This window comes from Saccharothrix sp. AJ9571, assembly GCF_021725495.1.
Taxonomy (GTDB): domain Bacteria; phylum Actinomycetota; class Actinomycetes; order Mycobacteriales; family Pseudonocardiaceae; genus Amycolatopsis; species Amycolatopsis magusensis.
The window spans coordinates 8,569,847-8,682,035 of record NZ_CP091382.1; the positions used below are offsets into that span (position 1 = coordinate 8,569,847).

Annotated in this window: 109 protein-coding genes and 1 pseudogene (1 of these 110 only partly in view); 60 read left to right on the plus strand and 50 right to left on the minus strand. The window is 69.1% G+C overall.

Annotated elements, in window-relative coordinates:
* Positions 1 to 155 precede the first annotated feature (155 nt).
* Positions 156 to 1,382 carry a hypothetical protein gene (locus L3Q67_RS38750; RefSeq protein ID WP_499186372.1) on the plus strand — a complete coding sequence of 409 codons (1,227 nt, stop codon included), beginning with the start codon at positions 156 to 158 and terminating at the stop codon, positions 1,380 to 1,382.
* A 15-nt stretch (positions 1,383 to 1,397) separates the two neighbouring features.
* Here L3Q67_RS38750 and L3Q67_RS38755 read toward each other — a convergent pair whose 3' ends face one another.
* Positions 1,398 to 1,949 (minus strand): IclR family transcriptional regulator, encoded by a 552-nt coding sequence (locus L3Q67_RS38755; protein WP_499186373.1) that lies wholly within the window; start codon positions 1,947 to 1,949, stop codon positions 1,398 to 1,400.
* Positions 1,950 to 2,365: 416 nt separating this feature from the next.
* Between L3Q67_RS38755 and L3Q67_RS38760 the strand changes: the two genes are divergently transcribed.
* Positions 2,366 to 2,884: a hypothetical protein gene (locus tag L3Q67_RS38760; RefSeq protein WP_499186374.1), complete on the plus strand. Its 519-nt coding sequence runs from the start codon at positions 2,366 to 2,368 to the stop codon at positions 2,882 to 2,884.
* A 513-nt stretch (positions 2,885 to 3,397) separates the two neighbouring features.
* The gene (locus tag L3Q67_RS38765) at positions 3,398 to 3,730 is read left to right on the plus strand and encodes a molybdopterin cofactor-binding domain-containing protein (RefSeq protein WP_499186375.1); all 333 of its coding nucleotides are present in this window, start codon (positions 3,398 to 3,400) and stop codon (positions 3,728 to 3,730) included.
* A 6-nt stretch (positions 3,731 to 3,736) separates the two neighbouring features.
* On the opposite strand, the gene L3Q67_RS38770 is transcribed toward L3Q67_RS38765, so the two are convergent.
* Positions 3,737 to 4,663 (minus strand): SMP-30/gluconolactonase/LRE family protein, encoded by a 927-nt coding sequence (locus L3Q67_RS38770; RefSeq protein WP_499186376.1) that lies wholly within the window; start codon positions 4,661 to 4,663, stop codon positions 3,737 to 3,739.
* A 177-nt stretch (positions 4,664 to 4,840) separates the two neighbouring features.
* On the opposite strand from L3Q67_RS38770, the gene L3Q67_RS38775 reads away from it, so the two are divergent.
* Positions 4,841 to 5,119 carry a hypothetical protein gene (locus L3Q67_RS38775; protein ID WP_499186377.1) on the plus strand — a complete coding sequence of 93 codons (279 nt, stop codon included), beginning with the start codon at positions 4,841 to 4,843 and terminating at the stop codon, positions 5,117 to 5,119.
* Positions 5,120 to 5,485: 366 nt separating this feature from the next.
* Here the strand turns inward: L3Q67_RS38775 and L3Q67_RS38780 are convergent, their stop codons facing one another.
* The 3 genes from L3Q67_RS38780 to L3Q67_RS38790 all read right to left on the minus strand — a co-directional run bounded on the left by L3Q67_RS38780 (position 5,486) and on the right by L3Q67_RS38790 (position 10,110).
* Entirely contained in the window at positions 5,486 to 5,995 is a 510-nt protein-coding gene (locus L3Q67_RS38780; protein WP_499186378.1) for a hypothetical protein, read from the minus strand.
* 6 nt (positions 5,996 to 6,001) lie between these two features.
* Positions 6,002 to 8,968 carry a hypothetical protein gene (locus L3Q67_RS38785; protein WP_499186379.1) on the minus strand — a complete coding sequence of 989 codons (2,967 nt, stop codon included), beginning with the start codon at positions 8,966 to 8,968 and terminating at the stop codon, positions 6,002 to 6,004.
* A gap of 267 nt (positions 8,969 to 9,235) precedes the next feature.
* Positions 9,236 to 10,110, minus strand: a protein-coding gene (locus L3Q67_RS38790) for an IS5 family transposase (RefSeq protein WP_499186380.1) whose coding sequence is annotated in 2 segments (ribosomal slippage) — positions 9,236 to 9,718 and positions 9,721 to 10,110 — 873 coding nt in all. Because the reading frame shifts where the segments join, the coding sequence is not laid out codon by codon here.
* A gap of 688 nt (positions 10,111 to 10,798) precedes the next feature.
* On the opposite strand from L3Q67_RS38790, the gene L3Q67_RS38795 reads away from it, so the two are divergent.
* Positions 10,799 to 11,194: a hypothetical protein gene (locus tag L3Q67_RS38795; RefSeq protein ID WP_499186381.1), complete on the plus strand. Its 396-nt coding sequence runs from the start codon at positions 10,799 to 10,801 to the stop codon at positions 11,192 to 11,194.
* 12 nt (positions 11,195 to 11,206) lie between these two features.
* Positions 11,207 to 12,289: a hypothetical protein gene (locus L3Q67_RS38800; RefSeq protein ID WP_499186382.1), complete on the plus strand. Its 1,083-nt coding sequence runs from the start codon at positions 11,207 to 11,209 to the stop codon at positions 12,287 to 12,289.
* 810 nt (positions 12,290 to 13,099) lie between these two features.
* Here the strand turns inward: L3Q67_RS38800 and L3Q67_RS38805 are convergent.
* Both L3Q67_RS38805 and L3Q67_RS38810 read right to left on the minus strand, forming a co-directional pair.
* Positions 13,100 to 13,294 (minus strand): hypothetical protein, encoded by a 195-nt coding sequence (locus tag L3Q67_RS38805; RefSeq protein ID WP_499186383.1) that lies wholly within the window; start codon positions 13,292 to 13,294, stop codon positions 13,100 to 13,102.
* A 227-nt stretch (positions 13,295 to 13,521) separates the two neighbouring features.
* Complete coding sequence (locus L3Q67_RS38810) at positions 13,522 to 13,995, minus strand: M20/M25/M40 family metallo-hydrolase (protein WP_499191747.1); 474 nt, start codon at positions 13,993 to 13,995, stop codon at positions 13,522 to 13,524.
* A gap of 8 nt (positions 13,996 to 14,003) precedes the next feature.
* On the opposite strand from L3Q67_RS38810, the gene L3Q67_RS38815 reads away from it, so the two are divergent.
* A complete protein-coding gene (locus tag L3Q67_RS38815; protein WP_499186384.1) occupies positions 14,004 to 14,378 on the plus strand; it encodes a hypothetical protein in 375 nt (124 codons plus the stop codon).
* Between the two features lie 64 nt (positions 14,379 to 14,442).
* Here the strand turns inward: L3Q67_RS38815 and L3Q67_RS38820 are convergent, their stop codons facing one another.
* The 3 genes from L3Q67_RS38820 to L3Q67_RS38830 all read right to left on the minus strand — a co-directional run bounded on the left by L3Q67_RS38820 (position 14,443) and on the right by L3Q67_RS38830 (position 16,876).
* Positions 14,443 to 15,459 carry a hypothetical protein gene (locus L3Q67_RS38820; RefSeq protein ID WP_499186385.1) on the minus strand — a complete coding sequence of 339 codons (1,017 nt, stop codon included), beginning with the start codon at positions 15,457 to 15,459 and terminating at the stop codon, positions 14,443 to 14,445.
* A gap of 432 nt (positions 15,460 to 15,891) precedes the next feature.
* Entirely contained in the window at positions 15,892 to 16,239 is a 348-nt protein-coding gene (locus tag L3Q67_RS38825; RefSeq protein WP_499186386.1) for a hypothetical protein, read from the minus strand.
* Positions 16,232 to 16,876 (minus strand): winged helix-turn-helix transcriptional regulator, encoded by a 645-nt coding sequence (locus L3Q67_RS38830; RefSeq protein ID WP_499186387.1) that lies wholly within the window; start codon positions 16,874 to 16,876, stop codon positions 16,232 to 16,234. Before L3Q67_RS38830 ends, L3Q67_RS38825 begins: the two co-directional genes overlap by 8 nt.
* Positions 16,877 to 16,958: 82 nt before the next feature.
* Here L3Q67_RS38830 and L3Q67_RS38835 point away from each other — a divergent pair, with 82 nt between their 5' ends.
* From L3Q67_RS38835 to L3Q67_RS38860, 6 genes are all read left to right on the plus strand, one after another.
* The gene (locus L3Q67_RS38835) at positions 16,959 to 17,339 is read left to right on the plus strand and encodes a nuclear transport factor 2 family protein (RefSeq protein ID WP_499186388.1); all 381 of its coding nucleotides are present in this window, start codon (positions 16,959 to 16,961) and stop codon (positions 17,337 to 17,339) included.
* Positions 17,340 to 17,398: 59 nt separating this feature from the next.
* Positions 17,399 to 18,106, plus strand: a complete 708-nt coding sequence (locus L3Q67_RS38840; RefSeq protein WP_499186389.1) for a macrolactam cyclase family protein — start codon at positions 17,399 to 17,401, stop codon at positions 18,104 to 18,106.
* On the plus strand, positions 18,097 to 18,354 hold the full coding sequence (locus tag L3Q67_RS38845) for a lasso peptide biosynthesis PqqD family chaperone (protein ID WP_499186390.1): 258 nt from the start codon (positions 18,097 to 18,099) through the stop codon (positions 18,352 to 18,354). The genes L3Q67_RS38840 and L3Q67_RS38845 overlap by 10 nt, the downstream gene beginning before the upstream one ends.
* Entirely contained in the window at positions 18,351 to 18,767 is a 417-nt protein-coding gene (locus L3Q67_RS38850; protein ID WP_499186391.1) for a transglutaminase-like domain-containing protein, read from the plus strand. Before L3Q67_RS38845 ends, L3Q67_RS38850 begins: the two co-directional genes overlap by 4 nt.
* A 245-nt stretch (positions 18,768 to 19,012) precedes the next feature.
* On the plus strand, positions 19,013 to 20,599 hold the full coding sequence (locus L3Q67_RS38855) for a hypothetical protein (RefSeq protein ID WP_499186392.1): 1,587 nt from the start codon (positions 19,013 to 19,015) through the stop codon (positions 20,597 to 20,599).
* A gap of 493 nt (positions 20,600 to 21,092) precedes the next feature.
* On the plus strand, positions 21,093 to 22,994 hold the full coding sequence (locus L3Q67_RS38860) for a pectate lyase-like domain-containing protein (protein ID WP_499186393.1): 1,902 nt from the start codon (positions 21,093 to 21,095) through the stop codon (positions 22,992 to 22,994).
* Between the two features lie 778 nt (positions 22,995 to 23,772).
* Here L3Q67_RS38860 and L3Q67_RS38865 read toward each other — a convergent pair.
* The 3 genes from L3Q67_RS38865 to L3Q67_RS38875 all read right to left on the minus strand — a co-directional run bounded on the left by L3Q67_RS38865 (position 23,773) and on the right by L3Q67_RS38875 (position 25,793).
* Positions 23,773 to 24,621 (minus strand): PI-PLC domain-containing protein, encoded by an 849-nt coding sequence (locus L3Q67_RS38865; protein ID WP_499186394.1) that lies wholly within the window; start codon positions 24,619 to 24,621, stop codon positions 23,773 to 23,775.
* Positions 24,622 to 24,820: 199 nt separating this feature from the next.
* Positions 24,821 to 25,165 (minus strand): DUF3040 domain-containing protein, encoded by a 345-nt coding sequence (locus L3Q67_RS38870; protein WP_499186395.1) that lies wholly within the window; start codon positions 25,163 to 25,165, stop codon positions 24,821 to 24,823.
* Positions 25,166 to 25,487: 322 nt separating this feature from the next.
* Positions 25,488 to 25,793 carry a DUF3040 domain-containing protein gene (locus L3Q67_RS38875; RefSeq protein WP_499186396.1) on the minus strand — a complete coding sequence of 102 codons (306 nt, stop codon included), beginning with the start codon at positions 25,791 to 25,793 and terminating at the stop codon, positions 25,488 to 25,490.
* Between the two features lie 459 nt (positions 25,794 to 26,252).
* Between L3Q67_RS38875 and L3Q67_RS38880 the strand changes: the two genes are divergently transcribed.
* The 3 genes from L3Q67_RS38880 to L3Q67_RS38890 all read left to right on the plus strand — a co-directional run bounded on the left by L3Q67_RS38880 (position 26,253) and on the right by L3Q67_RS38890 (position 29,106).
* Positions 26,253 to 27,425, plus strand: a complete 1,173-nt coding sequence (locus L3Q67_RS38880) for a PucR family transcriptional regulator (protein ID WP_499186397.1) — start codon at positions 26,253 to 26,255, stop codon at positions 27,423 to 27,425.
* Between the two features lie 193 nt (positions 27,426 to 27,618).
* Entirely contained in the window at positions 27,619 to 28,050 is a 432-nt protein-coding gene (locus L3Q67_RS38885; protein ID WP_499186398.1) for an NfeD family protein, read from the plus strand.
* 3 nt (positions 28,051 to 28,053) lie between these two features.
* Positions 28,054 to 29,106 (plus strand): SPFH domain-containing protein, encoded by a 1,053-nt coding sequence (locus L3Q67_RS38890; RefSeq protein ID WP_499186399.1) that lies wholly within the window; start codon positions 28,054 to 28,056, stop codon positions 29,104 to 29,106.
* An 85-nt stretch (positions 29,107 to 29,191) separates the two neighbouring features.
* Here the strand turns inward: L3Q67_RS38890 and L3Q67_RS38895 are convergent.
* Both L3Q67_RS38895 and L3Q67_RS38900 read right to left on the minus strand, forming a co-directional pair.
* Positions 29,192 to 29,614: pseudogene (locus L3Q67_RS38895) on the minus strand (Na+/H+ antiporter NhaA); the annotation flags it as partial.
* 112 nt (positions 29,615 to 29,726) lie between these two features.
* Entirely contained in the window at positions 29,727 to 31,778 is a 2,052-nt protein-coding gene (locus tag L3Q67_RS38900) for an acyltransferase family protein (RefSeq protein ID WP_499186400.1), read from the minus strand.
* 243 nt (positions 31,779 to 32,021) lie between these two features.
* Here L3Q67_RS38900 and L3Q67_RS38905 point away from each other — a divergent pair, with 243 nt between their 5' ends.
* Positions 32,022 to 32,255, plus strand: a complete 234-nt coding sequence (locus L3Q67_RS38905; protein ID WP_499186401.1) for a hypothetical protein — start codon at positions 32,022 to 32,024, stop codon at positions 32,253 to 32,255.
* Between the two features lie 49 nt (positions 32,256 to 32,304).
* On the opposite strand, the gene L3Q67_RS38910 is transcribed toward L3Q67_RS38905, so the two are convergent.
* The 3 genes from L3Q67_RS38910 to L3Q67_RS38920 are packed head-to-tail and all read right to left on the minus strand — an operon-like array spanning position 32,305 to position 34,608.
* Complete coding sequence (locus L3Q67_RS38910) at positions 32,305 to 33,036, minus strand: ABC transporter permease (protein ID WP_499186402.1); 732 nt, start codon at positions 33,034 to 33,036, stop codon at positions 32,305 to 32,307.
* Position 33,037: 1 nt separating this feature from the next.
* Positions 33,038 to 33,748: a fluoroquinolone export ABC transporter permease subunit gene (locus L3Q67_RS38915; protein WP_499186403.1), complete on the minus strand. Its 711-nt coding sequence runs from the start codon at positions 33,746 to 33,748 to the stop codon at positions 33,038 to 33,040.
* A complete protein-coding gene (locus L3Q67_RS38920; protein ID WP_499186404.1) occupies positions 33,745 to 34,608 on the minus strand; it encodes an ABC transporter ATP-binding protein in 864 nt (287 codons plus the stop codon). The genes L3Q67_RS38915 and L3Q67_RS38920 overlap by 4 nt, the downstream gene beginning before the upstream one ends.
* Positions 34,609 to 34,688: 80 nt before the next feature.
* Here L3Q67_RS38920 and L3Q67_RS38925 point away from each other — a divergent pair, with 80 nt between their 5' ends.
* Positions 34,689 to 35,141 carry a GbsR/MarR family transcriptional regulator gene (locus L3Q67_RS38925; RefSeq protein WP_499186405.1) on the plus strand — a complete coding sequence of 151 codons (453 nt, stop codon included), beginning with the start codon at positions 34,689 to 34,691 and terminating at the stop codon, positions 35,139 to 35,141.
* Between the two features lie 142 nt (positions 35,142 to 35,283).
* Complete coding sequence (locus tag L3Q67_RS38930) at positions 35,284 to 36,822, plus strand: alanine/glycine:cation symporter family protein (RefSeq protein WP_499186406.1); 1,539 nt, start codon at positions 35,284 to 35,286, stop codon at positions 36,820 to 36,822.
* A 424-nt stretch (positions 36,823 to 37,246) separates the two neighbouring features.
* On the opposite strand, the gene L3Q67_RS38935 is transcribed toward L3Q67_RS38930, so the two are convergent.
* Positions 37,247 to 38,107: a Rossmann-fold NAD(P)-binding domain-containing protein gene (locus L3Q67_RS38935; protein WP_499186407.1), complete on the minus strand. Its 861-nt coding sequence runs from the start codon at positions 38,105 to 38,107 to the stop codon at positions 37,247 to 37,249.
* Between the two features lie 50 nt (positions 38,108 to 38,157).
* On the opposite strand from L3Q67_RS38935, the gene L3Q67_RS38940 reads away from it, so the two are divergent.
* Positions 38,158 to 38,610: a GbsR/MarR family transcriptional regulator gene (locus tag L3Q67_RS38940; RefSeq protein ID WP_499186408.1), complete on the plus strand. Its 453-nt coding sequence runs from the start codon at positions 38,158 to 38,160 to the stop codon at positions 38,608 to 38,610.
* A gap of 225 nt (positions 38,611 to 38,835) precedes the next feature.
* On the opposite strand, the gene L3Q67_RS38945 is transcribed toward L3Q67_RS38940, so the two are convergent.
* Positions 38,836 to 39,219 (minus strand): hypothetical protein, encoded by a 384-nt coding sequence (locus L3Q67_RS38945; protein ID WP_499186409.1) that lies wholly within the window; start codon positions 39,217 to 39,219, stop codon positions 38,836 to 38,838.
* 192 nt (positions 39,220 to 39,411) lie between these two features.
* Here L3Q67_RS38945 and L3Q67_RS38950 point away from each other — a divergent pair, with 192 nt between their 5' ends.
* Together L3Q67_RS38950 and L3Q67_RS38955 are read left to right on the plus strand one after the other, a co-directional pair.
* The gene (locus tag L3Q67_RS38950; RefSeq protein ID WP_499186410.1) at positions 39,412 to 39,966 is read left to right on the plus strand and encodes a GNAT family protein; all 555 of its coding nucleotides are present in this window, start codon (positions 39,412 to 39,414) and stop codon (positions 39,964 to 39,966) included.
* Entirely contained in the window at positions 39,963 to 40,472 is a 510-nt protein-coding gene (locus tag L3Q67_RS38955; RefSeq protein WP_499186411.1) for a CGNR zinc finger domain-containing protein, read from the plus strand. Before L3Q67_RS38950 ends, L3Q67_RS38955 begins: the two co-directional genes overlap by 4 nt.
* Before the next feature lie 304 nt (positions 40,473 to 40,776).
* Here the strand turns inward: L3Q67_RS38955 and L3Q67_RS38960 are convergent, their stop codons facing one another.
* The 4 genes from L3Q67_RS38960 to L3Q67_RS38975 form a co-directional block, all read right to left on the minus strand.
* Positions 40,777 to 42,171, minus strand: coding sequence for a pyridoxal phosphate-dependent decarboxylase family protein (locus L3Q67_RS38960; RefSeq protein WP_499186412.1), 1,395 nt, complete (start codon positions 42,169 to 42,171; stop codon positions 40,777 to 40,779).
* A gap of 93 nt (positions 42,172 to 42,264) precedes the next feature.
* Positions 42,265 to 43,578, minus strand: a complete 1,314-nt coding sequence (locus L3Q67_RS38965; protein ID WP_499186413.1) for a BNR-4 repeat-containing protein — start codon at positions 43,576 to 43,578, stop codon at positions 42,265 to 42,267.
* Between the two features lie 40 nt (positions 43,579 to 43,618).
* Positions 43,619 to 44,566, minus strand: a complete 948-nt coding sequence (locus tag L3Q67_RS38970) for an arabinan endo-1,5-alpha-L-arabinosidase (protein WP_499191748.1) — start codon at positions 44,564 to 44,566, stop codon at positions 43,619 to 43,621.
* Positions 44,567 to 44,864: 298 nt separating this feature from the next.
* Positions 44,865 to 45,911, minus strand: coding sequence for a LacI family DNA-binding transcriptional regulator (locus L3Q67_RS38975; RefSeq protein WP_499186414.1), 1,047 nt, complete (start codon positions 45,909 to 45,911; stop codon positions 44,865 to 44,867).
* A gap of 376 nt (positions 45,912 to 46,287) precedes the next feature.
* On the opposite strand from L3Q67_RS38975, the gene L3Q67_RS38980 reads away from it, so the two are divergent.
* The 16 genes from L3Q67_RS38980 (at position 46,288) to L3Q67_RS39055 (ending at position 64,969) form a co-directional block, all read left to right on the plus strand.
* On the plus strand, positions 46,288 to 47,592 hold the full coding sequence (locus L3Q67_RS38980; RefSeq protein WP_499186415.1) for an ABC transporter substrate-binding protein: 1,305 nt from the start codon (positions 46,288 to 46,290) through the stop codon (positions 47,590 to 47,592).
* A gap of 9 nt (positions 47,593 to 47,601) precedes the next feature.
* Positions 47,602 to 48,486, plus strand: a complete 885-nt coding sequence (locus L3Q67_RS38985; RefSeq protein ID WP_499186416.1) for a carbohydrate ABC transporter permease — start codon at positions 47,602 to 47,604, stop codon at positions 48,484 to 48,486.
* Positions 48,483 to 49,322: a carbohydrate ABC transporter permease gene (locus L3Q67_RS38990; RefSeq protein ID WP_499186417.1), complete on the plus strand. Its 840-nt coding sequence runs from the start codon at positions 48,483 to 48,485 to the stop codon at positions 49,320 to 49,322. Before L3Q67_RS38985 ends, L3Q67_RS38990 begins: the two co-directional genes overlap by 4 nt.
* 21 nt (positions 49,323 to 49,343) lie before the next feature.
* Positions 49,344 to 50,864 (plus strand): alpha-N-arabinofuranosidase, encoded by a 1,521-nt coding sequence (gene arfA / locus L3Q67_RS38995; protein WP_499186418.1) that lies wholly within the window; start codon positions 49,344 to 49,346, stop codon positions 50,862 to 50,864.
* Positions 50,865 to 51,235: 371 nt separating this feature from the next.
* Positions 51,236 to 53,623: a glycoside hydrolase family 25 domain-containing protein gene (locus L3Q67_RS39000; protein ID WP_499186419.1), complete on the plus strand. Its 2,388-nt coding sequence runs from the start codon at positions 51,236 to 51,238 to the stop codon at positions 53,621 to 53,623.
* Entirely contained in the window at positions 53,620 to 53,952 is a 333-nt protein-coding gene (locus L3Q67_RS39005; RefSeq protein ID WP_499186420.1) for a hypothetical protein, read from the plus strand. Before L3Q67_RS39000 ends, L3Q67_RS39005 begins: the two co-directional genes overlap by 4 nt.
* The gene (locus L3Q67_RS39010; RefSeq protein ID WP_499186421.1) at positions 53,949 to 54,596 is read left to right on the plus strand and encodes a hypothetical protein; all 648 of its coding nucleotides are present in this window, start codon (positions 53,949 to 53,951) and stop codon (positions 54,594 to 54,596) included. The genes L3Q67_RS39005 and L3Q67_RS39010 overlap by 4 nt, the downstream gene beginning before the upstream one ends.
* Before the next feature lie 700 nt (positions 54,597 to 55,296).
* Entirely contained in the window at positions 55,297 to 55,707 is a 411-nt protein-coding gene (locus tag L3Q67_RS39015) for a PPOX class F420-dependent oxidoreductase (RefSeq protein WP_499186422.1), read from the plus strand.
* A 38-nt stretch (positions 55,708 to 55,745) separates the two neighbouring features.
* Positions 55,746 to 56,285 carry a dihydrofolate reductase family protein gene (locus L3Q67_RS39020; RefSeq protein WP_499186423.1) on the plus strand — a complete coding sequence of 180 codons (540 nt, stop codon included), beginning with the start codon at positions 55,746 to 55,748 and terminating at the stop codon, positions 56,283 to 56,285.
* Positions 56,286 to 56,409: 124 nt separating this feature from the next.
* Positions 56,410 to 57,456: a sigma-70 family RNA polymerase sigma factor gene (locus tag L3Q67_RS39025; protein ID WP_499186424.1), complete on the plus strand. Its 1,047-nt coding sequence runs from the start codon at positions 56,410 to 56,412 to the stop codon at positions 57,454 to 57,456.
* Positions 57,457 to 57,877: 421 nt separating this feature from the next.
* The gene (locus tag L3Q67_RS39030; RefSeq protein ID WP_499186425.1) at positions 57,878 to 59,425 is read left to right on the plus strand and encodes a radical SAM protein; all 1,548 of its coding nucleotides are present in this window, start codon (positions 57,878 to 57,880) and stop codon (positions 59,423 to 59,425) included.
* On the plus strand, positions 59,422 to 60,801 hold the full coding sequence (locus L3Q67_RS39035) for a TrpB-like pyridoxal-phosphate dependent enzyme (RefSeq protein WP_499186426.1): 1,380 nt from the start codon (positions 59,422 to 59,424) through the stop codon (positions 60,799 to 60,801). Before L3Q67_RS39030 ends, L3Q67_RS39035 begins: the two co-directional genes overlap by 4 nt.
* Positions 60,802 to 60,805: 4 nt before the next feature.
* A complete protein-coding gene (locus L3Q67_RS39040) occupies positions 60,806 to 61,969 on the plus strand; it encodes an acyl-CoA dehydrogenase family protein (protein ID WP_499186427.1) in 1,164 nt (387 codons plus the stop codon).
* Positions 61,969 to 63,525, plus strand: a complete 1,557-nt coding sequence (locus L3Q67_RS39045; protein WP_499186428.1) for an amino acid adenylation domain-containing protein — start codon at positions 61,969 to 61,971, stop codon at positions 63,523 to 63,525. Before L3Q67_RS39040 ends, L3Q67_RS39045 begins: the two co-directional genes overlap by 1 nt.
* A complete protein-coding gene (locus tag L3Q67_RS39050; protein ID WP_499186429.1) occupies positions 63,522 to 64,355 on the plus strand; it encodes an alpha/beta hydrolase in 834 nt (277 codons plus the stop codon). The genes L3Q67_RS39045 and L3Q67_RS39050 overlap by 4 nt, the downstream gene beginning before the upstream one ends.
* Complete coding sequence (locus tag L3Q67_RS39055) at positions 64,352 to 64,969, plus strand: LysE family translocator (RefSeq protein ID WP_499186430.1); 618 nt, start codon at positions 64,352 to 64,354, stop codon at positions 64,967 to 64,969. The genes L3Q67_RS39050 and L3Q67_RS39055 overlap by 4 nt, the downstream gene beginning before the upstream one ends.
* Before the next feature lie 123 nt (positions 64,970 to 65,092).
* Here the strand turns inward: L3Q67_RS39055 and L3Q67_RS39060 are convergent, their stop codons facing one another.
* Positions 65,093 to 65,578, minus strand: coding sequence for a hypothetical protein (locus L3Q67_RS39060; protein WP_499186431.1), 486 nt, complete (start codon positions 65,576 to 65,578; stop codon positions 65,093 to 65,095).
* Between the two features lie 205 nt (positions 65,579 to 65,783).
* On the opposite strand from L3Q67_RS39060, the gene L3Q67_RS39065 reads away from it, so the two are divergent.
* The 5 genes from L3Q67_RS39065 to L3Q67_RS39085 all read left to right on the plus strand — a co-directional run bounded on the left by L3Q67_RS39065 (position 65,784) and on the right by L3Q67_RS39085 (position 69,668).
* Positions 65,784 to 67,088 (plus strand): amidase domain-containing protein, encoded by a 1,305-nt coding sequence (locus L3Q67_RS39065; RefSeq protein ID WP_499186432.1) that lies wholly within the window; start codon positions 65,784 to 65,786, stop codon positions 67,086 to 67,088.
* A gap of 10 nt (positions 67,089 to 67,098) precedes the next feature.
* Complete coding sequence (locus L3Q67_RS39070) at positions 67,099 to 67,422, plus strand: WXG100 family type VII secretion target (RefSeq protein ID WP_499186433.1); 324 nt, start codon at positions 67,099 to 67,101, stop codon at positions 67,420 to 67,422.
* A gap of 5 nt (positions 67,423 to 67,427) precedes the next feature.
* Positions 67,428 to 67,751 carry a hypothetical protein gene (locus L3Q67_RS39075; protein ID WP_499186434.1) on the plus strand — a complete coding sequence of 108 codons (324 nt, stop codon included), beginning with the start codon at positions 67,428 to 67,430 and terminating at the stop codon, positions 67,749 to 67,751.
* Between the two features lie 8 nt (positions 67,752 to 67,759).
* Complete coding sequence (locus L3Q67_RS39080) at positions 67,760 to 68,893, plus strand: lysozyme family protein (RefSeq protein ID WP_499186435.1); 1,134 nt, start codon at positions 67,760 to 67,762, stop codon at positions 68,891 to 68,893.
* Between the two features lie 379 nt (positions 68,894 to 69,272).
* Entirely contained in the window at positions 69,273 to 69,668 is a 396-nt protein-coding gene (locus L3Q67_RS39085; RefSeq protein ID WP_499186436.1) for a hypothetical protein, read from the plus strand.
* Positions 69,669 to 69,998: 330 nt separating this feature from the next.
* Here the strand turns inward: L3Q67_RS39085 and L3Q67_RS39090 are convergent, their stop codons facing one another.
* The 4 genes from L3Q67_RS39090 to L3Q67_RS39105 form a co-directional block, all read right to left on the minus strand.
* Positions 69,999 to 70,694 (minus strand): class I SAM-dependent methyltransferase, encoded by a 696-nt coding sequence (locus L3Q67_RS39090; RefSeq protein WP_499186437.1) that lies wholly within the window; start codon positions 70,692 to 70,694, stop codon positions 69,999 to 70,001.
* 479 nt (positions 70,695 to 71,173) lie between these two features.
* Complete coding sequence (locus tag L3Q67_RS39095) at positions 71,174 to 72,190, minus strand: sigma-70 family RNA polymerase sigma factor family protein (protein WP_499186438.1); 1,017 nt, start codon at positions 72,188 to 72,190, stop codon at positions 71,174 to 71,176.
* A 92-nt stretch (positions 72,191 to 72,282) separates the two neighbouring features.
* Positions 72,283 to 72,873, minus strand: coding sequence for a DinB family protein (locus L3Q67_RS39100; RefSeq protein WP_499186439.1), 591 nt, complete (start codon positions 72,871 to 72,873; stop codon positions 72,283 to 72,285).
* Entirely contained in the window at positions 72,870 to 73,010 is a 141-nt protein-coding gene (locus L3Q67_RS39105) for a hypothetical protein (RefSeq protein WP_499186440.1), read from the minus strand. The genes L3Q67_RS39100 and L3Q67_RS39105 overlap by 4 nt, the downstream gene beginning before the upstream one ends.
* A 301-nt stretch (positions 73,011 to 73,311) precedes the next feature.
* On the opposite strand from L3Q67_RS39105, the gene L3Q67_RS39110 reads away from it, so the two are divergent.
* The 4 genes from L3Q67_RS39110 (at position 73,312) to L3Q67_RS39125 (ending at position 77,093) form a co-directional block, all read left to right on the plus strand.
* Positions 73,312 to 74,538: an MFS transporter gene (locus L3Q67_RS39110; protein WP_499186441.1), complete on the plus strand. Its 1,227-nt coding sequence runs from the start codon at positions 73,312 to 73,314 to the stop codon at positions 74,536 to 74,538.
* Between the two features lie 51 nt (positions 74,539 to 74,589).
* Positions 74,590 to 75,399 (plus strand): SDR family NAD(P)-dependent oxidoreductase, encoded by an 810-nt coding sequence (locus tag L3Q67_RS39115; RefSeq protein ID WP_499186442.1) that lies wholly within the window; start codon positions 74,590 to 74,592, stop codon positions 75,397 to 75,399.
* Between the two features lie 43 nt (positions 75,400 to 75,442).
* Complete coding sequence (locus L3Q67_RS39120) at positions 75,443 to 75,790, plus strand: VOC family protein (protein WP_499186443.1); 348 nt, start codon at positions 75,443 to 75,445, stop codon at positions 75,788 to 75,790.
* 142 nt (positions 75,791 to 75,932) lie between these two features.
* Positions 75,933 to 77,093 carry an epoxide hydrolase family protein gene (locus L3Q67_RS39125; RefSeq protein WP_499191749.1) on the plus strand — a complete coding sequence of 387 codons (1,161 nt, stop codon included), beginning with the start codon at positions 75,933 to 75,935 and terminating at the stop codon, positions 77,091 to 77,093.
* Between the two features lie 132 nt (positions 77,094 to 77,225).
* Here L3Q67_RS39125 and L3Q67_RS39130 read toward each other — a convergent pair whose 3' ends face one another.
* Together L3Q67_RS39130 and L3Q67_RS39135 are read right to left on the minus strand one after the other, a co-directional pair.
* Positions 77,226 to 77,669: a hypothetical protein gene (locus tag L3Q67_RS39130; protein ID WP_499186444.1), complete on the minus strand. Its 444-nt coding sequence runs from the start codon at positions 77,667 to 77,669 to the stop codon at positions 77,226 to 77,228.
* Positions 77,670 to 77,785: 116 nt separating this feature from the next.
* Entirely contained in the window at positions 77,786 to 78,022 is a 237-nt protein-coding gene (locus tag L3Q67_RS39135) for a hypothetical protein (protein WP_499186445.1), read from the minus strand.
* Between L3Q67_RS39135 and L3Q67_RS39140 the strand changes: the two genes are divergently transcribed.
* Entirely contained in the window at positions 78,021 to 78,932 is a 912-nt protein-coding gene (locus L3Q67_RS39140; RefSeq protein WP_499186446.1) for a S8/S53 family peptidase, read from the plus strand. The genes L3Q67_RS39135 and L3Q67_RS39140 overlap by 2 nt on opposite strands.
* A gap of 125 nt (positions 78,933 to 79,057) precedes the next feature.
* Here L3Q67_RS39140 and L3Q67_RS39145 read toward each other — a convergent pair whose 3' ends face one another.
* The 5 genes from L3Q67_RS39145 to L3Q67_RS39165 form a co-directional block, all read right to left on the minus strand.
* A complete protein-coding gene (locus L3Q67_RS39145; RefSeq protein WP_499186447.1) occupies positions 79,058 to 79,906 on the minus strand; it encodes a DUF4394 domain-containing protein in 849 nt (282 codons plus the stop codon).
* A 262-nt stretch (positions 79,907 to 80,168) separates the two neighbouring features.
* Positions 80,169 to 80,852 carry a fasciclin domain-containing protein gene (locus tag L3Q67_RS39150; protein WP_499186448.1) on the minus strand — a complete coding sequence of 228 codons (684 nt, stop codon included), beginning with the start codon at positions 80,850 to 80,852 and terminating at the stop codon, positions 80,169 to 80,171.
* Positions 80,853 to 80,950: 98 nt separating this feature from the next.
* A complete protein-coding gene (locus L3Q67_RS39155) occupies positions 80,951 to 82,531 on the minus strand; it encodes a molybdopterin-binding protein (RefSeq protein WP_499186449.1) in 1,581 nt (526 codons plus the stop codon).
* A gap of 256 nt (positions 82,532 to 82,787) precedes the next feature.
* Positions 82,788 to 84,074, minus strand: a complete 1,287-nt coding sequence (locus L3Q67_RS39160; RefSeq protein WP_499186450.1) for a discoidin domain-containing protein — start codon at positions 84,072 to 84,074, stop codon at positions 82,788 to 82,790.
* A 50-nt stretch (positions 84,075 to 84,124) separates the two neighbouring features.
* On the minus strand, positions 84,125 to 85,966 hold the full coding sequence (locus tag L3Q67_RS39165) for a chondroitinase-B domain-containing protein (protein WP_499186451.1): 1,842 nt from the start codon (positions 85,964 to 85,966) through the stop codon (positions 84,125 to 84,127).
* 200 nt (positions 85,967 to 86,166) lie between these two features.
* Between L3Q67_RS39165 and L3Q67_RS39170 the strand changes: the two genes are divergently transcribed.
* On the plus strand, positions 86,167 to 86,826 hold the full coding sequence (locus L3Q67_RS39170; RefSeq protein WP_499186452.1) for a helix-turn-helix transcriptional regulator: 660 nt from the start codon (positions 86,167 to 86,169) through the stop codon (positions 86,824 to 86,826).
* 31 nt (positions 86,827 to 86,857) lie between these two features.
* Complete coding sequence (locus tag L3Q67_RS39175) at positions 86,858 to 87,364, plus strand: DUF3291 domain-containing protein (RefSeq protein ID WP_499186453.1); 507 nt, start codon at positions 86,858 to 86,860, stop codon at positions 87,362 to 87,364.
* A gap of 65 nt (positions 87,365 to 87,429) precedes the next feature.
* On the opposite strand, the gene L3Q67_RS39180 is transcribed toward L3Q67_RS39175, so the two are convergent.
* Positions 87,430 to 88,077 carry a cysteine hydrolase family protein gene (locus L3Q67_RS39180; RefSeq protein WP_499186454.1) on the minus strand — a complete coding sequence of 216 codons (648 nt, stop codon included), beginning with the start codon at positions 88,075 to 88,077 and terminating at the stop codon, positions 87,430 to 87,432.
* 125 nt (positions 88,078 to 88,202) lie between these two features.
* Here L3Q67_RS39180 and L3Q67_RS39185 point away from each other — a divergent pair, with 125 nt between their 5' ends.
* On the plus strand, positions 88,203 to 89,162 hold the full coding sequence (locus tag L3Q67_RS39185) for a GlxA family transcriptional regulator (protein WP_499186455.1): 960 nt from the start codon (positions 88,203 to 88,205) through the stop codon (positions 89,160 to 89,162).
* A gap of 48 nt (positions 89,163 to 89,210) precedes the next feature.
* On the opposite strand, the gene L3Q67_RS39190 is transcribed toward L3Q67_RS39185, so the two are convergent.
* Positions 89,211 to 89,465 (minus strand): hypothetical protein, encoded by a 255-nt coding sequence (locus L3Q67_RS39190; RefSeq protein WP_499186456.1) that lies wholly within the window; start codon positions 89,463 to 89,465, stop codon positions 89,211 to 89,213.
* 80 nt (positions 89,466 to 89,545) lie between these two features.
* Here L3Q67_RS39190 and L3Q67_RS39195 point away from each other — a divergent pair, with 80 nt between their 5' ends.
* Positions 89,546 to 90,430 (plus strand): DUF3500 domain-containing protein, encoded by an 885-nt coding sequence (locus tag L3Q67_RS39195; RefSeq protein WP_499186457.1) that lies wholly within the window; start codon positions 89,546 to 89,548, stop codon positions 90,428 to 90,430.
* Here L3Q67_RS39195 and L3Q67_RS39200 read toward each other — a convergent pair.
* From L3Q67_RS39200 to L3Q67_RS39210, 3 genes are all read right to left on the minus strand, one after another.
* Positions 90,363 to 90,899, minus strand: a complete 537-nt coding sequence (locus L3Q67_RS39200) for a response regulator transcription factor (RefSeq protein WP_499186458.1) — start codon at positions 90,897 to 90,899, stop codon at positions 90,363 to 90,365. The genes L3Q67_RS39195 and L3Q67_RS39200 overlap by 68 nt on opposite strands.
* Positions 90,900 to 91,374: 475 nt before the next feature.
* On the minus strand, positions 91,375 to 92,493 hold the full coding sequence (locus L3Q67_RS39205; protein ID WP_499186459.1) for a SagB/ThcOx family dehydrogenase: 1,119 nt from the start codon (positions 92,491 to 92,493) through the stop codon (positions 91,375 to 91,377).
* 1,154 nt (positions 92,494 to 93,647) lie between these two features.
* Positions 93,648 to 94,655, minus strand: a complete 1,008-nt coding sequence (locus L3Q67_RS39210; RefSeq protein ID WP_499186460.1) for a class I SAM-dependent methyltransferase — start codon at positions 94,653 to 94,655, stop codon at positions 93,648 to 93,650.
* A gap of 297 nt (positions 94,656 to 94,952) precedes the next feature.
* Between L3Q67_RS39210 and L3Q67_RS39215 the strand changes: the two genes are divergently transcribed.
* Positions 94,953 to 97,106, plus strand: a complete 2,154-nt coding sequence (locus tag L3Q67_RS39215; RefSeq protein WP_499186461.1) for a hypothetical protein — start codon at positions 94,953 to 94,955, stop codon at positions 97,104 to 97,106.
* 159 nt (positions 97,107 to 97,265) lie between these two features.
* On the opposite strand, the gene L3Q67_RS39220 is transcribed toward L3Q67_RS39215, so the two are convergent.
* The 4 genes from L3Q67_RS39220 to L3Q67_RS39235 all read right to left on the minus strand — a co-directional run bounded on the left by L3Q67_RS39220 (position 97,266) and on the right by L3Q67_RS39235 (position 101,126).
* Positions 97,266 to 97,949: a hypothetical protein gene (locus tag L3Q67_RS39220; protein ID WP_499186462.1), complete on the minus strand. Its 684-nt coding sequence runs from the start codon at positions 97,947 to 97,949 to the stop codon at positions 97,266 to 97,268.
* 134 nt (positions 97,950 to 98,083) lie between these two features.
* Entirely contained in the window at positions 98,084 to 98,908 is an 825-nt protein-coding gene (locus tag L3Q67_RS39225; protein WP_499186463.1) for a hypothetical protein, read from the minus strand.
* 191 nt (positions 98,909 to 99,099) lie between these two features.
* Entirely contained in the window at positions 99,100 to 99,354 is a 255-nt protein-coding gene (locus tag L3Q67_RS39230; protein WP_499186464.1) for a hypothetical protein, read from the minus strand.
* 119 nt (positions 99,355 to 99,473) lie between these two features.
* Positions 99,474 to 101,126 carry a glycoside hydrolase family 28 protein gene (locus L3Q67_RS39235; RefSeq protein ID WP_499186465.1) on the minus strand — a complete coding sequence of 551 codons (1,653 nt, stop codon included), beginning with the start codon at positions 101,124 to 101,126 and terminating at the stop codon, positions 99,474 to 99,476.
* A 177-nt stretch (positions 101,127 to 101,303) separates the two neighbouring features.
* Between L3Q67_RS39235 and L3Q67_RS39240 the strand changes: the two genes are divergently transcribed.
* Positions 101,304 to 103,994, plus strand: a complete 2,691-nt coding sequence (locus tag L3Q67_RS39240; RefSeq protein ID WP_499186466.1) for a family 78 glycoside hydrolase catalytic domain — start codon at positions 101,304 to 101,306, stop codon at positions 103,992 to 103,994.
* Positions 103,995 to 104,105: 111 nt separating this feature from the next.
* On the opposite strand, the gene L3Q67_RS39245 is transcribed toward L3Q67_RS39240, so the two are convergent.
* The gene (locus L3Q67_RS39245; RefSeq protein ID WP_499186467.1) at positions 104,106 to 104,426 is read right to left on the minus strand and encodes a hypothetical protein; all 321 of its coding nucleotides are present in this window, start codon (positions 104,424 to 104,426) and stop codon (positions 104,106 to 104,108) included.
* Positions 104,427 to 104,868: 442 nt separating this feature from the next.
* Complete coding sequence (locus tag L3Q67_RS39250) at positions 104,869 to 105,279, minus strand: hypothetical protein (protein WP_499186468.1); 411 nt, start codon at positions 105,277 to 105,279, stop codon at positions 104,869 to 104,871.
* Positions 105,280 to 105,398: 119 nt separating this feature from the next.
* On the opposite strand from L3Q67_RS39250, the gene L3Q67_RS39255 reads away from it, so the two are divergent.
* Together L3Q67_RS39255 and L3Q67_RS39260 are read left to right on the plus strand one after the other, a co-directional pair.
* Positions 105,399 to 105,596 carry a hypothetical protein gene (locus tag L3Q67_RS39255; RefSeq protein ID WP_499186469.1) on the plus strand — a complete coding sequence of 66 codons (198 nt, stop codon included), beginning with the start codon at positions 105,399 to 105,401 and terminating at the stop codon, positions 105,594 to 105,596.
* A 22-nt stretch (positions 105,597 to 105,618) separates the two neighbouring features.
* Complete coding sequence (locus L3Q67_RS39260) at positions 105,619 to 106,302, plus strand: alpha/beta fold hydrolase (RefSeq protein ID WP_499186470.1); 684 nt, start codon at positions 105,619 to 105,621, stop codon at positions 106,300 to 106,302.
* A 12-nt stretch (positions 106,303 to 106,314) separates the two neighbouring features.
* Here L3Q67_RS39260 and L3Q67_RS39265 read toward each other — a convergent pair whose 3' ends face one another.
* From L3Q67_RS39265 to L3Q67_RS39275, 3 genes are all read right to left on the minus strand, one after another.
* Positions 106,315 to 107,775 (minus strand): protein adenylyltransferase SelO, encoded by a 1,461-nt coding sequence (locus L3Q67_RS39265; protein ID WP_499186471.1) that lies wholly within the window; start codon positions 107,773 to 107,775, stop codon positions 106,315 to 106,317.
* A gap of 239 nt (positions 107,776 to 108,014) precedes the next feature.
* Positions 108,015 to 108,944, minus strand: coding sequence for a phosphotransferase family protein (locus tag L3Q67_RS39270; protein ID WP_499186472.1), 930 nt, complete (start codon positions 108,942 to 108,944; stop codon positions 108,015 to 108,017).
* 158 nt (positions 108,945 to 109,102) lie between these two features.
* Positions 109,103 to 110,272 (minus strand): LLM class flavin-dependent oxidoreductase, encoded by a 1,170-nt coding sequence (locus L3Q67_RS39275; RefSeq protein ID WP_499186473.1) that lies wholly within the window; start codon positions 110,270 to 110,272, stop codon positions 109,103 to 109,105.
* 268 nt (positions 110,273 to 110,540) lie between these two features.
* Between L3Q67_RS39275 and L3Q67_RS39280 the strand changes: the two genes are divergently transcribed.
* From L3Q67_RS39280 to L3Q67_RS39295, 4 genes are all read left to right on the plus strand, one after another.
* Entirely contained in the window at positions 110,541 to 110,894 is a 354-nt protein-coding gene (locus L3Q67_RS39280; RefSeq protein ID WP_499186474.1) for a hypothetical protein, read from the plus strand.
* Positions 110,895 to 110,981: 87 nt separating this feature from the next.
* Positions 110,982 to 111,356 carry a hypothetical protein gene (locus L3Q67_RS39285; RefSeq protein ID WP_499186475.1) on the plus strand — a complete coding sequence of 125 codons (375 nt, stop codon included), beginning with the start codon at positions 110,982 to 110,984 and terminating at the stop codon, positions 111,354 to 111,356.
* Positions 111,357 to 111,360: 4 nt separating this feature from the next.
* Positions 111,361 to 111,705 (plus strand): hypothetical protein, encoded by a 345-nt coding sequence (locus L3Q67_RS39290; RefSeq protein WP_499186476.1) that lies wholly within the window; start codon positions 111,361 to 111,363, stop codon positions 111,703 to 111,705.
* A 184-nt stretch (positions 111,706 to 111,889) separates the two neighbouring features.
* Positions 111,890 to 112,189, plus strand: the 5' portion of a protein-coding gene (locus tag L3Q67_RS39295) for a CPBP family intramembrane glutamic endopeptidase (protein ID WP_499186477.1). 522 nt of this gene lie beyond the right edge of the window; only the first 300 of its 822 coding nucleotides appear in the window; it begins with the start codon at positions 111,890 to 111,892; the stop codon falls past the right edge of the window.

Consider the following 112,189-nt stretch of genomic DNA (forward strand, 5'->3'; position numbering starts at 1 on the left):
GTGGCAGGTCCTCTGAAAACGATCGCGCCCGAGCCATCGAGACCACCCTCGTCGCCGACGAATAGCCCCCAGCGCTCGGGCGGGGCTCTGATAGCCCGGTTTCCTGCCAGACTGGTACCTCATGGTGAGGAACCGGCTACGGGGAGGTCGTGCGAGTGGACGAGGACGCGAGGCGGCCGGCGTGGCTGCTCGACCAGCTGATCGACGCCGCCCGGTCACCGAGCTCAGCGTTCTTGCAGGAGACACGCGAAAGGTTGTTGGTGGAGACGGCGAAGTTCGTGGCCGCGGTGTCCCCTGAGCGCAGCGAACAGTTCGCCAGGTCGAACGGGCGCGATTCGCTGCTGGCGACGATGGCCGCCCGGCTCGCGGTCCCCGATCCCGCCCGTTCCGAGCGGCTGCTCGGCGGCGTCGGCCCGCTCTGGGACCGGTGGACGCTGGTGGCGATGGCCGAACTGGCGGTCGCGGTGGCACCCTCGGATCCCCGCCGGGCCAAGAAGCTGCTCAACGAAGCGGCATCTCGTGCCCACCAGGCCTCGGGGGAGAAATCGAAAGCACTGGCGGACATGGCGACAGTGGTGGCGCCCAGCGATCCCCGCCGCGCGAAGCGCCTGATCGAGTCCGCTGCCAGCGTGGGCCAGGAGAACCGTCAGGTGGGTGTCCACGACGCGGCGATGGCCGCGACCGCGTTCGATCTCCGGCTGGCCGAACGGATCGCCACCTCGGCGGGCCCCCGGCGCAACGGCCGCCTCCTGGCCGAGGTGGCCAGAGCCGCCGCGGCGACCGACCCCGACCGCGCCGTGAAAATCGCCCGTTCGTTCAAGCAACCGGCCGAACTCGCACCCCTGCTGGCCGACATCGCGGCGAAGATAGCCACTCGCAAGGGACCCCAGGCCGACAGTCTGATCTCCGAAGCCGATGAGCTGGCACAGCGGATCATGGACCAGCGCGACCACACCGTGGCGATGACATCCGTGATCAAGGCCCTCGCCACGCGCGATCCCGACCGGGCGGTGGAACGCGCCAAGGCGATCGCGAAGGACACCGGAAGCCCGTGGCCGACAGGTGTCGTGGCCGGCGCCATCGGCGCCGCACACCCCGAGCGCGCCGAACGCATCGCGAAGACCATCGAGAACGACCTCGAACGGACCGCAGCCCTGGCGGCGGCCGCGGAGGCCATGGCGGCAGTGGATCCCGAACGCGCGGAACGGCTCTGCGAATCCCTTCCGAACACCTACTTCGCGCTCCAAGAAACCTTGGCGCACACGGCGATCGCCATGGCCCACGCCGACATCGACCGCGCGGAAGAGCTCGCTCTGTCGGTCACCCACCCCCACCACCGGGCCGAGGCCCTGCTCGAAGTGCTGAAGGTGGTGACCGCCTGAGCTTGTCGTTCAACCTCAGGCTGGGGAGGGGCTGACTCGTGCCAGATTCGTGCTGATCATGTCTGCGGCGCGTTGGACGGCCGTGGCGATGGAGGTCAGCCGCCCGCTGTCGAACACTGCTGCGCCCACAGCGCCGATGGGCTTCCCGGAAGGCGCGCGGATGTGCGCGGCCACGCAGGACGCCCAGGGCGCGGACTCGTAGTCGAAGGCCACGCCCCGATCGGCGATGTCGCTGGTCAGTCGTTTCCATTCCTTCGTGGAGTAGTACTTGGGTGCTGCCGTTCCGGGGGTACTGGTCGCGGTCAGGATGTCCGCAGCGCAGCCGGGCGGGAGTTGCAGTCCGGCGCGCCATGGGCGGACCTGATCCACTTCGCCGCGGAGTCCGCCCACGAGCAGGGAGCGTCCTGCTTCGGGCATGGACACACCCACGCTGGCGTTGTCGAATGCTGTCGCGAGTTCCCGGAGGGGGCGGTGGGCGGCCGCGCGTAGCGAGGTATGGGCCTGCCAGGCCGTGCCGATGCGGAACATGCGTGACCCGATCCGGTAGCGCCCGGCATCGCGTTGCACCGCGCCGAGGCCGGTGAGCTGGTCCAGCAGCCGGTGCGTGGTGGCTTTGGCAACCCGGTGGCGGCGGCTAGTTGGGTCGGACCGGCCTCGCCGATCCGGGCGAGTTCGGCCAGCAGGAGAAAGGCGCCGTCCAGTACGCCGCGTCCGGCCCCGTTACCGGTGTGGCCGGTCCGGCGTCCGTCGCTCGGTTGAAGATCCATCGGTCCCCCTCTGCTCAGCGTGATGCGCCCCGACCTGGTGTGAGGCGTGAATCGCCGGCCGGATACCACGCTGGGTGCGTTGGTCCGCTCAACGGGACAGCCTCTTCCCGGCTATCGCCGCCGCTGTCATGTTCGGTACTTCGCGTGGCCACGCGCTCTTCACGAATCAGCTGCCCCAGTTACCGGAGGGACATCATGAGGAGATTGACACGGTGGATGGCGGCGCTCGGAGCTGCAGCCATGCTGGTCACTGGCGCCGCGGCCGGACAGGCCGCTGCGGAGGTGTTCGCGGGCGCCTCGGACGGCTTCGAGGGCGACCCGTGGTCGAGGTGGGAGCGCTTCACCAGCGGGAACGCCGTCGCCGACGGCGACTACGGCGGCGGCGTGGCCCGCAACGGCGCCAACAACGGCTGGTTGTGGGCCGCGCACGGCTGGGCGGCGGAGCGGTACGGGGTCGCCATCGACAGCTGGCCGCGGAACAGCTGCAAGGCCAGCATCTGGGCGCACCCGGTCGACGGTGGCGCGCAGGTCGAGCTCCAGGTCTGGGACCTCAATGGCTGGCGCCTGGTGGGCACGACCGCGCCCTGGCTGGGCGGTGGCAGTTACCAGCGCATCGTTACGTCGGGAATCAACCTCAACGGTGTGAGCAAGGTGTACGTTCAGGCCATTTTCGGGAACAGCACAGGGGCTGGGAAATTCATCAGGCTCGACGACATGGCCTTCGAATGCTCGTGATCTAGCACGAAAGCAGACAACCAAAGCGGGGTTTCGAGGAAGAAGGAGAGGGGATATCGCATGAGATCGACATGATGGGGTTCGCTGCTCACGGCGGTGCTGGCCGCGGCCATGCTGCTCACCAGCGCCGCCGCCGGACAGGCTTCCGCCACGGTTACCGAGTCCATGGCGGATGGCTTCGAGGGCAAGCCGTGAACGAAGTGGGGAGCGCTTCGCCAATGGCGAGGCCGCCGCTGACGTCAACTTGTCCAGCGTTCTTGGGTAAGTGATCTGATGTTCTGAGAGGGGTGGCGGGGACCAGGCCCCGCCACCGAACTAGACGTTCGAGTTTCCGCGACGAAACACCCGAAACTCCCGTCCGGGAGAACTTCTCCGGGCGCGAGTTTCGGGTGTTTCTCCGCTACGTGAAACCTCCAACTGGCTCCCCCGTGATCGCCCGCGCCCTCCGAAGCTGTTCCCGCGCACCTGGTCCAGGCCATACAGACTGGTTCGTGCGTTTTCGACTGCGGCCGGGTGCTCAACGCCAAAACGGCGGAGAACCAGGCGCGCGGCGGGATCATCTTCGCGATGGGTGGCGCGCTGATGGAGCGGCAGGTGGCGGATCCGGTGTCGGGCAGGCTGATCACGCCCGCGCTGACCGACTACCACGTGCCGATCCACGCCGACATCGGGGACATCCGCGCGTTGTTCATCGACGAGGCGGAAACCAACGCGCACCCGCTCGGCGCGAAGGGGCTCGGCGAGATCTGCGCGATCGGGATCGCCCCGGCGATCGCGAACGCGGTTTTCCACGCCACCGGAAAACGCGTCCGCGTTCTGCCGATCACGCCGGAGAAGCTGTTGTAGCGCGGGTCAGCTCTTCGGGATGGAAACCGCGTTGTAGGGCGTTTCCGGAGTGGGCGGGGTGGTGAACCTGGCGTTGGGCAGGTACAGGCGCTTGCCGTGGGAAGCGACCGTCGTGGGCACGTCGAAGCGCGGGTCGGTGATCCGCTCCCGCAGCTGCGCGTGGCTGCCGTCCTCGGCGATGGTGAACACGGCGACGGCGTTGGACCGGTTCTGCACCACGTACAGCGTGCGGCCCCGGACCAGCAGACCGTCGCCGTTGACCAGCGATTCGCCGCCGAGGTCGACCAGTTCGGTTTCGCCGGTCTTCTTGTCCACCAGGTGCAACTGGGCGGTGACGGTCTGCACGATGAGCAGGGACCGCCCGTCGGGGGCTTCGGCGATGCCGTTCGCGTTGAAGGCGCCGGGCGTCACGACGAAGTCACCGGTGAGCGGAAGGGTGGTGTGGGCGTCGGGCAGCTTGCCGTGCCTGCCGAAGGGGACGCGGTAGAGCACGGCCTGGCGGGAGTCGGTGAAGTACGCCGCTTCGTCGGTGAGCACGACGTCGTTGACGAAGGTGTCGGCGTCGGCGAACTTGTAGCTCTTGATCAGGTTTCCGGTTTTCGCGTCCACCACCCGCGCGTCCCCGGCGGCGCCACCGGCGACGAACAGCCGGTTGTGCTTGTCCGCCTTCAGCCCGACCGACTGGGTGCCGGGGCCCTGGCTGAACACCTCGCCCTTCCCGGTGCGGAGGTCGACGCGGAACAGGTCGCCGTCGGCGAGTGAGCCGAAGTAGGCGATGGGAGCGTGGCCGATGGCGATGCCCTCGGGCTGGAATCCGTTGGGCAGCGGCAATTCGGTGGGGAGCGAGAGTGACGGCGCGGCGGCGGCCGGTGCGGCCGTCACGAGTGAAACGCCGAGGATCACGGCGGCGAGCGCGCCGAAGGTGCGGGACATGCTTCTCCTTATGGGCTCGGGCCTGCGTGCAAGGAGAGTCTTCCGTCTCCGCCGGTGCGGCGAAATGGATCAAGCGGATGAACCGGGCGCGGTATTCGGCGGAAGGCCCCGGGTGCGGCCAGGGCCTTCCGCCGGTCTTTCCGTCGGCGTCAGTCGGCGTCCGGCAGGGGGATGTCGGTGACGCGAACGTCCACCGCCTCGACATCGAGGCCGAGGAACTGCTCGACGGCTCCGATTCGCGTCGACGCGCAGCATCATGTCCCGCAGCCGCGGATAACCGGCGATGTCGAGCGTCCCGGCGACGCGTACCACGGCGCACCCGGCCCGCTCTCCGTAGGTGATGGACAGACCTTCGTGATCGCCGGTCATCGCAATCCGACTTTCCTGCTTTCAGCACTGAACGCCTGGAAACGCCCGCTGGGGCAGCCGCTGGCTGCCGCCACCCCGCGCCGGTGAACTGGACCCGCAGGTGCTGCTGAGCGACCTGTGCCGGGCCATCGACGGCCCGCACGACCCGCCGCCATTCACATCCGCTTCTCCGACATTCCCGGACCGCGGCAATGGTGTGGGTGGTGCTCGGCGCGAGCCGGGCACGGCCGCAGCGGCAACCACCCGGCCTGCCGGTGCTGGTGGAACTTGAGTGCACAACTCACCGCCCTGGCCTGCGTGGCGGGCCACAGCCGGTGCCTGGACGAACTACGGGCCCGGACCCTGCGCTTCATCGGCAACCGGACCGCGGTGCGCCGACTGGTCAGGTGGCTCGACGATGGCCAGGCCCTCTCTACGAGGCGACACCACCTTCCGATAGTCGTGACAGCACAGCTACCCCACCGTCGCGCCTGGCTTCAGTGAACCGACGAACGCGCCGAAGTCGCCCACCACCTCCGGGAACTGCTCTTCGGTGGCGGTCAGGACCGCCAGCAGCACCACGCGGTTACGGGGGTCGTCGATGCCGGGCAGGGCGAGGTAGAACTGCGCTTGGACGACTTCCCGGACCATGTCGTCGACCGTGGCGGTGATACCGATGACCTGGGTCAGGCCCGGCGCTTCCAGACCGCCGACGTCCGCGCGGTCGAGCAACCGGGTCGCCGAGGTCCGCTCGGCGAGACCGCGCAGCGAGGCATCCGCCAGCTCGGACAGCGACGTCTGGTCCGGCCGGTACTCCTCCTCCAGGGTGATGTTCGCGGTGAACCCGGAACCGGTGGTCGCCAGGTTCAGCGCCACGAACGCCGTCCCCGGTGAGCCGATGCCCTCCGGCGACACCGGCTGCCACCCGTCTGGCACCTGGAAGGCGAGGGGGACGGGCACGTCCTCACGGTGGTGGATCGGCATGGCTGCTCATCCCTTCCGGCCGCGGTCGGTCTTCGTCGCCTTGTTCCCCTTGTTCTTGGCGTTCTTCTTCACCGGTGCGGAGCGCTTCTCCGGTCCGCGCTCGGTGGGGGTGGCGGCGTCGGCGGACCGGCGGCCCTGACCGGCGAGCCAATCGGCGCCCATCAGCAGGGCCGTCTCGGCCCGGTCCCGGTGGAAGGTGAGGTCGAAGCCGGCACCGGCACCGATACCGGCGGCTCCACCGAGGTAGGTGCTGAGGTGCATGCGGCCATCCGGCCCTTTTTCCAGGCCGAGCTTGCCCAGCAGGCCGAGCCCGGTCAGCAACTCGGCGTTGGCACTGATGCCGAAACCACGGTATTCGCCACCGACGCGGACGCTGCCCTTCGCCCCCGCGAGAGCCTCACCATGGAGCAGGAACGTGTTCTTGTTCGAGCGAGCCGTCACCTTGCCTTCGACCCCGGCCGACCCCTCGCCCTTCGCCCGGAATCGGAACGGGTTGGTGGCCCCGGAGTCGTACTCGATGGAGCCCTTCTGCGCAATGCCGCCCTTGGCGCTGGCCTCGGCGCCCCAGCCATTGGTGTTCCGCCGGAGGTCCTGGCCGAGGAGCTGGGTGAACAGCCCGTGGTTGAAGCCGGCCGTCGCGCTGGCGTCCGCGACGACCTTCCGGGTGAGTTTGCCCTTCTCGCCGAAGAGCGGACGCTCGCTCTTGGCGGCCTCCGCCTTGCCCGCGTACCTGGCGATGGCGCTGTCGGGATCGTCGTCCCACTTGAACTGCTCGACCTCCCAGCGCACCGCCCGGGGGGACGTGGTGATCGGCCGGTCCACGACTTCCCCATAGGACGCCGGCTGCACGGTCTCGGCCCGCGTCCACGTCGGTGGCCCGACCGGCTGATCGCCCCACTGGGCGGGGATCGGGCGGAAATCGGAGTCACCACCGTGGTAGGGGATGGCCCCGGGCGGTACCGTCTCTTCGTCATCCCCTCGGTCAGCGGCCGCTGGTCCGCGACGGGAGTCATTGTCGCCGTCTCGGTCAGCGCGGTTGCCCGTTGTGTCTGACTCGTGTTCGGTGTCTTCTCGCGCTGCGCGGTCTTCAGCCGCTCCAGTGGGCCCGCGGCGGGTGTCGCCGTCGTTTGCCGGCTCCCGTTGGCCATCCTCGTCACGGCTTGTGTCTGCGCGCGAAGTGCGATCTCCGGCGCCGCCGACCGGTGCACGGGTAGCGTCGTTGTCACGTGTGGTGCGGTCTGCAGCCCGCTGACTTTCGTTGTCGCCGCTTGTGGTGCGCTCTCCTGCGGCTGGTCCGCTGCGGGCGCCGTCGCCACCCGGTGCGGCGCGGTCTGCGGCTGGCACGCGCACGGGGCCATCGCTGCCGTTCTGGTTGCTGGCCTGGGGCGCGCGGGGTCCGGCTTCGCCGCCAGGGGCAGAGCTATGATCACCGGGACGCCCGGCTGAGCGCTCCGATCCTGACGGGGGAGCTTCGGCACGCGCTTCCGCAGGTTCATCGTCGTCCCCACCGGAATCACGGGCGTTCCTTAAGGTGCTGCCTAATCCGCGCACTCCGGCCAGGTTTCCGACGAGTTCACCGGCACCCGAGACCGGCGCGCGCTGGAAGTTCTCCACGGCACGCCTGCCCGCCTCGGCTACCCTTTCGACCGCACCGCGCGGGTCGTTCACGACGTCGTTCACCGTGCGCTTGGCGCCATCGACGAAGTCCTTGGCGTCCTGCTCGATCTCGCGCTGCGCCTGGAGGTCGCCCTCGCTGGACCGGGCGAGCTTGTCCATGTACTCGCCCGCCGCATGCGCGTTGTCGTGCACGGACTTGTAGACACCGGCGGAAAAACGTCGTACGCCAGTGGCGGCGTCGGTGTCCTTGTCCGGATCGGCGCGCTCCTGGTTGATCTGGTCTTCCGCCCAGTCACGGCCCTTGCGCAACTCCTCTTCGAACGCCTCTTCCGCTTCCCGCATGCGGTCGCCGGTGCGTTCCAGCCAGCTTTTGTTCTCCTCTTTCCGGCGGGCTTCCTCGGCCTTGCGCCGGCCGTTCTGCTCGGCTTGACGGCCCAATTCGGCCTGCCGGCGGTTCTCGGCGGAGGTGCGTTCCCATTGCGCCTGGCGGGCCGTGCGCCCGGTCTGCTCGTTGCGACCCGATTGCCCGCGGTCGACGGCCTTCCTGTTTTCGGCCTGCTCACGCAGCTTCTCGGCCCGTTGCCGGTTCGCCTCTTCAGCTTTGCGTCGGCCTTCTTCCTGGGCTTTGCGGCCGAGGTCGGCTTGTCGCTGGTTCTCGGGAGAGGCTTCTTCCCACTTCTGTTGCCGAGCTTTGCGTTCACGTTGTTCGTTGCGGCCGGATTGGCCGCTGTTTTCGCGTTCACGTTCGCTCGGTGTGCGGCGGCTCTCTTCTTGCTTCTTCCTGCCGAGGTCGGCTTGTCGCTGGTTCTCGGGAGACGACTGCTCCCACTTCTGTTGCCGACCTTTGCGCTCGCGCTGCTCATTGCGACCGCCCTGACCGCTGTTCTCGCGCTTGCGCTCCTCGACTGCGCGACGGTCCTCTTCGGCTTTGCGGCGGCCTTCCTCTTGGGCTCCGCGCCCTTTTTCCGCTTGCTCTCGGCTTTCCTCCGACTTGTTCTCCGCCTGGGCCTGCCGGGACTTCCGCTCACGCTGCTCGTTGCGACTGCCCTGGCTGCTGTTCTCCTGCTTGCGCTCGCGGTCTGCCGTGGCCCGCCGCTGGGCGTCCTCCTTGGCTTTGCGCCCTTTCTCGGCCTGCTTCCGGCTTTCCTCGGATTTGTTCTCCGCTTGCGCCTGCCGCGACTTCCGCTCACGCTGTTCATTGCGACCGGACATGCCACTGTCCGTTGCCTTGGGGGGCGGCGGAGCGGGCGCCGCCTCAGCCTGCTGTGCCGCCGCCACTACGAACAACACCGACAACGCGCCGCCGGACAGTGCGTACAGCAGCGTTCTGCTCAATGCCTTCGCCGAGGTCTCCATAGGCTCGCATCCCCTTCCGAACCGCCGAGAGCTCGAAACTAGCTCGCACGACGGGGAGACGAGGAGTAGCGACAGCTTCCTGCCACCACCACACTGCTGCCGCTGATCGGGTGCAGGTGGTCATGCGCCGGGCGTGCGAGGGCATCAGGTCGCGGCGTTGCAACTGTCGGCCCGAGCTTCCACACCAGCGTGGGCGGACGTGCTGCCGCGGCGACGCTGAACGCGGTAGCCGACCGGATGGCCGCTTAGGACGTCTCCTGGGGATCTTCATCGGAGGTGTAGGACGATGCAGGCGAGGATGATCTCGGCGCGGTGGTAGGCGGCTCGTGTGGCGTAGCGGGGTGCCAGGCCCCGGAATTGTTTGAGCCGGTTGAAGCATCGCTCGACCACGTTGCGCAGCGTGTAGAGGTCTGGGTCGAAGGCCGGTGGCCTGCCACCGGCCGAGCCCCGGGCCTTGCGTCGGGCGATCTGGTCAGCGCGTTCGGGAATGGTGGCCTTGATCCTGCGCTTGCGGAGCGCCTGGCGGGTGCTGGGGTGAGTGTAGGCCTTATCGGCGAGCACCCGCCCCACCCGCACTCTCTGCCCATCCACCTCCAGGTCCCGGACTTCGTCCAGCAGCGGCAGTAGTTGCGGGTTGTCCCCGGCCTGACCGGGGGTGAGGATCACCGCCAAAGGCAAGCCCGCGCCGTCAACGGCCAGATGGAGCTTGGTCGTCAGCCCTCCCCGCGAGCGCCCGAGGCATTCCCCGTCGATCGCGAGGTCTTCGATCCAGTCCGCGCAGCCCCCTTTTTCCGGGCCCCGGCCGCGTGCTGATGCGCCCGCACACTCGTGGAATCGATACTGATCACGAACTCGACGTTGTCCTCCAAGGTTCCCAGCGAGTCGTCCTTGACGATCACGTGTTCCAGGATCCGGTCCCACGTCCCGTCCGCGGTCCACTTATGCAACCGCTCATGCGCGGTCTTCCACGGCCCATAGCGTTCGGGCAGATCATGCCACGGCGCACCGGTCCGCTCATGCCACACAATCGCGTTGATCACCTGCCGGTGACTACGCCACCGCCCACCCCGCCGCCCAGCCTGCGCAGGCAGCAACGGCGCGATCACCGCCCACGCCCTGTCCGTCAGCTCACCACGACCCACCACACCCCATCCTCTACACACGATCATGAAGAAGATCCGCAGGACACGCCCTAGGATGACTCCTGGTGCCGGCGGCGATAGCACTGGAGTTCGCCGTGCTGATCTTGATCATGGGGCGAGTCCGCAGATGACGCGCGTACTGTGGGTGGCCGCCGGCGCCACCATCGTCTACCGGCCACAACGATCCGAGGTCGCCTCCGGATCCGAGTTGCCGACCACCGTTTTCGGCCTACCTGGCGCACCAGGTGGTGGTCGAAGACGTGCTGGCCGAGCCGAGTTGGGACACCTCGCCGACAACCATGCTCGGCCTCGGAACAGGTGGCTCCAACCGTTGTTCAGCCCCGGCAATCCCGAGCCGACGCCCAGCCGGGCACCGCTGCGACACCTCGGCCCCGGGCTGCAGGTAGCGCCACCGCCGAACTCGTCACGATCCCGCACCGGGAGCCGTCTTCGGGCAGTACGCGGCGACGGCAGGGACGGGGTGCGTGCCACCGCGTCACAGAGTCCGTGGCGCGCTCGAAACAACCGGGACCGTGATCTGGCGTGGTCGACGTCCCACCGCAGGCCGCAAACGTGGTGTGGCGCAGGCGCTGGTCGGGGGTGGAAGTTCGACGAAATCCCTGCGCAGCGGCTTGGCCCCCGCTATCGTCATGGTCGATCGGGGTCGCGGTCCGGTTTAGGAGGAGCCTTGGCGGACATGGTGGTGGACATGGAGGAGTTGCGCAGGTTCGCCGGGGAGATACTGGGCGACGGCAGCCGCGCCGGCTCGGCGGAGCCCGCCGTGCCGGTGATCGACTACCTCGAGGGCGCCTACGCCGAACTCGACCGCGTCGCCGGAGAGGCCGTGGATGGCACCCTCAAGGGTGGTCACGGCAAGACCGGCGGCTACCAGGCGAGCCTGCACGCGTTCGCCACGGAGTTTAACGAACTGCTGACCCGCTACCTCCAGAACGAACGGGTTTACATCGACTTCCTCGCCGGGCTGCGCGACCGGATGACCGCGACGGCCAGTTCGTTCGAATCGCGCGAGGCGCAGAACGTGAAACAGCTGAAGTCGATCGCCTCGATGTTCGATCTCGACTAAGCAGGGGACCTCATGGCGCAGCGGTGGTACGAGGACGACTCGTCGGGGCCGGTCGAGCAGCTCGACCCGATCTTCCGGGACGGGTACGCGCCGGCACTGCACGGAATGCTCAAGGCGCTCAGCGTGGTCACCGACGGGCCGCCCGTGTGGGACCCGGTGTTCGTGAAGGCCGAGGACATGATCTTCGATCCGACGGAAATGCCGTCGACGGAGAACAATCCCTGGCTCAACCCCATCGATCCACGGGCGGGAGCGGTGCACGTCACCCTCCACCCCATTCTCCGTGGCTCGGCGCACGAGGACGGCAGCCGCGATCTCAGCGTGGACGAGTTCTTCAGCCACGCGGAGATCCTGACCGGGCAGGACATCGGCCGGGTGGCCGGCAAGCCGGGGCAGAACGCCGAAGCCCTCCGCTTCGAGGGACAAGGCGAAGGTGAAGGCGGCACGGGCGGCGGCTGGATCAAAGACGCGGTCACGGTGATCCGGCGCGCGGGCTTCTCCGACGCCGAATCACTGCAGTACAACAAGCTCGACCAGTTGCAGGCCGGCAGCGCCTGGTGGGGCGACCACTGGACCGGCCCGCCCGGTTCGGTGCCCGCGGACGCGCACGCGAGGTGCTCGATCATCGACAACTGGCAGCTCGAACGCCGGCGTCCCGCCCTCGGGGTGCTCTCGGACTACCTCGTCCGCTACGGCGCGATCCTCCACGGAGCCCGCTTCAACCTGAACAGCCTCATGGGTGCGTGCGTCAAGCAGCTCGAACAGGTCGACGCCACCTCCTCGGTCAATAAGGGACTCGTCACCGGCTGGAAGTTCTTCTCCGGTATCGCGGGCGTGGCGACGGCGGGCCCGATGGCCGGGGTCGCTGCGGTGGACATGATGTTCAACGTGCTGGAGAACCAGAACGGCAACAAGGCCCTCGAACCCGGCGGGTTCTACGGCACGCTGTACAGCTTCCTGCAGAAAGCCGACGAGCTGATGGAGTCCACGAGCCAACGCGTCGGCGAGCTGATCCGCGAAATGCACGCCAACTTCCCCATCTCCGACGGCCCGCTCGGGCCGCCCAACTGGACGGAACCGGCACCCCAGATTTAGCTCGGCCACGGCACTGCGAACCGAGCTGGCCGCGTTGCTGGCCGACGCCGGGATCACCGACGTGGACCTGGACGAGGCCGTCGCGGACGAGCACGTGCGCTCGTGGGCCCGCCCATCGAGTGCCCGACCACGATGGTCCGGCCGTCGCCACCCGCCTTTCGTTGGGCCGCGGACACGCTGTTGAGGTAGTCGGCCAGGCAGGGTGTCCCGGTCCCGGGTCGATCGGTTCTGCCGCCGACGCGACGTCCCGCCGCCGGAACGTTCGAAATGGACGTTCAGCGAAACGAATCTCTCTCCCGAGACACCAATTTTGACTTAGGTCTGCGGGTTGGCCACGCGGACTTCCCGGACTGTGAGATCAGCGGTGAGCCGGGCCATACTTCCGCCGCGATCGCGCCGAGGTGAGCGGCCCGCTGATCGATGTGGCCAGGCTCCAGCCTGTGGCCATGGCGATGTCCCGGTTGATCTGCAGGCTGGACTCTGCGCGGAACTCCGGTTGCTTCACCAACCATGCAGAGTTCGATACCGAACGACTGAAGCCGAGGTGACCAGCGTGAGGTTACCGAAGCGATGGACGCGCTGGTCCCGTCTCTGTGCTTCCATGACCGCCAAGGTCTACACCCTGCTTCCCGCGGGCCACGAACTTTGTCGTGCTATCCAGGCGCGTGCGGCGAGAAGATCGCGGCGGCTATGGTCCGAGGCAAGCGGCCACCACCTCGCTCAGACCGCGCAGGCACCGGCCGAGGCGTTGCCGACAGGCCGTGCGAGTAAGCCACTGAACCAGCGGGGCGAGGTCCCGGCCCGCAATTGTCAGTGTCGGCCGGCCAGTAGTGTCGTGGCTGCGTGCTGATATGCAGTTTGGACTGCGGGGATGGTGTCGATGCGGCAGCGTTCGTCGGTGGCGTGTAGTCCGCGGTAGTCGACTCCGAAGCCTGCGGTGGCCGGTATGCCCAGGCCGGCGAGGTAGTTGCCGATGTTGGATGGGCCTGCGATCTTGGGCTGCACGTCGAAACCTGTCGCTGTCGCCGCGTCGAGTAGTGCCCTCCTGAGCGCCGATGTGGGGTCGAGGGCGTAGGCGGGCCAGTGGATGCTCGGCTCGATGTTTGTGGTCCGGGTGTCGGGCCAGGCATGGTCGACGCGGTGAGTTACGTGCTGCAGCAGAGCTGCTGCCGCGGTGCTGTCGAAGTCTGTGGTGGTGCGAATGTCGACGTTGAGGACGCACAGGTCCGGGGTTACAGAGAATCCTTGCCCGCCTTCGGCAGCTGGGACCGTGAGCTTTCCCGGAAGGGAAAATCGGGACGGGATTCGCCGGGGATGGCGGTGTCGTGCAGTGCCCGGATCAAGTCGGCGGCCTTGACGAGCGCGTTCGGGGTGCTTACCCGGCCGCCTGAATGCGAGGAGATGCCGTGGACGTGCAGGGTGGCGCGGTAGACGCCACGGCCGCCGATGACGACGTGCTCGATGCCCGGGTAGCCGATCAGCACGCCGGCGACCTCGCCGGGAGCGTCCGGGCCTTCGAAGTAGGTTCGGGCGCCGCCGAAGCCGCCGGTGTGCTCATCGACGTCGAACAGCAGCGCGAGGCGTCCATGCAGCCGTTCCGGGTGGGCGGCGAGTCGGGCGGCGATGTGGCAGAAGATCGCCGCGCCGACCTTGGAGTCCGCGGCGCCGCGTCCCCAGAGCCAGCCGTCGGAGACCGTCGCGGACAGGGGCGGGTGTGTCCACGCGGCTCATCGCCGAACACGGCAGTATCGAGGCAGGCGTCGAGCACCCAGCGCGGGCCAGGGTGCGCGCCCTTGATCTCGCAGGTGAGGCCCATGATGGAGCCTGTCCGGTCTCGCAGTGTCACCGCGGGCAGGTGGTGCGTGCGCAGCCAGGCCGTCACCGCCTGCAGGACCGGTTCGTAGGGGTCGATGCCGCCGCGGCTGGCGACGCGGACCAAGGTGCGGGTGAAGTCGATAACCGACTCGTGGTCTTCCTTCGCGGCGGTCAGCACGTCGTCAAGGTCGGGCGCATCGAGGCCCACCATGATCTCGCCGCCCTGCCGATCGTGCGAAGCTGGGCCCCAGCCCCGCATCCGGCAGCGCACTAGTCCTTAACGGAGGTGATGGTCATGACCGGCCGCAACCAGCTTCGTGTCGACGGCGGCATGTGTCCTAAGTGGTCCCGAGGCACGCGGCGCGCCAGACCGAGTAACCCCCCGGGCGCTCCGCGAGAATGCTGCCGTCGTCGAAGACCCGGTTCGCGGGCCCGTTCGCCGGGATCGCGTCGACGAAGGTGGTGCGCTGCCAGACGGCGTCGGCGAACTCCGTGTCCCGGCCGAGAACCTGGCCGCCGGCGTTGATGTCGTCACCGAAGGCAGCGCCCTTGAGGAACTCCGGATTCGCCGGATCGCTCCAGAGCAAACCCTGGTGGGTCGCGACCTCGTCGAGCGCGCGGGTGTATCCGACGGCGATGCCACCGCGAAGCGACGAGGCACTGGTCAGCCGGTAACCGGGCGGCGTGGCCAGCGGGATGAGCCCCCCGGCTCGCCAGAGGTGCGGCCCCTGCGCCAGGTGGAGCAGCACAGTGCCGTCGTTGTCGATGTCGATCGCCCGGAGGAGGTAGTTGTCCTCGGGCAGTTCGAGCACCACGGGCGGGGCGCCGTCGCCCGGCCACACCACGGCTTCGGTGCGGTTGTCCGCGGTGGCGGTCCCGAGCACGTCACCGCGCTCGTTGATCGACTCGGCGTTCACCTGCTTGAACCCGTCTGGCACCGGAAGCCGCTCGTAGACGCCGAGTCCCTGGTGTCCGCCGTGGTAGCGGAACGACGCGCCGATCTCCGAGGAGTCGAGGGATTGGGCGTTGACCGCCACCGTGCCCGTGCCGTTCTCGTCCACCGGACCGGGCCGCCGGTACCCGGGCGGTGGCGGTTGCGTGCGGCCGAACGGCTCACCGGCGGTCCACAGCACCATTTCCATGAAGAACTGGCCATTCTCCACCCGGCGCACGGTCCCGGCGTAGTGGCCCGTGCCGGTCCCCGCCACCACGTTCGCGGTTCCCCACGTGTCGGCGGGCGGAATGGGTGTTTCGGTCCAGGTGCAGGCGGCTTGGGCGGCTTGGGCGGCTTGGGCGGGCGCGGTGAGCAGCCCGGCAAGTACCAGGCAGGCAGTGGCTGCGCGAAGACTTCGCATGTGACATCCCCCAGTTCAGTGTCACTGCCTGCATCGGTGTGCCAGTGACCCGCGTTACAGCGACGTTCGCTGGGCTCGCGACGTCAGCGCGGTGGCCGGTTGGCTTGGAACGACGTCCGGGCGATGCGGATCTGGTGACCGACTGGCGCGCCACCGAGGCCGTGCGCACCGCGCTGGCGCCCTCCCGGAGCTGACCCTGCCCTGGCAGGCGGAGCAGGTTCCCGAGCCGCGGCTGCTCGTGCTCAACGAGCCGCTCGCCGCGGAGCTGAGCTTGCCCGCAGACTGGCCTACGGAGTCAACCTACGATCCCGCGCTGGTGCGCCCTCCGCCGAGCTCAACAGCACGGTGCACTACACACTCTCCGCCCTCACGACGCCCCGACCGCCACTGGCGGCGACGATCGCTTGGGTGACCGGCGGTTCCCGCCGCTGATCAACTCGGTCGCCGCAGGGAGCCGACATACTGGTGCGCCTCGCGTGCGACGTCTCGCCAGAAGGCGAGCGTCGCCGTGCGGTCTCCCAGGGCGGGGAGCTCGATCCACTCCCGCATTGTCCGGTTGCCCATGACCACCTGCGTGGCCCGTCCGGTGGCGATGAGCTCCCTGACCCGGTCGCTGGGGACCTTCACGATGAGCTCACCGCGGTGTCCGAGGAAGGCGAAGATCTTGCCGCCGACGCGGAGCCCCGGGCTGCGGAACATCGTCCCCATGGCGACGTCTCGATCGTCCGTGAAGTCCTTCGCGACCCGGTCGAGCAGGTCGCCGTTGGGTACGTCAGCCATCGATCTTCCCGGGTAGCACGCGTTCGAGGGCCGCGACGGAGCCGTCAACGGCAAGTCCCATGGTCATGGCCGTCCGCAGGGGCACCGCGCCGGTGAAGAGTGCGACGAACACCTGCGGCGGCGCGGTGATCCTGGCGTCGGGCCGGCGTTCGGTCGAGCAGGGGCGTACGTCGATCCGGCCACGGTCGGCGATGATGTCGCAGCCATCGCCCAGGTCGCCGAGGCGCACGACGCTCGCTGGCTCGTCGGGTGTGGTGTCCGTGCACAGATGGCGCAGCGGCAGCGAGAACCAGTGCACCCGGAACGCGTCGTCGTCCGGCGGGGCGACCATCAGCGGGGCGCCCCAGCGGGTCAGCTCGCGGACGACGCCCCCGAGGTCCCTGCCGCGGTCGGTGAGCGTGATGAGCGTGGCGGCGACCGGCGGCGGTTCGTCGTGGCGGGCGATCAGCCCGGTGCTCTCCAGGTCGCGGAGGCGGTCGGCCAGCAGGTTGCTGGCGATGCCGGGCAGCCCGCGGCGCAGATCGGAGAAGCGGCAAGGGCCCTGGGTGAGCAGCTCGCGGACGATCAGCAGGGTCCAGCGGTCGCCCACCAGGTCGAGGGCGCGTGCCATCGAGCAGTACTGGTTGTAGGAACGCACGTCGGCAGACTAGCAGGATGGTTGCCAATCTCTACCAAGTGGTTTAGTTTTTCAACCACGTTCCGAGGCGAGGGAGAGCACCATGACTGTGGTCAACGACAGGGCACCCGTCGTGCTCAGGGAGTACTACCGGATCCTCACGGGCGGGATCGAGAGCTACGGGGACGGCCGGAACCTGGCACCACTGCTCGCCGAGGACCTCCACTTCGAGGGTCCGATCGCCGGGCAAAGGACGGGGGCCGCTCCGTTCCTGCAGGGAGTGCGGGGGTTCATCGCGAACATCCAGAAGATCGACCTGATCCAGGAGGTCCACGACCCCGACGGCGCCGCCGTGTGCTACGACGCCCACCTGCCCGAAGGCACCTCTCGGCTCACCGAGTTCTTCACCTTCGCCGAGGGGAAGATCCAGCGACTGTGCATCCTGTACGACCCCGCCGACTACCTCGCCAAGGGCGGCGCCTGACCCGCCCGCCGCTGGCCCTACACCACGCTCGGGCACTGAGGGCACGACGCCGCTGGTCCATGCGCGCCACCGCGGCGGTGCTCAGCTACAGCCAGTCCTATGCCGACTGGCTGACCGGCTGCGCAACCGGGACACCGGACACCACGCGAAAGCTCGGCGCGCCGGCGTGGGAGGCCTCACCAACGCTGCCACCGTGGATCACCACCGACGCCGCCACCACCATCCACCAGTCCCTGCACGCGGCCGCCGGTTCCCGTCCCGAACCGCTGTCTCCGCTGCCCGTGCAACACGAAATGATCCGGATCAACTGCGTCAACGGGCGCATGCTGCGACGGCACTCCCACCTCGCCTCCGCGCACGGGGTCACCTTCCACGCCCCGTTCACCGACGACCGGGTCCTGGAAGCAGCACTGAGCATCCGCCTGGAAGACCGCATGGACCCCCACCGGTTCAAGCCCGCCCTGGTGACCGCGATGACCGGACTGGTGCCTGGCGACATTCTCGCCCGCACGACCAAGAACGAGGCCAGCGCGGCGATGTACGCCGGAATGCGCAACCGCCGCGAGGAACTGGTGGACCTGATGGCCGACTCGCGACTGGCCCGCATGGGACTGATCGATCCAGCCGCGGTCCGCGGGGTCCTGCGTGGCGCCCACGCCACCGCCCTGACCCTGATGCCGCTCGACGCGACCCTGGCCTGCGAACTATGGCTGCGAAACACCGGCGAACCCGCGTCGGCGAATCGAGGAGGAACCCCATGGACTTGACCCTGTCCGCGCACGTGACCATGACACCGACCGACCGCGGCATGGTGCTCCTAGACGAAAGAACCGGCCGCTACTGGACGATGAACAACACCGGCGCCACGGTCCTGCGCGCACTGCTGACCGGCTCCGACACCGCGAGCATCGTGGCCGATCTCCGCACCACCTACCCCGCGGCGACCGACCACGTCGCCGCGGACGTGACAGCGCTGCTGCGCGCACTCGACGACGCGGGGCTGGTCACGCGATGAGCGGCGTCGACATGACGCTGGAACCTCGCGTTCGGGTCCCCCTCATCCAGCGGCCCGCCGCCCTGGCCGCGGCCCTCGCCGGCCGACTGCTGGCCACCGCCTCACCCTCCCGCCTGCGGAAGCTGCTTCAACTCGCCGCCCGAGGAGCTACCCCGGCCACCGCCGAGCAAGCCCTCCGTGCCCGCCGGGCCGTGGTCGCGGTCAGCATCGCCTGCGCGGGCCCTCGTTGCCTGCAACGCTCGATCGCCACCGCACTGCTCTGCCGGCTGCGGGGCACCTGGCCACAGTGGCGCACCGGCGTCGTCACCGAACCCTTCGCCGCACACGCCTGGGTCGCGTTGGACAGGCAGCCGATCGGTGAGGACCCGGACATGGTGAAGCACTTCCACGTCGTCATGTCAGTCGACAGCTAAGCGGAGCCACCGAATCCGCTGGAACTCCGCGCCCTGCCTACTCACCTCGCCGTCCCGGTCGGCATTCCTGCTGACACAGAAGGGACGGTTCTCCACAAGCGCGTTCGTTGCAACAGCTACATCGGCCGTCCCTCGAAGTGGAGAAAATTCCCCGTCCACACCGAGGGCCTTGTAGGATCCGACGCACCACGCAGGCGAGCCGAGCACGATCTCCCGCCGGTGGTCACGAGGGGAAGGGCTCGGTCATGGCCGACGACAGAAGGAACTCGTACACGCAAGACGGCGTCGACGCGATGAAGTGGGGACTTGTTCGAGCGGCGATAGACCGGGACATCTGGGACAACGTGCGCGGCAAGGGGGCGATGCGTTGCCACTCCGGCAATCCCGATGAAGGCTATCGCATTTCCTTGAATCATGACGCGACACATCACGACCAGCAGTATGAACCCGGATACGAGCCACCTGAGTGGATGAAGCATCACCGGTTACCCGCGATACCGTCACGACCGGACGAGGCAGCCGACGGAACCGCGTACGTGGAGGACCACGAGGGCAATCGGACCACGGTGACCTTCGACGTCTGGGCGGATCCGCCGAACTCCACCGGATTCGAGATCGAGGGGCTCTACCGGAAATGGGTGAACCGCGTCGACGACGCGTTCGCCGGCTGGGACGAGGTCGACCTGATTCCACACGAAAAGAACTTCTGGCAGTCCGCGCACCACCTCCGGGAGGCGATCAAGCCACTGGAGAACCTTTCCCTTCCAGGCGAGTCCTACCACACGGCGTGCCGAACCCTTGGCCTGGTCAGCCGCGACCCGGGAGCACAAGGCACCACTCCTCCCGAAAGGATGTGGGCCCCGCACATCAATGGGCCCATCGACCGATTCGTCATCCCGCTGCAAGGAACCTTCCTGAACCTCTGGACCCTGGGCGCGATGCTGGCCGCACAGCTCGACGGCATGGGCAACATGTGGCAAAGCGCTCGGGTCAGCGTCATGGAAATAGGTTTCTACGCCACGAAGGTGATGTCCTACCAGAAGCGGGTCGACATCCCCCTCTACATCAAAAGCGCCGGCTGGATCGTCGGCGCCATGGGACTGATCCCCGCACTGGCGCCGGCAGGAATCGGCCTGGCGGCCGCTGGTCTCGTCCTCGCAGGCGCGGATGCCCTTCTGGGAGCGATCGAAAGCAAGAACAGGGATGTGATCGATCTCGAGGCGGCGATCCCGGGGGGCTCCGCGACGGAAATCCTCGCGTCGATCAAGTCGACGCTCAACGACAACCCGGACAACGGCCTCGAACCGCAGATCGAGCGTGATGATGCTGACAGCACCGACCTCCTTCGAGTAGCGCTGGAGCACCTCGGCGACAAAACCGTCTACAACCCGGACACCGGGACCTACCGCACGTGCTTCACCCTGGACGTGGAGAACGTCCTGGAGGACTCGGCCCCCGACCACAAGCCGGACGCGGACATCGCCGTCGAATTCGAGCGACTTCGCGGTGCCGGAAAGATCTTCGCCGACGAAACCGCCGGAGAAATACGAACGATCGCTCGTGGTGTCAGGGAGGCCTCCGCGACGGAGTGCATCTGGAAGCGCCCGGAACTCAGCGGCGGGGTGGCGATCGGACTGGGAACGACCGGGCCTTGGGTGGATTGGAACGCGGTCCGGAATGAGCTGGCGAGCATCCTCGATACCACCTCGGAACAGGTGACGAACCTGGGCGAGTACCTGATCTCCACCGCGAACTTCCTCGAACGGCAGGATGCTTCAGCCAAGGAAGCCCTGGAAAAGGCCGCCCAGGAGTTCGACGGTGCGTTCGGGTGACTCCACGATCAGCGAAGTGTCTGGATCGGCGGTAACTCGGATCGTGGACGTCTTGCTCATCGCGGGGCACTCGGCAGCCTGCACCCTGGCTTGGCTGGCCGCCGACGTCGCCACGTAACGCATTCGCGGCCAGCGCGCGATCTACCTCGCGATCCGGCGCCTGAGGTCCGAAGCCACAGCGGCAAGGCGCGTACGGCCCCACTGTGGACCGGGAGGCGGCGTTCGCGGGCTGGTTCGACGCTGCGGAGGCGGACTCCGGCCTCTTCGCTTCGGAACCAGCTGACCGTCTTCTCGAAGGCTTCGACGATCTTGTCGTCACCGGCTGTGCTGGTAGATCGCCGGATCGACGGATCGTCTCTCAGCGAGCACGTGTGTTGTACTACGGCGGCACCACCCAGAGTGTGGTGCACATCTCCCCGCTCACGACGGAGTGACGCGCACGCCGGGTCAGCCGTCATCCACGGTCCTCCCCAGGCCGGTAAGGAGAATTCTGTTGCGCTCCTTTTCCCTTCCCCACCGAACACCCCCACGCGCCCGCCGGCGCAAGCCCGCCGCCCTGCTCGGCACGATGGCGTCGGTGCTGGTCGCCGGGTCGCTGATCACCGGCGCACCGGCCACGGCAGACACCTCGGCCGCGACCACCGCGACGCAGTCGGTGGTGCAGGCACCGATCCCGCCCAACGCGCCGGAACTCGGCGCGAACGTGTACGTGTTCAACCCGGGCATGGCCCAGGCCGACATCCAGGCCACCGTGGACGCCATCGCCAACCAGCAGACCGGCGCCGAGTTCGGCCCCGGCCGCTACGCCCTGTTGTTCGAGCCGGGCAGCTACGGCACCCCGCAGCAGCCCCTGGAGATCCGGGTCGGCTACTACACGGAGGTGGCCGGCCTCGGCGCCCAGCCCGGTGACGTGCAGATCAACGGCCGGGTCAGCGTCTACAACCAGTGCCAGGTCAACGGCACGGGCAACTGCATCGCGCTGACCAATTTCTGGCGGTCGATGGCCAACCTGACCATCAACGTGGCCGGCGGGGAGGGCTGCCGGGCGGCGACGAACTTCTGGGCGGTGTCCCAGGCCGCGCCGATGCGCCGGGTCGACGTCAACGGCAAGTTCTCCTTGATGGACTACTGCGGGGACGGCCCGTGGTACGCCAGCGGCGGCTTCATCGCCGACTCCCGCTTCCGCGGCGAGGTGGTCAGCGGCTCCCAGCAGCAGTTCCTGGTGCGCAACAGCGAGCTGAGCAGCTGGAGCAACGGCGTGTGGAACCAGGTGTTCGCCGGTACGCCGGGTGCCCCGGCCACCAGCTTCGGGGTGCCGGGCGCCCAGCCCTACACGACCCTGAACACCACGCCGGTGTCGATGGAGGAGCCGTACCTGACCCGCTCGGGCGGCAGCTACACCGTGCGCGTCCCCGCGGTGCGCCGCGACTCGGTGGGCCCGACCAGGGGTGACACCGGCGAGCGGGCCATCGGCCTCGGCGACTTCCTCGTCGCCACGCCCGCCACCGGCATCGCGCAGGTGAACCAGGCGCTGGCCGAGGGCCGTCACCTCCTGCTGTCCCCTGGCACCTACCGCTACTCCGAGCCCATCCGGGTCACCCGGCCGGACACCCTGGTGCTGGGTCTCGGCATGCCGACCATCACGCCCCAGGCGGGCAACGCCGCGGTGACCGTCGACGACGTGGCCGGGGTGAAGCTGCACGGCTTCACCGTCGACGCCGGGCCGGTCAACTCACCGGTGCTGGTGCAGGTCGGCCGCCCGGGCGGCACCTGCGAATGCGGCGGCACCAGCAACCCGGTGGTGCTCCAGGACGTGTTCGTGCGCATCGGCGGCACCCTGGAGGGCAAGGCCACCACCAGCCTGGAGGTCAACGCCTCGAACGTGCTGCTGGACCACACCTGGCTCTGGCGCGGCGACCACGGCACCGGCATCGGCTGGGACCGCAACACCGCCGACCACGGGGCCGTCGTCAACGGCCACGACGTCAGCGCCAACGGACTGTTCGTGGAGCACTACCAGAAAACCGAAACGATCTGGCGCGGCGAGCGCGGGCGCGTGGTCATGTACCAGAACGAGCGCCCCTACGACCCGCCGAGCCAGGCCGCGTGGCAGGAAGACGGAGCCAACCCCGGCTACCCGGCCCTGGAGGTCGCGCCGGGCGTGACCACGTTCCGAGGCTGGGGCCTGGGCAGCTACAGCTTCTTCAACCAGGGGGTCGACATCCAGTCCCGGATGTCGTTCCGCGTGCCCCGCACCCCCGGTGTGCAGCTGACCAGCCTGCTCACGGTGTTCCTCGACGGCAGCGGCTCGATCAACTCGGTCGTCAACGACACCGGCTCCCGTGCCGACAGCTCCAACGCAGGAACAGCGCAGAACGTCATCAGCTACCCGTGACCCACTCCGGCTGGGCCGCCCGCCATTTCCGGCGAGCGGCCCAGCCGGTGATCCAGCAGTCTCCTGCTACACGGCGTCGACCTCGGCGGTCGATACCGCCGCGGTGCCGTCGGGGAGAAGATCCACCCTGCCAACCGGTCGAACGTGTGAGCGAGTATGCGCTAGTCTGTGCCGGCAGGAGGGTCGGAACGGGGAAGGTTCCGACCCTCCTCTCCGCTGCCCGCGCGTGCCTGCAGGCCGCGTCGTGGCCCCGCACTGAACCGCGATCACACGTCGCCGCTGTTCACGCGGGCGTTTTCCGTGAGCGAGCGGAGTTTGGTTCCCAGTTCTTGCAAGAATCAGCTGTCAATAGCCAAGAACGCAACTCCGCGTGCCGGAACTCGACGCCGCTGCCAGACAGCCGTACCAATCCGCCTTCGTCGGGCCCAGTCCAGGAGGTCGGCGGGTCGCCAAGGCAGGCGGTCCCCCTTACGCGCAGGACAATGGCCGCCAGGCAGCGACCGCACCGCGGGTGTGGGACCTCGCCACCGGCGAGAAGATCACCACTTTCGCTGATCACAGGAATTGGGTATTTGCGGTGGCGTGCAGCGTGCTTGACGGCTGTCGATCGCCGAGCCCAGAATCCCGCTGTTCGCTGCGAGCAGGCTTTGCCAGGCGATTCGCGGGCCGGGCACGAGGTTCCCACAGGCGTTCACGGCGGCGCCGTCCAGCGGTAGCCGGCCCTGGCGGCCCCGGCCGTTCTCTCCGGTCCGGGACCGGCGACCTCGTCGCTCGTCCGTCAGTCGCGGAGCAGGTCCCGCAGGACTTGGGGGTAGTTCGTGATGATGCCGTCGACACCCCAGTCGCGCGCGGTGCGCATGCCCTGGCCGTCGTTCACGGTCCACACGTGGATCTCCATGCCGTGACCGTGCACCAGGTCGACGGTCGCCTCGTCGATCACCTTGAACGCCGGGTTGACCTGGTCGGCCCAGGCCGCGGCCTGCTCGATGTCGGTCGCGGTGGGCTTTGTCCCGAAGAGCAGCCCGACCGGCACCTCCGGCGCCAGTTCCTGGTAGCCGCGCAGCCACGGGTGGTTGAAGGACTGGACGACGATCCGCTCACCGCGCAGCGCGGCGCGGAAAACCGGGACCGTGCGGAGTTCCCGGTCCAGGTCCTTCTCGATGCCCGGGTAGAGCTCGGGCGCCTTCGGCTCCAACAGCATCTTCGCCCGCGCACCGACGGCCGCGCCCCACTCGCGCAGAGTGGGCACCCGCTCGCCCGCGAACTCCGGGGCGAACCACGACCCGGCGTCGAGCCGTTTGATCTCGGCCAGCGTGAAGTCCCCGACGTTCCACGGGGCGCGTTCCGGGAACACCGCTTCGACGTCGGTGGTCCGGGCCAGCGTGGTGTCGTGCACGATCACCAGCTCGCCGTCCTTGGTGCGCTGGATGTCGTTCTCGACGACGTCCGCCCGGTGCCGGACTGCCTGCCGGACCGCGGCCAGCGTGTTCTCGGGCACGACCCCCGACGAACCGCGGTGCGCGATCACCGCGGGCGCCCCCTCCGCGGCGGTGGCGACCGGAACCGCGAGCACAGCGGTGAGCGAGGCGAGCAGCGACACGGCGAGGACGCGGGAAAGCCGGGACATGAAACCTCCAGGACGGCCGGACTGTGCGGTCAGTCAATCACCACCCCGGCTTCGACCGCGAGACAAGCAGCGGTGAACAGCCGGTGACGGGCAGCCAGCGGATTCTTTATTTCCGCAGTCCAGCGACATGTCGAGAGCGTGTCTGGCACGCAATCGCGCCGACCACCGGACGCTGACCGGTCCAGATCCGGCGCGGGCTTCACCGGCCGTCGCTGTCTCCCCGGCGGTGCGCACCCGTGCCGCCACGATGGTGGTGACGGCGAAGCAAGCAGGCCGCGACAGCGCACCCGGCTGCGACCAGCAGCAGGCTCACGTCCCCCGCGAGTGCGCCCAGCAGGGCTACGACCCCGAGCACGAGCGCCAGTGCCGTCCACACGGTTGCGACAGAACCGGTCGTCGTCCGCAGAGTGTGCGCGAACCCGGGATCCTCCTCGGCCAACCGCTGCTCGATCAAGTCGAGTTGCCGTCGTTCCCAGTCGTTGAGCGCCCCGCCCTCGTCTCCCCGCCCAGCGGCGGACTTGATCGCCTCCCCCGGTGGGAGCAAACGCCCCTCCGGCACATTCGCGGGTAGCCGCGCTGAGCGCCACCAATGGTGAAGCCACATCACCGGCCATCCTTCCCTGGGTCGGGCACGCGGGAGCACGTGCGCCTGAGCTGGGTTTCCGCCCTGGCGATTCTGCCGTGGATCGAAGTCGCCACCAAGCTGGCGCCCCGGGCTTTCCGCACCCCGATGGTTCGCTGAACTTCCTCGCCATCAGCGGCACGGCCATCGGTTTGGGCCTACTGCCAGCCCTGGCCACTCCCTTCATCAGCGAACTCATGCGCGGTGCTGGTGACGGGTTTCTCCTTGGTCGGGCCACTGCGAGCTAGTCGTCGGGCCGGCCGCGGTTGACGCGGGCGTAGGCGAGGATGAACCACGGGATCACCACAGCGGCTGTGACGACGCACAGACCGACCGGCCCGAGTTCGAACAGCAGAACCCCGAGCAGGATCACCGCGAGGAGCCCGAGCACGAGAAGCGCGGTCAAGCCGAGTCCGGTCCGCACGATGGGTGAGTGCAGGAGGTGCCGCGCGGTTCCCGTGTCCAGGTCTGCCGCCAGTTTCTTCTCTCTGGAAGAGAATTCGCCTTCGATCTGAGCGAGGATCTCCTGCTCCCGCCTCGACAATTCCATGACACCTCTCCCATCTGGCCGGTCACAGGTCCAATCCCTGGCGGCGCCGGCGTGCTCTGGCGGATGGCTCGGACACCGACGAGCCGACGGCCTGGTCCGCGTTTCTTCGGTGGCCAGGGGCGCCCATCGTCGGCGGTCTGCCAGAGACCGGTCCGATCGCGGCCCGGGCGTGAACCACCAGCCTCTCCGGCCCGGAGAGCGCGCCGGATGGTCGCGTGGGCCTGCCCGACGCGTCATGTCCGTCCTCCCTAACCGTAGGTGCCGCTTCCCAGCGTGGGCAGGGTTGCAGCAGGCAGCGGTGAGTGGGCCGTATTGCCGGGACCCGGAAAAACGGCCCTGCAGAGTCGAGGACCTCGCCCTGCACGTCGTGAGGGTCGGCGACCAGGCACCGGCCCGGTTACCCTGGGTGGCACGGGGTTGCCGCAACCCGGCAAGGCGCCTGCGGAGGAGAGTGATCCCATGGCGACCGAGTACGAACTCCAGGCCGGGGACGTCGCTGCTCTCGCCGACCGGGCGGCGGCAGACTCAGGCGTCGAGTCGCACGAGTTCCTCGACGGTTACATCGAGATGCTGGTCGCGGTGAGTGCCACGGGACGCCGGTTGGACCGTGACGAGCTCGACACGCGGCGTGTGCTCGGCGCGGCTGCGGCCGAGCAGAACATCCCTCTGCGTGCTCTGGTCGACCTCTACCTCAGCGCGAACTGGCTGGTCTGGCGGGAACTTCCCAGCGTCGCGGGGGCCAGCGGGACCACGGTGCGGGCCATCGGCGAGAGCGTGCTGCGCGCCGCCGACGACGCCATCGTCGCCCTCGCCGAAGGCTACGAAGGCGCCCAGCGGCTGGTGATGCGCCAGGAAGAGGCCCGGCGTCGGGAGTTCATCGACGACCTGCTCAACGGTCGCAGTGACCTCGGGAGGCTGGCCGAAACGGCGGAACGCTTCGGTCTGCAGTTGGCGGGTCACCTCGCCGTCGCCGTCGCTCGATCGGTCCACCGCTTTGTCGACGGCGACCCCACGACCCGCCGCGTCGAGTCCACCATGCTGGCGCGCTTCGGTACCCGCGACGTCCTGGTCACCACCAAGGACGACCTGCTGATCTGCATCGCCGCCGGCACCGCCGCCGACGTGCTCGCGGAGTTCGCCCGGCAGGTGGAAGTCGTGCTGGGAACCGACGAACGCTGGCGAATCGGGGTGGGCCGCACCCACGCGGGGCCCGGGGGTGCCATGCGCTCCTATGAGGAGGCCCGCGGAACGCTGGAGCTGGCCGAGTCGCTGGGCCTCGCCGCACGGGTGCTGTTCGCGGCCGACCTGCTCGTCTTCCAGGTACTTCTCCGTGACCGGGTCGCCATCACCGACTTGGTCACCACCGTGCTGGGCCCGCTGGAGCACGCACGAGGCGGCGCGCAGCCGCTGCTGGACACCCTGGCGGGATACTTCGCTTCAGGCGGGGTCAGCGCGGCTGCTGCCCGCCGGCTGCACCTCAGCGTCCGCGCCGTCACCTACCGCATCGATCGGATCAAACGCCTCACCGGACACGACGTCTCCGAGCCCACACAGCGGTTCACGCTGGAGGCGGCTGTGCTCGGGGCACGGCTGCTCGACTGGCCGAGTCAGCCGTTACCGCCGGCCGGCTGAGAGAGCGGTCCACCTGCCGGGCAGACCGCGCCCCCGCTCCCCCGGGCGCCACCTTGCCGGGATCCGGCAGGTGAGACCGGTCAAGCATGGCTGGCCAGGTGCCTTATGCGCGCACGTCACGCAGAGCACGCTGAAGACCAGCGAACACTTCGCCCTCGTTCGTCCACCCATCGACCGGCAGGAGGGCCGCCCCGTGAGCCTGTGGCTGATCTGGTTGATCTTCGCGGTGGTGCTGGGCGTGGCCGAGATCTTCACCCTCACCGCCGCGCTCGGCATGCTCGGTGCCGCCGCGTTGGTCACGGTGGGATTCGCCGCCGTCGGACTTCCGCTGCCCTTCCAACTCCTGGTGTTCACCATCGCCGCTACGATCGGCGTCCTTCTCGTCCGCCCCGTCGCGCTCCGGCACATGCTCCAGCCCCAGTTGCAGCGCTTCGGCGTGGACGCACTGATCGGCAAGAAGGCTCTCGTCGTCTCCGACGTGACCGGCGCCACCGGCCTGGTCCGCATCGGCGGCGAGGAATGGACGGCCCGAACCTACGACCAGACCTCGGTGATCCCGGCCGGAGCGACCGTGGACGTCATGGAGATCGAGGGCACCACCGCACTCGTCTACCCCCAGGAGTAACCGATGGAATTCTCCGCCTTCCTCATCGCCGGAATGCTCATCGCCGTGTTCGCCGCCTTCACCGTGCTGCGGGCGGTGCGCATCGTCCCCCAGGCACGTGCCCGCAACGTGGAACGTCTCGGCCGCTACCACCGCACTCTGCAACCCGGCCTCAACTTCGTCATCCCCTACGTCGACCGGGTCTACCCCGTGATCGACCTGCGGGAACAGGTCGTCTCGTTCCAACCGCAACCGGTGATCACCGAGGACAACCTGGTCGTCGAGATCGACACCGTGCTCTACTTCCAGGTCACCGATCCCCGCGCCGCGGCCTACGAGATCGCCAACTTCCTGCAGGCCGTCGAGCAGCTCACCGTCACCACCTTGCGCAACGTCGTGGGCTCCATGGATCTCGAACGCACCCTCACCTCCCGCGACACCATCAACAACCAACTGCGCGGCGTGCTCGACGACGCCACCGGCAAGTGGGGTCTGCGGGTCAACCGCGTGGAGATCAAGGCCATCGACCCGCCGCAGTCCATCAAGGACGCGATGGAGAAGCAGATGCGGGCCGAGCGCGACAAGCGCGCCGCCATCCTCGGTGCCGAGGGACAGCGCCAGTCGCAGATCCTCACCGCCGAGGGCGACAAGCAGGGCGCCGTGCTGCGCGCGGAAGGCAACCGGACCGCGGAAATCTTGAAGGCCGAAGGGCAGTCCCGGGCCATCGACGAGGTGTTCCAGGCCGTGCACCGCAACGACCCCGACCCCAAACTGCTCGCCTACCAGTACCTCCAGATGCTGCCTCAGCTCGCTCAGGGGCCCGGCAACACGTTCTGGGTGATCCCCAGTGAGGTCACCTCCGCGCTCCAGGGCGTGTCCCGGGCGTTCACCGAGGCCCTCCCCCAGTCCCCGGCCACCCGCGACACCGCCACTTCCGACGAACTGGCCGTGCGTGCGGCGGACGATGCGGCGCAAGCCGCCGAAGCCGCCGCGAACGCGGTCGCCGACGCAGCCGAGGCCGACCGCTCCGGCACCGCGCGTATCAACGCCAATGGCACTGAGGCGCTACAAGCCTGACAGCCACCAGGACGTGTGGCCCGACAGGAAGATCACCGATGGGCTGCCGGGCTGCCTGCTTGACGAGACCCGCTCAGGCCTGTGCTCAAGGGGTTCCCTGCTCGTCTCGGCGTTCGTAGACGTCGGGGATGCCGTCGGCGTCTTCGTCGAGGTTCTCCAGCTCGTGGATCCGCCGGTACACCCGGTTGCGGGCGCGCAGGATGATCGTGGCGAGCAGGGCGGCGAGCAGCGAGCCGGCGAGCACGGCCACGCCGAGCACGTCGATCCAGCCCAGTCCCTCGTCCAGGTCGGCTTGGGTGAAGCGTGCCAGCAGCCAGGTGGCGCCGAAGATCCCGATCGGCTTGCCCGCCACCAGCCCGGCCACGATACCGAGGGCCACGGGGTCGGTCAGCGCGCTACGCAGGCCGTCCCAGCCGCCGAGCGGGACACCTGCGGCGAACAGCGCGAACACGGGCACGGCGAACGCCGAGGACAACGGCCGGATCCGGTGTTCGAAGTGCTCGGCCAGGCCGGGTCAGGGATGCCGACCAGACTTCCCGGCGCTCCACGCGCGAAGATGCCGAAAGATCGGCCTGGGGCAAATCGAGGGGCACGAAGGCGTGACGGCCTGCCGCCGAGCTTCACCGATCCGAGTCCGATGACACTTCCTCCCGCCAGCCGAGGGTGGTTTCGACGGCTTCTTCGACCATGCTGGACATGGTGCTCATGTAGGTGGCGGTGATGTGGTTGTCGTCGAGGTAGAGCAGCACGTTGCCGATCACCGGCGGGCACAGTTCCGCGTCGCAGAAGTAGTCGCTGAAGTCCAAGAAGGACACTCGCGGTGGCAGGTCAGGGATCGTCACGTAGGGCGGTTCCGGTGCCAGCAGGTCGGCCCGGGGTGTGCTGCACTCCGCCGCCGCCGGGCCGTTGGCCTCGACACACGCCGAGGGTGAGGAGTCGTAGCGCGGATTGTCCCGCACCGCGAGCACCGGGATGCCCGCCGCGTCGATCTTGCGCCATTGCGCCACGAATCCCGGTGGGACGTGCTCGGTGACTCCCACGCGGACATCCCGGGTACCGATCGTGAACACCGCGTCGGGAGCGAGTGCGACGATCTCGTCGGCGGCCGCGGCGTTCCAGTCGATGCAGGGCTGGTCTCCGGGAACGGCTTCGGAATCGGTGGAGAAAGGGCAACCACCGCGCAGCATCGAGATGATCTGCCAGTTCTTCCGCTCGGCGACCGGGCGCAGCGCGGCGAGGAATTGCTGGGCGTGGGAATCGCCGACGACCACGATCCGGCGGACCGGGTTGTCCGGCAGTCCGTTCACGCAGACCACGAGTTCCTCGCTGCGTTGCGCGGTGGTGCACCTGTTCTCATCGACGTGCGCGTATTCGTCGGACAACGCCACGAACGACGGCACCAGCGGTGCGTTCTGCGCACCCCAGTATTCGAAACCCGGCTCCCGCGCCTTGGCGCCAGGGTGGTCGATGTCGCCGACCGCGAGCGCGTTGGCGTCGGCCTTCCACTGCGAGGTGACCTGCCACGCTGTTGCCGCCACCAGCACCGGGACCATCGCGAGCGCGGCGAACCGGTAAGCCCCCCAGCGGCGCGTGACCCCGATCCGGGATTCACGCAGCGGAGTTTCGATGAAGTGGTAGGTCAGCACGGCCAGCACCACCGAGAGCGCGATGATCCCCACGCCTCCGGCCAGTCCGACCTCGGTGCGTTCCCCCGCGACGAGGTAGAGCACCAGGACGGGCCAGTGCCAGAGGTAGAGCGAGTAGCTCAGATCGCCGAGGTAGCGCATCGGCCGGGTGCTGAGGAACCGGTCGGCCCCGATCCGGCTGCCGGTGGCGCCGGCCACGAGCACCGCGGCCGCCGACAGCAGCGGCCACAGCGCGGCGTATCCCGGGAACACCGCGCCGACGCTGAGGACGAGACCGCAGGAGAGCAGACCGGCGATGCCGAGCCAGCCCAGCAGCAGGCGGGCGGACCCGGGCAGGGTGATCCGGTCGATGACCATCGCCAGCAGGCCACCGAGAGCGAACTCCCACATCCTGGTCAGCGAGTGGAAATACGCCAGTGGCTGGTCGAGCGCGGTGAGCACCACCGAGTACGCGAGCGAGGCCGCGAACACCACGAGCAAGGCCGCGGCCACGTTCCGCCGGAACCGTCCGGCCAGCAGCGCCACCACCGCGACCAGCAGCGGCCACACCAGGTAGAACTGGCCCTGGATGGACAGCGACCAGAAGTGCTGCACCACGCTCGCGGTGTCGTGCTGGGCGAAGTAGTCCGCCGAATCCGCGGCCAGCCGCCAGTTCTGCACGTACAGCGCCGACGCGAAGATCTCCCGGATGGTCTGGAACCAGCGGTTCTCCGGCAGCAGGAGCACCGACGCGGCGACCACCACCAGCAGCACGGTCAAGGCGGCGGGGAACAGCCGCTTGATCAGCCGTGCCCAGAACTCCCGGAAACCGATGCCACCGCGCTCGCTCGCCCGCACCAGTTGACCGGTCAGCAGGAAGCCCGAGATCAGGAAGAACACGTCCACGCCACCGGAGACGCGGCCGAACCAGACGTGGTAGACGACCACCAGCACCACGGCGACCGCGCGCAGTCCCTGCAGCTCCGGCCGGTAACGCCTGGGAGGGTTCCCCGCAGGCGTCACACCACGCGTCAGGATCAGCGCCACGTCGTTCTCCGCCCTCGACAACGTCCTCGACCCGCGTTCGCGAGGACGAGGTTGCCGACCAGACTTCCCGGCGCTCCGCGGGTAAAGATGCCTCACGGACCCGATCGAGGGCAAATCGCCAGGTCAGCTCGCCGCGCCGCCCCTGGTAACGGGAGCGCACCGGCCAGGCCGTCAGGGTTGACCGCAGGTGAGCCGGGAAGTCTGGTCGGCAGCGTTGTTGCTGCGCCGACGAAAGGCCTCCCCATGAGCACCGATCACCTGGACGCGATCACCACGGTCATCCGGGACCAGCTCCGCGGCGAAGAACTGGTCCGGCTGCCGGGAGCGGTCTGCCTGCCGCCCGGCTCGGTCATCGATCTCCCCGACGGGGTGATCGCGCGGGTCACCACCATGCGCCTGGTGGTCCAGGACGCCGCTTCGGCGGAGCTGGTGATCCAGGCCGTGCCGTACGGCGACACCCTCTCCGGCCGGACATGACCCCGTCGTCATCGGCAGTGGTGTTCGCGGCCGCGGTGTTCCGCGGGCGTCACCCGGTGGAGCGGGTGAACCGGCGGTAGAGCGGCCAGATGACCAGTGCGTGGTAGACCACCCCGCCGGCCAGGTACGGCCACCAGGTGGTGCCGTCGACCGCCGCGAGGAATGCCTCGGTGGGCCAGAACGTGGGCACCACCCCGAACGCCAGCCGCCACGGCGAATCCACGAAGGCCGGAAGCAGCGGCAGTCCGGCGATGACGATGCCGAGCGCGCGGATGGCCGCGAGCCCTTCGACCTTGTTCGTGGCCACCGCGAGGATGACCAGCGTGACGACGAGCCCGGACAGCCCGGTCAGCAGGCCGATCGGCACGAGCGCCGGGATCAGCCGGGCGGGGAACAGGCCGCTCGCGCTGATCGTGCCGAGCACGATCAGCAGGGTGACGCCGACGGTGGTGGCGGAGCGGTAGCCGAGGTAGCTGCCCATCGATACCGGGGTGACCCGGATGGCGGTGAGCGTGCCCGCGTCGCGTTCGTCGAGCACCAGCAGCGCCATCACCCCGCCGACGACGATCGCGCTGGTCAGCAGCAGGAAGCCGACCAGGATGAGCGGGTGGTACGGGGTGAGGTCGAAGTCGAATTCGCCGGCGGCCAGTGTGGTGGCCGCCGGGGTGCCGAAGCGGACCATGGCGATCCAGACCAGCGGGGCGACGAACAGGCCCACCAGCAGCGTGTCGCGGCGGACGCCGCGCAGGTCGTTGCGCCCGAGTGCGGCGAAGGTGCTCATGTCAGGCGTCTCCTGTCTTCGCGATCAGGTACTTGTCGAACCACCGCCGGGCCGGCAGCCACAATCCCGCCGCGGCAAGCACCGGATAGCCCAGGCCGTAGAAGATCTGCCAGGGCTGCAGGGTGAGCTGGTCGAACGCGGCGCCGAAGAACAGCAGCGGCCCGTAGGTGGGCACCAGGTAGAGCCAGCCGGTGTCCCAGAGACCGGCGTAACCGAGGATCGGCAGATTGAACAGCGCGATCGGGAACACCGCGGGCATGACCCAGTCGCTGACCGAGGCGAACGGCAGCGCGCTGAGGAAACCGACCAGCAGCATGAGCACCGTGCCCAGCACGGTGCCGGTCACCAGCAACGGCAGGTGGTAGTCCACGCCGCTGGTCGCGGTGGCGATGCCGACCGCGAGCAGCACCGACAGCCCGGTCAGGCCGATCACCTTCGCGGCCAGGTATTCGCCGAACCGCAGAGGCGTGGCGACGACGGCGTCGAGCGTGCGCTCCCCCTTTTCGAAGAACACGGCTCCGGCGATGAAGAAGAACCCGACGATGGTGAGGTCGCCGAGGATCACGTACGGTTCGACCGCGGCACGCAGGCCGGGCGGCATCGGCAGCAGCAGCGCCAGCCACATCACCCCGGAGAACACCGCGGCGTGCGCGAACTTGTAGCGGCGCTGCAGTCGCAGCTCCAAGCGCAGCACGGCACCGAGCCGGCTCATCGCAGGCTCCGTCCGGTGGTCTCGACGAACACGTCGTCCAGGGTGGCTTCCTTGCTGTGCAGGGTTTCCACCCGCTGATCCCGCAGCAGGCGCAGGAAGTCGGCGTTGTCGGCGAGGCCGTCGAGCGGGAACTCGGTGCCGGTGACGGCGTCGCCGGCGTCGCGGTATTCGACCCGGACCTGGCGGCGGCTGCGGGCCACTTTCAGCTCTCGCGGCGAGTCCAGGGTCGCGATCCGGCCGTCGACGACGAAGGCGACCCGGTCGCACAGCTGATCCGCGGTGGCCATGTCGTGGGTGGTCAGGAACACCGTCTTCCCGCGAGCTTTCTCCGCCAGCACGAGGTCGCGGACGATCCGGGCGTTGACCGGGTCGAGTCCGGAGGTCGGCTCGTCGAGGAAGAGCAGGTCCGGGTCGTGCAGCAGCGCGCGGACGAACACCAGGCGCATCTGCATGCCCTTGGAGAACTTGCCGACGCGGGTGTGCGCGTCCCCGGCCAGCCCCACCGAGTCCAGCAGGTCCATCGGATCCCGGACAGGTCCGCTGTGGAGGGAGGCGAAGAACTCGAGGTTCTCCAGCGCGGTCAGCTTCTGGTAGTGGTTGGGCAGTTCGAAGGACACCCCGACCCGGTGGTAGAAGTCCTGCCCCCACTCGGCGGGTTCCCGGCCCCACACCGCGGCCCGGCCGCCGTGGCCGGTCAGCAGGCCGATCAGGATCCTCTGCGTGGTCGACTTGCCCGCGCCGCTGGGTCCGAGGAAGCCGAAGATCTCCCCCTGGCCCACAGCGAAGTCCATGCCCCGCACGGCGGGCTCGGCGCTGCCGGGGTAACTGAAGGTCAGCGCACTGACCTCGATCACTGTCATACTGAGCAAGGTATCGAGTTTTCGCAACTTTGCGAATATTGGAGAGAGTTAAGATGTCGTCAAAATACGGGAGGAGCGGGATGGCGGACACCACCGACGCGGCCGAGCGACTGGCGTTGACCCTGACCAGAGGCGGTATGCAGCGGATGACCGCGCGCGTGCTCAGCGCCCTGCTCTTCGCCGATCAGGAGACCATGACCGCGGGAGAGATCGCCGAGCGCCTGGTGATCAGCCCCGGCACGGTGTCCACCGCGATCAAGAACCTGACCATGGTCGGGCTGGTCGAGAAGGTGCCCGCACCCGGCAGCCGCCGCGAGCACTTCCGCTTCCGCGAAGGGGCGTGGGCCACCTTGATGTCGAGCCAGAACCAGGTCGTCCAGGCCATGCAGCGGGCCGCCGACGAAGGCATCGCCGTCACCGGCGAAACCAGCCCCGCCGGACGGCGGCTGGTCGAGATGCGCGACTTCTACGGTTACCTGATGGCCGAACTGCCCGCACTGATCGACCGGTGGAAAGCCGGGCTGAACCGCTGACGAGCTCCCCGGGCAGGGGGAAGTTACACCCGACGGGACCTGGCGATCCGCACCCCCGCGATCAGCGGGAGAAGATGACAAACATCTGAAAAGTCGGCGAATCCCTTGCATCTTCGCGCCCGATTCGGTCCACTTGCGCACCATGTCTGATTCACCCCACGTACTGGCGGCCGAAGGCGGCACGCTGTCCGGGATCGAGAACGCGATCAACACCGTGTTCGACCCGATTTCCGAAGGCCTGTCCGCGTTCGTCTTCGCCGAAGTCACCGTCTTCGGCGTCACCTTCCCCTGGATCGTCGCCTGGCTGGTCATCGCCGCCGCGGCGTTCACCGTCTACTTCGGATTCGTGCAGTTCCGCGCCTTCCGGCTGGCCACGCGCATCGCCCGTGGCCAGTACACCAAGCCCGACGAACCCGGCGAGATCAGCCACTTCCAGGCCCTGAGCTCGGCGCTGTCGGGCACGGTCGGGCTGGGCAACATCGCCGGTGTCGGGGTCGCGGTCACCGTCGGCGGCGCCGGGGCCACGTTCTGGATGATCCTGTGCGGCCTGCTCGGCATGTGCACCAAGTTCGTCGAGTGCACCCTCGGCGTGAAGTACCGCGAGGTCCACGCCGACGGCACCGTCTCCGGCGGGCCCATGCACTACTTGCGCAAGGGCATCGCCGAGCGCTTCCCCAACGCCACCGGCAAGACCCTCGGCCGGGTCCTGGCCGGTGGTGCCGCGGTGATGATCCTGTTCTTCGGCATCGCCGGCGGCAACATGTTCCAGGCCAACCAGAGCTTCGCCCAGCTGCGCGACGTCACCGGTGGCGACGACGGCCTGCTCGGCGGCGATGGCGCCGCGCTGATCTTCGGCTTGCTGCTCGCCGCGTTCGTCGGCGCGGTCGTGATCGGCGGCATCAAGTCCATCGGCGCGGTCACCAGCAGGCTCGTACCCACGATGGGGATCGTCTACGTCACCGCGTGCCTGATCGTCATCGGCGTGAACCTCGACGCGGTGCCCGGTGCGATCGGCGAGATCTTCGCCGGTGCGTTCGCCCCCGAAGGCGTCGCGGGTGGCGCGATCGGCGCCCTGATCGTGGGTTTCCAGCGCGCGGCGTTCTCCAACGAAGCCGGGCTCGGTTCCGCGCCCATCGCCCACTCCGCGGTGCGCACCAAGCACCCGGTCACCGAAGGCTACGTCGCCCTGCTCGAGCCCTTCGTGGACACCGTGGTGATCTGCACGATGACCGCATTGACCGTGATCATCGCCAAGACCCAGTTCTGGACCGACGCCAAGGCCACCGTGTTCGCCGGCGGCGAGACCCCCGACGGTGTCACGGTCACCTCGGAATCCTTCGCCACCGTGCTGCCGTGGTTCCCCTACGTGCTCACCGTCGCCGTGGTCCTCTTCGCCGTGTCGACCATCATCACCTGGGGCTACTACGGCCAGAAGGCCTGGACCTACCTGTTCGGCAAGAGCCTGCTCAGCGAACGCCTCTACCACGTCGTGTTCTGCCTCTTCGTCGTCGCCGGTTCGGTGCTCACCCTCGGCAGCGTGCTCGACTTCGCCGACGCCGTGCTGTTCCTGCTGGCACTGTTCAACATCGCCGGGCTCTACCTGCTCGCGCCGATCGTCAAACGCGAAATGCGCGACTACCGCGAACGCCGCCACAGCGGAGAAATCGTCCGGGCCAAGTAACCCGCGGCTGCTCCCATCGTCCACCGTGGACGGTGGGAGCGGTTTCGCGTGCTCACCACCTGGCGCGACCGGCCACGTCCCAGCGAGTCAGCCGCCGCGACGACCGTGCCGACGATGCCGGACGGTGGCACGGTGGCGAACTCCCCCGCGAGCTCGCGAACCACCTTGCTGACGACGCCCCGATTACACGCTGCTGGGATCACCCCCGTGACCGCTACACAGGGACCGACGACGGACGAGGCACCGACCATCTGCTTGACACAGAACGCCTTACGCTGATGAGCGGACGTTGTGGAATGGCGCGGAACTATTCGGCTGTGGCCCGGCCTTCGACCTGCGCCGGCTCCGGTGATGAGCACGACCTTGCCACCGAGTCGGCCGGCCATCTCACTTTCTCCGTCAGCGGCTCGGCGACATGGTCCGGTCACCACGTCCAGGCCGGGTTGCCGGTGGCGGATTGGGACACCGCCCACAGCCGTTCGCGGGCGGCCTCGTCGTAGGCGAAGGCGGGCGCGCGGACTGGACGGAGGGCTTCGTCCACGTAGAGGCCGGGCGGGCTGCCTTTCCCGGTGGCCAGGCGGGCGTAGGTTTCACCAAGGCGTTCGGCGGGCACCGCCAAGCGGTTCTTGGGTGTGTACAGGGCGCGCAGCAGCGCAGGCATGGCTTTCACCCGATCCGGGTCGAGGCGTACCGCGGGCACGCGCACACAGGTCGCCTCCAGCCGCCCTCCACCTTTGCCCGCCAGGGAGAACGTGGTCATGATCTGGGCGAGTTTGGCGTGGTAGTAAGCGCGGGTCGGGCTGTACCAGCTCGGGTCGTCGAGTTGGTCGAAGCGGACCCGGATGCGTGGCATCGAGAGCAGTCCCTTGCTGGCGACGTTGATCACGCGAGGCTTGCCGGCGGCGGCGAGCAACGGGCTCAGGCGCGCGGTGAGCAGGAAGGGTCCAAGATGGTTGGTGGCCCAGAACAGTTCATGCCCCTGCTCGGTGAACTGGGGCTCGCGCAGCGTTTGATCGAAGACGGCGGAGTTGTTGATGAGCACGTCGAGCCGGTCGGCACTCTGCGCGAGCCGCTCGGCCGCGGCGCCGATGGAGTCGGGCATCGACAGGTCGATCTGGATGAGGACGGCCGGGCACGTCGCGTGCGCGTTGATGTCCGCCAGCGCAGCGCGGCCTCGGCCGGGGTCCCGGCACAGTGCCAGTACCTGGTGGCCGGCGGCGGCGAGGACGCGGGCGGCGCGCAGGCCGATCCCGGAATTGGCGCCGGTGATGGCGATGGTGAGCACGCAAGAAGCCTACTTTGTTCGGAACGTTCCGAACAGAGTAGGCTTTGGCTGTGGCCAGTGTCGAAGAGTTCGTCGAGCATGCCGGGCTGTACTTCGAGCGCTTGGGGCTCAGCCGCACAGCGGGCCGGGTCATCGGTCTGCTACTGGTCGATCCGGAGGATTCCGCCGACGCCCCGGGGTTGTGCGAGCGGTTGGGTGTGGCCAAAAGCAGCATGAGCGTCGCATTGGGGCTACTCGAACGAGGCGGGCTCGTCGAGCGCTTCCGCCCACCCCGCGGGCGCCGCGATCACTACCGGCTGACCGAGGACGTCTTCGGCCGCGCGTTCCGGGCGAAGATGGCCGAATTCACCACATTCGCGGAACTCGCCGAGCAAGGGCTGGCCGTTGCCGGGGGCAACCCCAAGAGCCGCGTCAGGCTGGAGTCGATGCGCGACATGTACGCCTTCATGGGCCGCGAATTCCCCAAACTCCTCGACCGCTGGGACCGGGAACGCCACCGATGACCATCGGCGACCCAGCCGGCCGGTTCCCGGGTTTCGAACGATAAGGACGACGAGCTTCGCCTGCCTGCCCACCGGCGCCGAAAGGCGTTCCGCGTCCTCACCGATGACGTACGGAGTTGATGTCTTCTCCGTGCGAGCAGGGTGGTCCCGGATCTTGCGCTGCCTGGCGGTCTGTTCGACCTGCGGGCATCGGACGGATGTCGTCGGTCAGCTTGGCGGTGCGGGTCACCGCTGCCGGGTCATCCGGCGGCTGACGGTGATCAGCCCGGCCAGGGAGGCCAGCAGCAGCGCACCGCCGAGGAGGCGCACCTCGGCAGGTGTGTCCGGCGACAGGAGACGGCCGGACGTCGTACCCCCGTCCGGGGCGAAGACCAGGAACAGCCCGCCGATGACGACACCGAGGCACAGGGCGATGAGGGCGTAGACCAGCCGCTTGCGGGGCCACGGGGGTTCGCCTCGGCTTTGTGCCCTGGCCGCGGGGATCGCGAGGAAACTGATCACGCTGAACAACAGGGCGATCAGGCCGTGGAGCGGCGAGCCCGTCCACAGCAGCAGGACGCCGAGGGCCACGAAGAGGAGTCCGCCCAGCACCAAGCTCCAGGTTTTCAAGTATGCCTCCAGTCTTTTCGCTCGAAGGACTTACCCAGGCAGCGCGAGCAGGCAAACCTCGGCGCGGACCGGCCACGGAGTTCCCGCGGTCACGGTGGCTTGGGGATCGGCGACATCGCGCTCGTCGCCGCTGAACCGTCGCACGCGGACTGATGGGTGATATTTATTTCACCCATCAGTTAGGCTGATCGTATGTCTGCTACTTCGGTTGCCCGTATCACCTTCCGCCGTCTGCGGACGACCGACTTTCCGCTGCTCGCTTCCTGGTTGGAGCAGCCCTATGTGCACCACTGGTGGCACCACGAGACGACGCCGGACGCGCTCGAGCGCGACTTCGGCGCGTCCGCCCGCGGTGCGGAGCCGGGCGAGGACCTGCTGGTCAGCGCGGATGGCACGCCGTTCGGGTTGGTGCAGCGGTCCTTCTGGCACGACTACCCCGAGTACGTCGAGGAGCTCGCGCCGTCGATGCCGGTGCCCGAGGGCGCGGTCACCATCGACTACCTGATCGGGCCGCCGGAGCTGACCGGCTTGGGACTGGGCAGCCGGATGATCGCCCAGATCGCCGCCGACACCTGGCGCGACCTGCCTGCGGCGAAGTTGATCCTGGTACCCGTGCACGCCCGGAATGTGGCGTCGTGGCGTGCGCTGGAGAAGGCGGGTTTCCGGCGCGTCGGCGTGGCGGACCTGGAGCCGGACAATCCCGCCGAGACGCGGGAGCACGTGGTCTACCGGTTGGACCGCCCGTGAGCGTCGAGCTGCCGCTGCTCGGCGAGTCCGCCTCCGTGGAGTTCGCGAACACGCTCTACGGCGAGTTCGACTTCCTCGCCGATCCGGAGACCGCGCGGAGCTGGGTCGCCGAGGTGGCGCCCGGTCATATCGTGCCGGAGGGCGGGTTGATCGAGCTTCGGAACGCGGTGCGCCGGGTTTTCCTGGCGGTGTCGGCCGGTTCCGCACTCGACCTCGCGGATGTCCGGCTGATCAACCAGTGCGCGGCGGCGGCACCGTCGGTGTGGCAGCTCACCTCGGGTGCGACGGCGGCGCAGACGCGGATCGGTGACCGCGTCCTGCTCGCCACACTGGCCGAGGACTGCGTGCAGGTGGTGGCGTCGGCGGACGTCCGGCCGGTGCGGCTCTGCGAGAGCGACGACTGTCCCCTGCTGTTCGTGCGAACGCACCACCGGCGGCGGTGGTGCCACAACTCGTGCGGCCACCGCGCCCGCCAGGCGGCGTACTACCGTCGCACTCAAGCCTGACGCAGGCGCTCTTCCCGACCATGGAACCACGGTCGTCGCTCGTGACGGCGCCCGAAGCCGGCGACGTTCAACCGCTGCACCGACCGCGGCGAAGCGGTGGATGCGGGCCAGCCGCTTCGGCGTGACGCCGATGAGCCAGCGAGCAGCAACACCGCCAGGTGCGGCTCCAGCGGCCGCTGCGCCCACTGATCTCGGTCGAAGCGCTCACGCAGTTCCACCTGGAGCGCGCCGGGCCGCAGGAGCCATCGTGCTCGGCGACCGCAGCGCGGTTTGACGCAGTCCTTCACCCGGCGGTGACCGGGCTTCAGCTGTGGCTGAGCGCGGCGCGCACGGCCGCGATGGCGCGCTCGACATCGCGTTCGGTGGTGCGCCAGTTGAGCACCGAGACCCGCATCGCCCGCACGCCGTTCCACGTGGTGCCACCGAACCAGGTCGTGCCCTCGCCCTGGATCCGGGCGATGACGGTGTCGGTACGGTCGTCGTGCGCGCCGTCCGCGGCCCGGAACCGCACGAGCCCCTGGTTGAGCCGCGGGCCGGACAGGATCTGCGCGCCCGGCAAGGCGCCGATCTCGGTCACCAGGCGTTCGGCGTGCGCGCAGCACCGTTCGACCAGGTCCTGCAAGCCTTGCCTGCCCAGTGAACGGATCGCCGCGTAACAGGCGAAACCCCGTGCGCGCCGGGACCATTCGGGATTCCAGTCCAGCTGGTCGCGAGCGTCGTCGGCGTGGATGAGGTACCCGGCACGAAACGACATCGCGGCCCGGTGCGCGGCGGGATGGGCGATGATGGCGAAGCCGCTGTCGAAGGGCAGGTTCAGCCACTTGTGCCCGTCCGTGGTCCAGGAGTCGGCGAGTCCGACCCCGGCCAGCAGCTCGCGGTGGCGGGGGCTGACCGCAGCCCACAGGCCGAAAGCGCCATCCACGTGAACCCACGCCCCGTGCTCCCGCGCGAGCAGGCACGCCGGTTCGAACGGGTCGAACTCACCGGTGTCGAGGTTCCCCGCCTGCAGGCAGACGATCGTCGGCACGTCTCGCGCGCGCAGTTCCCGCTCCAGCCCGGCCAGGTCGATGCGCCCGCGCGCATCCGCACCGACCGCGCGAATCGACTCCGTGCCCAGCCCCAGAACCCGTACCGCCCTGTCGATCGAGCCGTGCTGGTGCCCGGCGGTGAGCACCCGGATCGGTGGCGCGCCGGACAGCCCCTGGCGTTCGACGTCCCAGCCGCGCTCGCGCAGCAACTTGCCCCGGGCCGCGGCCAGCGCGGTGACGTGCGCCAGCTGAGTGCCCGTCACGAACGCCACCGACGCCTCGGCGGGAAGCCCCAGCAACTCCAGCAGCCAGGCCCCGCACACCTCTTCGACCACCGCCGCGGCCGGGCTGCAGGCGTAGAGCGCGGCGTTCTGATCCCAGGCGGAGGTCAACCAGTCCGCCGCCAGCGCGGCCGGAACGGTGCCGCCGATCGCCCAGCCGAAGAACCGCCCGCCCGCGGAACCCAGCAAGCCACCCGCCACATCACGCACCAGCTCCTCGACCACCCGCACCGGCTCGGCACCGTCCTCGGGAACCGGCCCATCCAACGCCGCACGCAACTCCTCACGACTCGACCGGTGCCCGACAGGGCCGCGATCGAGAGCGGTCAAGTAGGCACCGGCCAGCTCGGCGGTGTGGTGCAGCAGGGAACGAACATCGGCGTCGGCCATGGCCCCACCCTGACACCGGAGTCCACTGAGGACTAGCGGAAATCGGCCCCCGAGTTCCACCGCGGCCGGCTGATGACGGCGGATCCTCGACGCTCAGAGTGTGAATGCCTGCCCGTCCGCACCGAGAGCCATGATGCGGGTCTGATAGCCGACGTAGCTCGGGTACTCACCGGCCATCCACAGCACGCTCATAGCGCCGTCCCCTGGCAGGCCGACCGGTTTGAAAGGACGTGCGTTCAGCTCGGTGGAGCTCCGCGTTACCGGTTCGCTCGTCCAGGTGTAGCCGCCGTCGGCGGTGCGCCACCGTTCGACTTCGTGACGGCCGCCGGGGACTTGCCGGGAAAGCAGCACCGTCGAGGGATCGGTGTGGTCGAGCGAGATCCCGCCGGAATAGTGGGGTTCTTTGCCGTCCGCGCTGATCGAATCTCCCGCAGCGGTGATCCGGTGGTCGTGCCAGCGACCTCCGTCCCATCGCGCGTAGCGGTACTGGTGGTCGGTGTCGGCGGGGAAGTTGGCGTAGACCAGGACCGGGCGTTCACCGCGGTCGGTCGCGATCTCCCAGATCCAGGACTTGGGGCGGCCTGTCGCGTCATAGACCTTGTCCGCTTGCGATGGCCTCACCGGGGTACCGAGCGGGCCGATGCGTGCACCGTTCGCCCGGTGGAGGTGCCCGGCCCGGTAGTACATGTAGTAGACGCTCGTGTGCACGTTGCGGGGATGCCCGTCGGTGAAGGCGAAGTGGATCGTGTCCCGGCCGTTGGTGCACATCTTCACATACGGCCGCTGGCCGGGGACCTGGATCAGCGACCGGGCTTCGGTCCACTGGCCACCGTCGCCGACGGTGGTGCTGAAGGCGGGGTTGAAGTCCGCGCCACGCCAGAACAGGTACTTCCTGCCCTTCTCGGCGGCCAATTGGGCGATGCTGGTGTAGGTCCAGCCGTATTGGCCCTCGGTGTTCGTGGTGATGGTCGTGGCCGGTTCCCAGCCGCCGGTGATGTCCTCGGGGAGCCTGGATCGGCGGTAGTACAGCGGGATGTTCCTCGCGTGCGCGGTCCAGTACACCTCGAGGCGGCCGTCCGGCAGCACGTGGATCGCCGGATTGTTGTGGTCGTCGATCTCGAAGTTCTCAGCCAGCACGGCATGGGTCAGGCGCGTGGTCGCGTGGTCGTACTGCGCGACGGTGATTTCGCCGGAATCGGTGATGAAACCGATGTAGGTGCGCTTCCGCCGGCCCTGGTGGTGCACCGCTCTCGGGCCGCCGAACCAGCACCAGGCGCCGCTGGGCGCGACGAGCAGCGGTGTGGCTACGGCCTGGCTGGAGACGCCGAGCATCGCCGCCGCTCCTGCGGCGCCGGCGAGGCCGAGTGCGGTCCGGCGCGGAAACGCACCGCTGCCCGTCGTGACCATGACTTACTCCCGGATGTCAGGCGGTATCAACGAGTTCTCCCTAGTGCAGGTAGGGCCAGCCCGCGGAGTCGATCGCGAGCAGGTTGACGCCGAGCAGCGACGCGCCGTTGTCGGCGTAGTAGTGGTAGAAGAGGACGTCGCTGTCGCTGTCGGCCAACACGTCCTGGTGGCCCGTGCCGTGCACGCTGCCCTGTCCGGCCAGGATCTCGGTGCCGCCACCGGAGGTCAGGGCGGTGCCGTTGCGGTCGGCGTAGGGCCCGGTGACGCTGGTGGACCGGCCGACCATGACCCGGTAGGTGCTGGCGGCGCCCTGGCAGCACTGGTCGAACGACACGAACAGGTAGTAGTAGCTGCCGCGCTTGACGATGTTCGGCGCCTCGATCGCGCCGCCGTTGCGGCCGGCGATGCTGCGGACCGTCGAGTCGGCGCGCAGTCCGGTGGCCGGGTCGAGTGCGATCATCTTGAGGCCGGACCAGAACGAGCCGAAGCTCAGCCACCAGCGGCCCTGGTCGTCCACCACCAGGTCCGGGTCGATCGCGTTGAAGTTGTCCGACGTCCGGGATTCGATCACCAGACCGCGGTGGGTCCAGGTGCCGGAGTTCCCGCTGGGGCTGGTGGCCAGGAAGATCGCCGAGCGGTTCGAGCCGAACGTGGAGGCCGAGTAGTACAGGTGGTACTGGCCGTCGCGGTAGGACAGGTCCGGCGCCCACAGGTTGCGGCTGTTGTCCGTGTACGGGTTCGCCCAGGACGTCCCGTTGGGGAAGGCCGAACCCGCGTTGCGGAACGCGGTGCGGTCGGTCGAGGTCTTCAGCGTGATGCCGTTGCCGGTGTGGGCGACCAGGTAGCTGCCGTCGGGCCGTTTGACCACGCTCGGGTCGTGCACGCCGACGTCGCCGGTCACCCTGCCGGGCAAGGGGTAGGCGAACGCGGCCGGAGCCGCTGCGACGGTGAGCGCGAGGGAGACCAGCAGGACCGCCACGGGTCTCAGCCACGGGATGGCCGCGGTGGCCGGGATCGCCCGTCGGTGTCGGGACCGAGGTGGTGCCGGGACTGTGGGGTGCGTGCGCGGACCCATGCGTCGCCTCCTTGCGAGCAGGAACCTTGGTATCGCCCCGGGTCATCTCCACCGGAGGCGTCGCCAGCACGATAGGCACATGTCGCGGCGGCGAACAAGAGTTCGCTGTTATCGCTAACAGCACTGGGCAGCCGTATGTGGATCCACTGTGGAGAGTTGATTCACCGAGTGAACTGCGATGCCACAAGATCAATCGGAACCGGGCGCCCACTCAGGAGGTTTTCGCACTGTTCTCGGCAACAGTCCGGCCGACCGTACTTTCCCGCGCGATCAGCCGGTGGCCGGCGCGCACCTCGATGCCGTGCGGCGGCTCCGCGCCGGCGATGCGCCGCACCAGTCGCTCCACCGCGGTCGTGGCGATGGCGGCCTTGTCCGGGGAGATCGTGCTGATGGTCGGGTTGGAGTAGCGGCCTTCCTCGATGTCGTCGTAGCCGATGAGCGCGATGTCCTCCGGCACCCGGAGCCCGTGGTCGAGCACGGCGCGCAGGGCGCCGAGCGCGACGAGGTCGCTGTAGCAGAACACGGCGTCCGGCGGGTCCTCGCGGGCGAGCAGCTCGCGCATGGCGCCGGAACCGTCGGCGCGGTTGAACCGGGGCGTCGGGATGATCAGCGACTCGTCGACGGGCAGGCCGGCATCGGCGTGCGCGCGGCGGTAGCCACGGGTGCGCAACTGCGCGGCCTCGCCGGTCGGGTACGGCTGGTCGCCGATGGCCGCGACCCGGCGCCGGCCGAGGCCGATCAGGTGCGCCGTGGCCGCCCGGGACGCCTCGACGTCGTCGATGCCCACATGGTCGAAGACCCCGTTGGAGACCCGCTCTCCCAGGATCACCAGCGGCAGGTCCGGGTCGATCTCGACCAGGTCCTCCTGCGCCAGGCCGAGCGGGCTCAGGATCATCCCGTCGAACAGGAAGGCACGCGCGCCGCGGCTGATCAGCTCGCGTTCGTGCGCCGCGTCACCGTCGGTCTGGTCGATCAGGACGTTGTAGCCGTGTTCCCGGGCCGGCGGGATGATGGCCTGCAACAGCTCGGAGAAGTACGGCGTGTCGAGGTAGGGCACGACCACCGCGATCTGCCCGGAGCGCCCACGCGCGAGGTTGCGGGCCAGCACGTTCGGCCGGTAGTTGAGCTCGAGGAGAGCCCGCTCCACCTTCTGCCGCGTGTGCTCGGTGACCCGCGCGTAGCCGTTCACCACGTTCGACACCGTCCGGGCGGACACACCCGCGATCCGGGCAACATCACGCAGAGTAGCGTCCCGCATGACCACTCCTCCATCCGGACCTTGCCTCCGGTTCGGCCCGGCGGCCCTGCGGGAAGTGTGCACGTCAGGTCCTCGCCACGACAACCGGACCAGGCCGGTGGACCACCTGATGCCGCGACAGCCGGTCTTGCAGCGCAGCAAAGCGGGATGCATACTGTTTGCAGCGCAGCAAAATCCGGTTCCACGGCGGCAGCAACGGCCGGATCGGCCAGACCCTGCCCACCGCGGCACACAGTCCTCACCGACGCTCAGCGACAGCGGGACGGATAGCCGCCCCACCTTGCTCTCCGCGAATCGATCACTTTCCGTGATGTCGGCTGCCCGCCTCCGGGTGGCAGGCCCGGCCGAAAGGCGCCCCATGCCAGCGATCAGGTGCTTGAGAAAGGCGGCGTCGGTTCTCGCCGCCGCCGGTCTGCTCGCGGTCGCGGCCTGCGCCGGCGAGGACGGCGGGTCCGACGGCGGGCCGGTGACCGTATCGGTGTGGGCGTGGTACCCGGAGTTCCAGGGCGTGGTCGACGCGTTCAACGCCTCCCACGACGACATCCAGGTGAAGTGGACCAACGTGGGCACCGGCCCGGACCAGTACGCCAAGCTGAAGACGGCGTTCACCGCCGGCACCGGAGCGCCGGACGTGGCGATGGTGGAGTTCCAGCAGATCCCGACCTTCCTCGTCCTCGACGCCCTCGTCGACATGGGCGAATACGGCGCGGGCGAGGACAAGGACCGCTACGCGGAATGGGCCTGGGGCCAGGCCACCGACGGCGACAAGGTCTACGCCATCCCGGTCGACGGCGGCCCGATGGCGCTGATGTACCGCAAGGACCTCTTCGACCAGCACAAGATCCCGGTGCCGGCGACCTGGGACGAGTACGCCACGGCCGCGGAGCGGATGAAGGCCGTCGACCCGGACGCGTTCATCGCGAGCTTCGGCAGCGATGGCGGGTGGCTCAACGGGCTCATGTGGCAGGCCGGCTGCCGGCCCTATGGCTACTCGCTCACCGAGGCCAGGGACCGGGTCACGATCGACCTGACCAACCCGGCCTGCGAGAAGGTCATCGAGTTCTACGGCGACCTGGTCGAGCGCGACCTCATGGCCACGGATCCCTTCTTCACCGCCGACGCCACCGCGGCGCTGGACTCGGGCAAGTACTGGACGTGGGCGGCCGCCGGCTGGACCCCGGGCTACGTCGCCGGATCGCTGAAGAACACGGCGGGCAAGTGGGCGGTCGCACCGATGCCGCAGTGGACGAAGGGCGCCGACGAGCAGGGCGACTGGGGCGGCTCGACGTTCACGGTGACCAAGCAGGCCGAGAACCCGGAGGCGGCGACCGTCGTCGCACGTGAACTGTTCGGCACCTCGGACCAAGCCTGGGACATCGGTCTGCACAAGGCATTCCTCTACCCGCTGGTCAAGGACGTCGCCGCCGACCCCGCGTTCACCGGCAAGGCCTACGAGTTCTTCGCCGGTCAGAAGGTGAACGAGATCTTCGTGCCGGTGTCGGAGAAGCTGGGCGACTTCGACTACACGCCGTTCCAGGACTTCGTCTTCGGCGAGCTCAACGACCGCTGCGCGGAGGCGGTCGCGGGCAAGCGGGAATGGGACACCGTGCTGTCGGCGACCCAGGAGAACGTCGTCGGCTACGCGAAGCAGCAGGGCTTCACGGTCATCGAGCCGTCGTAGGAGGTTTCCGTGACCCGACGCCGCCTGACCGGCCACCCGGTAGCCGGGATCCTGTTCGTCCTGCCGTTCTTCCTCGTGGTGGTGGTGTTCCTGGTCGTACCGCTCGGGTACGCGTTCTGGCTCAGCCTGTCCAGCAAGAGCCTCGCCCTCGGCACCCGGTTCACCGGCTTCGACAACTACGTACGCGCGTTCACCGACCCGATGCTGCTGGACGGCTTCGTGCGGGTGGTCGTGTTCGGCGCCGTCCAGATCCCGGTGATGCTGGGCATCGCACTCGTCGGTGCGCTCGCCCTCGACGCGATCACCACCCGGTTCGCGGTCGCGTTCCGCCTGATCGCGTTCATGCCCTACGCCGTTCCGGCCGTGCTCGGCGCCCTCATGTGGGGGTTCCTGTACAGCAGGACGTTCGGGCCGTTCGCGGACCTGCCGACCGTGTTCGGCGGCGCGCCGGTCGACTTCTTCTCCGCCGGCCTGTTGCTCGCGTCGCTGGGCAACATCGTCACCTGGGCGTGGACCGGCTACAACATGATCGTGCTGTACTCGGCGCTGCAGGGAGTGCCGAGGGAGATGTATGAGGCCGCGCTGATCGACGGGGCTTCCCAGATACAGCTCGCGTGGCGGATCAAGGTGCCCGCCATCAAACAGGCGATCGCGCTCGCCACGGTATTCACCGTCATCGGGACCATGCAGTTCTTCGTCGAGCCGTACGTCATGTCGCGCTTCGCGCCGCAGATCTCCGCCGGCTACACCCCCAACCTCTACGCCTACAACCAGGCGTTCGCGTACTCGGACTTCCACTACTCGGCCACGATCTCCTTCACCCTCGGGTTCGTGGTGTTCGTCGCGGCGTACGCGTTCGTGTTGGTGAGCCGGCGAAGGAGGGGCGACTCGTGACGCCGCGAGCGCGGCTGCCGCACCTCCTCATGGCGGTCGGCATGCTGTACTTCCTGATCCCGTTGCTGTGGATCGTGATCGCCGCGACCAAGAGCCAGGCCGACCTGCTGTCCAGCCCGGCCCTGTGGTTCGCCGACTTCAGCCTGGTCGACAACCTTGCCGCGCTGTTCCGCGAGGACGGTGGCGTCTACGGCCGGTGGTTGCAGAACACCGCGCTGTACTCCGGGGTGAGCGCCGCCGGGGCCACCCTGCTCGCCGCCCTCGCGGGTTACGGTCTGGCCCGTTTCTCCTTCTGGGGCAAGCGGTTCTTCGAGACGGCGCTCCTCGGCATGATCATGGTGCCTGCGACGGCGCTGGTGCTGCCGACGTACCTGATCCTGTCCAACGTGGGCATGGTCAACACGGCGTGGGCGGTCATCCTGCCCTCGCTGCTCAGCCCGTTCGGCACCTACCTCGTCCGGGTGTACGTGGCCGCGAACGTACCGGTGGAGCTGCTCGACGCCGCCCGGCTCGACCGGGCGGGTGAGCTGCGGATCTTCTGGCAGGTGGTGGTGCCGATGATCCGGCCGGCACTGGCCACCGTCTTCCTGTTCACCCTGGTGTCGACGTGGAACAACTACTTCCTGCCGCTGGTGATGCTGAGCGACGCCGAGCTGTTCCCGGTGACGGTCGGGCTGACCACCTGGTTCAACACCGCGCAGCAGGAGGCGGGGACCCGGGTGCTGTTCAACCTCGTCGTCACCGGCTCGCTGCTGGCCATCGTCCCGCTCGTCGTCGCCTTCGTTCTGCTGCAACGCTTCTGGCGGAGCGGGGCGAGCACGGGCGCACTCCGGTAACCCTACGACCGCAGGAGACCCGTGTTCACCGCTTCCGTAGCGATCAGCCCGGACCACGTCATCGCGCCGGTGCGGCGCCGCCTGTTCGGCTCCTTCGTAGAGCACATGGGACGGTGCGTCCACACCGGGATCCACGAGCCCGGGCACCCGACCGCGGACGAGGACGGCTTCCGCGGCGACGTGCTGGCCCTGACCCGCGAGCTCGGTGTCGAGCTGGTCCGCTACCCCGGCGGGAACTTCGTGTCCGGGTATCGGTGGGAGGACGGCATCGGGCCGGTCGCCGACCGGCCGGTGCGCCGGGACCTGGCGTGGCGCAGCATCGAGACCAACGCGGTGGGCGTCGACGAGTTCGTCCGCTGGGCCCGCAAGGCGGACGTAGAGGTCATGTACGCGGTGAACCTGGGCACCCGCGGTGTCGCCGAGGCGCTCGACGTGCACGAGTACGTGAACCACGAGAGCGGCACCCACCTCGCGGACCTGCGCCGGCGCAACGGAGCCGAGCACCCGCACGACGTGCGGCTCTGGTGCCTGGGCAACGAGCTCGACGGGCCGTGGCAAACCGGGCACAAGACCGCGCACGAGTACGGCCGGCTCGCCGCGGAGACCGCGCGGGCGCTGCGCCAGGCCGAGCCGGGACTCGAACTCGTCGCGTGCGGCAGCTCCCACTCCCGGATGCCGACCTTCGGCGCGTGGGAGGCCACGGTCCTGGAGCTGGCCTACGACCAGGTGGACCACATCTCCTGCCACGCCTACTACGAGGTGCTCGACGGCGACGTCGACAGTTTCCTCGCGTCCGCGGTGGACATGGACCGCCAGATCGAGAGCGTCGTCGCCACCGCCGACGCCGTCGGCGCGCGACTGCGAAGCCGCAAACGGATCGGTGTGTCCTTCGACGAGTGGAACGTCTGGTACCAGACCCGGTTCCAGGCCGACCCGCCGACCGAGTGGCGGGTCGCGCCCCGGCTCATCGAGGACACCTACGACGTGGCCGACGCCGTCGTGGTCGGCAACCTGCTGATCTCGTTGCTGCGGCACAGCGACCGCGTGACGGCCGCCTGCCAGGCGCAGCTGGTCAACGTGATCGCGCCCATCCGCACCGAACCCGGCGGCCCGGCCTGGCGGCAGACCACCTTCCACCCTTTCGCACTGACCTCCCGTCTGGCCCGCGGCCACGTGCTGCGAACCGAGATCACCGCCCCCACCCACACGACCGCCCGACACGGCGACGTCCCCGTGGTCGACGCGGTCGCCACCCACGACCCCTCCTCCGGCGAGACCGTCCTCCTCGCCGTCAACCGCCACCGCTTCGAGCCGGTCGAGTTGCGCGTCGCCACGAGGGCCTTCGGTGACCTGGAGGTGGCCGAGTCGTGGATCCTCCACGACCCCGACCCGTCCGCCACCAACACCGAACACGCCCCGGACCGGATCGTCCCCCGCCCCCACCCCGCCGAGCGCACCGGCAACTCCGTGCGCGTGGTCCTGCCCCCGATCTCCTGGCACGCCGTACGGCTCGTCGGCGCCATTCCGGACGGGCGCAACTGATCCTGTGCGTCGAGGTCGATGTTGCCGTGGCTGAACGCCTCACTGCGCGCGAATGCACACCTGTCGTCGCTTCCGGTGAACCGGCCAGCGACAGACACGAACGGAATACCTCGGTAACCGCAGGCGGTTGTGGCTCGTGCGATCCCTCGACAGCATCGGAGATCATGCGATCCTGCAGAGCGCACCGGCGTGGAGCACCAGGACCTGCAGGCCTGTCGCATCGGGTTCAACTCGAATGCGAACGCGCCGAAGCCGGCCGCTGCGCCATCGGGGTAAAGATCCTCGATAGATCGGTCTTGGCTCAGTACGCTTTCGACTCGGGGCCGCCGCGTCACGATGACGGGCGTCGAACTCAGGGGGATCCAAGCGGTATGGACGAGCGAGTCCTTGATGCGCAGAAGTGGGTGAACGCCACCTACGGCTCGGTGGCGGGTTACCAGCGTTGCCCGGAGAACGGGCGCACCGGCTGGTCGACGATGTACGCACTGACCATGGGCCTGCAGCACGAACTGGGTATCTCCCCGGTGGTGGCCTCCTTCGGGCCGGGCACGATGGCCAAGGTCAAGGAACTGGGCGATATCGGTTTCGGCTGGAACCGCAACAGCAACATCGTGCGGATCATCCAGCACGGCCTGTTCTGCAAGGGCTACCACGGAGCCAACGGCTACGGCGAATACGGCGCGGTGACCACCGAGGCCGTCAAGCAGATGCGGGTCAACATGGGCCTGCCCGACGGTGGCACCGGCACCGCGGGCGGGCAGGTCACGCCCCAGCTCTTCCGGTGCGTGCTCAACATGGACGCCTACGTGGTCATCGGCACCGGAGCCGAGAAGGTCCGCGGCATCCAGCAGTGGCTGAACGGGCGCTACTGGCAGCGCGACGCCTACACCATCGGGCCCTGCGACGGGCACTACTCGCGGGACGTGCAGAAGTCGCTGATGATCGGATTGCAGTACGAACTCGGCATCAGCCAGCCCAACGGCAACTTCGGCCCCAGCACCCAAGCCGGGCTGAAGACCCGCACGGTCGGGCCGGGCAGCTCCGGCATCTTCGTCGAGCTGTTCTCCGCGGCCTGCGTGTTCAACGAGCCGGTGCCGATCGGAGACGTTCGCACCACCCAGAAGTCCGCTTTCGACGACGCACTGGGCACCTACGTCACCAAGTTCCAGGAATTCTCCCAGCTCACCGTGAATGGGCGGGGAACCTACGAGACCTGGGCGCAGCTGCTGGTGTCGATGGGGGACGCCGACCGGCCGGCGCACGGCTGCGACACCCGGTTCGAGATCACCGCCTCCCGGGCCCAGTGGCTGACTACCAACGGGTACAAAGTGGTCGGCCGCTACCTCTACGATCCGCCTGGGTCCACTTTGGACAAGGAGATCAAGCCGGGCGAACTGAAGACGATCTTCGACGCCGGGATGCGGGTGTACCCGATCTACCAGGACAACGCCCGGCAGCTCGCCGACTTCACCTACTCCCAGGGCTACCAGCACGCCCTCAACGCACACCAGCTCGCCGCCGGCTACGGCTTCAACCGCGGCACGGTGATCTACTTCGCGGTGGACTACGACGCCACGCAGGAGCAGATCGACTCGGCCATCGTGCCCTACTTCCACGGCGTGCAGGCCGGGCTGGCCTACAACGGCAAGAAGTACGTGCACGGGGTGTACGGCTCCCGCAACGTCTGCGCCAACATCACCAACCGCACCTACGCGCGGCACTCCTTCGTCTCCGGGATGTCCTGGGGCTTCTCCGGCAACCTCGGTTTCCCGCTGCCGGCGAACTGGTCGTTCAACCAGATCAAGGAGTTCACCGTCACCAACGGGACGGACCGGTTCGACCTGGACCGCGACGTGGCCCGGAACCAGGGCGGCGACCCGGGACAGGGCAGCGTCAGTGACCCGACCGGCCCCGCCGACACGTTCATCGGCTACGTGCAACGGCTCTACGACTGCGCCGGCTCGTACGGCAAGGGCGACCGGAACCGGCTGGTCATGGAGTACCTCCGGCACCGGGCCTACAACGACTGGAAGTGGAAGGGCCTGATCGGCGGCGTCGACGAGGACTTCGTCAACTACGCCAACGCCCAGGGCCTGACGGTGATGACCGAGTTCGTGGACCCGGTCACCGGGTACACCATCGGCACCGAGCACATGATGGCCACGGCCAACGGCCACCTCGTCTACCCCCAGCCGGACAACTCCAAGCGGGTGAACGCGGGCGACATCGCGGGCTGGGGCGGTGACCTGCTCACCTTCTACGCCGACTGGCGCGACGCGGTGGACACCTACCCCAACGGGCACACCTTCTGCGACGAGAAGCTGGCCAAACCCGACGTCACCACCAGTTTCGGCTTCGCCGACCTGATCGAGGACGCCGACGGCTATCTGATCGCCCGCCGGGTGGCGGCGGGCACCGACATCGTCACCGCGGTCCGCGACCAGTACAACGGCGGCGGCGCGCTGCGCCGGTTCACCCACTACTACCAGCAGCGCTTCACCAACGCCGAGGACTGCAACTTCCTGGCGCACAACATCCTCACCGCCGCGGACGATCCCAAGGTCGTGCTGGCACAGCTCGGGCTCATCGGCATCCACGCCCCGCCCAGGACGCTGGGCTACGAGGACCTCCAGCGGTTCGAACAGGGCTTCGCCGACACCCTGCTGGCCCGCACCGGCCTGGAGTCGCGGATGGCCAAGCAGTACCAGGCCAACCACGCCGCCTACCTGCGCGAGGCCCAGCAGCGAGCGGCCCGGTGAGCACCCGGCTCCGCCCACCCGCCTGGCTCGGCCTGGCCCTGCTCGCCCTGCTGGGCTTCGCAGTCACCGCCTTCACCGGGATGTGGTCGGGCGGCAAGGACATCGACGAAACCTGCGCCGCCGCGGGACAGCCACTCGACCAGGCCTACCGCGCCCGGAACTGGCAGGAACCGGGCCAGTTCTTCCCCATGCACAACAGGTGCAACGCCGGCTACGACCTGGTGCCCGGCTGGGTCAATCCGGGTCTGGTGCTCTTCGCCGTCGCCGCGGTGGTGTGCCTCGCCGGGGCCGTCGCGGCGACCACCCACGCGAGAAGGAATCCCCGATGACCATGCCCAGACCGTTCAGCCGCCGGCTGTTCCTCGGTTCGGCCACCGCCGCCCTCACCGGATTCGCCGGATTCGCCGCCGCCCCCACCGCCGTCGCCGCGGGCGGGTGGTCCGGCCCGGTTTCCGCGAACGGCTGGCCGATCCTGATCCGGGCCGGCGTGTTCGCCATCGAGGGCAGCAACCAGACGGTCGCACTGGCCGAGGGGGACGCGGCGACGATCCTGGCGCACGTCGCCCGCCGGTTCCACTACGAGATCGGCTCACTGCGAGACGGGGATCTGACCGGCTTCGCGCCAGACCGTCCGGTCACCCAGCCCTACGAATCGAACTACCTGTCCGGGACCGCGATCGCCATCCGCGCCGTCTGCTACCCCCTCGGCGCCCGAGGCGGGCTCTACCCGTGGGAGGAGACCGTCGTCCGTGACATCCTCGCCGAACTCGGCGGGGCCGTCTCCTGGGGCGGCGACGAACAGACACCGATGGAGTCGCATTTCCAGCTCGCCCGCGCGCCCGGCCACCCCGTGCTCGAGAGCGCGGCGCAGCGAATCCGCGGCGAGCAGGCAGCCGTGGGCGCGGTGGACGCCTTCGCTCCCGAACGGCTCGAGGCCGCCCGGAAGTACCGGCTACACGGTCCGACCGGCTGACCCTCCAGCTCGTTGAAGCGACTCCCGAGATTCGGCCACCACGGTCGACCCCGGGACCGCCGGCATCCCGGGAAACTGCTGCAGCAGGCCGCAACCATCCGCGGTGTCGTACACATCGCGGGCGAGGCTACTCGGAGCGGTCCTTGGTGAGTTCCTCGATGATCTGCGCACGACGGTCCAGGTGGCGCGGGTGCAACGGAGCCTCGTCGGGTGCGGTTTTGCCCTGTCGCCGCAGAAATCGAGCGAGCCGGTTGTAGTTGCCGGGGTGGAGCGGCGCGTGTAGCGCACTTGACCGCTGCTGATGTGACGCCAGGCCTGGGCATCGACGCCCCTGACCACTCGGTGCGCTCGGGCCTGCCCGAGCGAGTTCGGCCGGCCGTAGACAGCCTCGAGGACGCGTTGGCGCGGGCAGGACTGTGCGCAACGTGTCCGCAGGCCGACGTCCTCCGGTGCACCTGGTCCTCCACGGCGGAGTGTTCGCGGTGCCGTCCGGCCCAGGAGGACAACGTCGCCAGTACCTGCTCCACCCCGGCCTACGCCGGTGATTGCGCCGAGGTGCTCGCAATGTGATTCGGGTCACGCTCCGCCCGGCGAACGCCCCCTCCCGGCCCGGCGCAGGGTCTGCCTCGAAGGAACCCGGCCGGTCCGAGCCGGTCCGACGCGCGGCGCCGCCCACGCGCCCGACCTCGAAGGGAGACCCGTGACCATCACGCTGCCCGCTGTGGCCCGCCACATTCTTGATGGGCCACACACCGCGATCCTCGCGACCACGAACGCCGACGGACGGCCCCAGTCTTCAGTGATCTTCGTCAAGCGCGATGGCGACGAGACAGTGTTCACCACGATCAGGGGACGGCTGAAGACCCGCAACATGGAGCGCGACCCCCGCGTGAGCCTGCTCGTGCTGGCGCACACGGCCGCGTACGTGGAGATCCGCGGAACGGTGACCATCACCGACGATCCCGGCAAGGTGCTCCTGCGCGAGATGTACGACCGGTACATGGACGGTGTCGAACCGCCGCCGGAGCCCGAGGCGGCGCGGGTGGCCGTTCGCATCGCCGCGGACAAGGTCTACCTCTGGCCGCCCTCACCCGTCACCGAGCAGAGCTGACGCACGAACAGATCCCTGCCAACGAAAAAGGACGACACATGCGCAAGATCGTAGAGTCGACGCTGATGAGCCTCGACGGAGTTGTGAACGACCCCGGATCGTGGGCCCTGAACTACTTCGACGACGATTTTCTCAAGGAGGCGTTCGAGCTTCTGCAGGGGTGCGACGCCATGCTGATGGGCCGCGGCACGTACGAGGACCTGTCCTGGCGCTGGCCGGGCCAGAAGGGGGACTTCGCCGACGCCATCAACGGCATCCGCAAGTACGTGTTCTCTTCGACGCTCGAGCAGGCCGACTGGAACAACTCGGTGCTCGTGCGCGGCGACGTGGTCGCCGAAACGCGGAAGCTGAAGGAGGAGGGCGGCGGCGACCTGGTCGTCTTCGGCCACGGGCGGCTGTCGCACACCCTTCTGGAGCACGGCCTCCTGGACCGGCTCCGCTTCGCAGTGCATCCCGTCGTCGTCGGCCAGGCTTTGGGGGCCTTCCGCGAGAACCCGAAGACACCGCTGACCCTGGTCGGCACGCATGCCCGCCGGTCGGGCGTCGTCGTGCTGAACTACACCGTCAGCGCCGCCTGACGGCGCCCCGCTCCGGGGCGGGCGCACCTCCACGTGCGCCCGCCCAGTGCGTGATGCCCGTGCGGGCTCATACCGTTGCCGGGCTTGCGGGAACTGGACGAGGAAACGATGTGGGGGTGGCGGGATGACCACGGACCTGATCGCGCGAGCGCGAAACGGAGAGGGGGAGGCGTTCCGTGAGCTCACCGACCCCTATCGGCGCGAGTTGCACGTGCACTGCTACCGCATCCTGGGTTCGATGCAGGATGCCGAGGACGCGCTGCAGGAGACCCTGGTGTCGGCCTGGCAGGGGCTGGGCGGTTTCCAGGAGCGGTCCTCGGTGAGGACCTGGTTGTATCGGATCGCGACCAACCGATGCCTCAAGACGCTGCGATCGGCCAGCCGGCGTCCACACACGCACGGGCCGGTGCCCTGGTCCGACCCGCCGGAACCCACTCGGCTCGGCAAAGTGGAATGGCTCGAGCCCTACCCGGACCTCCTGCTGGAAGAACGGGCCGACAATGCCGCCGGCCCCGGGCAGCGGTACGAGGCCAAGGAAGCCATCTCCCTGGCGTTCGTGACAGCGGTGCAGTTGCTGCCGCCCCGTCAGCGCACCGTCCTCATCCTCCGTGACGTCCTCGAATTCCCCGCCCGCGAGGTGGCGCACCTCATGGACACCACCGAGCAGTCGGTCACCAGCGCACTCAAACGCGCACGCACCACCCTGCGGCAGCGCCCGTCATCGTCAGAGGAGCCCGAGCCGCCCCCACCGGCGAACTCCGCGGTCGAGCAGGAACTCATCACCCGCTTCACCCGGGCGTTCGAAGTCGGCGACGTGGACGGCCTGGTCGCCCTGCTGACCGACGACGTCTGGCTGACCATGCCGCCACTGCCACTGGAATACCAGGGCCGCGAGCGGGCAGCTCGATTCCACACCACGGTGACCTTCCACCGGGGCCGCACCTACCGGCTGGTGGCGACCAGGGCCAACGGCCAGCCCGCGTTCGGCATGTACGTACCGGATCCCCGGACGGGCATCTGCCACGCGAACGGGCTGATGGTGCTCACCCTCGCCGGCAGCCGGATCCGCGCCATGACCCGCTTCGAAAAGAGCGTGCTGCCACGCTTCCGGCTGCCCCGGACCCTGCCCGCTCCAGCTGAGTTCGGGCGAACCGGTGAATGTGGACAGTGAGGTGCTCCACCACTCGCTCGCGGGGCTTGCTGAGCGGTGCCGCGACGGTTCCGTAACGATTGTGGGGAACGCTGTCTGCGATGGTAATCGCTTCACGGCACAAGGCAATTGCCTTATCGAGGTCACCTGGTTCGCGCCTGCAGCGTCAATGCACAGGCTTCACCGGTGCGGTCCCCGGCTCGACGACGCAGTTGCATCCTCTAAGGGAAACGGTGTCGCCGAGCCAGACATGATCGATTCACGCTTGGCCGGGGCGAATCAGCGCGCCGCACCGTCCGGCCGCTTTCCCGGAGTCCACTCGTTTGGAGGAGTGTTCACCCCCGATCGGCCCGCTTAGGCTCTACCCGCCTGGTCGGGGGGCGTCGAAATCGCCGGAAGATCTTTTCGGGGCGCGTTCCCGCGACCGGCGGAGGGGGTTCGGATGAAGGTCCTGCTCGTCAATCCCAACGTGCTCACACCAGAGGTTTTCCCGGCCGGTCTGGAATACACGGCCGAGCATTTGCTGCGGCGCGGGGACCACGACATCTCGGTGCTCGACCTGAACGCCACCGACGAGATCGGCAGCGCCGCCCACCAGGACCTGGTGCTGCTCGGCGTGCGCAACATCGACAGCGGGATGGACAACGAAGCCCCGGAACTGCCGCTGATCCGCTCGATCGTGGACCGCTTCCGGCAGGTGCACTCCGGCCCGATGGGCATCGCCGGCTCGGCGGTCAACCTGAGCCCGGAAGGGGTCCGCGATTACCTCGGCGTCGAATACGCCCTGGTTTCCAAAGGTTTCGGCGCGATCGAGCGGCTGCTCGGCGAACTCGACGCCGGCACCGCCGAACCCGGCATCATCCGGGACTACTCGCGGTGCGTAAGCGGCGAGTTCGAGCGCAACGTGATCGACAAGGCCTTCTACCTCAAGGACGGCGGCCGGATCGGGGTGGCAACCAAATTCGGCTGCCCGTTCCGGTGCCAGCACTGCGACTACCCGGCGATCGACGGCCGGGTGATCACCATGCGCGCGCCCGCGGAAATCGTCAGCGAAGTGCGCAACCTGTATCGCGGCGGTGTGCACAAGATCTTCTTCGCGGACGCGCAGTTCAACCTGCCGGTCAAGCACGCCATCGCGATTCTCGAGGGAATGCTCGACGCGGGCCTCGACGACGTGGATTGGGACGGTTTCATCAATCCGCACAAGGCCGCGTTCAACGAACGGCTCGCCAAGCTGTACACCCGGTTCGGCAAGAAACAGGTGCACTTCGGGGCGGACAGCCTGGACAACCGGGTGCTGCGCGAGTTGCGGAAGGGGTTCACCGTCGAGGACGTGCGCAACGCCGTGCGCATGTGCCGCGACCTCGGCATGGAAGTGAGTTGCAGCCTGCTGTTCGGCGGCCCGGCGGAAACGGTCGAATCGGTGCGCGAGACCTTCCGGCACGTCGACGAGATCGGCTTCAACTACGTCGACGTCAGCCCGCGGATCCGGATCTACCCGGAGACGCCGCTCTACGAGGTCGCGGTCGAACGCGGCATCGTCGCCAGCGGCGACCCGCTGCTGCACCCGGTCTTCTACCCGGTGGCCGACGACGTGCTCGAGACCGTCCACGAACTCTCGGACCAGCGGCCCGAGTGCCACGCCGCCGGGCTGGTGCAGTACTTCTCCTTCGACGAGGTGCACTACCCGGCGGAGGGCTTCCGCCCGAACGGGGGCACCACGCGGCGGGCGCAGACCGCCACCAGGGTCAAGGTGGTGCTGACCCGCACCCTGGACCTGGCGCTGCCCGCCGAGGACATCACCGACGACCAGCCGCTCTACACCTCGGTGATCGGCCTCGATTCGATGGGATTGCTGCAGGTGCTGCTCGCGCTGGAAGCCGAGTTCGCCATCCACGTCGACGACGAGGACGTGCTGGCCGCGGACCTGCGCGACGTGAGCAGCCTGATCGGGCTGGTCGAGGACAAGCTCACCGGGATGCACGCGTGACGGCGACCGCGACGGTGCCCCGCACCCGGTTCGAGCTGGGGTCGGACGAAACCCCCTCGCACTGGTACAACGTGCTCGCCGACCTGCCCTTCCGGGTGCCGAACGAACGCCGTGCCCGCGGTGCGGTGGCGCACGGGCGGAAGGTGGTGCCGCAGCTGCCGCTGTCGATGTACCGCACCGGGGTCAGTCTCGAACCGCGGGTGGAGATCCCCGAACCGGTGCGGGACGAATACCGCCGCTGGCGGCCGACCCCGCTGCACCGGGCCTGGTACCTGGAACGCCTGCTCGACACCCCGGCGCGCATCTACTACAAGTACGAGGGCACCAGCCCGGCCGGCAGTCACAAGCTGAACACCGCGATCGCGCAGGCCTACTACTACCGGCGCGCCGGCGTCGAGCACCTCGCCACCGGCACCGGCGCAGGCCAGTGGGGCACCGCGCTCGCCATGGCCTGCCAGAGTTTCGGCCTGCGCTGCACCGCCTACATGGTTCGGTGCAGCCACGCCCAGAAGCCGTACCGTCACCTGCTGATGACGGCGCACGGCGCGGAGGTGGTGCCCAGCCCGAGCCCGCGGACCGAAGCGGGGCGGGCGGCGCTGGCGGCGGACCCGGACACCGACGGCAGCCTCGCTATCGCCAACGCCGAGGCGATCGAACAGGCCATCACGACCGACGACTGCCGGTTTTCCGTCGGCAGCGGGGAAAACCACGTTCTGCTGCACCAGACGATCATCGGCGAGGAGGCGCTCAAGCAGCTCGAACTGGCAGGCGAGCACCCCGACGTGGTCATCGGCGCGGTGGGCGCCGGCAGCAACTTCGCCGGGCTCGCGTTCCCCTTCTACCGCGAGAAGATCCGCCGGGGACTGGACACCCGGCTGGTCGCGGTCGAGCCCGCGGCCTGCCCGAAGCTGACGCGCGGGGTCTACGCCTGGGACTACAGCGACTTCTCCGGCATCACCCCGATGGCGAAGTCCTACACGCTCGGCCACCGGTTCGTCTCGGCGGGCATCCACGCCGGCGGGCTGCGCTACCACGCGGCCGCGCCCATCGTCGGCGCGATGTACCACCACGGCGCGATCGAAGCGGTGGCTTACCCGCAGGGCGCCGTGTTCGAAGCCGGGCTGCAGTTCCTGCGCAGCGAGAAGATCGTGCCCGCACCGGAGTCCGCGCACGCGATCCGGTGCGCGGTGGACGAGGCGCTGCTGGCGCGGGAGGCGGGCACGCCCAAGGTCATCCTGTTCAACCTCAGCGGGCACGGCCTGCTCGACATGGCGGCCTACGAGCAGTACCTGGCCGGGCAGCTGGCCGACTGCACGGCCACCGACGAGCAGGTGCGGCGGTCACTGGCCGAACTCCCCGTCCTCGATCACGGGTGAAGGTATGGACTTCACCTTCAGCGACGAGCAGGTGGCGCTGCACCGGCGGCTGCGGAACTTCGCCACGCGCGAACTCGCCGACGACGTCGCGGGCCGCGAGCAAGCGCAGGAGTTCTGGTGGGATGGCTGGAAGCGGTGCGCCGCCGAGGGCGTGCTGGGCCTGCCCATCCCGGTGGAACACGGCGGGTCCGGGCACGACCCGGTGACCTGCGCCCACGCCTTGGAAGGGCTCGGCTACGGCTGCCGGGACAACGGCCTGCTGATGTCGGCCGGCGCCCACCTGTGGGCCGCGGCGGTGCCGATCTGGAAGTTCGGCACCGACCGGCAGAAGCACCTGCTGCTGCCGGATCTTTGTGCCGGGCGCACAATCGGCGCGCACGCGATCACCGAACCCGAATCGGGCTCGGACGCGTTGTCGCTGCGCGCACAGGCCCGCCGCGATAGTGGTGGTTATCTGCTCAACGGGCGCAAGCGCTTCGTCACCAACGGCCCGATCGCCGACGTGCTGATCGTGTACGCCACCATCGATCCCGGGCTCGGCTTCACCGGCGTCACCGCGTTCCTGGTGAACCGCGACCGGCCGGGGCTGCGGATCGAGCCCGATCGCGCGAAGTCCGGCCTGCGCACGGCACCGTGGGCGGAACTCGTGCTCGACGACTGCGAGGTGCCCGCGGACATGCGCCTCGGCGCGGAGAAGCAGGGCAGGGCGGTGTTCGCCGCCACCATGGCCTGGGAGCGCGCGCTGCTGCTCGCCCCCATGCTGGGCGCGATGCAACGGCAGATCGACGAGTGCCTCCGGTTCGCCGGGCAGCGCAGGCAGTTCGGCCGCCGGATCGGCGGCTTCCAGTCGGTCGCGCACACCATCGCCGACCTGCAGGTGCGCCTGGAGTCCGCCCGCCTGCTGACCTACCGGGCGGCGGCCGAGCTCGCGCACTCCACCGATTCGGTGTTCTCCGAGATGGCGAAGCTGCAGACCAGCGAGGCCGCGGTGCAGACCTTCCTGACGGCGATCGACCTGCACGGCGGGCAGGGCTACACCACCGAGGCCGGGATCGAACGCGATCTGCGGGACGCGCTCGGCACCCGGATCTCTTCGGGCACCTCCGCGCTGCAACGCGAAGTGATCGCCGGGAAGCTGGGGCTGCGCTCCGGGGGAACGGGGGCGTAGTGGACGGCACGCTGTGCGACTACCTGGCGGCCGCCGCCCGGCGGGACCCGTCCGCCATCGCGGTGCGGTACCGGGACCGTTCGCTCGGCTACGGGGAACTCGACGAGCTGAGCAGCGCGCTCGCCGCGCGGCTGGCCGAGGCCGGCGTCGGCCGCGGTGACCGCGTGGCCATCTGGCTGACCAAGTCGATCGAGGCCGTGGTGGCCGTGCACGCGGTGCTGAAGGCGGGTGCCGCCTACGTCCCGGTCGATCCGATCGCACCGGTCAAGCGCGCCGAATACCTGTTCGGCGACTGCGGTGTCCGGGCGGTGGTGCTGGCTCGCGAGCAGTACGCCCTGCTCGACGAGAGCCCGCTCCTGGCCATCGGCGTCTCGCTGGTGGTGCTGGCCGACTGCCCGGTCGCGACCGGCCCGCCCGGCGCCGTCCGGTGCCTCGGCTGGGCCGAGGCGACCCGGGGCGGTGGGCCGCCGCTCCCCCGCCCGGAACCCGGTGATCTCGCCTACATCCTGTACACGTCGGGATCCACGGGCAGGCCGAAGGGCGTCATGCTCTCGCACGCGAACGGGAGGGCGTTCGTCGACTGGGCGGTGCGGGAGTTCGGGGTCACCGCGGCCGACCGGCTGTCCGGCCACGCGCCGTTCCACTTCGACCTGTCCGTGTTCGACCTGTTCGCCGCCGCGGCGGCGGGCGCACGGCTGGTGCTGGTCCCGGAGCACCACCAGGGACTGGGCCGGGCGCTCAGCCGGTTCGTGGCGGGCGAGGGCATCACGATCTGGTACTCCGTGCCGAACGCGCTGGTCCGGATGCTCGACGCCGGCGGGGAAGCCGAGCTGGCCGGGCTCCGCGTGGTGCTGTTCGCCGGTGAGGTGTTCGGGCTCAAGCACCTGCGGCGGCTGTGGCGGCTGGTGCCGTCCGCCGCGCTGTACAACCTGTACGGGCCGACCGAGACGAACGTGTGCACCTACCACCGGGTCACCACCGAGGACGTCGCGCCGGACCGCGAGCAGCCGGTGCCCATCGGGCGGGCCTGCCCGTATGCGACCACCGTGGTGCACGACGGCGAGCTGCTCGTCGGGGGCGCTTCGGTGATGCTCGGCTACTGGGGTGATCCGGCGAAGACTGCGGAGCGCCTGGTGCCCGGACCCGGCAGCGGCCCGTTGTACCGCACCGGCGACATCGTGCGGCGCGACGCGCGAGGTGCCCTGATCTTCGCCGGGCGGCGGGACCACCTGGTCAAGGTGCGGGGCTACCGCGTCGAACTCGGTGAGCTGGAGAGCGTGCTGCTCACGCACCCGGGAGTCGCCGAGGCGGTGGTGGTCACCCGGCCCGACGCCGACGGTTCGCTCCGGCTCGAAGGCTGCGTCATCCCTGTCGTGCCGCGAGCGGGCAACCCGCCCACGGAGGCGGATCTGCGCCGGCACGTCCTGGACGTGCTGCCGCGTTCCCTGTTACCGCACCGGATCCACTTGCTGGACGCGCTGCCGCTGACCTCGACCGGCAAGGTCGACCGGCAAGCACTGTGCGCGTCGCTCGGCGCGGTGGAGACGGCCCGATGATGCCGGAGACCGCCGAAGCGGTCGTGCTGGCCGAAACCTGGTTCAGCCCCGCGTTGAACCGGGCCAAGCGGGTGAACGTCCTGCTGCCGGCGGACCACCGCGACGGGCGGAGTTACCCGGTGCTGTTCCTGCTGCACGGTTACGGCGGCGACCGCGGCACCTGGCTGCGGAACACCGGCCTGCTCCGCCACGCCGCCGCGCTGGGGCTGATCGTGGTGCTCCCGGAGAGCGGCCGCCGCTGGTTCATCAACGACCACCAGGGATACCGGTACGAGGACTACCTGGTGCACGAACTGGTGCCTGCCGTCGACCGCGCGTTCCCGGCCCACGGCGGGCGGGCGGGCCGGGGCATCGCCGGGTTCTCCATGGGCGGCGCGGCCGCGGTGTTCCAGGCATTGCGGCACCCGTCGGTCTTCGCCGCGGCCGCCAGCCTCGGCGGCGCGTTCGGCGCGCCGCTGCGGGCAGGCGACCCCTACGCCGCGCACCGGGGTGAGCCGGGGTTGCTGATGCCCACGGTCGCGGGCCACGAACGCGTGTGGGGCGTGCTGGGCAGCGCGACCAGGCTCGGCTACCACCCCGGCGAACTGCTCGACCGCTACGACCGGAGCCTGCCCGTCGGGCTGTACGTGGACGTGGGCGCGGACGACTACGACCGCGTGCTGCGGATGAACCGCCGCATGCGCGAAGCGTTGCGGGAGCGGGGTATCGAGCACGAGTACCACGAGCGGCCGGGCGGGCACGACTGGGCATATGTGGCCGGTGCGCTGCCGCCCGCGCTGGAGTTCGTGCGGCGGCGGCTCGCGCCGGCGGCACCGGAGACGCGGCCGTGACCTCCACCTTGCTCGCCTTCGTCCCGGTCGCCGCGCTGCTGGTGGTGACCCCTGGCCCGGACATGGCGCTGGTCACCAAGAACGCGCTGGACCGCGGCAGGCCGGCCGCGCTGGCCACCGCGTTCGGCATCGAAGCCGGGCTGCTGGTGTGGACGGCGGCGTCGGTGCTGGGCATCGTCACCGTGCTCCGGTCGTCGGAAGTCGCGTTCACCGTGCTGAAACTGGCCGGCGCGGCCTACCTCGTCTACCTGGGCGTGACGGCGTTCCTTTCGCTGCGTTCCCCACCGGCCGCGGCGGAGCCGGCGCCGCGGCCGGGGCGGGGTTCGCCGTTCCGCCAAGGGTTGCTCAGCAACGTGTTCAACCCCAAGATCGCGATCTTCTTCACCAGTTTCATCCCGCAGTTCGTCACCCCCGGCCCGTCCGCCGTAGTGGAATCCCTGGTGCTGGCCGGGATCTTCCTCGTCATGGGGCTGGCGTGGCTGAGCGGTTTCGCCCTGTTCGCCAGCACCGCCGGCGCACTCCTGCGGCGGCCGGTGGCGCACCGGGTGCTCACCGTGGCCACCGGCTGCGTCCTGATCGCCTTCGGCGTGATGCTGGCCTTCGACCTGCGCTGAGCACCGGCCTGTGTATCCGCGGCCGAACTGGCACTTCCACGGTTCGACGATGTCCCGCCATCGAACCGGGTGCACGCGCATCACCAGCCAACGACACCCCGGTGAACCATCCCGGTCACAGCACTAGGAAACCTGTGTGGTGTCCGCGATCGGCACGCTCGGGGGGCCGGCCGGACAAAAGACGAGGCCTGAGTTCGGGGAAAAACAGGCTGGTCGGTAGGTTACGGTTCCCGCATTGCTGTACGGATACTCGGCACTACCGGAAAAGGTCACCCACTCACCTGGCACCAGCCTCGGATGCGTCATCTCATGAATGGACAACGACTCGCTCTCGGCACCTTCCAACTGGAGTGACATCCAGGCATAGTCGAGCTCGTTGGCCGGTACCTCGCCGAACCGGGACGGCCACAACATTCTGAAACTCGCCACGATCGACCCGGTCGCGCCGACATTCGCCGTGGTCGGGGCGGTAACGGTCAACTGCGGATTGATATACCACAGGCCCCCGGTCCCCAAGTAGGCATAGTACTTGGCAGTGACCGTGTCGGCTGCCGCGGGCGCCGCCGCGGCGGTCATCAACCCCGCAGCTGCCACCACCGAAACCAGCACGGATGCGACTCGCCTACCCCATCGAGACATGGCACTCCTTCGACCGTCGACCTCAGTTGTCGACGCCCAGCATGCGTTGGTCCGAGCCCGCGTGTCATCTCCTAACGTGTGACGTCCCACCCGAAGCCGGACCGGCCGTGACCACTGAGGTCGGTTTCTTCCGCCGATCCGCCACCCGGATCCGGCCGGGCCACCGGATTGTGGGGTGATCGACCGGCACACCGGCCGGCGCGGCTGGGCGAAGGTGGTCGGCATGGTCACCTACCAGCAGCTCAAGGCAGCCAAGCCGGCCACCTTCGCCGCCGCTGCCGACGACTGGCTCAAGCTCGCCAAGGAGGCCGAAACCGCGGCGGAGAACCTCTACGAGCGCGGCGGCAACGCGCTCGGCGAGCAGTGGTCGGACACGCTCGGAGAGAAGGCTGGCGGGCTCTGCCGCAAGATCGCCCAGGACTTCCAGGCCGCGGGCATGGCGATCCGCGGGGTGGTGACCACCCTCGACAGCCTCGCCACCGCACTGGCCGCCGCCAAGCGCAACCTCGAGTCGGCCGTCGCGTTCGCCACCGAGGGCGGTTTCGAGGTCGACGGCGACGGCAAGGTGACCGTGCCGTCCGGATCCACCGATCCGAAGGCCGAGGAACGCGCCAAGCGCGCGGGCTGGCTGATCCGGGACGCGGTCAACGACGCCACCAAGATCGACGAGGACGCCGCGGCGAGCCTGAAGCGGCTGATCCAGCCCGCGAGCATCACGAAGCTGATGACGCAGGACGAACTGTCCAAGGACATCCTCAACGACGAGGTGAAGAAGGCCGGACACACCGGGCTGGCCATGCTCCGGCAGACGATGCCGCTCAACGCCGACGCGCGGACCCAGGCGGAGTGGTGGAAGTCGCTCAGCCAGGACCAGCGGAACCAGTACCTGAGCGCCGCACCGGTGCAACTCCACGACATGCCGGGCATTCCGGAGGAGGTGAAGAAGAACCTGGTCGGTACCGACGGACTGAACCGCATCGAGATGATCCGCTGGGCCGAAAAGCACGGCGAGAGCGGTTACTCCGACGTGCCCGGCATGGAGAACTGCACCAACTTCGTCTCCTACGCGATGAACGAGGGCGGCATGGTGCCGCACGACAAAACCGGCGACAAGGGGTGGAACCAGGACCACCAGGGCCTGCCGAAGCTGCCGTTCGCCGGCCCGCTCGACCAGTACCGGCAGGGCGACGCGTGGGCGGCCGCGCAGAACCACCACGACTACATGGTCAAAAACGGTGGTGAAAGCGTTTCGGTGCCCGACGCGCGGCCCGGCGACCTGCTGTACATGCGCGACGAGAAAGGCGTGATCCACCACGCGTCGGTGATCACCGCGGTCACCCCGGACGGGGAAATCCTCTACACGCAGCACAACTCGAACCACACGAACATCGGGCTCAACCACCGCCTGTCGCACAACGAAACACGCACCGGCGGCGGGGACGTCCCGCTCGTGGTCCGGCCCCACCCCAATTGGGAGTGAAAGGAGAGGCATGGCTCCGCCGAACATCCGGATGAACCCGGACGGGGTCCGCCAGGTCGCCAGCGATCTGCGGGCCGGTGCCGACACGGCCAAGAACACCATCGGCACGCTGTTCCACAGCGGCAACGAAGCCGCCGGCGCGCACGCGGACTGGAAATCGGGCGCGGCGCTCAAGGAATGCGGGCACACCTGGTGGAAGGAGCTGACCACGCTGGTCGAGCAGACCGCCCACACCGCGTGGAAGCTCGACCAGAGCGCGGTGAAGGTATCCGATATGGACAAGCAGGCCAGGGAACGGCTCGCGGCCGTGCTCGGCGATCTCCGGACGGCTTGAGCGTCATGGGGAACACGGGGCACGAGGTGAACCCGGCGGCGTTGAAGCAGGGCTCCGGCGCCGCGGCCGAGGTGCGCGAGCAACTCGGCAAGGACGGCCGGATACCCGACGAGACAACGCAAACCGCCGCCCGCACGCTCGGCGCGGAGAACTTCCAGCTCGGTACCGCGCTCAAGCACACCGGCGAGCTCTGGTACTCGCAGATCACCACGCTCCACCAGGCGTGCCACAAGATCGAGCAGAGCCTGGCCGCGGGCGCCGGCGGGTACCAGCTGAACGAGGACAAGACCGAGCTGTCCATGGCGGAGATCGCCGAGTTCTTCGAATAGGCAGGGGCATGCTGAACTACGAGAACCTGTACCACGCACCGGTGCACGCCCTCGAGCAGGCGGTCGACGACTGGGGCCGGGTGATCGGCAAGGTGGAGGCGCTGGGCGCCGAGCTGACGGACACGGTGACCCAGCCGCTCAAGGCCTCCGGGTGGACCGGACCCGCCGCGCGGACGGCGATGTCGTTCCTCGGCGAGACGAGCAAGGAGTTCGGTGACGCCGCCCAGCAGGCGCGGGGCATTCGCGACCTGCTGGAGGAGGCACACGGCCGGATCAAGCGCGACCAGGACGCGCTCTACCGCATCGCCGATCACGAGGCGCCGGCGAAGGGGCTGAAGGTGGACCAGAACGGGAAGGTCACCGCGAATCCGCCGGTGGATCCACAGGACCGCTCCACCTGGCGCGGCAAGGACGACATCCGCGACGCCATCGAGGAGGGCAGGCACGCCATCGAAGCCATCCAGACGCGGATCGACCAGGTGCTGCGCGACGCGTCCGAAGCCGATGAGACCGCGGCGTGGGCGTTGCGCGCCAACCTCGGCGGCGAGAAGCACGACTTCAACCAGCCCACCCACACCAGCCTCGCCGGGGCGTGGAACGCCGGCGCCTGGAAGAGTTCGGTCACCGGCTCCGGCAGTTTCCTCGACCCGCACGGCAAGGACATCCTCGCCGCCGCGAACAAGTACGGCATCAACCCGAAGGTGCTCGCCGCCCTGCTCATCCAGGAAGGCGAGGGCCGTTCGCTCGGCACCAAGGTGCCCTTCGACCTGTTCCGGCGCGCGGAGTCGTCCGGGCTGGTGGGCGATTCCGTGGGCATCGGACAGATGCAGGCGGGCACGGCGGCGGACCTGATGGCGAAGTACCACGGGGAGAAGGTCAGCCAGGACGACATCCGCGGCAGGCTCGCCCACGACGACCGCCTGGCGATCAATCTGGCCGCCGCCAACCTGCACCACCTCAAGAGCACCTACGGCATCTCGGACGAGCAGGCGTACACGGCGTACGCCGCGAACGACAAGCTCATCCGGGCCTGGCTCCGCGACGACACCGGCTATCCCGGCTACGGCAACATGACCGAGCGCTCGGACAGCTTCGCCAAGCGCTACCGGGAGGCCAACGACATCGGCGGCCTGGTCCACTGAGACATCCTCGCCGACTGAATTCCCGCGCTTCGCCCCTGGAATCCGTTCACTCGTACAGCGCTGCGCAATGGATGTGCACGCAGCACGGCCACGGGTTTCCGTCGACGGTCGCTGAACGGCACCCAATGCGCCAAGCGCCCAAGCCAACAAGGCTAGGGGACGTCCACTCATGTCGATGAGCGGATCGGACCGCCGGAAGTCGGCGCTGGCCCTGATGAACGCGGCACGGCCTGGCTCAGCGAGGGACCCGCACCGGGCGGATAAGGATGCCGTGCTGTTCACTCGCCGTCGAGACTGCGCGGGTATGCGTGACCTGCGGATGCGCAGGTCACAGGTCAGGACATGTCGATCGCGGACAGTCGTGTTGTAGCCTCCGCTAATGGAATACATCTGCGGGCACCTGCTGCGCGCGACCGGAGAGCCGTGCGCTCGGCCGGTCGGGCACGAGCTTCCGCATCGACCAGCGGCCCGTACGGCACAGCAGGAAGACCCGAGCCAGCCACGCCGGCGAACCGCGCGCGACATCGCGTACGGCCACCAGCTCGGCGTGGGACAGGAAGAGGCACTACCGACCGCCATCGGCGCGACAACGGCGACCGTGCGAACACCGCGCCGGAGTCGGCCGAAGTTCGGCAAGGTGCAGACGAGGTTCGTCGACCCCAAGCCAGCTGAGATGAAGAAGCCAACGGCGACACAGGCCGGGGCCGAGGAGCCGGAAACGTGCGCTGGCTGCGGGAAGCCGTATGCGAAGGGCGCACAGCTCGCGCGGTCGTGAACGGCAGCTGGGGGCACGCGTCGTGCGCCAAGATCCGGCAGCAAGCCAGCCGGGTCCGCGCGGGCAAGACGTACCGATCAGGTCGGAAGTCGGATTGGCGGCTGGGCTCCAGTCCAGGCAGCGCGCGCGGCCGGCTGTAACCGCTCGCCCCACCGACTACGCGCACAACTCGCTGGCAATCCCTCTGCCCCGTGTCGGCGGTTCGAGTGCCCGGCGCCGCACCTGGAACGCTGCCGCCACGAGCGCTATGTCCGGACTGCGTGGACGCCGTGCGCGCCCGCGGATCCGGCTAACGCGGTTGTCCAACGGCAAGGGGATGTCCAAAACGCCTCACTGCGTCGGACGAACCGCCCTGATCCACATGTGCCAGGGGATCGTGTCGTTGTCGACCTGCGGTTCCCGAAGGGCCTCGACGAGCAGACCGGAGTCTTCCAAGGCCGTGGTGTAGGCACTCAGCGGGTGGTTCCACCCTTGGAATTTCATCCGCATCCCGTCCCGCTCGACCTCGTCCTCGAAGCGGTGACGTCCGAAGTAGGGACGGTCGAGGACGAACAGGCCGTCCCGGTAGCTGCCGGTGTTGGTGATCGGGTGGGTGATCGACAGGCAGAGCCTGCCGCCCGGCTCGAGCACCCGGCCGATCTCGCCGACAGTGCCCGGCAGGTCATCGACGTCCATCAACAGGTTGTACGCGATGACGAGGTCGAAGTCGTGGTCCGGGAAGGGGAGGTCTGCCGAATCGGCCAACAGGTACCGTCCCTCGGGATGGGCCTCTCGCGCCGCATCCAGCAGTGTGGGCGAGGCGTCGATGCCGGTGACCCGATGCCCTCGCTCGACGAGGTCGCGGGACACCCGGCCCTCGCCGCAGCCGAGGTCGAGGGTTGCTCGGCCGGCGGTCGGCACCAGTGCGAAGAACGCGTCGCGGTAGCGCCAGTACGAGTCGAAGCCGGGTTTGCGCACCCAGGCGATCCAGTTCCGCGCCTGCTCTTCCCAGTCCTGCCCGGTCGCGGTCAGCGCTCTCTCGGTCACTGGCCGCACCGTAGTGCGGGGTCGGGTACAAGGCAATCGATTTACCACGACCACGGTGCCGTGCCGGTCTGGCCCGGCACCGGCACTGCACCGGCAACGGCTGCGCACACAGGCGATCTGCTCGGTGTGAGGTTCCCCCGGGAATCGGACACCGGGTTTCACGCTGCGTGGACTGTAGCTGATTGCAGTAGGCCAGGTAAGCGAAAACAGCGTGGTCGCGGGTGGGCCAGGAGCGGGTGCCGATCTCGGTTTTGAGGGTGGCGAAGAAGGACTCGGCGACGGCGTTGTCGTAGCAGGAACTGATCCGGCCCATCGAGGAACACCGAGCGCGGTCAGGGTCCGGCGGAACTCCGCCGACGCGCACTGAAGCGACCGGCGGGCGCTTCGACCGTGCATCGCGCGCTCGCAGCGGCGACGTGTTCGGTCGACGTCCACACCACCTGGTGAAATGCCTCGTCGCCGGTGAGTAGCTCGGGCGATCAAGTCAAAATCTTGAGGCCTTCGGTCATCGCCGGCCGCGGGTCGAGTCGCGTCGTGAGCTGGGCGGGTAGGCCGGCGGCCGTGACCAGGGCCGGGTCGTGGAACTTGACCGCGTGGGAGAAGCGGTCGCCGAGGACCGTCAACACCCACAGGCCCTCGGCCCGGAGGATCCCGGAAGCGTCGGGGCGGTAGCTGGCCGCGGCGGGTTGGCCGTTCGCGCGGGCGGGCAGCAACCGGACCACCCGGTCCGGCGCGCTGAAGGCACGCCGTTCCAGGAAGGGCAGGCACACGTGCAGGCCCTTGAACCAGACGGGGTGCGGCACGGCTTCGAGGCTGAAGTCGTCGTGGATGACGGCGCGGATGGCGGTGGCGTCCCCCGCCTCGAACGCCGCGATGTAGCGGTCGAGCAGCGCACGCTCGAGTGCCAGGTCCGGTGGCGCCAGCCGCTGGGCGGGGAGGTCGAGCTCCTCGAGCCGTTTGCGGGCCCGCTGCAGCAGGCTCTTCACCGCGGGAACGCTGATGCCGAGCGTCTCCGCGATCTCGGCGGCCGACCAGGAGAGCACCTCCCGCAGCAGGAATGCCGCGCGCTGCCGCACCGGCAGGTACTGCAGTGCCGCGATCAACGCCAGCCGCACCGACTCGCGCATCACGACCACCTCCCCGGGGTCGCGGTCCCGCTGGTTGAGCGCGCTGTCGGGGAGCGGCTCGAGCCACGCGACGGACTCATCGTCGAAGACGTGGGCGTCGGGGTCGGACGCCGGCGGGCCGAGCCCGGCCGGGAGCACGCGCCGGCTTCGGTGGTTCAGCGCGGTGATGCAGGTGTTGGTCGCGATCCGATAGAGCCAGGTCTTGAGCGAGGAGCGTGCCTCGAAGCCCTCCATGCCGCGCATCGCCCGCAGGTAGGTCTCCTGGACGACGTCCTCGGCGTCCTGGTAGGAACCGGTCATCTGGTAGCAGTGCGCGATCAGACCGCCCCGCAGCCGGTCGAACTCGTCGGGCAGCCGCACAGCGTTCATCGACGGATCACCCCAGTGGACACTACGCACTCCTCACTCCCTGTTCATTGACTTGGACACCGCCGGCCTGCGAAAGGAATCGGTCGGGATCGTCAGGACGGTCCGACACGCGGGTCCCGGCCCAGGGCCGCGAGCAGGCGCTCCGCGGCCGGACGGTCCGGGGACAGGACGATCGGGTCGGCGAAGATTCCTCGGCGGGTACCGCCGTCGATGACCAGGGGCAGCTCGGCGAGCAGCCGTGCGGCGAGGTCGTCGGGGATGGACCGGCCGCGGCCGGCTCCGGCCGCGGCGTCCCAGCCGTGCGCCGCCGCCTCGATCGCGCCCACGACGATCAGGTGGTGGCAGTGCAACGGCATGTCGCCGACCGCGACCGACCGCCGTCCGCGCAGGTCCCGTGCCGCGGCGGTCAGGCAGGCACCCGCCCGGCCGAGGTCGCGGCACAGCGTTTTCACCGTGCCCGGTCCTGACGACGGCTCGGCGATCTGTGCCGGCACGACGCCGGAAGTCAGGGAACTGGCCAGGAACCGCAGCGACTCCGTCAGGTGCACCAGTACCTCCGCCACGGTCCAGCCGGCGCAGGCCGACGGGCGATCGAGATCGGCGAGCGTGAGCCGTGCCGCCGACCGGGTCGCGTAGTCCAGAGCCGGCGCGAGCAACACGTCACCGGCGACGTCCGCGGTCACCGGGCGCCCACCTCGCGGAGATTGTCGCTGGTCGGCCCGTCGATCGGGTAGACGCAGTCCGCACCGTTCGGTAGCACGAGCAGCGTCCCGTAGTGGAGCCGGCGCACCAGGTCGGCGTGGGCCTTCAGATCGGACATGACTACTCCTTCGACTACGGGTCAGCCGTGCCTGCGCAGCGACGCGATCGAGGTGCTCACGAGCACCCAGGTGCGCCGAGGACTTCCTTCGGCCGCGGTCACGTCCCCGGTCGACATGCTCGTGGACACGTGCGTCTCCTCCTGGTTCCGGTCGGCCGCTGCCGAACCACCGTTCTGAAGACATGGACTTCCGACGCCCGAGAAAGGAATCGGCGATTCCTCGCGCGCCGCCGTGGAGTCAACACCTACACGAGCGCCGGTGGGCCCGGCGGCGCAGGAGAAGACGACAAGGCAGGTACCCATGAGCACCCAGCAGCCGACGCCGCACCCTGGCGGGGCGAACCTCGCGCTGGCGACCCTCTTCCTCGGCATGTTCGTGCTGGGCAGCGCCGAACTGCTCGTGGTCGGGATGTTGAACCTGATCGCGGCCGACCTCGACGTGTCCATCCCCGCGGCGGGCTTCCTGGTGACGGCCTACGCGCTGGGCGTCGCCATCGGCGGACCGATCCTCACCGCGGCGACGATCCGGCTGGACCGGCGAACAGTCCTCGCCGTTGCCTTCCTGCTGTTCGGCGCGGCCAACTTGATCGCGGTGGCCACCGCCGGCTTCGGCCTGTTCGTCGCCGTTCGCGTGATCACCGGTGGCCTGCACGGACTTCTCGTCGCCACCGCGTTCTCCGTCGGCATGGCCGTGGTCCCGCCTGAGCGAGCGGGCCGGGCGATCTCGGTCGTCCTCTCCGGCGTCGCGGTCTCCACGGCGATGGGTGTCCCGCTCGGCACACTGCTCGGACAGACGGTCGGCTGGGGTGGCTCCTTCATCGCCGTGGCCGCGTTCGCCGCGCTGGCGATGGTCGGCACCCTGGCGCTGGTGCCTCCGACGCCGAGCACCGGCGCCCGAGCGGGCAACCAGGCCAGGTACGCGTTCGCGCCTCGGGTGCTGGCCGTGCTCGCGCTGTGCGCGCTGCTGTTCGCTTCGCTGTTCGCGGCGCTGACCTACATCGTGCCCTTCCTGGAGGGCGTCACCGGCATCTCCGGCGGCCTGATCAGCGTCTTCCTCCTCGCGTACGGGGTCGCCACCGCGATCGGCTCCCTCGCGGGCGGCGCCTTCGCCGACCGCGACGCCGCCCGCACCCTGACCCTGGCCCCCATCGGGGTGGCGGTGGCCCTGCTGGCGCTCCTGCTCGTCGGCGAGATCGCCGCGCTGGTGGCCGTCGCGCTGCTGGCCTGGGGGTTCTTCGCCTGGAGCATGGCGCCGTCCCTGCAGTACCGGGTGGTCGCGCTCGCGGGACCCGGCGGTGCGCTCGCCCAGTCGCTCCCCGCCTCCGCCATCAACGTGGGCATCGCCATCGGCTCTGCCGTCGGCGGCGCGGTCTTCGGCCACTTCGCCGGCTCATCGGCCACGCTCACCGGCCTGGTCATCGTCGCGGTGGCCATCCCGGTGGCGTGGGCGACCGGTTTCCTGACCCCGCCCGCGGTGCCGCGTACTGAGACGCCGGCCACGGAACCCGCGGACGGCGTCGCGGAATGAGAAAAGGCAGTTCTTGTCGCGGACGAGGGTCCGCATGAGGAAAGGAAACACATGAGTGATTTGCTGCTCGACGGCAAGAACGCCGTGATCTACGGCGGTGGCGGCGCGATCGGCGGCGCTGTCGCACGGGTGTTCGCCAGAGAAGGCGCGCGGGTTTTCCTCGCCGGGCGGACACTGGCGAAACTCGACGCCGTGGCGCGCGACATCGCCGCCACGGGTGGGAAGGTCGAGACCGCGCAGCTCGACGTTCTCGACCAACGGGCGGTCGACGAGCACGCCGAAGCGGTCGCGGCGACGGTCGGAGGCATCGACGTCGCCCTGAATGCCGTGAGTGTCGGGCACGACCAGGGAACCACGCTGGCGGATCTCTCGCTGGAGGAGTTCATGCGCCCGGTCGACGGCTTCCTGCGGACGCTGTTCATCACGAGCAAGGCCGTGTCGCGGCACATGGGTCGCGATCGCCCCGGGGTCATCTTGACCCTGTCCGAGCCGGGCGCCAAGCTCGCCGTGAGCGGCATCCTGGGGCACGGCGTGAGCGCGGCCGGCAAGGAGGCCTTCTCGCGGATTCTGGCCGCGGAGCTGGCTCCCCGCAACATCCGGGTCGTCAACATCCGTCCACACGCGGTCGTCGACGCGCCGGCGGCGGGTTCCTACACCAAGGACCTCTTCAAGCCGGCCGCGGCGGCCTCCGGACAGTCGGTCCAGGAGTTCCTCGAAGACGGGCTGGCGCAAGGGACGCTGCTGAAGCGGCTGCCCACGCTCTCGGAAGTAGCGGAGACGGTCGCGTTCCTGGCCTCGGACCGGGCAGGCGCCATGACCGCGACGATCGCGAACCTGTCCGGCGGCGCACTCGTCGACTGAGCCCGGTCCTGAGACAACCACACACCCAGAAGAGAGATTCGACATGACGACACTGAAGCCCGGCAGCATGCTGCTCGGCACGACCCGGCCCGCCGAGCTGCGGGCCTGGTACATCAAGGCGCTGGCACCGGAGTTCACCGGCGAGGGACCGATCGACCTGGGTGGCTTCCTGCTGGTCATCGACGGGCGCGACGACGTTGAGACGAAGAACGACGAACCAGGTCGCGCGGTCGTCAACTTCCACGTCGACGACTTCGACGCCGTGGCGGCGCAGCTGAACGCGGCCGGCGTGGACTGGATCGCCGTCGAGGACCGGGAGAAGGGCAGGTTCGGCACGTTCGCCGACCCCGACGGGAACTACCTCCAGATCATCGAGTGGAAGGAGGCGTGAGCCCAGACGTCCTCGCGTGCCGGCCGGCTCCGCTCGCCGGCCGTGCACGCCCCTCGTGTGCTGCTCGATCTGCTCGCACACCCCTGCCGAGGCGGCGCAGCTCACTTCTCAATGCCACTCCCACGAAGGGCAGCTACACCGAATGAGAACCACAACGGTCCAGACGCGCGACTTCCGGGCAGAGATTACCGACGCGCAGATCACCGATCTGCGCCAACGGCTGGCTCGTACCCGGTGGCCCCAGCCGGAGACAGTGGACGACTGGTCGCAGGGCATCCCGCTGAGCTACACCCGCGAGCTGTGCGAGTACTGGGCCAACGAGTACGACATGCAGCGGCCGGCCGTCCGGCTGAACGCGTTCCCCCAGTTCCACGCCACGATCGGTGATCTGGGCATCCATTTCCTGCACGTTCGCTCCCCGCACGCGCAGGCCCGTCCGCTGATCATGACGCACGGCTGGCCGGGTTCGGTCGTGGAGTTCCTGGACGTGATCGGCCCCCTGACCGACCCCGAGGCGCACGGCGGCTCAGCGGCCGACGCGTTCCACGTGGTGGTCCCCGCGCTGCCCGGCTTCGGATTCAGCGACAAGCCGTCCCGGGCCGGTACCAGAATCGAGCAGATCGCCGGCGCCTGGCACGAGCTGATGGGTCACCTCGGATACCCGCGCTACTACGCGCAAGGCGGTGACTGGGGCTCGGCGGTGACCACCGCGATGGCCGCCGGCGCCTTCAAGGGCCTGCTGGGGGTGCACCTGAACGTCGCACGGGTCTCACCGGAGGCGCTTCACCAGCTTGGTGAGCCGACCGAGCAGGAACAGGAAATGCTGGCCAGGACGCAGCGATTCTTCGCCGAAGAGAACGGTTACGCCGCCGAGCAAGCCACCCGTCCGCAGACGATCGGGTACTCGCTGGCCGACTCCCCAGCCGGCCAGCTCGCTTGGATCGTGGAGAAGTTCCACGCCTGGACCGACTGTGACGGCCACCCGGAGCGCGCCGTGTCGCGGGATCACCTGCTGGACAACGTGATGATGTACTGGCTGACGAACAGCGCCGCATCATCAGCCCAGATCTACTGGGAGAACGCCCAGTACTTCAACACCGAGCCTGAACCAGTGCGGATCCCCACCGCATACACGCAGTTTCCCGAGGAGGTCTTCGCATTCAGCGAACGTTGGCTGAGGACGCAATTCAGCGACCTACGCTACTACCACGCCGCCGAGCGTGGCGGGCACTTCGCAGCCTTCGAACAGCCCGGGATCTTCGTCCGTGAGGTTCGCGCCGGCATCGCTTCCCTGATGTCGTGACCGCGTACGAAAGGCGCATCCCGCACTTGACCACAATCTCACCGTCGAGCATCGCCGCTCGCCCGCACCCACGACGCCGCGCAGAGGAGAACTGGCTCGATTATCCGCACCGGTCCGGTGGTCGGCGGCAGGTCACTGCCGGACCACGGCGTCACGGGTGTCGCGACGCAGACTTTGCACCATCGTGATGAGGCCGAACAGGATCAGGACCAGGAGCACGAGAGGACCGCCGATCTCGCGGATGCCGTAAGCCGAGTCCGATGGAGCCACGACGGCGGCCGGGAACACCAGCACCGGGAGGGCCAGGGCGCCACCACCGCCCACCGCGGTCAGGATCCGGCCGACGGGCCACCGCAGCCCCAGCAGCACCGCGCCGAGGAAAGTGCACCCGCCGTCGATGGCCAGCACGATCCTGAGCACGGTGCCGAAGGTGGTCCCTCGGTCGTCTCCCGCATCGAGCCAGCCCCACGCCGCCGACAACGCCAGCAACGCGAGCAGGGCCGCGAAAGTCACCGCCAGCGCGCGCGGCACCCCGCTCGGCCGGCGCCCGTGCGACTGGTCAACGGACCTGCTCACCCGCTCCTCCTCCGGTCGGTAGCCGGGCCGGATTCTCGCCCGTCGACCCAGTCAAGACCATCCGGCCACGGCACGAAGCGGAAATGGCCGCAACCGGCCGCTGGGCTCGGCGATGTTCAGGCGAGGAATCCGTCGTGGAAGATCAGGCCGAGAACCAGCGCCGGCAGCACGAAGAGCACCGCGGCGATCAGGTGCAGCGCGGTCATCCGGCCCCGGCCGCCGCTTCCGGTGGCGGATCGGCGGACTTCGGGGCAGGACGATTCACCGGCTGCTGAAGAGGCTTGCCCGTCTGCGCCGCTGCCCCTGTAATCGATCGGTCCAGGCGGTCCCGCGGCGAAGTCGAGGAGTTCCATGCGCACGACAGCAGCCATTCTCGGACTGATCACGGCGACCGTGCTCGGCGCCACCGTGCCCGCCACCGCGGCGGCCGGTGGCACGCAACTCGATCCGCCACCCGGACTGGACCGCATCGACCAGCGTGATCACGGCCGGTCCGGCACCTACTCGTGGCGCACCACCGGCAGCGAGGTGCACGCCTACGTGCTCGGCGACCGGATCGCGACCACGCACACCACCTTCGGCGGACGGGCGGTGAACGGCCCGGACTTCACCGGCGCCCCGGCTTGCCAGCCGATGGACAATCCGGGCACCGGCCTGGCCAGTGTGGTCGGTGGCACCCGGCACGGGGTGGCGAAGGAAGTGCGCATCACCGGCGTGCGGGTCACGGCCTGCAGCCCCACCACCACCTCGGAGCGGCTCATCCGGGGGCTGGACTGGGTCAGCGCGAACGCCATCAAACCGGCCGTCGCGGTGCTCAACCTCTCCCACGGCGCCGACCCCGCCGTGGACGAGGCCGCACTCCGCCTGATCCGCAGCGGGGTCACGCTGGTCACCACCTCCGGCGCACAGGACCACGTCACCGGTGACCGCGATCCGACGCGGATCTCGCCGGGCCGGGTGCCGGAGGCGATCACCGTGGCTTCGGGCAGCCTGGTCAACTTCTTCGGCTCCCGCCAAGGTCCCGGGATCGATCTCTACGCCCCCTTCTCCGACATGGCCATCGGGAGCGGCAGCGACGAGTACAACCTCGCGACGAACGAAGCGGGCGTGGCGGCCGGTGCCACCGTGCTCGTGCTTTCCGAGCACCCGTCGTGGACCCCGGCCCAGGTCCAGCGCGCCTTGGTCGACCACGCCACACCCGGCGCGGTCAGCCCGGCTCCGCTGAACGGTGCGCCCAACCGGATGCTCTACGTCGGCCCCTGAGCACCCTCACCGGGTCGCTGAGCTGGATCCAGTGTGGACCGTGACTCGCGTTCAGCACCCCTTCGCTAACTACCGCCTGCTTGGAAGCGGAACACGCACGGCGAGAGTGGTGGTCACCGAGACGGTTACTGGGTGAAGGCGACCCCGACCGGCTTGGTCAGCAGCGGCGCGATGAGGTTCGCGCGTCCGGACGTGAGGTCGACCTTGACCAGAGCGGCGACGGGCAGTGCTCCGCCGAGGCGGACCGCGGCGACGGCGTGCTCAGCGGAACCCGGTGTGCCGATGTCGAACCCGTTGACCGAGGTGATGTTGACCCCGAGCCGTCCGACGGTGAAGAGCTGGCCGGTGTTGGGCGAGACCGGCGGGGTGACGCCGGGTTTGGTGCCCTGCAGCACCAGGGTGTCCTTGGCCGAGTCCAGCCCGTACAGGGCCGTGGTGGTGGCTCCGGCGATGCTGTTGGTGTAGCCGGAGGCGGCGACCTGTGGGCGGGCACCCGTGTGCTGGTCGCCGGGTACGTAGGCGAGTGTGCCGTCGGCCGCGGCGACGGCGCCGGTGTCCGGGTGCAGGCGCAGGTTCTGGCCGGTGTCGGTGACCAGCCTGATCCGGTCGACGGTGGGGTTGAAGTCGAACCCGGCCGCCTTGCCCTGGATGGGAACGGGCGCGCCGATCGGGGTGGCCTTGCCCGACCGCGCATCGACGGTGTAGAGCTGGCCCGACGAGCCGAGCGCGTAGACCGTCCCGTTGGCCGGGCGGACGTCGATGCCGATCAGGCGGTCGTGCTTCGCGGTGCCCTTGACCCACACCTTGTGGGTGATCAGCGATGGCGCCTTGGCCTTGTGGTGGGTCAGCAGCCCGCCTTCGCTGAGCACGAGCAGGCCTCCCCCGGCTCCGGCCGGTTCGGTGGCGGACGCGGTGGCGGACCCGGCGGCCAGGATCGCGGCCGTGGCCACGAGCACGGCGGTGGTTCTGCGCATCATGAATCTCCTTGTCAGCTGTTGTCGGCGCTGGTGTTGACCTCGCCGTTGACGCCTGGGGGAAGAAGCCGCCTGCGGTGGCGGCTTCGCTGTTCAGGTAGACGATGTTGAGAACTTGGCCGGGGCTGCGGCTGAAGGTGCTGCCGTTGGCGTCGGTGAGCACGATGGACAACCCGCGTTCGGAGCCGTGCGGCGTGACGCGAAAGGCGCGATCATCCCGGCGCAGTGCGCGCTGCGCCGGGATGATCGCGCAGGGAGGGTGTTACTGGTTGGTGCCGGGCATCATGACCTTGTCGATCACGAAGACGGTGGCGTTCTTGGTGGGGATGTTGCCGCACAGCACCTTCGCGCCGTTCACCGTCATGTTCTCGCCGCTGCCCACGATCTTCAGCGGCCCACCGGCGGTGTTCAGGCTGTCCAGCGAACCACCGGCGGCTTCGAGGCCCTTGGCGTCGTAGCGCTTGGCCACGACGTGGTACTGCAGGATCGGGGCCAGCTCGTCGGGCTTGCCTGCCAGCTCGGTGAACTTGGCGTCGCCCAGTTCGGCGAACGCCGGGTCGGCGGGGGCGAACACGGTGATCGCCTGCTGGCTGTTCAGGGTGTCCACCAGATTGGTCGCCTTCACCGCGGCGACCAGCTTGGTCAGCAGCGGGTTCGTCGAGGCGGCGCTGGCCACCGGCTGCGGGCCCATCGAGTCCAGCGAGCCCGGCTCGTTGCCCTGCGGCAGCTGCGAACAGGCCGGGCCGAACACGTCCGCGTTGGTCGTCACCCCGGCACCCCCCGCGGCGGGGGCGGGCATCGACGGAGCCATTTCACTCGTCGGTGCGGGCGCGGGAGCGTTGGTGGCGCCGCTGCCCGAAGGCGCGGGGTCGTCAGTGCCGCAAGCGGCCAGCGAAAGTGCGGCCACCGCGGTGATGCCGATTCCAGCGACGCGAAGCTTCTTCACAAAGATCACTCCATTTATGGGAAAGCTATTTCCGGCTTGCTTGTTGATGGGGATTCGGAGCAGGGATCGATCCGGATTGGTGGTGGTGCGGAAATTCCTCAACGGGTCGTGAAGTTGATGACGTGCCAGCCCGTGGCACCGTCGGGCACGGTGCCCGCGCGGGCGTCGGTCTGGGTGTAGCCGGATCTGTCGGTGGCGCGCACGGTGACCTGATGGCTGCCCGGGGGCACCTCGAATTCGTGCCACCACATGCGCCAGGTGTCCGGGTTGACCTCGCGGGTCAGGGTGGCTTCCTGCCACGCTCCCTTGCTGATGCGCACCTCGACCTTGGCGATCCCGGTGGGCTGAGCCCAGGCGACACCGCCGACGCGGACCTTCCCCGCGGGCACGGTCTCGAACCCCTTCGGGAAATCGATCCTGGACTGGGTTTTGATCGGAGCCTGCTCAGCCCAGCTGCGTTCGAGCCAGTACGCCCGCCGCGCCGCCCAGGTGGTGACCTCCAGATCGATGACCCATTTGGTGGCTGAGACGTAGCCGTACAGCCCGGGAATCACCAGCCGCGCCGGGAAACCGTGCTCGATCGGCAGCGGTTCACCGTTCATCCCGATCGCCAGCATCGCGCCACGGCTGGGGTCGGCTGCCGTAGCGACCGGGCTGCCGCAGGTCCAGCCGTCCGCGCTGGTCGAGAACAACTGCTCGGCCCCGGGCCGGACCCCGGCCTCGGCGAGCAGGTCCGCCAGGTCCACGCCGACGAAGTTCGCCGTGGACACGTAGGTGCCGCCCACCTCGTTGGACACGCAGGTCATGGTGATGGTGCGCTCGACAAGGGGCCGGTCGCGGATGTCGGTGTAGCTGTAGTCGCGCTCGTTGTCGACCATGCCGTGCAGCCGCAGGCCCCAGTCCTCGGTGCGCACCTGAGGGAGCGACAACGCCGTGTCGACGCGGTAGAAATCCTTGTTGGAGGTCAGGAAAGTCGGTGTGCCGAGCTTGGCGAAGTCGGCGTCGGCCGGGATCGCCAGAGCCGTCCGTGCAGGAACCAGCGGCCCGACCGCGGCCCGTGAGGACGCCGCGTCACGGGTGCCCGCGAGAAGTTGTCCGCCCGTACCGGCCACTCCCGCGCCGACGATCACCCCGGCGCCTGCGACCAGGAAACTCCGGCGCGACGGATCCCGGCCGGCAGCCGGCTCGGTACCGGGCGCGGAAGCAGCACGGGCCAATCGATGCAGCCGGCGGAAGACGACTGTCCCCACCAGCAAGCTGGTCGCCGGCGCGAGGAGCGCGGCACTGCTCAGATCAGGTCGCTGGAACACCGCGAGCAGACCGACGAGTCCGAACAGGATGATCGCCGCCGTACCCGGTACCGGTGTGCGGCGGGAAGCGATTCCGGCCAGCGCCGCCATGGTGATCATCACGACGGCCATGCTCAGCAGGAGCACGAGTTTGTCGTAGGTCCCGAAGGTGCGGATGGCGAAGTTCTTCAGTTCCACCGGGGTCAGGTCGATGGCGCCGTTGCCCACGGCCAGGTACGGCGAAGCGTTGACGCTGAAGAACACCGCCACCAGGTGCCCGGCGGCCAAGGCGGCGGCCAGGGCCAGTACTCCGAGCAAGGCTGCCCGGACCACGCCCAGCCGCGGTTTGCGGGTGCTGGATGTGGGAGGCGGGTCCGTCGGGGCGGTCATGCTGGGTATTCGGAGCCGATGTCACACCGGATGGGTCTGAACCGTTGGTCAGGACAGGGAGATCATCGTGTGCAGATCGGCGGTCATGACTTCGCTCCCAAGCAGTCACAATCGGATCAGCCCCAGGCTCCGCGCGAACCAGGCTGGAAGCGGGCCATCGTGCGATGAGATCGCCGCAGTGGTCCAGCGCCCGGCCGGGGCGAACCCGGCCCGGCCCGCCGGCCGGATCGGGTTCGCCACCGGACAAAGGGTTCGGTCACGCGTAGAGCCGGACCCAGTCGACCTCGAAGACGGCTGGGCGGAGGCCGCCGGCGCCGGTGAAGTTGTCGAGCTGGATGTTGAGGTGTCCCGACGGCATGGCCTGGATGTCACCGCGGTCGGCGTTCGCGCCGTCCGCCAGCCGGAACCATTCCTCGCCGTCGACGTAGCCGACGAGCGCTTCCGGCGTCCACTCGAAGGCGAAGTTGTGCCACTGCGTCATGTCGAGCGGGCACAGGTCGCGGCGTTCCTTCTTGTCCGACGGGCTCTTCGGGTAGTGCAGGAACGCGGTCAGGCACTGGGCGTCCGGGTTGGAGTATTCGACCCAGTCGTATTCGCCGTTCTCCAGCCTGTTGCCCGCTGTGGGCCAGATCAGGTGCAACGGGTGGTACAGCCCGCCGCTCGGGCCGGTGTTGCGCGAGCGCGACCGGATCTCCCACTTGCCGTATTGGGCGTCGTGCTTCTGCCGGAGCCAGCCCGTGTCGCCGTTGGCTTCGCCGCGCAGGGTGAGCAGCCCGTTGGCGACTGTGCTGTTCTTCGCGCATCGGCGGCCGTTGCCGGCGTGGCCTTCCCAGCACCCGGCTGTGCCGCCGATGGTGCCGGAGGGCGTCGCCCACTTCGCGGGGTCGACCGGGCCGGTGTAGTCGAATTCATCGGAGATCGGCCGGGGCGTACCCCAGTTGTGCCGGACGGCGGCCTGCGTCTGGTCGGTCCCCGGCCCGGTGCCGCCGTCGGCGCCGAAGATCGCCGTCTCGGTGATGCTGGTCCAATCGTTCACGGTGTTGCCGTGACCGACTATGCGTACGTATCGTGCGGTGCTGTCGGGAAAATCGTGGCTTTCGGGACTGTTCGTGGTCCCGGTGCTGGCTCTCCCGGCGGCGACGGTGGACCAGGAGGTCCCGTCACCGGACAGTTCCACGTCGAAGGTGGACTTGCGGGTGTCCCCCTTGTGCCAGGCCAGTGACACCGAGCCCACGGTTCGTGCGGAACCGAGGTCGTAGGAGATCCACACGCCTTCGCCTTCCGCGGACCACCGCGTGGTCAGATCGCCATCGAGGGTGTTGCCCGCGACGTTGCCGTCATCGTCGCCGGCCGCGACCCCGGCCACGTCCAGCCGCGGGCCCGCTGCCGCGCCCGCTTCGACCACACCGACCACGCCGGCCACCACCAGGCACACCGCGGCGACGGTCCCCAGCCGTCGCGCCTGACCCGATCGCTCGCCGGAGATCCGCTCTTCCGGGGGTTGTCCTCGTCCACCGGCTGTTTCACCCAGCCTCGTTGCCATCACTGCCTCCCTGATCCGTCGATGTCGTCCGGTCGGTGGTGCGAGTGGTGCTACGGCGCGCCCGGTCCCACATCGGCCGGGTCGAGCGGTCCACGGGTGACCGCGGCGGACGAGTGCTCATCGGCGCCGGTGTCCACCGCCGCCACGCGGGCTTGGCCGTCCATGTCGTCGGTGGTGAACGGGTAACCCGGCGCACTGGCGTCCACCGCGGGGCTCCCGGCGGTGAGCCGGTACAGCAACCCGTCGCGGACCAGCAGCGGATCGGCCTTCCGGATGGCTTCATCGGGTCGCACGATGCCGATGGTCGCGGCGCCGGTGGGCCAGGCGATGTTCCCCGCATAAGTCATGTTCACCGGCACCTTGAGTTCGTCGAACAGCTTGCCCTCACCGCCGACGACCACGTTGTTCGCGACGACCGAGTCGACCGGGGCGAGCTTGTAGTTCGCGCCGACCTCGATGGTGGACGCGTTGTTCACGAAGGTGTTGTTCACCACCGTCGCCCGGTAGACGCGCCAGTGGGCGCTGAGCGCGCCCGAGGTGTCCACGTCGCCGCCGTCGACCTGCAGCGCGGCGTCATGGCCCTTGCCGGTCAGGCCTTCGAAGTAATTGTTGTAGATCTTGTGGTCCTGGCCGTAGATCCGGATGCCGCCGGTTCCCGCCTTGCCTTCGCCGAGGAAGAAGTTGCCGTAGAAGGCGCCGCGGTTGCCGTGGCGGTGCGAGAGGGTGCCCTGCGAGGTGCGGAAGGTGTTGTAGCGCACGGTGTTGTCGTTGCTCTTGACCGAGACGATCTCCGGATCGCCATCGCAGTTCTCGAACAGGTTCGACTCGACCACGGTGTGCCCACTGGACTGCGAGATACCGCTCCAGCCGACCCGGATGGCTTCCATTTCGTTCTCGGCCCGGGGGCCGATGTCGCGGAAGTGGTTGTGGTCGATGAGGTCGTGCTGGGACTGCTGGGTCGACGAGCCGTCGATGGTGATGAAGTTGCCCAGCTGGTGCTTTTCCTCGAACAGGTTGTGGTCGATCCGGTTGTGGTGGCTGCCCGCCCCCTGCACCAGCACCCACTTGAGGGAGGAGGACTCGGTGAGGCGGAAGTGGTTGCGCGTCAGCCGCACGTGGTTCGAGCTGGTGAGCTTGAGCGTGTTGCTGTTGGTCCACCGGAGGCCGTCGATCACCACGTGCGAGGAGTTCGACACCTCCAGCTGCCCGCCGTTGACCACAGCCCCGCCACGATTGGCCGCCACGACGGTGATGGGCTGGTCCGCGGTGCCGTTCTTGCCGCTCAGCTTGCCGATGCTGTAGCTGCCGTCGGCCAGCACGATCCGGTCTCCCGCCTGGGCCCCCGCGAAGGCGCTGGACAGCTGTGACGAGTTCGCCACGTTGACGGTCCGCCCGGGCCCGCCGCTGTTGCCGTCGACGCCGTGGATCGTGGTTTCGGTGATGCTGGTCCAGTCGTTCGAGGTGTTGCCGTGACCGACGATCCGCACATGACGTGCTTTCGTGTCGGTGAGGTCGTGGGCTTCGAGGCCGGTTGTGGTGCCGGTGCCGGACAGCCCGGCGGCGATGGTGGTCCAGGATGATCCGTCGTCGGAGGTCCGCACGTCGAAGGTGGATTTGCGGGAGTCCCCTTTGTGCCAGGCCAGGGAAATCGATCCCACGGTCTGCGCGGAGCCCAGGTCGTAGCTGATCCAGACGTTGTCGCCTTCGGCGGACCATCGGGTGGACAAGTCGCCATCGAGGGTGTTGGCCGCGACGTTCCCGTCATCGCCGCTGGCGGTGACCCCGGCCACGTCCAGCCGCGGGCCCGCCGCCTCGGCCACCCCGGCAACGCCGGTCATCAGCACCCCCACCACGAGGACGCGGAAAATCCGTTTCGTCGAACGCCGTTTCATGTCGGCAGCGTAGGAAGCAGCGAAGGGGACGGGTCCCCGCGCGGAGCCGCACACTGCGCACGCGGCCACCGCGGCTTCGGCGCCGGGTCGATGTCGACGTTCACGCTGGGCGAACTGCCGATCGCGCCGACCCTGTTCCGCGATTCCGACTTCCGCCACTGGTCTCTATCGACTACCTGCGTTGTTCTTAGACTGGTGGGATGGAGGACATCGAGGCGATCGGGGCGCTGCAGGATCCGGTCCGGCGGCGGCTGTATGAGTACGTGGTCGCCCAGGACCATGAGGTGAGTCGCAACGAGGCGGCCGAGGGCGCCGGGATCCAGCGCACACTGGCCGCGTTCCACCTCGACAAACTCGTCGACGCCGGATTGCTCGTCACCGGGAGCCGGCGGCTCACCGGGCGTTCGGGTCCGGGTGCCGGCCGCCCGGCCAAGCTCTACCGCCGGTCCGGTGCCGAGCGTCACGTGTCGGTTCCGGCGCGGGACTACCGCACCGCCGCCGACCTGCTGGCCGAGGTGGCGGACAGCGCCCGGCTGGATGCCGAGTTGCGGGCCGCCGCCGTGCGGGAGGGACGAGCCGCGCGGGCCGCCGCCGGACCGATCGAGGACCTCGACGCGGTGCGGGCAGTTCTGTCCGCGCGCGGCTACGTGCCGCGCGCGGACGCGGACGGCGTCGTCCTTCGCCTCGTCAACTGCCCGTTCCACGTCCTCTCGGAGCGGCACCCCGCGCTGATCTGCGGCATGAACCTGGCCCTGCTGGAAGGCCTCCTCGAGGGTGCCGAGGGACTGCGGGCCTATCTGGATCCGCAGCCGTCGATGTGCTGCGTCGCCGTCACCTCTTCTAAAAATAATGAAGATTGACTTAGAGAGATCGGGGTGGTGAGGTGAGCGCATGACCGGACACCACCTCGCCCAGCTCAACGTAGGCACCCTGAAACACCCTCTGGACGACCCGCGCACGCACGGCTTCACCTCGATGCTGGACACCCTCAACGCCGTCGCCGACCAGGCGCCCGGGTTCGTGTGGCGACTGGTCGGTGGCGGGGGCAACGACGCCACCGGAATCCGGACCTCGCTCGGCGCGGACGTCATCGTGAACATGTCGGTCTGGGAGAACCGCGACAGCCTGTGGGACTACGTCTACCGCAGCGGCCACCTCGACGTGCTCCGGCGCCGCGCCGAGTGGTTCGAGCTGCCGAAGACGGCGTTCCAGGTGATGTGGTGGATCCCGGCCGGCCACCTGCCCACCGTCGACGAGGCGGTCGAGCGGCTGCACCTGCTGCGCACCTGCGGGCCCTCGCCCAGCGCCTTCGGCTTCAGGGACGAATACACCGCTGCCGACGCAGGCCTCGTCGTCATGGACGCCGACGCCACGACCACGGTCCAGACCACCAGCTGAGATCACCCAGCGACCAACACTGAAGTGGCAGGACGGCAACCGGGCCGATCACCGCGTCGGCGAAGTCATCGGGCGCTGTGCGCGCTCCTGCCCTGGATCGCCGAGTTGCCCAGGTCGCTCTTCGGCAGCGTGCGGGCACCGGACACCGCCGACGTCCAGTCGTCGGTGGTGGCGACCGCGGCGAAGTTCGAGTGGAGCAGCACCATCAGGGTGTCGTGGACCTGTCGTGCCGAGGCGGAGCCCGCCTCGTTCGAGAGGTGCACGGCGCCCGTCGCGTCCCTCAACACCTCGACGGTGAAGCCGAGCGGCTCAGCGGAGGCGGCGGAGGCGAGGACACAGTTGTTCGTCATGTAGCCGACCAGTGTGATCGTGTCGATTTCGTGTGCTCGCAGCCACTCGGTGAGCTCGGTGTCCGCGAAAACGCTCGAGAAGCGCTTGACGATTTCCGTGCCCTTTCCAGTGGCGCGTTCCACCACGTCGGGGTGGACCGCGGCCGCCTCGGAGCCGGCGGCGAAGACGGGGGCGCCCGGGGGAAGCTCGTGGCGCACCGTCACAACGGGAACGTCGTTGCGGATCGCGACATCGATCGCCTCGACGAGATTCGCGCGGGACTCGTCCCGGGGCGGGTACTGCACGGCAAGCGGCCGGTCCTCGTCGAAGTACTCGAGCTGCGCGTCGACGACAACGAGGGCGCGGCGGGGCTGGGTTTCCAAGGTGCCGATCTCCGTTCCAGGGGTGAGCGGTCACGCGGACCGCCTTGACCGTGTCCACCCTGGCAGGGCGCGACGGGTTATCGTGAGTGGCGCACAAGTCAACTATCGATGGGATTGCGCCAAGCATGAAGATCGCTGTCCACGCCTTCGACGGCATCACCACGTTCCACCTCGCCGCCCCACTCCTCGTTTTCGACGAAGTGTCCCGTCAGGGGCTCGCCACGGACTGGAGCACGACCGTGTGGAGCGCGGACGGGCGGTCGATCCGCACCTCCGAGGGCCTCGTGGTCGACGGGCTCGGCTCCCCTGCTGTCGCGAGCGCGGCCGATCTGGTCGTGTTCCCCTCGTGGCCCACGGATCTTCCGCCGCCGCGGGAGGAACTGGTCGAAGTGGTCCGGGCCGCGCACGGGCGCGGCGCCGGTGTGGTGGGCCTGTGCCTGGGCGCCTTCCCGGTGGCGAGCGCCGGGCTGCTCGATGGGCGGAGCGCGGCGACCCACTGGGCAGCGGCGGCGCGACTCGCCGCCGGTCATCCGGAGGTCGCGGTGCAATCCTCCGCTCTCTACGTCGACCACGGCGACGTGCTCACCTCCGCCGGCACGGCGTCCGCGCTCGACGCCTGCCTGCACATCGTCCGGCAGCGCCTCGGGGCCGCCGCGGCGACGACGGTGGCACGGCACCTGGTCATCGCACCGCACCGGGAGGGCGACCAGGCCCAGTACATCGAGCGCCCGCTGGCCGGGCACGCCGGCGCGACCGACCCGATCGGCACCACCCTGGAATGGGCGGCCGCCAACCTGCACCTCCCGCTCTCGGTGGAAGATCTGGCCGGCCACGCGCGGATGAGCACCAGGAACTTCGTCCGGCGGTTCCGCGAAACGACCGGGACCAGCCCGGCGCGCTGGGTCACCGCCCGCAGACTCGACGAGGCACGCAGACTGCTCGAAGTGACCGCGTGGACCGTCGCCCGCATCGCCGAGACGTGTGGCTACGACAGCGTCGTCACCTTCCGGCAGAACTTCGTCAGGGCGTACGCGACCACGCCGACGTCCTATCGGCAGCGATTCGCCGGCCTGGTCAGCAGCTGACCGGGGTCGGCGGCCTGGTGGAAGCCGTGCGAGACCGCCGGGAACTCCTCAGCCGACGACAGAGAGGAATTGCTCCAGCCGCGGGCTGGGCTCGCACGAAGTGTTGCCGCCCTCGGCCTTGCCGAATATGCGGGTGGTCCATTCCCAGACGGCACCGTTCTGCCAGTGGTAGCCCACCTCCACCCGCACGCCGTAGCCGTCGGCGGCGCGGTCCCACACAGTGCCCGAAAGGCTCACCTCGTAGCCCTCCCACTCCACCCCCACCGAAGCGACCGCCGCGAAACTCTGGTCGGTGTCAGCCACGCGGCCGTCGGGGTACGGGACGTAACGGCGGCCACCACCTCGGCATCAACGCCATCACGTTCGCCCCCACCCACCTGGGCGTGCAGCCCGCCGTCTACACGAACACCGACGGCGAAGAGGTGCAGCCGTTCGCCGGCATCTACGAGACCGCATTCGCCTTCTACGACAGCTTGACCGACGAGCAGAAAGCCGCCCTCTACCAGAGCGAAGACGTCGCAGCCATGGTCTGCGCACCCGGCGACACCTGCGACTACCCCACCGGCACCGGGCTCTCCGGCGCCGACCTCACCGACGAGCAAAAGCAACTCCTCCTCGACGTCATCGCCAACTGGGCCGGCCTGGCCGACGAGAACACCACCGCTGACGCCCTGGCCAAGATCGAGACCACCCTTGACGACACCTACGTCAACTGGCCCGGTGCCACCGTCTACGACATGACCCCAGGCGACGGCATCTACTTCCAGATCTCCGGCCCGAACGCCTACATCGAATTCGCCGGCCAGCGCGGCTCGGCAGGCGCCGACATCGACGGCGTCCTCACCGACGCGACAACGTTGTACGAGTCGAGGCACAGGAAGGTTTCTGCCCCGAAATTCGTGGCCTCCAGGTCAAGCCAGCCCACCGCCGGAACACCCCCGGTGCCGATGGCGGTGGCGGTTCCTAGCAGCGTCAGTAATTTCTTCGGCCCGATCCTTTTCACGCCCATCCCCTTCCGGATTTCCCGTGATGGTCGTCAACGCGGCCGCGCGACTTGTCCTCAGTTTTGCCGCGAGGCCACCGGAGGCGTATCCCTGAAGTTGGGGATGGTTTCCGATCAGCGGATAGGCGGGTCGGCAAATCCGCGGTCTTCCTCCTCGCTGGGGCACCGGCCCGGTCGACGGCTCTTCCGCGAGATCGTCAGATCATGCCTTCCCGCATGGCGAAGGCGACGGCGTGGGTGCGGTTGCGCAGTTGGAAGCGGCTGACCACGTCGTGCACGGTGTTCTTGATGGTGCGCTCGGAATAGCACAGTTGCGCGGCGATCTCCCGCACTTCCATGCCCTGGGCGATCATGCGCAGCACCGCCGCCTCGCGGTCGGAAAGACCCGAGAACCGCAGCCCGCGTGGCGCCAGGACCTGGTTCTGCAGGCGATTCACCTGATCCAGCAGCCTGCCCAGCAAGCGGGGCGAGAGCACCCCGCCCATCGCCGCGGCGTGGCGGACCGATTCGACCAGCCGCTCCGGGGTCGCTTCCGCGCGCAGCACGAGGCCGCACACACCCACTTCGACCGCGGACAGCAGGGCGCCGTCGTCGATCACCGCCAGCACCATCACCACCTGCCGCAGGCCCCGCCCGCGGAGTTCGCGGACCAGCCGCAGGGCGGCGTCGTCGGCCACGTCGCTGACCACCACGCACACCGCCGACGGATCGACCTCGAGCGCGGGGTCCGGCATGGGAGCAGGACCAGTTCCGGACGGGTGCGCAACTGGGCGGCCACCCCGGTTTCCAGGATCGGGTCGGTCGCGGTGACGTGAACGGGGAGTCTCTCCGGCATGGCGGCCCTTCGACAGCTGTGCGGTGAACGTTGCCGCCAGTCTGCGCAGCCGCGCTCAACACCCGATCAACGCGGGGCTCAGGGCACCAGTGCCGTCGACGCTACCGCTTGGGGGTGCACAGCTCGGCCGCGTTCGAGCACGGGGCCTGCGGGGTAGGCCACGAGGGACCGACCGTGCCACTTGTCATATCCGGTGGCGAAGGTGACCTCCGCGCCGGGCCCGACCCGGCGCGGAGGTTCTTCCAGCCACGCGGTTCCGTTGGGGTAAGTGGCACCCGAACCGGGCCCCCCTTCGAAGGGCCGCGGATTCCGCGGTTTACCGCATCCGCCTTCGAGGTTTCGCCTCCTACAGTCCAATAGAAACATATTTCGCGTCAGCGTTGCAGCACGCTGCCGCTGAAGGTGTCCAGCCGAGCGGGTGGTGGCCCCTTCTCCGGCTCGGGGTGCGGGTGCCCGGCGGCGAGCACGTACACCGGGGTGTGGCCGATGTTGTCCAGGCCGCAGCGTTCGGCGACCGCGGTGTCGTGGAACGCGCCGGTCTGCGCGGGGCCGAGGCCGAGCGCGGTGGCGGTCAGCGCGAAGGTCTGCCCGAGGTGCCCGGCGTTGAGCAGGCTCACCCGGTAGCACCGGGCGTTGCGGTACTTGCTGCTCATGCGGTCGATCACCGCGGCGAGCACGACCAGGAAGGCCGCGCCGCCCGCCCAGGCCTGGTCGGCGCACAGGTGCGCGACCTCGTCCGCGCTCAGCCCCGGCGAGAGCAGTTCCAGCGAGTGCTCGCGCAGGTTGTAGTGGTAGATCCCCGGATCGACGCCGGTGACGTCGCGGATGGCCACGTACGGCTCGAGTTCTTGGCGCGAGCCGCCGGATGGGCTGGTGCGGCGGAACAGCACCTCGTGCCCGCTGTCGATGAAGTCGACCGGCCCGAACACGGTGGCCAGCAGCGTGGCCAGGGTGTCCAGCGCGACGGGTTCGGCGGCGAAGTCGCGGTGGGTGCGACGGGCGTAGAGCACCTGGTCGTACGGCAGCCGCAGGTCGGCGGGACGGCGCGGCAGCAGCACCCGCGGGGCGTCGGGGTAGCCGGTGAACAGCACGTGGTCGGGGAAATCCTGGCCGCTCCCCTCGGCCAGTAGTCGCTGCCGCTCCTCCTCGGTGGGGCAGGACAGGTCCTGGGTGGCGTAGTGGAAGAACGACGCCTCCGGCGCCCAGGTGGCCCACTGCTGGGCCACTTCGGCGTCGCGGGTGGCCTGCGGGCTGTCCTCGGCGAGCAGCAGCCCCGCCTCGAACAGGGCCTCCACCGCTTCGGCCACGGTCGCGGGCGTGAGGTGGTCGAGCAGTTCAGCGGCCTTCGCCGGCTCGATCCACTCGCCGAACGCGGACAGGATCTCCGCGGCCGCCGGGTGCACCGCGGTCGGCTCCGGCCCCGGATAGGGATGGGCGACGAACTCGCCCTCGTACCAATAGCAGACCACACAGCTGGCGCGGCGAAGGCGCATGACGGCACTCCTGGGAGGTGAGGGTCGGTTCCGGCGGGGACCGGGACGGGGCCGGGCACCCGGATCGGCGCCCGGCCCCCGCACCCGCAGCGTTACTTGCTGTCGTAGATCCAGTGGAAGTAGGCGGTGTTGCGGTCGGCCCGCTCCACCTTGTGGGCACTCATCGAAATTTCGCGCATCGGTTGCACCTCCTTCGCCGGAGTCGGTGACGCACCAGTTCTGCTTGACGTGCCAGGGGTTTCCGCCACACCCGGCGCCTAACGCCGGGCGCCCCTGATCCACCCGACCGATCGACGCGCGGCCCGATTCGTGAAAACCCTTCGCTGGCAAGGAAAAGCGCCTCCTGCTGGGCAACCGCGCGGTACCGGCCGAGCGGCGCGGCCGATCACCTGAACACCCACAAGAAGTCCGGTCCGGCGGTGCGCATCACCACCCTTCAGCGGCAGGACCGGCGCGATCGACTCCACTGCGCACCCTGGTGGAGGTACTTCACGAGCAGCATGAGCCGAATCGAGCCAACCCGGCCTGGCGACCCGAACAGGTGAGCCTGCCGTACTCGCGTGCGCAGGTCGCCGAGCGCGGTCGAGCCCGTGCAAGCGATCCGTCATCGACAGCGGAGGATCGGGCCTCGTCCCCGGGTGGTTCGTCGTGGTGCGCACCGGCCTCGAGGGCAGCTCGAGAGCCGTTTCCTGCCTAAATAGCGGCCAAAACAAACACGACATGACGAATAAATCACCATCATTGGCGTACACTTTGACATGTTTCCTTGGCGAACTAACCGGAACCCGAAGTGACGCTATCTCGTCCGCATCGAATACTTCGACCCGAACCGGTCCATCCGAATCAGCTATTACAGCATTTCGGATCGAGTTGCCGTCCGATCAACAAGTGACGTGCCCGCTGGAGCCAGGCCGTCGGGGATCACCGCCGCTGTCAGCCGTTACCGGCCGCCGGTTCGATCGGCCAGGCGCGCTCGCCCAGGAACATCCGGCCGAACCAGTGTGGTTGCAGATCACGCAGCCGTAGCGTCTGCCACTTCCTGGGGTCGGCCAGGTCTCTCCCGCCTCGACTTCCGAGCCGACCTGTATCGAAACCATGCGGACGCTCTTGCCTGGCGAAGGCGTCCGTTCCGCACGATGACTTACAAGAGTCGGTCAGGCGGGCACCGCCTCGATCATGGACGCCGTGCCGGGGGTGGGGATCACCTGCGTGATCCGGAACCCGGCTCGTTCGAAGATCCGCTCGAACTCCGATCGGGTGCGTTCCTGTCCCGGGAGGAGCAGCAGCATCAGTATGTCGATCGCCTTGCCGAAGTGCGGGTCGTTGCCGGGTGGGATGACCGCGTCGACGGCGAGCAGGCGGGCGCCCGGGTTCATCGCGCGGCGGCAGTTCTCCAGTATTCGTACGCACTGGTCGTCGCTCCAGTCGTGGAGGATGTTCTTGACCGTGTAGAGGTCGCCGGCGGGCACCGAGGAGAAGAAATCGCCCGGGTGCAGTGTCCACCGGTCGTCGGCGCCGAGCTCGGGGAGCACGGTGCCCGCCAGCACTTGTTCCTGGTCGAGAAGAATGCCGCGCAGGCCCGGGCGGGCACGCAGCGCCGCGAGCAGCAGGCCGCCCCGCCCACCGCCGACATCCACCATGATTCCACTGTCCGGGAAGTCGTAGCCCTCGACGAGGTAGCCGATATCGCCGGCCGAGTAGGCCGCCATGCCCGCGTCGAACAGCGCTCCGTGCTCCGGATGTTCGGCCAGGTGGGCGAAAAACGGCTTGCCGACGCGACGGTCGAACGCCGGTTCGCCACGCCGGACCGCCTCGGCGAGGTCGGCGGCGGACTGCCACCAGCTGTCCTCGGTCACCAGGAGCACCGCTGCCCGCAGGGACCGGGGAGCGTCAGCCCGCAGCAGATCCGCTTGGGGCGTCAGGTGGAACCGGCCGTCCTCGTCCTCCCGGAAAGTCCCGTGGGAGGCCAGAAGACGCAGCAGGCGCCGCAGGTACGGGCCATTCGCCCCGGTCAGCCCAGCCAGTTCGGCCACGTCTCGCGGCCCGCCCGCCAGATGATCAGCCACCTCCAGCAGCGCCGCCGCCCGCAGCGCGGCGGGATACAGGAACGCGATGGACTGGGTGACAATGTGCCGGTACGCATCTTCTGATGTATTCGTCATCTCCCTTTCATGACACAAATCCCGCTCTCTGCATAGAGCAAGCGACCGCGGCGGCGAACTGGGGCTGGCCACGACGAAGCCGGGACCGGCACTAGGCGTGCGTCAGCGCCGTGACACCCCGTGTTCCGGGATGGTCACGGGTCACCTCAGTGGTCTTGACCACCGTCGGACTCCGGTGCTGAGCTGAACACGCTGGGGAGCGACGTGGGGTTGCCTCCACGTCACGAGGGGGATCGATCAATGCTGCGCGCATTCCACCGGAGGACATCGCCGTCCCGGCGAAGACCACACCGGACCTTGACCGCCGCCGCCCTGCTTTCCGCTACCGCACTGCTGTTCGCCGGAACCCCGGCCGCGAGCGGAGCCACCAACACGCCGCCCGCCACGCCGTCCGGCCTGTACTCCGATCCGGGCGGTCCCTGCGCCACCACGGCGCCCGGCACGTTCGTCCGTGGCGACGAGATCACCGTTTTCCACGCCACCGCCACGGACCCCGATCCCGGCCAGGAACTGACCGCGAACTGGGAGTTGTGGTCGGCCGACGACCCGACGCTGCGCCGCGAACTCGACTGGGGGGTGGTGGACGGCCACGCCTACGCGCAGTTCGACCACTCCGGGCTGCCCTCGGACCGCACCTATGCCTGGCGGCTCCGGATCTCCGACGGCACCGCCACTTCGGACTGGTCGCCAACGTGCTACTACACCCCGGACAGCGTCCGGCCGGAGATCCCCGCGGTGAAATCGGCGGTCTACCTGTCCGGTGATCAGTGGGAACCCCGCGGCGGCATCGGCGTTCCGGGCGAGTTCACCTTCTCCCCCAACGGTTCCACCGACGTGGCACGCTACGAGTACTACTTCCCCCGCCACGGCCAGAATGGCCCCGACCCGATTCCCTGGACCTCGGTGCCCGCCGATCCGGTGACCGGTTCGGCGACGATCACCTGGGCGCCACCGGAAACCGGCTTGTTCAGCGCGGTGGTGCGCGCCATCGACCGGGCGAACAACTACTCGTGGGACCAAAGCGCCACGTTCACTGTGCGCGACATCCGGCCCCACGTCTGGTCGAACCTCTATCCCGATCAGACCACCAACCCTGAGGGCAACATCGGCGTACCGGGTGTGTTCGAGTTCAGCCCCGGCCTGCCGGACACCACGAGCTACACCTACCGCCTCGAAGACACCTCGGAGCAGACCGTGGCCGCGGGCGCCGACGGCAAGGCGCAAGTGACCCTCGCTCCCTCGCACGGCGGGGAAAACGTGCTCTACGTCCGCAACACCGGCCTCGACGGAACGGTTTCACTGGACCGCGAATACCGCTTCCAGGTCGACACCGCCCCGGTGATCGAGTACGGCGGTCCGGTGCAGATCGGCACGCCGGTGCAGTTCACGCTCACGCCCCGGCTGGCTGGAACGACCTCCTACACCTACTGGTTCACGACCGACCACGACCAGCCGATCGGTGACCGCGTCACCATTCCCGCCCGTCCGGACGGTGGCGCGGAGTTCAGTTGGGTCCCGCCTTCGTCGGCGTCGACCTTTCTCCGCGTGCAGAGCGCCAACGACGACGTGATCTCCGAAATTCGCGTCCAGCACCTCTACATCGACGGCGTCGCACCGTACATCTCGCGAACCGGCGCGGACAGTCCCGGTGTGCCGGGGACGTTCACGCTCCGGTCGCCGATGCGTGACATCACCGAGTACGTGTACTGGTTCTCGTTCGACCCGGACACCAAGCTGACCGTGCCCGCCCGGCCGGACGGGAGCGCGGAATTCGACTGGACCCCGGCCAAGGGCGGTAGCTTCTGGCTGACCGCGCGAGCCCGCAACGCCACCGGCCTGCTGTCCAACGAGGGTGGGACCTCGTTGACCGTGGACGACTCGCCGATCGTGACCTCGGCCGAATTCCACAGGTGGCCGGCGAGCCCGATGCACCAGGGAACCTTCCACCTGGCCTCCCGCCTGCCCGGCACGGTCGCCTATGAGTTCACAGTGGACGGAGTCACCACCGCACTGGCGGCGGGCGCCGACGGCACCGCGACCACGCCCTACACCCCGACGTGGCCCGGTTTCCACACCGCCACCGTCCGGGCCAAGGCCGCGGACGGCACCCACTCGGGCCACGCGTACTACTCCTTCACCGTCACCGACGCCCCACTGGTGACCTCGGCCGAATATCCCGGCGGCGACAGCGGCGGTCCGGGCATCGAGGGCACCTTCATCTTCAGCCCGGCCACCGACGGCATGACCGCCTACACGTACCGGGTGAACGACCTCAGCGGGGGGACCAGCACCCCGGAGGTCACCGTGCCCGCGGACCAGGCCGGGAACGCCGCGGTCACCTGGACCCCGGCCCACGGCGGCAGTTACTCGTTGACCGTCACCGGCACCCGTGCCGACGGCGGTTCCACCGAGGAAAGGTACTACCCGTTCTCCGTCAGGTACTCCGGCTGACCGCCGGTGCCCGCCGCCCGGTCCACCCGGGCGGCGGGCACCGCACGTGGACCGCTCGATGACCTGGGCAGGGATTCCCGTCCACGCCCTGGATGCCCTCGGGTGAACTGGATACCTCGTTGTTCAGCGTGCGTCACGGCTGTGCCGTGGGGCGTGGGGTCAGTCGCCGCCCCCGCCACCACCGCCACCGTCGCCGCCACCACTGCAGTTGGCCGCTCCCCCGTCGTAGCCACCGACGTAATACCCGTCCCAGCCGCCGCCTCCCGTGTGGCGCGGGTTGCGCGAGCGCGAGGTGGGTCGCGGCAGCAGGCCGAGAGCCTTCTTCACCCCGTGCTCGGTCTGGTTCGGCAGCGCGTCGCTGATCTCGCGCGGGGTCCAGCGGTGTTCGCGGTGCAGGAGCCGGATGATCTCCTGGGTCACCTCGCGATCGGCCGAGTCCGCGACCCGGCGGCGGGTGACCGCACGGTTGTGCACCACGCGGGCTCGCTCGACGACCTGCTCGTAGTCGGCCCCGTGGGTGCGTTCGAAGTCCAGGCGGTACTGCTCGACCGCGTCGGCGCACGCGGCGGCGCAGTGGTCGGCCCGGCCCTGCTGCCAGCGGTACAGCCGCGTACGCCTCCACCACCAGCGCCAACGGCGCACCAGCCAGGGCCGCCGCGGCCGCCGAACCGCTTCCTCCCACTCCGCGAAGGCACGCCGGCGAGCCTGCTCCACCTCCTCGTCCCTGGGCTTCTTCAACGCTTGCAAAGCATCCAGCGCCTCAGCTTCGGCCTTCCGTGACGCCAGGTGCTTCGCACGCGCCTCCTCGTAGCGGTGCAGCAACGCCTCCGGCTGCTCGACCATCCTGCCTCCCCTGGTGACCCGCCCGCCCATGATGCACCGACGACCCACGGGTGCGCGGCACATGGCCCGCATCGCGTTCGGAACCGAGGCGCCGACCTGGGTGAGCTGGGTTTCCGGGTCGAGGCGGAGGTCGATTACGTCGACGGCGTCGACACCGGCCACAACCGGAACAGGTACTTGTTCGGCGTGTGCACGGTCAGGCTGACGTCGTAGTCGCCACGAGGGACGCGGGCCAGCGGGACCGCTCCGCCCTGCACTTCCGATGTGCCCGGCCGTAGTTGTGTGATGTCGAGGTGGCCGGAGGGCAGCCGCAGCCGGAACGGCTCGTGCACACGGGCCTCGCCGAGTTCGAGCGGCGGGCCATCCCACAGTTCCAGCAGGACAAGCGGCGGATCCTGGTCATACCTGACCTGGATGAGTGCCTCGTCGACCGCGAGCCGCCCTCCGGACGGCGGCACCTCGCGTATTCCCGCGGCCCGGTCGAGAATCGCGAAACGGTCACAGCCCTCGCCGATTTGCCGGCCCCCGGTCCGGAGGAACCTGGCGGTCGGCGACAGCAGCCAGAACTGGGCCAGGTACCGCTCCCTGAGCACGTTGCCGCGCCAGCCGGAGATCCGGGCCGCGTACAGACCGGGAACCAGGTCCAGGTCGGTGTCCTGCCCGCCGTAGGTGACCTGGTCGATCGTGATCTTCCCGGTCGGCAACTGGAGGCAGACGGTGTGCTGCGTGTCGGGGCCTTCCGGCATCGGTGGCTCGCTGTCCCAGTGCTCGAGGCGCAGCGGGAGCTCACGTGGGTTGTCCTCCATCACGCCCACGGTCACCGACGCCCGTCCCACGCCCAGCCAGCCCGCACCCGGCACCGGCGGGGTTTCGCCGAAACCGGTCGCGTTTTCCCCGATGCCGAACATCCGGTAGTCCGGGTGGACCTCGAGATCCTGAGCGGCGAGCAGTCGAGCCATGGGTGCTCCTCCCGGATGCGGCGTCACGGAAGCGCACGTTGTACCAAAACCGGCAGTTGCTCTGCGCGCCGCGGTCGGCTGTGCCGTCGCCAGGCACGCCCGCAGCCGAATCCCATGCCCGACTCGAGCGCGGCTGAATAGGTCGTTATACGCCTGGAGTGACCGGGAAGGCTCGCCGTTCGCCGGCCACGTCAGCTCGGGGAGGTCGCCTGGCCGCCGCTCGGGGTCTGCGCCGTTGCGCCGCGGACGAGGGCTTCGTTGTGCGCTCCGCCGACGCAGACGGTGAGATCCGGGAAGATCGGCAGCTTGACGGGCCCGCCGCCGCCGTCCACGCACTCCTGTTCGGTGACCCAGACCGGGGCTTGCCGGGCCGGGGCCGCCACCGCGGTTCCGCTGGTCATCAGCAGGGCTGCCGCCGCGCCCATGAGCATTCGTCGGATCATCATCGTGGTTCCTCCACCTCTGCGTGTAGTGCCTGGAACCCCGTCGCGGGGCCTCCACCCCTTGGCTGCCCCACATCCCCCGTCGCTAACTGACCCCCACCCCATCCAGCGACACCGGCCGGTCAGAACTCCCGCGATCCGACGTGCCCGGGGATGCGCACCTCCTCCACCGGTCTGCCCTGGTGCACGGTGAAATCGGTGACGTCGCGGAGCACGAACGTCGGTGCGCCGTCGGCCTTCGCGAGCCGCACGTGGTGGAACTCCGCGTCCCGGACGTCTTCCAGGACGATCGCGGGACGCCGGTCCGGCTGCTCGAACCGCAGGCTGACCCGGTCGAACTGGACGCCGGTCGCGTGGCGGACGTAGAGCGCCCATGCGGGCAGGATGCCGAACATCGACGGCTCGGGATACGCCTGTTCCCGTTCCGGCACGGCATAGGGCTCACGAGCACCCGGCTCGGCGAAGAACGTGTTGATCAGCTCGAGCGGCTGCTCGGCGGCCTCGGTCATCGACAGCCCGCCGCGCATGTGGACGCGTACGTTGCTGATCCGGACGTCCTCGACGGGGTGACCCGGCAGGCCCATGATCATCGACGGGTAACGCGGGTCGGCGTTGTGCACGGTGACGTCGCTGATGCTGATCCGGCGCAGCGCGCCGATCGGGACGTCGGCCGGCCCGCGCATCCTCGCGCCGAGGCGCAGGAAGAACGGCGTGTTGGACACGTCCCGCATGGTGATGTTGCTGATCGTGATGTCCTCCAGCAGCCCGCCGTCGACGGTCTCCAGCGCGAACCCGCGGCAGCGCTCGAAGATGACGTTGGAGATGGCGATGTTGCGGAAACCCCCGTTGGACTCGGTGCCGAACTTGATCCGGCCGGTCGGGCCGTCGCGGTCGGCGGCTTCCGGGTCCTCCCGCTGGTAGGTCCCGTCGATCAGGGTTCCGACGTCGTAGCCGCTCACCATGCTGTCGGCGATCGTCACGTTCTCCGTCGCCCTGGCGAAGCCCAGCGCGTAGGAGCTCTTGAGCACGATCGCGTCGTCGCCGTGGGTGTTGACCGTGCAGTCGGAGATGCGCACGTTGCGGCAGCAGTCGACGTTGATGCCGTCGCGAACGGTGTCGATCCGGACGTTGAGGATGGACAGGTTGTCCACGCCGGTGGGCAGGATCGACAGGTGACCGCCCCGCACGATGGTGACGTCTTGGATCACCACGTTGCGGCAGAGCTTGAGGGCGATCGCCTTGTCCCCGGTGCCCGGTGGGCTGCCGGGCTCCATGTTCCGCACCAGCGAAGCACCGTCGATCCGGCCGGGCCCGGCGATCCGGATGTTCTCCAGTCCCTCGCCCCAGATCAGGCTGGCCCGCCAGTGGCTGTGCCCGAAATCCTGGTACGGGTTGCCCGCACCCTCGCCGGGGTCGTCGAATCCCTGTCCGTCCACCGGTTCGGCGGCGAGCAGGGTCGCGCCGTGGCCGAGGTGGAGCGTGATGTTGCTCTTCAGCCGCACGGAGTAGCTCGCGTACGTGCCGGCCGGAAAGTGGACCGTGCCCCCGCCGGCCGCCGAGGCGGCGTCGATGGCGCGGTTGATCGCCGGTGAATCGAGCGTCTTGCCGTCTCCGCGGGCGCCGTGCTCCCGGACGTCGAAGAAGGCCCCGCGGGAGCCGCCGTGCCCGTCCGGCGCGGTCGCCGCGGCGACACCCGGCAGGGCCACGGCTCCCCCGGCGGCGGCTCCGGCGACGCCCAGCCTCAGCGCGTCACGACGGTTCGGCGACCTCGACATCGGCTCTCTCCTTCGGCTGCGCCGGGAATGCCAATCCGCCTCACCGTGACAGCGGCGGCCCCGCGGCGTCAATGCCAGAAAGCGTTTTCCTTGTGGCCCTGCCTGGAGTATTGACTTCGAGACCGGTCGCGCGGAGGGTGGGTTTGTTAGCGCTCACAAGCAGAGGGGAAGCCGTCGATGCGTCTGCGGGCCCGGATGTGCGGACGAGCGCTGGCCGCCGTGCTCGCCCTGACCACCGGGCTCAGCCCGCTGGCGGCGGCCACGCCGAACCACTCGCCGAGCGCACCGGCGGACCTGACCGTCGGCGACCGCGCGCGGCCGCTGAACGTCGAAGGCGCTCCGCTGTTCGGGTGGCGCCCGAGGGACCGCGATCCGGGCGAAGTCCAGTCCGCGTACCGAATCCTCGTCAGGACAGGTGACGGGCACACCGTCTGGGACAGCGGCCGGGTCGCCTCGGCCCGCCAGGAGTACGTGGCCTATGCGGGCCCGGAGCTGACCCCGGCCACCAGCTACACCTGGACCGTGCGCACTTGGGACGTTCGTGGTGCCCCATCCCCTTGGGCCGCAACGGCTTCCTTCGACACCGGACTGCGCGACGCGGACTGGGCGGCCACGTGGATCCGCCGGACCACCGGTGAACCGGACGACTACACGCTGGCGCGCAAGGACTTCACCATCCGGAACGCACCCATCGTGCGGGCGCGGGCCTACGTCGCGGCGAGCCACCAGTACGAGTTGCACCTCAACGGCGAGGTGATCGACCGCGGCGGGGCGTTCAGCTACCCGGACGAGGGGTACTACCGCACGGTCGACGTCACGGCGCGCCTGGCCGCGGCCGAGCACGCCACGATCGGCGCCCTCTACCACTGGTACGGCGGCGGTCAGGGCCGCCCGGCCGGCGAACCGGGACTGCTGGTGCGACTGGTCGTCGACCACGCCGATGGCGTCAGGCAAGTGGTGGTCACCGATTCGAGCTGGCAGGTCACCAAGGGGCCGTGGCTGGCCGCGCCGCAGCGCAACGGCGATGGCGGCGACTACGTGGAAGACTTCGACGCGACCGCCGAACCGCTCGGCTGGAACCGTCCCGGCTTCGACGCCTCGGCTTGGCGAAGCCCGCAGGTGATCGGCACGCACCCGAGCGGCGTCTTCACCCGGCTGCGGGGCCAGGAAACCGATCTCACCACCGAAGTCGTCACCCCGCGAAGCATCACCAAGCTGGATTCGGGCGCGGTGGTCGCCGACTTCGGCCGCGTGCTCACCGCGGTCCCCCTGGTCACCTTCCACGACGGGCAGCCGGGCCGCCGGATCCCCATGCGAGCCGGTTACCTGCTGGCCGCGGACGGCAGCGTGTCCCGGTCACCGGAGGACAACCAGAACACCGATCTGAGCTTCGCCTACACCGAAAGAGCGGGCGAGCAGACGTTCCGCGCCTTCACCTACGTCGGTTTCCGCTACCTGGAGATCGCCGCCGGGGACACCGACATCCGTGCCGTGCTCCAGCACACCGCGGTCGATCCGGCGCGAACCGCGCGGCTCGACACCGACGATCCCCGGGTCGACGCGGTGTTCGACCTGATGCTCCGATCCGCGCTCTACGGGGCACAGGAACAATTCCTGGACACCCCGACCCGGGAAAAAGGACAGTTCCTCGGTGACGCGGTGGACATTTCGACGGCCACGATGGCCGGGTACGGCGAGCGCGGGCTGACGCGCCAGGCGATCCGCCAGTTCATCGCCTCCCAGCAGCGTTACTGGCCCGACGGCAGGCTCAACGCCGTCTACCCCAACGGTGACGGCAAACGCGACATCCCCGACTACACCGAGGTGTTCCCCGGCTGGGTGTGGGACTACCACCTGCACTCCGGTGACCGGCAACTGCTCGGCGAGGCGTATCCCGTGATGACCGCGGTCGCCGATTACGTGCGACGGCACATCGATGACACCGGGCTGGTCACCCGGCTCACCGGCGGTTCGGGGGCCTACCAGTACGGCATCGTCGACTGGCCCGCCACCATGCGCTACGGCTACGACATGGACACCGCGGCGCGCACCACGGTGAACATCCTCGCCGTGGACGCCCTGCGGTCCACGGCGAACGCCGCCGAAGCACTGGGCCGCGACGCCGAAGCACACCGACTCCGAGCAGACGCGTCGACGTTGGCCGGTGCGATCAACCAGAAGCTCCGCGACACGAACGGCCGCTACATCGACGGCCTGCGCGACGATGGTTCACCGAGTACGCACGCTTCCCAGATCGCCGGCGCCTACGCGCTTTCCTACGGCATCGTCCCGCCCGAAAGCCGGGGAGCGGTCGTCGACCACGTCATCGGACTCGGCCTGCGGATGGGGCCGATGACCGCCCACCGGCTGCTGAACGCGCTCACCGAAAACCCGGACGCCGTGGTCGCCCGGCTGACCGACGAAGCAGGCCCGGGATGGGCGAACATCCTGGCCAGGGGCGGCACGTTCACCTGGGAATCGTGGGACGCACCGGAAACCGGGCAGAGCCTGTCGCATTCGTGGGGCGCGACCGCGCTGGCCGAAATGCAGCGAACCCTGCTCGGTGTCACTTCCCTCGCTCCGGCGGGTTCCCGGATCCGGATCCGGCCGCCACACTCCGGTGTGGATAGTGCGGCCGGCACCGTGCCGATCCAGCGGGGGCAGGTCGCGGTGGACTGGCGCCGCTCCGGCGACGACTTCACCCTGCGGCTGGACGTGCCGGTCAACGTCCGCGCCGAAGTGCACGTCCCGGCCCGCGACGCGGCGAGCGTGCGCTTCACCGGGAAGGGCAAACCCCGGCTGCTCGATGTGCGCGACGGCTACGCGGTATACGAAATCGGCTCCGGGCAGTCGGTTTTCCGTTCGTAGAGGGAAGACTCGACGAAGCCACGGTACTTTCGTGCAGAAACCCGCAGGGTTCGGGAACTGAACTCAATCGGTTCCCGAACTCTGCACTTGTGACGATCGCTGCATCAAGGGCTAACCGATGCTGATCGACCGCCTCGCGTCGCCCGATTCGATTCGGCAGTCGCACCGTTCGATCATCATCGACCACTTCGTGTGGCCCGAGCCCAGGAAGCAGTCGTAGCGGATCGTACCGGGGATGTAGTGCCAACTCGAAGGATCCGTGACGTCCATGCCCCGGGCCTCCCACTTGGCCGCCGAGTTGAACCACTGGTCGTAGTAGAGCTCCCAGTACGAGCTCAGCTGGACCGCCGCTTGTGGCGCTGCTGCCGGGGGCTCAGCGGCGGTGGCCTGCGTCGCCGACACAGCGCCGAAACCGAGGAGTGCGGCGCACATGGCCCCGCTGACAGCGAGGATTCGTTATTCTGCCGATCGCCAAGAAGAGCGAATAATACCGCACGCCGGACCGCGTCGGTGCGACTGTTCCGGTTGATTCCAGAAGTCGCCGTGCCTCGCTTCGAGGGGGAACGAGGGACGAACGGACTTCGACACCAACAATCGCGAAAGAAATCAGGATGCCTGGTACAACCGAACGGTTGGCGTCACCGGAACCTTCAGGGCCGTCGGGTGCCGCCGGGTGTACGGAGTGGCGTTGGCAGACGACAAACACCTCGGCGAGAGCAGTTCGAGTACCTGGTGCGACACGTTGACGGACTCAAGTAGCCACGCGTCCCGTCGCCGGCCGCCGTATATCAATTCTCCCGGGCGTGATTTGCCGCTCGGTTTGGCCCAGTGCCCGGCCCCCGCCCAGGTCCTGGGCGGGGGCCCAGCGGGCGGATCACCGGGTGCGGGTGATCACCCAGATGTCCGCGTTGTAGTCGAAGGGACGGCAAGTGCGCCGCGGCGCGGTCTGCGAGTACATGTAGGGATCGTTGGGCAACTTGTACTGGATCAGCGAGTCGTGGTCACCCGCGCAGTAGGAGTGCACGTTCCGGCCGACCGAGGAGTTCCAGGTACCACCGTCCACAAAGCACAGACCGCCGATGCTGTTGGTGCCGTGCCACGCGTTGGCCAGCTCGCTCGGGTTCAGGCTTCCACAGCCGACCTGGCGGGTCATGGTGCCGACGTCGCCCTCGGTGTGCGCGGTCGCCGCCGTCGCCACGAATCCCGAGCCGCCGAGCGCCGCCACCGAGGCGGCCAGCACACCAGCGGTCCGCAGCGACGCTCGTTTCCTTGAGTTTCCGGTCATCATCTTCATGTGGACAGATATTAACCACCCATGGCCACGGGTTGCTCAAATTTCACGTGCGACTGAACCCCCTCGATCCTGCTGGTGACGCGACCGGGTGAACTCCGGAATGGGTGGGTGTGACCACTCACCAGGACCGCGCGCATCTGGCCGATGTCATGGGCTACTTCGCACTGCGAGACGGCGAACTTCGTCCCACGCCGGAGCCGGTACCCGCCGTGCGGCCCTCGGACCGACTCGACCTGGATACCGGCTTCTCGAAGAATTTCGACGGAATCGGCTATAGCGTGCTCTGTCGAGGCACCGCGGTGACCTGACCGCGGGAAAGGAGAACTGATCATGGACGTCCTGCTCATCGCCGGCCTGTGGCTCGGCGGATCCGCCTGGGACGAGGTCGCGTCCACACTCCGGTCGCTCGGCCACAACCCGGTGCCGCTGACCCTGCCCGGCCAGGGCGACGGATCGGCTTCCGCCACGCTCGACGACCAGGTGGCGGCCGTGCTCGCCGCGGTGGACTCGGCCTCCGGCAGGCCCGTGGTGGTCGGGCACTCGGCAGCCTGCACGCTGGCCTGGCTGGCCGCCGACGCACGGCCGGAAAAGGTCTTCAAGGCCGTCCTCATCGGTGGCTTCCCGGCCGCCGACGGGAAGCCATACGCCGACTTCTTCGAACTTCGGGACGGCGTCATGCCCTTCCCCGGCTGGGCGCCCTTCGAGGGACCGGACTCGGCCGACCTCGACGAGGAAGCCAGGCGCGCCTTCGCGGCCACCGCGATCCCCGTACCCGAGGGCGTCGCCACCGGCGTCGTGCGGCTGACGGACGAGCGGCGCTTCGATGTGCCGGTCGTACTCGTGTGTCCCGAGTTCACCGTTGCCCAGGCCCAGGAGCTGATCGACGCCGGCGAGGTCGCCGAACTCGCGAAGGTCACCCGCCTCGATCTCGTCGACATCGACTCCGGTCACTGGCCCATGCTCACCAAGCCGACCGAACTCGCCCGCGTCCTCGCCGCGGCAGCCGACGCCTGAAACGACAGCGCGTCAGGTGCCGCAGAAGGTCTGGTAGGCGGCGGCGAAGTCCTTCGGGGCGGGGGCCGCGTACCGCTCACGGCCGGGCCGCTCGTCGAAGGGGGCGCTCACCACGTCCAGGAGCTGGTCGAGCGGCCCCTGGTCCCCCTCGGTGGCGGCGGCGAGGGCTTCCTCGACGAGGTGGTTGCGGGGGACGTAGACCGGGTTCACCTGGTCCATCGCGTCGGCGTCCGGCCCCAGTGCCCGCCAGCGCGTCATCCAGCCGTCGATCGCCGCGAGGTCGAGGAACAACTCCCGCGCCGGTTCGGCGTCGCCTCGCGCCGCCGCGCCCAGGCGGCGGTAGAACGTGGTGTGGTCGACGTGGTTGTCCCGCAGGAGGGTGAGCAGCTCCTCGACCAGCCCTGAGATGACCGCGGCGTCCCCGGGCAGGCCGAGTTTGGCGCGCATGCCCGCTGACCAGGCGTTCTCGTACTGCTCGCCGAAGCCTTCGAGCACCCCGACCGCGAGTGCGATCGCCTGCTCCTGATCTTCGGCGAACAGGGGAAGCAGGGCTTCGGCGAGCCGGGCGAGGTTCCACTCGGCCACGACGGGCTGGTTGCCGTAGGCGTAGCGCCCGCCGTGGTCGATCGAGCTGTAGACGGTGGCGGGGTCGAACTCGTCCATGAACGCGCAGGGCCCGTAGTCGATGGTCTCGCCGGAGATCGTCATGTTGTCGGTGTTCATCACCCCGTGGATGAAGCCCACGAGCATCCAGCGGGCCACCAAGGACGCCTGCGCGGCGACCACCGCCTCGAACAGCGCCAGGTAGCGGTGCTCGGCCTGGGCGGCGCCCGGGTGGTGCCGGGCGATCGCGTGGTCGGCGAGCCTGCGCAGCAAATCGAGGTCGCCGGTGGCCCTGGCGTACTGGAAGCTCCCGACCCGCAGGTGGCTGCTCGCCACCCGGGCGAGCACCGCGCCCGGCAACAGCGTCTCGCGGCGCACCGATCGCCCGGTCGCCACCACCGCGAGGGAGCGGGTCGTGGGAATGCCCAGTGCGTGCATGGCCTCGCTGACGACGTACTCGCGCAGCATCGGCCCCACCGCGGCCAGGCCGTCGCCGCCGCGGGCGAACGGCGTGCGCCCGGAGCCCTTGAGGTGCAGGTCGCGCGGCAGGCCGTCGGCGTGGACGACTTCGCCGAGCAGCAGCGCGCGGCCGTCGCCCAGCCGCGGGGAGTAGGACCCGAACTGGTGCCCCGCGTAGGCCTGCGCGACCGGGGTGGCACCGTCGGGAACGTGGTTGCCCACCAGCAGTCGCACCCCCTCGGAGCCGCGCAGCCAGGCCGCGGACAGGCCCAGCTCCTCGGCGAGCGGCTCGTTGAGCACGAGCAGTCGCGGCTCGGGAACCTGTTCCGCCTGCCAGGCCAGGGCCAGCTCCGGGACCGCGCGGGCGAAGTCGGCGCCCAGGGTGAAGGTGGGGGGCGATGTGGTGCTCACCCAATCCACGGTACGTGGCGCGGGCCCGCCGGGCAGGCTTCGGCCACTCGCTCAGCGGTCGATGATCGGGAGGACCAGCCAACACTCGGCGTACATCATGGCGTTCCGGCGGGTAGACGGCATCGTCGCTGTCGACGAACCGGTGGCTCGGCCCCCGGAAGGCTTCGAAGAGCTGGGCGATGGCGGGCGGGATCGTGTGTGCAGGACGATCGAGTCGGGCCATCCGGCTGGCGGGGTGGTCACGCGGTATCGGCATGGTGGAGGCGCTCACGGGCCTCGTCCTCCGACAGTGAGGTGATGGGCTGCCCGATCGCGTGCTGGAACTTGGCGTCGTAGGCCCTGGTCCACACGCCCGCCGCCCACGCGCGTCGAAGTTCGCCGGCGCTGAGGTCCCGGCCGCGCGCATGGCCGTACGCGACGAGGAATCGCCGCGTGTCCTCGACGGTGGCCAGCTTGTCCGCGTCGACGGTCGAGTACAGCGCGGCGGCGAAGCCGACCAGGACGTCTTCGCTGTCCGCGGTCACGCTGTCCCAGTCGTGCACCACCAGCAGCTCGTCGTCGCTCCAGCGCAGGTTGCCGGCAAGCCAGTCGCAGTGGCCGAGCACAGCGCCGGACTCGCCGATCCGCAACCGGTCGCGAGCACGATGCCCGGCTTCGTCGATCCATTCCGCGCCGGACACCTCATCGAGGTCGACATCGGAGTCCTCCGAGCGCGGCCACAGGCCGTCCCCGGCGTGATCCCAGGCCGCCCACGACGGTGCCGGGTCGAGCGCGGACACCTCAGCGGGACTGGGGGCCAGCCGGATCAGCCGCGCGAACGCCTCAGCGAAGACAGTGGGCGCGCGGTCCGCGCTCGGTAGCTCGGCGCCGCCGGGGACATAGAGCTCCGCGGTGGCGATGTCACCATCGAAGGGTGTGGCGCCGGTGAGCGGCCGCGGGCAGGGATAACCGGCCTGGAACAGGCGACGCTGGACCTCGACGCATACCGCTATCCGCGGCGCGGGCGGACGGACCTTGACCACGACCTCACGGCCATCGGCCAGCCGGAGCCCGAGGACAGTGGACAGGTGCCCGGACCTGAACAGCTCCTCCACCGGCGAGCTGCCCAGATGCTCCAGGCACCAGCGAGCGAGCCCGCCAGGATCGACCGCACGCGCACGAGATGGCATCTCAGCATCCTGACAGGCGAACCCTGCGCGGCCGACGACGACATCGCCTGCTCTGCTCCGCACGAGCTGCGCCGAAATCTTGAGCACCGCGGCGCTCAGCCACTCTTCCCCGGGATACCGAGCAGGAAAGAAAGCCGATCAGCGGGTGCTCGAAGTGGTCAGCTCAGGTCCGGGATCAGTTCGCCGATCAGGCGAATGCTCTTGAGTACCTTCTCGTGCGGGATGCCACCGATCTGCTGCAGGCACATCATCCGGTCGATCCCGAGATCCGCGTACGCCCGCAGTTTGGCGCGGCAGGTGTCCGGGCTGCCCACGATCAGCGAGTCCTGCGCGCTCAGCACGGTGAAGATCTCGTCGTCGGGCACCGCTTCACCCTGCAGGATCCTGGCGATCAGCAGGTTCGCCTCGGTCGGCGCGTTGCGGGCCTCGCTCCGGAGGAACTCGCCGGTGAGGCCACCACCGTCCGGTGACGCCACGAGGTCCTCCTGGCGCGCGTTCAGCCGCACGAACTCGCTGGCCGCTTCGAAGAAGGTCAACGCCGTCACCGTGTACCAGGCCGCGGCCGCGGCGGCGCCGTTGAGCATGGCCTCCTCGTCGGTGTCCGCGCAGTGGACGAACGTGAAGAACCCGACCTGGTCGTTGACGAACGCCCCGACCGGATCCGTGCACCGCCCGGCCGCCGCCCGGTACAACTCGACCAGCCTGCCCGCGCGCTCCAGCGACTCCCACATCGTCGTGCCCAGCACGCCGACCCCGCGGCGCCCGGCCTCCTCGAACGACGCCGGGCTCGCCGCCGCCTGCCACAGCGGCGGATGGGGCCGCTGCAGCGGCTTCGGCGAAATCGCGACATCCTCGATGCGGTAGAAGTCGCTGTCGTAGGAAAAGCGGTCCTCGGTCCACATCCGCGGCACCATCTCGAATGCCTGCTGCGTCTGGGCTCGCGCGTCGTCCGGCTCGATGCCGAACAACCGCCATTCCGGGATCGTCGACCGGGTCAGGCCGAGTTCGACCCGGCCACCGCTGAGGTGGTCCAGCGTCGCGGCCCGCTCGGCGACGCGGATCGGGTGGTTGAACCGGCCAGGAGCGAGCACCGCCGCGTGCCCCAGCCGGATCCGGCTCGTGCGCTGCGACAACGCGGCCAGCATCAACTCGGGTGCCGAAGACAGGCTGAACTCCCCCGCGCCGTGGTGTTCGACCTGCCACCAGCAGCCGTAACCGAGTTCGTCGGCGAGCACCGCCTGTTCCAGCGCCTGGCTGAACCTGAGCTGCTCGTGCCCTTCCGGCCACGGCCGGGGATTCTGGATCTCGTTGAACAAGTCGATCTTCATCCACGGCCTCCACTTGATCGGGTCACCGAAAGCTCAGTCAGCCCCCACGACCGCCGCGTTACACAAGTCGCACGATCAGCCCAGTCGAACGAGGACCGGGACAGGGCAAGGACTTCATCCAAGCTTGAAACCGCGACCGCGGCGCCGGTTGCTGCCTTAAGGTCGCTCCGTCGGCGACTTTCGCCCTGGGGAAGACGGATGCGCGAATCCATGCCGCGCGCTGCTGTCCAGCACTTCCTCCCCGGGACGCAACAATCCTGGAGCATCGATGCGCAAAATCCTTTCCCGTGGCGCGATCGCGACCGCGGTGGTGGGCGCCGGTCTGGTGCTGGCCCCGCCGATGGCGATGGCCGGGCCGGAGAGCGCGACCTGTTCGATGAGCAACTGCGATCTTTCCGGCGTCCCCGGCTTCCCGGGTGGCTCCATCTCGGTGGACGCCGACGTGCACGGCGTCGGGATCGGCCGCTGGGACGTGTGGGGGCCGAACGGCTACAACTGCAGCAACACCTTCCACGCCTCGGCGGGCCCCGCCTCGTGGGTCTGCCACAACGCACCCGCGGGCACCTACAGCGCGCGAGTCGAAGGTCCGCAGGGCCCCTCGAGCATCGGTCTGCGCTGGTGAGCGTCCCGATCCGCGTGCCGGGCACGCGGTACTTCCTCGCCTGACCGAGGACTTCTTCCTTCGTTCGCAACGACTTCAGGGGTATCGATGCGCAAGAGCCTTTCCCGCGGCGCGGTCATCGGCGTGATCGCCGCTTCCGCCGCGGTGCTCCTCCCGCAGGCCGCTTCGGCCGCGGCCTTCTCCTCCACCTGCCAGGCCACGGTCTGCGACCTCTACGTCTCCGGCTACAAAGGTGGCGGCCTGTCCATCGACGCCGACGTGCACGGCACCGGCACCGGGCGCTGGGAACTGTGGAGCCTGGACGAGAACTGGTACCACGTGCAGGACTTCGACGCGGCCGCGGGACCTGGCTCGTGGCTGCGCAGCTGGTCGCCCAAGGGCCGCTACCACGCGCGGGTGACCGGCCCGTCGGGCCCGACGTCGATCGGCCTGCGCTGGCTCGACAACCCGACCGGGAGCTGAGCCGATGCGCGAGAAGCTCTTCCGGGGAGTCCTCCCTGCCGTCGTCGCGGTGAGCGCCTTCGTGCTCATCCCCCAGGTCGCGCACGCGGGCGGCAAGTACTCCGACTGCTCCACCGCCGCCTGCGAGCTCGGCCTGACCATCGAGGCCACCACCTTCCACGTCGACGCCGACGTGCACGGCAGCGGCACGGCCACGTGGTCGGTGTCCGGCCAGGGCCGCACCTGCGGCACCACGTTCCGCGCCGAGGACCCGCCCCGGTCCTGGACCTGCGCCAACTACCCCACCGGCCACTACACGGTGAGGGTTTCCGGCCCGCAGGGACCGTCCAACATCGGCATCCGCTGGTAGTGGCATCCCGTGGCCGGCAGCGCTGTCGGCCACGGCGAACCCGGCCGTCCCCTCCCTGAACGCCGGTCGGCGCCGTGTCCCTCTCGAGAGCTACCGCCGATGTCCGCCACGGAGCGATGTGGCGGACATCGGCTCGTTCGTAATCTCGCCGTACTGCGGAGCAACCGGCGAGAGGACTTTTCTGATGACCATCCCCACCGAGCGGAAAACACCGCTGCAGCGGTTCCGGGTACCGATTCTGCTCGTCGGTACCGCCGCCTTGCTCATCGCCGCCCGCGCGCTGGACATGCTGGTTTCGGGCGTGCCGGTGCTGCGTCTGCTCGTCGGGATCGGCGCGGCCGCCGGGGCGATCGTCGCCTACCGATGGCTTTCCCGGCGCGTCGAAAACCGGGCGGAGGTCGCGGAACTGGCCGCCGCCGGGCGGTGGAGCGGGCTCGGGCGCGGCGCGCTCATCGGCGCGGGCGCTTTCCTCGCGACGATGCTG

Bases quoted from the DNA above. Each gene is read 5' to 3' on its own strand.
- L3Q67_RS39110 (WP_499186441.1), top strand. From the start codon at position 73,312: ATGAGCACCCAGCAGCCGACGCCGCACCCTGGCGGGGCGAACCTCGCG.
- L3Q67_RS38820 (WP_499186385.1), bottom strand. From the start codon at position 15,459: ATGCGAAGTCTTCGCGCAGCCACTGCCTGCCTGGTACTTGCCGGGCTG.
- L3Q67_RS39250 (WP_499186468.1), bottom strand. From the start codon at position 105,279: ATGACCGGAAACTCAAGGAAACGAGCGTCGCTGCGGACCGCTGGTGTG.
- L3Q67_RS39030 (WP_499186425.1), top strand. From the start codon at position 57,878: ATGAAGGTCCTGCTCGTCAATCCCAACGTGCTCACACCAGAGGTTTTC.
- L3Q67_RS38915 (WP_499186403.1), bottom strand. From the start codon at position 33,748: ATGAGCCGGCTCGGTGCCGTGCTGCGCTTGGAGCTGCGACTGCAGCGC.
- L3Q67_RS39280 (WP_499186474.1), top strand. From the start codon at position 110,541: ATGCGCAAAATCCTTTCCCGTGGCGCGATCGCGACCGCGGTGGTGGGC.
- L3Q67_RS38770 (WP_499186376.1), bottom strand. From the start codon at position 4,663: ATGTCCCGCACCTTCGGCGCGCTCGCCGCCGTGATCCTCGGCGTTTCA.
- L3Q67_RS38825 (WP_499186386.1), bottom strand. From the start codon at position 16,239: ATGGCTGACGTACCCAACGGCGACCTGCTCGACCGGGTCGCGAAGGAC.
- L3Q67_RS39080 (WP_499186435.1), top strand. From the start codon at position 67,760: ATGCTGAACTACGAGAACCTGTACCACGCACCGGTGCACGCCCTCGAG.
- L3Q67_RS38880 (WP_499186397.1), top strand. From the start codon at position 26,253: ATGGCGACCGAGTACGAACTCCAGGCCGGGGACGTCGCTGCTCTCGCC.
- L3Q67_RS39020 (WP_499186423.1), top strand. From the start codon at position 55,746: ATGCGCAAGATCGTAGAGTCGACGCTGATGAGCCTCGACGGAGTTGTG.
- L3Q67_RS39270 (WP_499186472.1), bottom strand. From the start codon at position 108,944: ATGCCATCTCGTGCGCGTGCGGTCGATCCTGGCGGGCTCGCTCGCTGG.
- L3Q67_RS39000 (WP_499186419.1), top strand. From the start codon at position 51,236: ATGGACGAGCGAGTCCTTGATGCGCAGAAGTGGGTGAACGCCACCTAC.
- L3Q67_RS39085 (WP_499186436.1), top strand. From the start codon at position 69,273: ATGGAATACATCTGCGGGCACCTGCTGCGCGCGACCGGAGAGCCGTGC.
- L3Q67_RS38930 (WP_499186406.1), top strand. From the start codon at position 35,284: ATGTCTGATTCACCCCACGTACTGGCGGCCGAAGGCGGCACGCTGTCC.
- L3Q67_RS39095 (WP_499186438.1), bottom strand. From the start codon at position 72,190: ATGAACGCTGTGCGGCTGCCCGACGAGTTCGACCGGCTGCGGGGCGGT.
- L3Q67_RS38760 (WP_499186374.1), top strand. From the start codon at position 2,366: ATGGCGGCGCTCGGAGCTGCAGCCATGCTGGTCACTGGCGCCGCGGCC.
- L3Q67_RS39075 (WP_499186434.1), top strand. From the start codon at position 67,428: ATGGGGAACACGGGGCACGAGGTGAACCCGGCGGCGTTGAAGCAGGGC.
- L3Q67_RS39290 (WP_499186476.1), top strand. From the start codon at position 111,361: ATGCGCGAGAAGCTCTTCCGGGGAGTCCTCCCTGCCGTCGTCGCGGTG.
- L3Q67_RS39165 (WP_499186451.1), bottom strand. From the start codon at position 85,966: ATGAAACGGCGTTCGACGAAACGGATTTTCCGCGTCCTCGTGGTGGGG.
- L3Q67_RS39160 (WP_499186450.1), bottom strand. From the start codon at position 84,074: ATGGCAACGAGGCTGGGTGAAACAGCCGGTGGACGAGGACAACCCCCG.
- L3Q67_RS39275 (WP_499186473.1), bottom strand. From the start codon at position 110,272: ATGAAGATCGACTTGTTCAACGAGATCCAGAATCCCCGGCCGTGGCCG.
- L3Q67_RS38905 (WP_499186401.1), top strand. From the start codon at position 32,022: ATGAGCACCGATCACCTGGACGCGATCACCACGGTCATCCGGGACCAG.
- L3Q67_RS39120 (WP_499186443.1), top strand. From the start codon at position 75,443: ATGACGACACTGAAGCCCGGCAGCATGCTGCTCGGCACGACCCGGCCC.
- L3Q67_RS39010 (WP_499186421.1), top strand. From the start codon at position 53,949: ATGACCATGCCCAGACCGTTCAGCCGCCGGCTGTTCCTCGGTTCGGCC.
- L3Q67_RS38840 (WP_499186389.1), top strand. From the start codon at position 17,399: ATGCGCGCCACCGCGGCGGTGCTCAGCTACAGCCAGTCCTATGCCGAC.
- L3Q67_RS39240 (WP_499186466.1), top strand. From the start codon at position 101,304: ATGCGTCTGCGGGCCCGGATGTGCGGACGAGCGCTGGCCGCCGTGCTC.
- L3Q67_RS38800 (WP_499186382.1), top strand. From the start codon at position 11,207: ATGGCGCAGCGGTGGTACGAGGACGACTCGTCGGGGCCGGTCGAGCAG.
- L3Q67_RS38875 (WP_499186396.1), bottom strand. From the start codon at position 25,793: ATGGAATTGTCGAGGCGGGAGCAGGAGATCCTCGCTCAGATCGAAGGC.
- L3Q67_RS39155 (WP_499186449.1), bottom strand. From the start codon at position 82,531: ATGACCGCCCCGACGGACCCGCCTCCCACATCCAGCACCCGCAAACCG.
- L3Q67_RS39260 (WP_499186470.1), top strand. From the start codon at position 105,619: ATGGACGTCCTGCTCATCGCCGGCCTGTGGCTCGGCGGATCCGCCTGG.
- L3Q67_RS38865 (WP_499186394.1), bottom strand. From the start codon at position 24,621: ATGTCCCGGCTTTCCCGCGTCCTCGCCGTGTCGCTGCTCGCCTCGCTC.
- L3Q67_RS39135 (WP_499186445.1), bottom strand. From the start codon at position 78,022: ATGGAACTCCTCGACTTCGCCGCGGGACCGCCTGGACCGATCGATTAC.
- L3Q67_RS38960 (WP_499186412.1), bottom strand. From the start codon at position 42,171: ATGGCCGACGCCGATGTTCGTTCCCTGCTGCACCACACCGCCGAGCTG.
- L3Q67_RS38855 (WP_499186392.1), top strand. From the start codon at position 19,013: ATGGCCGACGACAGAAGGAACTCGTACACGCAAGACGGCGTCGACGCG.
- L3Q67_RS39070 (WP_499186433.1), top strand. From the start codon at position 67,099: ATGGCTCCGCCGAACATCCGGATGAACCCGGACGGGGTCCGCCAGGTC.
- L3Q67_RS38850 (WP_499186391.1), top strand. From the start codon at position 18,351: ATGAGCGGCGTCGACATGACGCTGGAACCTCGCGTTCGGGTCCCCCTC.
- L3Q67_RS39245 (WP_499186467.1), bottom strand. From the start codon at position 104,426: ATGTGCGCCGCACTCCTCGGTTTCGGCGCTGTGTCGGCGACGCAGGCC.
- L3Q67_RS39200 (WP_499186458.1), bottom strand. From the start codon at position 90,899: ATGCCGGACCCCGCGCTCGAGGTCGATCCGTCGGCGGTGTGCGTGGTG.
- L3Q67_RS39230 (WP_499186464.1), bottom strand. From the start codon at position 99,354: ATGATGATCCGACGAATGCTCATGGGCGCGGCGGCAGCCCTGCTGATG.
- L3Q67_RS39185 (WP_499186455.1), top strand. From the start codon at position 88,203: ATGAAGATCGCTGTCCACGCCTTCGACGGCATCACCACGTTCCACCTC.
- L3Q67_RS38780 (WP_499186378.1), bottom strand. From the start codon at position 5,995: ATGCCGATCCACCACCGTGAGGACGTGCCCGTCCCCCTCGCCTTCCAG.
- L3Q67_RS38965 (WP_499186413.1), bottom strand. From the start codon at position 43,578: ATGGTCACGACGGGCAGCGGTGCGTTTCCGCGCCGGACCGCACTCGGC.
- L3Q67_RS39125 (WP_499191749.1), top strand. From the start codon at position 75,933: ATGAGAACCACAACGGTCCAGACGCGCGACTTCCGGGCAGAGATTACC.
- L3Q67_RS38890 (WP_499186399.1), top strand. From the start codon at position 28,054: ATGGAATTCTCCGCCTTCCTCATCGCCGGAATGCTCATCGCCGTGTTC.
- L3Q67_RS39050 (WP_499186429.1), top strand. From the start codon at position 63,522: ATGATGCCGGAGACCGCCGAAGCGGTCGTGCTGGCCGAAACCTGGTTC.
- L3Q67_RS38835 (WP_499186388.1), top strand. From the start codon at position 16,959: ATGACTGTGGTCAACGACAGGGCACCCGTCGTGCTCAGGGAGTACTAC.
- L3Q67_RS38975 (WP_499186414.1), bottom strand. From the start codon at position 45,911: ATGCGGGACGCTACTCTGCGTGATGTTGCCCGGATCGCGGGTGTGTCC.
- L3Q67_RS38925 (WP_499186405.1), top strand. From the start codon at position 34,689: ATGGCGGACACCACCGACGCGGCCGAGCGACTGGCGTTGACCCTGACC.
- L3Q67_RS39235 (WP_499186465.1), bottom strand. From the start codon at position 101,126: ATGTCGAGGTCGCCGAACCGTCGTGACGCGCTGAGGCTGGGCGTCGCC.
- L3Q67_RS39220 (WP_499186462.1), bottom strand. From the start codon at position 97,949: ATGGTCGAGCAGCCGGAGGCGTTGCTGCACCGCTACGAGGAGGCGCGT.
- L3Q67_RS38845 (WP_499186390.1), top strand. From the start codon at position 18,097: ATGGACTTGACCCTGTCCGCGCACGTGACCATGACACCGACCGACCGC.
- L3Q67_RS39285 (WP_499186475.1), top strand. From the start codon at position 110,982: ATGCGCAAGAGCCTTTCCCGCGGCGCGGTCATCGGCGTGATCGCCGCT.
- L3Q67_RS38950 (WP_499186410.1), top strand. From the start codon at position 39,412: ATGTCTGCTACTTCGGTTGCCCGTATCACCTTCCGCCGTCTGCGGACG.
- L3Q67_RS38785 (WP_499186379.1), bottom strand. From the start codon at position 8,968: ATGGAGACCTCGGCGAAGGCATTGAGCAGAACGCTGCTGTACGCACTG.
- L3Q67_RS39025 (WP_499186424.1), top strand. From the start codon at position 56,410: ATGACCACGGACCTGATCGCGCGAGCGCGAAACGGAGAGGGGGAGGCG.
- L3Q67_RS39210 (WP_499186460.1), bottom strand. From the start codon at position 94,655: ATGACGAATACATCAGAAGATGCGTACCGGCACATTGTCACCCAGTCC.
- L3Q67_RS39115 (WP_499186442.1), top strand. From the start codon at position 74,590: ATGAGTGATTTGCTGCTCGACGGCAAGAACGCCGTGATCTACGGCGGT.
- L3Q67_RS39145 (WP_499186447.1), bottom strand. From the start codon at position 79,906: ATGCGCAGAACCACCGCCGTGCTCGTGGCCACGGCCGCGATCCTGGCC.
- L3Q67_RS39105 (WP_499186440.1), bottom strand. From the start codon at position 73,010: ATGTCCGATCTGAAGGCCCACGCCGACCTGGTGCGCCGGCTCCACTAC.
- L3Q67_RS39175 (WP_499186453.1), top strand. From the start codon at position 86,858: ATGACCGGACACCACCTCGCCCAGCTCAACGTAGGCACCCTGAAACAC.
- L3Q67_RS39170 (WP_499186452.1), top strand. From the start codon at position 86,167: ATGGAGGACATCGAGGCGATCGGGGCGCTGCAGGATCCGGTCCGGCGG.
- L3Q67_RS38910 (WP_499186402.1), bottom strand. From the start codon at position 33,036: ATGAGCACCTTCGCCGCACTCGGGCGCAACGACCTGCGCGGCGTCCGC.
- L3Q67_RS39040 (WP_499186427.1), top strand. From the start codon at position 60,806: ATGGACTTCACCTTCAGCGACGAGCAGGTGGCGCTGCACCGGCGGCTG.
- L3Q67_RS39140 (WP_499186446.1), top strand. From the start codon at position 78,021: ATGCGCACGACAGCAGCCATTCTCGGACTGATCACGGCGACCGTGCTC.
- L3Q67_RS39205 (WP_499186459.1), bottom strand. From the start codon at position 92,493: ATGCGCCTTCGCCGCGCCAGCTGTGTGGTCTGCTATTGGTACGAGGGC.
- L3Q67_RS38920 (WP_499186404.1), bottom strand. From the start codon at position 34,608: ATGACAGTGATCGAGGTCAGTGCGCTGACCTTCAGTTACCCCGGCAGC.
- L3Q67_RS39225 (WP_499186463.1), bottom strand. From the start codon at position 98,908: ATGGCTCGACTGCTCGCCGCTCAGGATCTCGAGGTCCACCCGGACTAC.